Source organism: Parafrankia colletiae, assembly GCF_001854655.1.
GTDB lineage: Bacteria > Actinomycetota > Actinomycetes > Frankiales > Frankiaceae > Parafrankia > Parafrankia colletiae.
On sequence record NZ_MBLM01000131.1, the window covers coordinates 1 to 101,784 of the forward strand.

Sequence of the window (101,784 nt, forward strand, 5' to 3'; positions counted from 1 at the left end):
CAGGCCCTCAGCAAGCCCGATCCTCCCAGCTCAGGAGCACTTTCCTCTTTCCGGCACCCCAACAGACGATCACCCCGGTGAAAGCCCGAGGCTAGATAGATGGCCTGTGGCTCGGCGGCGAGTTCGTGGCGGGTCCGGCCGGCGGCGCGGAGTTCGCGGAGGACCTGGACCCCGAGTTCCGCCGCGCCCACCTTGTCTCCAAGGGTGGTGGCGCCATCGAGTACTGCACTGGGCCACCGGCCCGCCCGCCTGCTGCCTCGCCTGCTGGCCGGGCGCACCACCGGCCCGGTGTTCCTCGCCGACCGGCGCGCCCCCACCGCCGGGCGCCGCGCACCCGCAGCCGCTGACATCGACCCGGCCACTGGCCGCGGCCGACTGTCCTACCCCCGCGCCGAATACCTGTTCAAGACCGCCACCGCGCGGATCAACCCGCACGGCCACGGCTGGACGCTCCTCGCCGCCGCACCCGCTGACTCAGGCGACGGAGTAGGTGATCGTGCCGGTGTAGGTGCCGGACGTCAGCGTCGTCGGGGTGGCGATGACGAGGGTGGGGTTCCAGGTGGCGGCGGTGGCCCCGGTCTGGCCGGTGACGGTGAAGGCGGTCCGTGGGCTGGTCAGGGGCACGGCGTCGCCGGCGGTGGGCTGGCCGGGGGTGAAGGTGGCGGTGCCGCTGGTGGCGACCGCTGGTCCCGACCAGAACGACAGACGGCTGGTGTCGATGGTGCGGGCCGGGCCGCCGGTGCCGCTGACGAAGGTGGTCGCGGTCACGGTCGCTGTCCAGGATCCGCCTACGAGGTCGCGTAGGTCGGAGACGGTCACCGCGCCGAGGGTGGCGGTGATGGTGTCGCCGACCGGGGCGCTGCCCRGGCTGGCGGTGGCCGGTGCGCTTAATGCCAGCATCCCGGTCGCGGGAGTGACGGCCATCAGGCCGCCGCCGCCCGCGTTGACCTTGCCCACTACTGCCCTGGTCACGTTCACCGTCGCCGATGCGGTGGCCAGGGTCCCGGCTGCCGCGTAGACCCCGTCCGCGGTCGTGGAGGCGCCGGTCCCGGTGGTCGTGATGGAGGCGGTGTTGTTCCGGTCGCTGATGATCGACAGTCCTGCGAAGGCGCCGGATGCCGGCGCGGTCACGGTGACCTTGGCGCCGGTCTGGGCGGTGTAGGAGGCACCCGCGATCGCCACGGCGCAGCCGACCGGGTAGGTCGCGCATGCGAGGTAGAGCGTCACCCCGCTGCCGGTCAGCACGGTGCCGGAGCCGGTGACGGACACCCGCGTAGTGATCACATAGGTGCCGGGGTTGAGCGTCAGACGCGCGCCGCCGCTGACCGTGATGCTGCCGTACACCCCCGGGTTGATCGTCTGACCGCCCCTGGTGAGGGTCACGTTCGTGAACGGCGGCACCGGGGTGRCCGGGCAGGCCGTCGAGGCCGGGCAGGTCGGCACCGCCGCGAACGGGTCGAGGGCCGCCGGCTGCGTCGTCGGGGTCGGGCTGTAGGAGCCGTTGCCCACGGTGGCGAACCCGGCCGGCGCCGCCGGGCCGCTGATCGTGCCGCTTGCGCTGACCGCCCCTGAGCCGACAACCCTCGCCGCTCTGCTGTTGGTCGAGTTCACCAGGATGGCGCCGCTGACCTGCACTGTGCCCGGGTGCACATACAGCGCGTCCTGCGCGGTGGCGTCCAGGACGCACAGCAACGCCGTGCACGGCGACGCCGCGACCGCCCGGTCCGGGGCAACGACGGTCCCGCCGGCCGTGGTGGCAGCCAGCAGCGCCGCCGCCCATACCAGCCGCATCCGGCGCCGCACCCCCACCGGCCGCACCCCCACGATCACCCAACCGATCCGCATGTTACGTAACGTTACAAGAACTGCCCCATCACATCACGTAGCGTGGTGGGGGAATGTGCGACGGATACACCGCTGCGCCGCGGTGCGGCACGTCCCATCAGGGCCCACCCTCCGACACCGGCTGACGCGCCGGTGGGGGTCGGCGTGTCAGGAACCGGCCGCGCGGCGGCGACGCCATCGGCGGGCGAGGGAGAGCAGGAGGCCGAGGCCGAGCAGTGCGCCGCCGGTGGCGGCCGCGGATGTCACCGCGATCCGGCGGGTGGAGGGGCCGTCCACCTTGACCCGGTCGGAGGCACCGCGGCGGTCGGGAAAGCGGATGACGGCCGTGGCGGTCCGTTCCACCAGCCCGCTGTGCAGCTTCACCGTGGCGGTCCACGGCCCGGCGGGTATCTGCCCGTCAAGGGCGAACGAGACCGGGCTGACCTCCCCCGGGGCCGCTGTCGTCCCGAGGTTCGCCGGGAACGGGCCGGCCCGTAGGCCGCCGGGCCCATTGGTCAATGTGAGTTCACCGGACATGTCCAACGCCCGGCCGCCGGTGTTGCGGATCTCCGTGCTGATCGTCAGCCGCCCGTCGAGGAGGCGTTTCGCGGTGAGTGCGGCGATCGTGAAGTCGGCGGCCGCGGGACCACCGGGGCCGATGTCGAGGTACATGCGGATCCCGACCCGGTTGACCGTCCGAATTCCGCTGCCTTCGGGGTCGGGGCTGGCGGCCTGGGCCCAGAGCACGCCGTAGTGTTCCCCCGGTGAGGCGTCCCGCGGTACGTCGATGACGACGGTCGCGGTCTGGCGGGAATGCGCCGCGACGTCGACCACCGGCGTATCCAGACTGGTCCAGGTGGTCAGTTCGTTCGGTGTCCGTCCCTCGGCGAAGTGGAACGCGCTGTCACCCAGGTTCGCGGCCCCCGGATAAAGCTCGATCCGCATCGGACTGCCGGTGTTGTTCAGGACCTGCACCCGGCGGTGCATCGTGGTGCCCGGGTTGAGATGGTCGACGATGTACTGCTTGGCCCGGGGATCTTGCCCAAGGGCCGCGGTGACCTCGCCCAGCCGGATCCCGAAGGTCCCCTCCGTACTGATCGCGGCTGAGGCAACGGAAACGGTGGTGGTCGGGATGAGTATCCCGACCACCACCGCGAGGACACCGGCGATGGTGCCTCTGGTCATCCCGCGACCTCGATCACGGCACCGTCGAGTGGGTGACCGTGGCGGTGTAGTTACCAGCGACGGCGGCGGCCGGGATGTCGACCGTCAACGTGGGGTTCCACGAGGCCGAGTTGGTGCCCGGGCCGCCGGTCGCCGTCACTGTCTGGACGGGGGTGAGCTCCAGGGTGAAGTCGACGGCGGTCGCGGTCCCCGTGTTGTTCACGCGGGTGACCGTCCCGGGGTTGTAGTGGATGTTGGCGACGGGGATCGGGGGCAGGCCGGATCCCGCCGGGGCGTTGAAATTGGTGGTGGAGACGTTCGCCACCCAGCTCGGTGCCGCCGTGCCTCGGTTGTCGATGACTGTGACCTGCCCGAGCTGGCCGGAGACGGGGGTCGTGCCGATCGTGCCGACGAGGGTGGCGGACGTCGGAGCCGTGATGTTCACGGCTTCTCCGGTGAGGGTCAGGGTCACCGCGGTGTCCGCTGTCGCGGCGTTCGCTGGGAGCGCCATACCGACGAGGGCTGCAACCGCGGCGGCCGCGCTCAGCAGGAAGAGTGATGATCTGCGCAATGAAGTACTCCCATACGTGAGCCCAAGCGGCCCTGTGGCGGTGTCGAGCAGGGAGAGCCGCAGGGCACGCGGCGACAAATTATCACTCTGAGTGACCAGCGAAGGTGCACGGTGACGGTGCGTGTCGCGTCGGCCGTCCGCCGCCGATGCCGATGCCGATGCGTTCGGTCCCCCGCCCGACCAGCTGACGTCATCCGGCCACGGAGCCTCCGCAACTTCTTCGGCGCCATCGACGTCGACATCGAAGGCGAGCTCGCCCAGCTCGGCCTGACCGGGTACCGGCCGCTGCGGGTACGCAACACCTTGTTCTGACCGCCGGGAATCGCGGCGAGACACGCGGGGACGGACGGTGCTCGTCAGCCGCTTGCGGGGGGTCGACCAAGATACGACGGAAACCGGCAACCAGTGATCTTGAGTTGAACTTGCCGCAGGTGAGGTRCTGGGGCGGATCGGCGTCGGCTGCCCGACCAGGGACAGCGATGCGCAGACGCAGCCGGAGGCCCGACCTTGTGTCACCGTTCGCAGTGGACTTCTTCGCGTACCCGCTCAGATCGGTCAACGGCGCACCCGATAGCGCAGGTGAAGCACCCGGTTGCCCTGAATCACCACGTCAGGACCCTCCAACAGGTGCTGCGCGTGGACCGACCCGAAGTAGCGCTTCCCGGACCCGAACACCACGGGTACGACGTCCATGCGCACCTCGTCGACCAGACCTGCGGCAAGCACCTGGCCACCGACGTCGCCAGCGGCGACCTCGACCATGCGGTCACCCGCAAGCTCCTGCGCCTTGGCCACGGCTGCCTCGACGCCGTCGACGAAGTGAAACGGCGCCTCGGGGTCCCAGCCCTCGGGCTCCGGCCGGTGCGTCACGACGACCACGTGGTCGATCCCGCCCGGAGGCTTCCCGTCCCAGCCGTCCGTCATGTCGAAGACGTGGCGGCCGACGAGTGTCGCCCCGATCTGGTCCCAGTACGGCCGGGTGTAGTCGTAGGACGTCTGCGACACCTTCACCTCGCCGCTCTCGTCCAACGGGACGTCACCGCTGGACAACCAGTCGAACAGCGGTCCGGGCTGGTCATCCTCGTCCGCGACGAAGCCGTCCACCGACACCGAGCTGTACATGACCACCTTGCCCACGGGGCTCTCCTCTGCTTTGGGGCCCCCAAATTAGCGTGTCGTGAACTGTCGCTCTTGTAAGAAATCAATCGGCCGGCAGCGGCCAGCCGTCCATCGCGTGGCCGGGATGTTCGCGCAGGAACCGCCGCCGGACTTCGACGTACCGGGTCGGCGTGAGCCCGGTGAACGCCCGGAACTCGTGGCCGAAGTGGGCCTGGTCGAAGTAGCCTGCGCCACCGGCGAGGTCGCCCCAGTCGACCGGTCCGGCGGGGTTGATCGCGAACACGGTGGCGGCGAAGCGGTGGGTGCGGGCCAGCCGCTTCGGCGTGACGCCGATGAGCTCCTTGAACCGCTGTGCCAGATGAGTGCTGCTGACACCGGCTGCCACCCTCAGGTCGCCGATCGCCACCGCCCCGCTGGTCGCCGCGATGACGCTGCTCGTATGGCGGACCAGCCCCAGGCCGGCGGTCTCGCGCAGCCGTCGCATCAGCTCCTCCTCGAGCAGCGTCAGCATCTCGTGCGGTCCGTCCGCCGTGGCCAGCCGGTCTCGCAGCTCGGCAACGGCGGGCCGACCCCAAACCTGCTCTACCGTCACCGGCCGGTCGCACAGCTCGGCCGCGGGCATCGGCAGGAACGGCGCCAGCCCCCACGGCTTGACGTGCACGCCGACGGACCGGGTCCGGAGTGGGTAGCCGAACTCAAACGCGCGGGTGGGCACGGTGACCACGCAGCCGTCGGCGTACTCGGCCGTCTCGATGTCGGTGCCGGCGCGGATGCGGAACGGCGCCCCGAGGTTGACGATGAGCAACGCCGACGGCATCGGCGGCAGCGTCAGCCGGGCGTACGGCGGCGCACCCTCCAGGTAGTAGAGGTCGTCGATCAGCCCGTCCAGCGGCGGTCGCGGCACTCTGGACACGTACTCCACGCGCACAGCATCGCCGACGCCCCGCCGGCATCGCGCCGGGATGGTCCAGCCGCGCTGCCGAAACGTCGCCGGTAGGCCTGCGCCACCTCCTCCTCCGACAGGTTGACGGTGGTGGGGCCACTGCGGCGCGGGTACGTCAGCGTCCCACCGGCGCCGGCCACCGCATGCGGCCCGGACACGCTCGCCGCGACGGCGATGAGCAGAAAACCACGGCCGCGGTCGTCCGGATCCGCGACGACGCGGGCCTGGGTGAGCGGGCGGGGACACACCCGTGCCGCCAGGACGGTGTCCATCCAGGGCAGATCCCCGGCGGAGACAGGCACCGGCACGACTCTCGCCGCCCGGCTGCGGCGCGCCGGTATGCCGAGCTCGGGGTCGACCGCCTCCTCGTGTATCCGCTGCCCATCGAGGGAGAATCACGCCGTGACCCCCCTGCGTGCCTTCCCTCTGGAGCCCGCCCCGATCCATGTGTCCGACGACGTCCTCGAGGACCTGCGTGCCCGTCTCACCCTGACCCGTCCGCCGCTGGACGAGGGGAACGAGGACTGGTCCTACGGCGTCCCGGACAGCTATCTGCGGGAGCTCGTCGCCTACTGGCGGGACGGCTACGACTGGCGCAAGGCCGAGGCCGCGATCAACGCCTACGAGCACTACCAGGTGAGCGTCACAGGTGTCCCGGTGCACTTCCTGCGCAGGCCCGGCCGCGGCCCCCGCCCGATTCCGCTGATCCTCACCCACGGCTGGCCGTGGACGTTCTGGCACTGGTCGAAGGTGATCGACCCGCTCGCCGACCCCGCCGCGTTCGGCGGTGACCCCGCCGACGCGTTCGACGTCCTCGTGCCGTCCCTGCCCGGCTTCGGTTTCCCCGGTCCGCTCACCGGCTTTCCCGACGTCAACTTCTGGAAGGTCGCCGACCTCTGGCACACCCTGATGACCGAGACCCTCGGCTACGAGAAGTACGCCGCCGGCGGCTGCGACATCGGCGGGATCGTCACCAGCCAGCTCGGCCACAAGTACGCCGGTGAACTGTACGGCATCCACATCGGCTCCGGGCTGCCACTCGACTTCTTCACCGGTCCCCGCGCCTGGGACTTCGYCCGCAACCGGCCTCTCACCGACGACCAGCCCGCCGACGTCCGCGCCCGCATCGTCGAACTGGACCGCCGCTCGGCGTCCCACCTCGCCGTGCACATGCTCGACGGCGCGACCCTGGCCCACGGGCTCGCCGACTCACCCGCCGGCCTGCTCGCCTGGCTGCTGGAACGCTGGAACGCCTGGAGCGACAACGGCGGCGCCGTCGAGTCCGTCTTCACCAGGGACGACCTGCTCACCCACGCCACGATCTACTGGGTGAACAACTCCATCGCCACGGCGATGCGGTACTACGCCAACGCCAACCGCTACCCGTGGACCCCCGCCCACGACCGCACCCCCGTCGTGCAGGCCCCGGTCGGCCTCACCTTCGTCACCTACGAGAACCCACCCGGCATCCACACCGCCCACGAGCGCGTCCAGGCGTTCACGACCGGCCCACAGGCCGCCTGGTTCCACCACGTCAACGTCAACGCCCACGACCACGGCGGCCACTTCATCCCCTGGGAGAACCCCGACGCCTGGGTGAGCGACCTGCGCCGCACCTTCCACGACCGCAGACCCTGAACGGCCCTGGGGAAGCCACTCATGGAGGACGGCCCATGACGGGATCCTTCACCGGTGGCGGAGCTGTAAGGAACGGGGGATGCCGGACATCCTCTCGGTAGGGACCCGAGGGGAGACGTGGTGCGCACCGAGGATCCACGGGCGGCCTTCACCGTCCTGTACGAGGCCCACTACACCCCGGTACTGCGGTACGCCCTGCGGGAGGTATCCGGGGACGCAGCTCATGATGTTGTCGCGGAGACGTTCATGACCGCGTGGCGGCGGCTCTCCGACGTGCCTGATCCGCCGTTGCCGTGGCTGCTGGGTGTCGCGCGAAGGGTGGTGGCGAACCGGYGCCGCGGCGAGACACGGCTGCGGCGGCTGCAGCTCGCCGTGTGGGAGCAGGCGGAGYTGACCGCGGGTAACCCGGCCGAGGCGCTCGTCGAACGGGATTCCGTGCGCGCCGCGCTGGGACGGCTGTCCTCCTCCGACCGGGAGCTGCTCACGCTCATCGGCTGGGATGGTCTGAGCGTCCACGAAGCCGCCCAGGTCCTGGGCATACGCGCAGGCACGGCCTCGGTCCGCCTGCACCGTGCCCGGCGACGTCTCCAGGACCAGCTGACGGCACCTGCCGCGGCGCCGGTTGGTCCGGACCATCCGCATCATCCGCTCTCCACGGCCGGGGAGGCATCATGATCGGCGATGTTCGGAAGGTCCGCCGCATCCTTGACGGTCACGACCCGGCCGGCGACATCGACGCCACGACGGCCACGAAGACCACAAGGACGGATCGCACAGCTCTTCTTACGCGCATCCTTGCCACCGCAGAGGACCCGAACCCGAACGGGGACGTCCGACATCCCCGCCGGCCCCGCGCGCGGTGGCTGGTGGCGGTGGGGATCACCGCCACCCTGGTAGCGATCATGGTGACGCAGGTCGGCCTGCCGCGCCGCGCCGCCCCGTCCGTGGCCCAGGCGGCTACGCCACCCCCGCTGGCCTACCAGGCCGTGGCGGGCAGCGCCCGGGAGGTGCTGCTGACCCTCGCCGGCCGCATCCGTGCGACCGAGGCCCCCGCGCGGAGCAGCGCTCGCTATCGGTACGTGCGGACGCGGAGCTGGGACCTGTCCACCCGCATCGAGGGGATCCAGGTCCGTTCGGTGGTGCTTCCCGAGATCCGTGAGGTCTGGCGTGCCCCCGACGGCTCCGGGCGCCTCCGGACCGTCCCGGGCGAGCCGTGGTTCCCTACCGAGGACAGGCGGCTGGTCTGGGAGGAGGAGGGGCGTCCGCTGGCAGACCCCGCTGACGAGACCTTTCCGGCCGGCGGGCTGGGTTCCATGTACCCGGCGGACCTGCCCGCGGCCACATCCGCGCTGGCGGACCTTCTCACCGCCGGTCATCCGATGGAGAACGGCCCCGCGGAGACCCTTGTCGCGGTCACCGATCTCTACCTCGAACAGGTTCCGCCCGCTTCGGTACGTGCCGCCCTCCTCGACATCCTCGCCGCCACCGCGGACCTGTACCTGCAGGGCAGCACCGTCGACCGGGCCGGCCGGCCCGCTCTCGCGGTCGCGGTCGACAGCGCCATGTCCGGGCTGCCGACCCGCTATGCCCTGCTCCTCGACCCGGCCGACGGACGTCTCCTCGGGCAGGAACAGACGCTCACCACCACCGCCGGAGCGCTCGGCGTTCCCATTCCCAGCGTCATCTCCTACACCGCCTTCCTCGACGCCGCCCGCACCGACGCGACCCAACCCCCACCACGCTGAGAAACGAAGGAACCGGGCCCGTCGCGGCAGGATGGCACGATGGCAGGGCTGCACCGGCGTGACCTCGGCCGGGTGTTCGACGAGGTGCCGGACATCTACGACCGGGTCCGGCCGACCTACCCCGACGCGCTGTTCGCGGACCTCGCCGCCGTCACCGGCCTGAACGCACGGTCGCCGGTGCTGGAAGTCGGCTGCGGTACCGGGCAGGCGACGCGGCCGCTGGCAGCGTTCGGATGTCCGGTGACCGCGGTCGAGGCAGGCCCGGAGATGGCGGTGCTTGCCCGTCAACGCCTCGCCGCCTTCGGTAACGTCGACGTCGAGACGTCGACGTTCGAGGAGTGGGACGACCGCGGACGACGCTTCGACAGTGTCGTGGCCGCGTCGGCGTGGCACTGGGTGGACCCGTCGACGGGCTGGCACCGGGCCCACGACCTGCTCCGTCCCGGGGGGTGGCTGGCGCTGGTCGACAACGTGGTCGTGCGCCGTCCGGGTGAGCCGGAGGTGTACGCCGAGACCACGGATCTGCATGAACGGTTCTCCCCCGGGAACGCCRCCTGGGGTCACCCGCCGTTCGAGGCCGAGGTACGCCTTGGGGACCAGGGCTGGGGCGCGGTCGACGCTCCTCCCGGTCTGTTCGGGTGGCCGGTCGTGCGCGGGTATCCGACCGTTCAGTGGTTCGACGGCGGCGGCTTCGCCGATCTTCTGCGCTCGACGTCGCCCTACCGCAGGCTCGATCGTCACGTCCGTGAGCCTCTGCTCGACGCCGTCGCGGAGCGGATCCGGACGCGGATGGGTGATCGGGTCGCACGCCGGTACCTGAGTGTCCTGCGCGTCGCACAGCGCGCCGGGTGAATCCAGGAGGCGAGAGGGCCCGGAGCCACCCCGGCGAGCTGTACGGCATCCAGTCACTCCACTGGAATCGACTGCGCATGATGGAAGATGTTCGCCGGATCCCAGCGGCGCTTCACGGCAACGAGGTTCCGTTGGTTGTTGCGGAAGTTATGGAGGAAGTAGAGCCACAGCGCGTCATCGACGTTGCCCCTGTCGTGTGTGCCGAGAACGCTGTCCGGGTAGTTGTAGTATGCGCCTGCAACCGTTCCGCTCGGATCCTTCGCCGGGTCGGGAGTCCCGCCGTACTCGGCGTAGACCTCTCGGTAGAACTCGTTGATCCATCCCAGATGGGCGTCGGCCTGGGCGCGGTAGGGGGGCTGGCTTCCTTCGCCAGGACGCGAGGCGTTGAGCCAGTAGGTCTGGTACTGCAGCTTCATGATCGCGTCGCGTTGGGGAACTGCGGTCGCGCCGGAAGCAACCCGGTTGATGGCTCCCCCGTAACTGTCGACCTGCAGAAGACTCTGGCTCATATCCGGCTCGGAGACACCTTGTGGGGTCGTGTTGAGCCAGCGGTAGATCGCAGCAGCCTGATGCGGCGGGAAGGCCTTGTTCATGTACGCGGACTTGTACTTGCCGAACTGGTTGGGCCCCGAACCGTTCAGCGTCTGCAGCGCTTCGAGGTAGGTGACGTGTTGCACGCTCTCGTTGCCGGTGAGGGCCGTCGTCCAACCTGGGTGGCCGCCGAGCGGGTTTCGCAACGGCGTATGGTCAACGATCGCCCCGAAGCGCGTTCGCGCTTCTGTGTACCGTCGCTCGACCTCGGTCCGGTGGTCGAGGTGGGTGGTCCCTTCGGGGGACACGGCCTGGACGATCATGCCGAGCTGCCCGGACGACACATGCGTGAGCTTCAGCAGGCTGAACTCGGTCTCGGGCATGTCACTCACGAACTCTGCGTAGCAGGCAAGCAGGTCCGCGAAGGAAGCTGTGTCGATCGATGACCAGTTCCAGGAGAGGGTGTAGATCGAAGCGAGTTCCGGGGCCTCGGGCAGCTCATCAAAGTAGTAGCGCAGGATGACACCGAAATTGCCGCATCCGGCCCCCCGCAGGGCCCAGAAGAGATCTCGTTCGTCATTCGAGGTGCTCGTCGCCGACACGTGGTGCAGCTCAGCGCTGTTCGACGACGCGTTCCAGGTCACGATGTCGACCGCGCTGAGGTGGTCGACGACCAGACCGTGCAATCGCGACAGGAGTCCGTATCCACCGCCGGCGATGTGCCCCCCGGCACCGACCGAGTAACAGCTTCCCCCGGGAAGCGTCCTGTTGAAACCGTTCAGCAGGACTCGGTAAACGGACCAGTTCTCACAACCTGCCTCGACGAAAAAAGCGGCCCGTCGTTCGTCCCAGCCGGCACGGTTCATCGAGGACATGTCGATGAGGGCCTTGGTCGCGTCGTTGTAGATGAAGTTCTCGTAGCAGTGGCGCCCGGACACGACCTTGACGTCGCGCCCGTAGCGGGAGATGGCCTCGCCGACGTGTGTGACCGCCTCGGCATCGTTCTTGGGGACATAAACTGCCTCGAGCTTCGAGGCGAACCAGCGCCGGTCGAAGCCTTGTCGGTCGCTGAGAACGACGGGACGTGAACCGATGCCCGCAGACGGGGTGGACATGTTCAGGACTCCATGGTCGAGAAAGGGCCGCGTGTGGTCGGGAAGCGGTGCCGTGGGGACTTCAATAGCCGCGCTGGAGAAAACTCGCCTGGGCCTGGCTGTCGTATTCGATCGCCCCGACCTCCCAGTAGTTCTGCCAGTAGTTGGGCGTCTGGTTGCGTTGGACCATGTGATAGGTCCATTGAGCGGTCAGCAGCCAGAGGACCAGATTCCCGGAAAGCCCGCTGATCGGACAGACCGGCTCGTCGAAGCCCGGGATGTCGAGGACGCCCGCACCGTCGTGGCTGTGTGTGTTGATGGCGACATCCACGTGGTCGCGGAGTGAGCCGACACCTCCGTTCCCATCGAAGGGGCCAAAGGCGACGACCATCGCGCCGATCTGCTTAGCGTACTGAGCGACCTGAATCTCGTCGCTGTTGTCGGGGCTGATCGCGCCAATGAGCACGATGTCGTTGGCCTTGAGCTGCGTCCTGTACAGGTCGTAGGGCTGCATGATCATGCTGCCGGCAGCCGTCTCGTAGGCCTCATTCACAAACATGTTCCGAGTGCCTTCGTAGGGCGTTCCGGCCTGTGGATGCCCATACACGAGAAGGCGCGGGTGATCTGTGGCCTCCGCGAAGAGCAGGATGCGGTCGGCCCAGGCACCCGCCACGCGATCGATCACCTCGAATTCGTGCTCGCGGATCCTTTCGAAGCTCCTCAGGGCATTGTCGAGGTATTCACGGGCCGCGCCAGCACCGTCATCGGATCCCTCGGTGCTGATCTGCTTGCACAAGGCGGCGGTGCAGGCCCAGTAGACCAGGAACTGCGAGAGACCGCTAGAAGATATGATCTTGAACTCGGGAATTGCTGGAGTCGAGATCACGCCGCAACTCCACGTGCAGCCACTGTCGAGCACACGGTCGCAGACCTGCTCGAGTGAGGTGCTCATCTTGACCGGCAGGAGAGCCCCGACAGGGGTCTTGTAGAAGCGGACATAACTGCAGGTGATGCCGACGGTGTACGCGCCTCGGGCACGCGCTTYGTCCGGACCGACATCGGGAACAGTCCCTTTGTCGGGATTGATGAGCGATGCACCGTTCGTGAGCAGGAAGTCGCCCGGCTTCATCTGGCTGTAGTCCGCCGAGATGTTCCGGTCGGCACGCTGTGGCAGCACCGAGGGCTGCCCGGGAATGCCGGGGCTCGCCGCGAACATGGCAAAGTGTCCCACCAGGACGTGCGAGAAGATCCGGCCGCCGGAGGCCTGGCACTCGTAGGCGACCTTCATCGCCTCACAGATTCCAGTGATCTGGGTGTCTCGAATGTGTCGACCGATACCCTCGATCTCCGCGTAAAAAAGCTCCATATAGGGCGGGCCGGCGAGAGGGGGTCCAACGCCAACAGGAGAGTCGTTCATGCGTGTTTCCTTTTTACTGCGTTGACGACGCTGGACGTTGAAGCTTGCTGCGCATTCGGCGCTAAATCAAGAGTCTCACGTCGCKCCGTGGGTGCAAGACGGGGCGGGGGCTACGACCGGGTCGGCCGCACTACCCCGACAAACTGCCGTATGGGGCACCCCGCCCGATCGGTGTTCCACCTGCCGGCAGGGTCTCGTCCATATCGCCATCCCGCCGAACATCAGGACCCTCGGACCCACACCGAGGCGGTGGCCCTCGACGAGAGCCCCGCGATGCTCCCCGCCACGGCGGGCCTGCCGGCGCTGCAGACCACAGGTGGGACGGCTCCGGGACCCGCTGCCCGCCGGGCCGTTCGACCTGGTCGTGTCCGCGTCCCACGGTCGCCTGGCAGCGCCGTGACCCGGTGGTCATCGCCGCCGGCAGCATCCCTCAGACGGGGACGGGATCCAGGTCGGCGCCGTCAAAGGGCGGATAGCTGTCGCTGCCTGTGCGCTCGGCCGCATCAATGTAGGTGACAAGAGCATCGCGGGACTGGGCGAGGCGGTCCAGCTGGTCGTTCAGGTGCGCCAGCCGGGCGCGCATCGCGGCCAGCAGTTCGGGACATCCGGGCAGTTCCGGGGCCTCGCCGACCGCGCAGGGCAGCAGGTACGCGATGTCCTCGGAGAACAGGCCGGCGCCARGCAGGTGCCGGATCTGCGTCACCCGCAGCACGGCGTGCTCGTCGTACTCGCGGTAACCGTTCGCGCGGCGGTCCGCCTTCAGCAGGCCCCGGGCCTCGTAGTAGCGCAGCTGATGGGCGTTGACGCCCGTCCGGCGACTCAGTTCCCCGATCCGCATCGAACATCTCCCTTGACCTTCACACCGGTCTCAACGTTGACGATGCTGCCATGAACGACACCACCGATACTCCTGCATCCGTCACCGTCACCGTCATCGGACTCGGGCTGATGGGCCGGGCGCTCGCCGGCGCGTTCCTGAAAGCAGGCCATCCCACAACCGTGTGGAACCGTACGACGTCCAGGGCCGACCAGCTGGTCGCCGACGGGGCGCGGCTCGCGCCGACGGTCGGCGACGCGCTCACGGCAGGTTCCGTCGTGGTCCTCTGCGTCACCGACTACCAGGTCGTGCACACGCTGCTCGGCGCGCACGACGTCGACCTGGACGCCGCGACGGTGGTCAACCTGACGTCGGGGAGCTCGGCCCAGGCCCGGGACACCGCCCGCTGGGTCGAGCGGCACGGCGCCCACTACCTGGACGGCGCGATCATGGCCATTCCGCCGGCGATCGGGACCGCCGAGGCGGTGATTCTGCTCAGCGGCCCGCAGGCGGAGTCCGAGGCCCACCGGTCAGCACTCGATGCGCTCGGCACCGTCGCCTACCTCGGCGCCGACCCGGGGCTTGCGTCCCTGTACGACGTGGCCGGCCTGGCCATGATGTGGAGCGTTCTGAACGCCTGGCTTCAGGGCACGGCCATGCTCCGCACCGCCGGCGTCGACGCCGCGACGTATGCGCCGTTCGCGCAGCAGATCGCCACCGTGGTGGCCACCTGGCTGCCGGGATACGCCGAGCAGATCGACAGCGGCGTCTTCCCCGCCACCGTGTCGGCGCTGGAGACCGACGCGCGGGCCATGACACACCTGATCGAGGAGAGCGAGGCGGTGGGCGTCAACACCGCGCTACCCACGCTGATCAAAACGATGGCCGACCGCTCGATCGCCGCCGGACACGGCGGGGAGCAGTACCCCGTGCTGATCGAGGAGTTCAGGAAACCCCGCAACGACTGACGGCGGCGGAAGGCGGAGCGACGGCAGACAGAAAACCCCTTTCCGCCACTTTCAACATATAGCACGCCGGGGGTCTTGCCGCAAGACCCCCGGCGCACCGCAGAATCGCAGGCCGGGCGCCGAAACCCGCGCCCACCGAGAATCCGCGCGCACACAGCGAAGGGGATCCATGCCTGATGTGATCATTGTCGGTGGCGGGCCGACCGGGCTGATGCTGGCCAGCGAACTGCGGCTGCACGGCGTGCACACCGTCATCCTGGAAAGGGAGACGGAGCCGAACGGGCACGCCCGGGCGCTGGGCCTGCATGTCCGCAGCATCGAGATCATGGACCAACGCGGCCTGCTCGACCGTTTCCTCGCACTCGGAGTGAAACACCCGCTCGGTGGTTTCTTCGCCGGCATCACGAAACATTTCACCGGGCACCTCGACACCGCACACCCGTACATCCTCGGCATTCCGCAGCATCGCACCGAACAGCTGCTCGCCGCCCGGGCCACCGAACTCGGCACCGAGATCCACCGCGGCCACACCCTGGTCGGCCTCGACCAGGACGACCAGCAGGTACACGCCCAGCTCGCGGACGGCACCCGGCTACACGCCCGGTACCTCGTCGGCGCCGACGGTGGACGCAGCACCGTCCGCACCGCCGCCGGTGTCGCCTTCCCCGGCGAACCCGCCGGCGTCGAATGGCTCCTCGGCGAGGTGCAGGTGACCGCCACCGCGGACACGCTCGCCGCCGCGGCCGCCGACCCCGCCGTCGCCACCGCCGGGCTGCGGTTCGGTCCCGCACCGCACACCGCCGGCGTGTACCGCTTCGTCGCCCGCACCGAGGGCGTCGCCGACGGGGGCCGTGCGGCGCCGCCGACACTGGAGGAGTTCCGGGCCCGGCTGCGGACCCTGGCCGGCACCGACTTCGGCGCGCACACCCCCCACTGGCTCACCCGGTTCGGGGACGCCACCCGCCAGGCCGAGCACTACCGCGCCGGCCGGGTCCTGCTCGCCGGCGACGCCGCGCACATCCACCCGCCGATGGGCGGGCAGGGCCTCAACCTCGGCATCCAGGACGCGTTCAACCTCGGCTGGAAACTCGCCGCCGACGTCGCCGGCTGGGCACCCGACGGGCTGCTCGACAGCTACCACACCGAACGCCACCCAGTCGCCGCCGACGTCCTGGACAACACCCGCGCCCAAAGCCTGCTGCTGTCCCCCGAACCGGGCCCGCAGTCCGTGCGCCGGCTGCTGTCGCAGCTGATGGACATCGAGGAGGTGAACCGGTACCTGATCGAGAAGATCACCGCGTTCGGAGTCCGCTACGACTACGACGGCATCGGGGACGGCGCGGCGCAGGGCCTGTGCGGCCGGCGGATCCGCGACCTCACGCTGAAGGACCACGGCCGGCTCTACCCACTGATGCACGGGGCCCGCGGACTGCTGCTCGACCAGACCGGCGGGCTGACGACGGCCGGCTGGTCCGACCGCGTCGACCATGTCGTCGACCTCAGCGACGAGCTGGACGCCCCCGCCGTCCTGCTGCGTCCCGACGGCCACGTGGCGTGGACCGGTGACGATCAGCAGGACCTGACCGGCCACCTGCGCCGCTGGTTCGGCGCGCCCACCTGACATCCCACCGGCCCGCCGCGAGCCGCCGCGACGGCGGCCGGGTACGGGGTGCGCCTCAGGGGGACCGGTCGGCGAGGAAGGCACAGGCCTGCGGGGGGTTCGCGCACAGCAGGGCCCACGCGGCCAGCGTCGCCGCGTCGCGGATGACACCACCGGCGAGCATGCCCGCCCAGGCCCGGTGGCTGAACCGCCGGGCGACGAGGTCCTGCTCCTCGGTGGACGGCGCCGGCGCACCCGCACTCAGATCAGTGGCCACGAACACCTGACATCCCTGGTTCGCGTAGCCGTACGCGGTGAACAGCCGGCCCAGCGGGTGGAGGAGACCGGCCCGAAGCCCGGTCTCCTCCACCAGTTCCGCCCGGGCGAGCGCGGCGGGGTCGACGTCAGGATCGTCCTCCCAGGAGCCCTGCGGGAACTCCCAGTACCGGCCCCCGACCGGATACCGGTACTGCTCCACCAGCCAGACGCCCTCGACATCCACCGGTATCACCAGGGCGAAATCGGGCTTCTCCACCACACCGAAGACGCCCTCGGACCCGTCGGGCCGCACGATCACGTCCTCGCGCACCGTCATCCACCGATTGGTGTACGCGACCCGGCTGGAACGGGTGGTGATCGGAAGGCCRCCGGCCATGGAACCTCGCCTCGTCTCGGTGCCGTCAACGTCTCGGTGCCGTCAACGCGGTGTCAGCACCGACATCCTCACGATCGTGCCCTTCGCGGCGGGCGACGGGTCAGGCCGCGGCGCGTTCGTCCACTGCCCGGTGGATGATGCGGGCCGCGTCGTCGGGGTCGGGGTTACCGATCGACGTGGCGAACATCAGCTGTGTCCGGGGACGGGCCGTCCCTGGCTGTCACCGCCGGGGCGGGCATGGTGGAGACGTGGACAGAACCGAACTGGGCGACTTCCTGCGCCACTGCCGCGGCCGCCTCACCCCCGCGGACGTGGGACTGTCACCCGGCACACGCCGACGCACCCCGGGACTGCGCCGCGAGGAGGTGGCGCAGCTGGCCGCCATGTCCACCGACCACTACACCCGGCTGGAGCAGGCCCGCGGTTCCCGCCCGTCCCGGCAGATGCTCGCCGCCGTCGCCCGCGCACTGCGCCTGACCGGCGACGAACGGGACCACCTGTTCTACCTGGCCGGTGAGGAACCCCCCCGCAGCCGGTCGACCACCGCGCACATCCGCCCCGGCCTGCTGCTCATCCTCGACCGGCTGACGGACACCCCCGCCCAGGTGATGAGCGACGCCGGCGACATCCTCGCGCAGAACCTGCTGGCCAGGGCCCTGCACGGCGACGCGTCCACCCACCCTGAAGCGGACCGCAACATCGCCTGGCGCTACTTCACCGACCCCACCGCCCGCGACCTGTTCCCCGCCGAGGACCGCGACCAGGCCGCCCGCGCCGTCGTGGCGGATCTGCGCGCCACCGCCGCCCGCCGCCCGGACGACACCCGGCTCGCCGAGCTGGTACGCCGCCTCCGCGCCCGCAGCGCGGAGTTCGCCGGCCTGTGGGACACCCACCACGTCGCCGTACGCCACGCCGCCGTCAAACGTTTCACGCATCCGGTCGTCGGCCTGCTGGAACTGGACTGCGAGGTGCTGCTCAGCCCGGAACACGACCAGCGCCTCGTCGTCTACACCGCCCGTCCGGGCAGCACCTCCCACGAACGGCTGGAGCTGCTGCGGGTCGTCGGCCTGCAGGACCTGACCCGGGGTGGACCCCGTGGCTGACCCGCCCGGGCCAGGGCACGTCCCGCGGGGGCCGGTGCCGCAGCTGCCGTCACCGGTGGTCGAGGTGGACGACGACCGGCTGGCCGCCCGCGGAGTACGACTGCTCCTCAAACGGGACGATCTGATCCACGCCGACGTCCCAGGGAACAAGTGGCGCAAACTCGCGCTCAACCTGACCGCGGCCGTCGAACAGGGCCATGACACGCTGCTCACGTTCGGCGGGGCGTACTCGAACCATGTGGCCGCGACCGCCGCCGCGGGCTGGCATCACGGGCTGGCGACGATCGGGGTGATCCGCGGGGAGGAACACCGCCCCCTCAACCCCGTCCTCGCCGACGCGGCGGCACGCGGCATGCGGCTGACCTACCTGGACCGCACCCGCTACCGGGCCCGGGACGACCCGGCGCTGCACGCCGAGCTGCACGACCGGTTCGGCCGGTTCTACCTGCTACCCGAAGGCGGCAGCAACACGCTGGCGGTCCGCGGCTGCGCCCAGCTGGCCGCCGAGCTCCTCACCCAGGTCCCGACAGCGGACGTGGTGTGCGTACCGGTCGGGACCGGCGGCACCCTGGCCGGCCTCGCCGCGGGCCTCGCGGGCCTCGGGGACCCCGCCGCCGGGCACACCACCGGCCCGGGCGCCAGCCCGGATGACAGGCGGCGGGCGGTGGGGGTCGCGGTGCTGCGCGGCGGGTTCCTGCCCGGGCAGGTCGCCGCCCTGCAGCAGGCCACGTTCACCGCGGTGACGGCGAACTGGACGGTGCTCGACGGCTTCCACAGCGGCGGCTACGCCCGCCGCGACCGGACCCTCGACCTGTTCATCGCCGACTTCGCGGCCCGGCACGGCCTGACACTGGACTGGGTGTACGGCGCGAAGATGATGCGCGCCCTCTACGCCACGGCCGGTGACCAGCAGATCCCGGCCGGGTCGACGGTGGTCGCGGTCATCACCGGCCGCTGCGACGACACGGGACGGCGGTAGAGAGAGGGCGGTGGACGTCGCCCCGGTCTCCGGCACGACACCACTACGGTGCGCCCGGCCCACCCCCCGCCAGCCCGGCACCGGCGGCCGGCCCGGACGCCACAGGCACCACGGGGGATCCGGGGGATCCGGGGGACGGGCGGGTGGCGGCGTAGAGCCGGCGGACAACGTCCTCGATGTCGGGTTCCTCCACGGTGAAGTCGACGACGTCGGCGATACCGGTGACCGCGGCCAGGACCCGCGCGGCGGTCGTCGTCACCGCGTCGAACGCCAGCCGCTGCCGCAGACCGTGCGCCTCGCTGCCCAGATGACGGRCAGCGGGGATCGCGGTCAGGTCCACGGTCGGGGCGGCGAGGTCGACGACGAGCACCCGGTCGGCACCCGCGGACCCGGCCAGGCCCGGCAGGTCACCGTCGTAGGCGAGGCGACCCTGGTCGATGACCAGCACCCGGTCACAGAGCCGTTCGATGTCCCCCATGTCATGGGTGGTCAGCAGCAGGGTCGTGCCATGCGCGGCCCGTTCGGCGATCAGGAACTCGCGCAGCCGCTGCTTGGACAGGACGTCCAGGCCGATCGTCGGCTCGTCGAGGATGATCAGCCGGGGGCGGTGCAGCAGCGCGGCGGCGATCTCGGCGCGCATCCGCTGCCCCAACGACAGCTGCCGCACCGGCGTCGCGAGGAACTCACCCATCTCCAGCTGCTCGACCAGCTCACCGGTGCGGGCCCGGCCAGCGGCCGCGGGCAGCGCGTGGATCGCCGCGAGAATCCGAAAGGAGTCACGGACCGGCAGGTCCCACCACAGCTGGGACCGCTGGCCGAACACCACCCCGATCTGCCGCGCCAGGCGCCGCCGGTCCTTCACCGGCCGCAACCCGCAGGTGTGCACGGTGCCACCGGTCGGCACCAGGATCCCGGCGAGCATCTTGATCGTGGTGGACTTCCCGGCGCCGTTCGCACCGATGTAGCCGACCGCCTCACCGGCCCCGATCCRCACGGTGAGACCGTCGACGGCGGTCAGCCGCCGCCGCCGCATCCCGTCACGCACGCTGAACTGCCGGGTCAACCCGACCATGTCGATGATCGCCGGCGGGTCAGCGCCGCCAGCTCCATCCGCGCCGCCCGGCGCAGGTTCGAGGCCCCCGGCGCCTGCACAGGTGCTTCCCATGCTTCCCACGGGTCAGCCACCGCCTCCCTGATAGTGCCGCACACCCCACCGCCAGCACAGCAGCGCCATCGCCCACGTCCACCCGGCGGCAAGCGGGCCGCACCAGCCCAACCAGCTCGGCAGCCACCCCGGCCCGGGCAGGTCAAGCAGCGCCAGCGTCGGCAGATAGCCGGTGAACGCCATCGGGAAGAAGAACCCGAACAGCACGACCAGCGGCCGTGACCACACCGACGCCGGCTGCGTCGCGGCATACCGGCCGCCGTACACGAACGCGTTCGTCATCTCCCGGCCGTCGACGAGGAAGAACTGCAGCCCCCCGGCCCAGACGAACATCGCCGCGAACATCGCGCACCCGCTGAGCAGCGCCGTCACCAGCAGCAGCACCGAACCCGGCCCCCACGGCACGTCGCAGACGACCAGGCCGGCACTCAGCGCGGCGACACCGACCGCCGCCCGGGCCAGCCTGCGCAGGCTCAGCTCACTGGTGACCAGCTGCGCCAACAGCGGCTGCGGCCGCAGGTAGAACACGTCGAACGTGCCGGCCCGCAGATAGGTCGGCAGCCGGTCGCAGTGCCCGAACACCAGATCGGCGAGGGAGAACGCCAGGTCCGCCAGGCCGAACACCAGCAGCATCTGCCGGAACTCCAACCCGCCCAGACCCGACGTGGCGTGGAAGATCACCCACACCTCGGCGAGTTCGACCACGGCGGACAGCAGCGAGCTGAGCAGATCCAGGGCGAAGTTCGTCCGGTAGGACGTCTGGGAGCGGGCCCGCGACGCCAACACCGCCCGGTACGGCCGCAGCCGCTCCYGCACGGTCAACGGCCCCCGGCCACCCCGGTCCACACCCCCGGCACCCCGCACACCCGCGACGGCGACGGTCGCCGTGGTGGCCGCGGTCGCCGGTTCAACCACCCTGGATCTCCAGGCGGTGCCGGCCGGCCCGGGTCAGCAGCGCACCGAGCCCCCCGACCCCGACCAGCCAGCCAACCTGCACCCCGACCAGCCCGACCGCACCAGCGGCGTCCACCTGCCCGGCGAGCATGTCCACCGGGTACATCAGCATCGACGGGAACGGGGTGGCGTGCGCCAGCAGCTCCAACCAGCCCGGGAACAGCCCGATCGGCACGAACAACCCGGCGAGGAACCCGGAGACCACCATGTAGACCAGCTGCACCCCGCGGGTCTCCACCAGCCAGAACCCCACCGCCGCCACCAGATACACCGTCGCCGCCGAGATCACGACCGCCAGCAGCAGCCCCACCACCGCCAGCACCCACACCGCCACCGACCCCGGCCAGGTCATGTCGACGACGACCATGCCGATCAGCAGCTGCGGGATCCCCCGCGGCACGAACGCGAACAGAGCCTGCCCCACCTCGGTGGTGATCGTCGCGGCCTGCACGTCCAACGGACGCAGGAAGTCGACGGTGACCTGCCCATCCTTGATCCGCTCCGCGATGTCACTGCCGCCCCAGAAGTTCACCGAGCCGAGCATCGCCTGCGACAGCCAGATGTAGGTGCCCATCTGCCCCCGGTCGTACCCGCCGACCTCACCGCCGGCCGCGCGCACCGCCGCGAACAGCACCGCCACCTTCAACAACCCGAACGTCACGTTCGCGACCAGCCCACTGAGCGCCGCGAGCCGGTACGTCGCCTGCCGGCGGAACCCCGCGGCCAGCAGCAGCCCGTACACCCGAACCGTCGCACCCATAAGAACATCAACAATACGGGTGCCCGGCTTCTCCCCGTCCGGACATCGCCGACAGGCGAGGGTGAGGAGGAACGTCAGCCGTTCGCGCCGGGACCGGCAAGGGCGAGGGCACGGGTGACCAGATGTCGCATGAGCGCCGGGTCACCGCCGCGGTACCGGTCCAGGAACGCGGCCGCGGGCAGCTCCACCCGCCCCGCCGACTCGTATCCACCCTCCCACGGGGCGAGCCGGACAACCCGACCGACGTAGATCACCATGTAGGTGAGATCRTCACCGCCGAAGTAGTCGGATTCGATCACCTCGACCAGGGTCAGCGGCCCGAGACGCGCCCGGACCTCCTCCCACACCTCCCGGCGCGCCGTCTGCTCCGCGGTCCGCTCGCCGCGCTGCACATGGCCTCCCGGGATGTCCAGCCCGCGGGGCAGGTCGGCGAGGAGCAGCAGCCCCGCCGCGGTCACCGTGACCACCGACGCGCTGGTCACGGCCGCGAACGGCGGCTCGACACCCGCCCCCCGGCAGCGCAGCGTGACCGCCCCGGCCCGGCCACGCGATGTCGACCGGCGATCACCACCCGGGCCCGCCACTCCCGTTCCCGTTCCCGGTCCCGTGCCCGGGGCGGCGGCCAGCGCCGGATCGGTCCCGGGTCGCGGGGCGTCGGACGGCTCACTCATGCCGGCGAGCGTAGCCACCGCACCCCCGCCCGCGACATCCCTGCCCCCGAACCCCACCGTCGGCGACGTCCCCCACAAAGGCACGTGGGGGACGTCGCCGACAGCACAGGAAAGGACCCAGGCCGGCACTCCAGAACCACACCAAAAGGGCCCCCGTACCCTCGCGCGGGGAGATAAAACAATGTACCGGCGGACGATGCGGAAACCCGCGGACTGCGTTAAGTCGGAAATCCGTCGCCGATCGCTTCCCGGCGAGCGGCCACGGTCCTGCTCATGCTGCCACCGGATTCCCGGTCACCGGCGTGGAACCGCCCGATCGGTCGGCACCAGCACCTGCCCGGTGACGAACTCACTCCACAGGCCGAACCGGTGAACACCACGCGGGTCGGTGCTTTCCACATAGCTCACCGGCCGCTCACCAGCCGACGTCACCGCCCCGAACGTGATCACGAACCGGGTCGTGCCGGGACGGTCCTGCGGCGGGGTGCTCGTCGGCGGCAGCAGCTCGTCGAGCGCCCACCGGTACCGCCCCTGGTACGGCGCCGACACCGGCTCCAGGGTCTGCTCCAGCACCACCCCGGTGGACGGGAACGCCAGCACCACCCCCGCCCGCCCGGCGACCCGGCTGTTCACCGCAACCGCCGACACCTGACTGCCATCCGGGTAGCTGGCCTGCGCGGACCCGACCCGCGACCCCGCCGGGCAGGCCTCGACACCGTGGGTGTCCACCATCTCCCGGCTGCACGTCGGGAACGCCGACGGGTTGAACCGCAGCTTCTCGTCGAACAGGAACACGAACCGGCGGGCAGCCGCGGGTACCGGCGCACCGTCCGCGGTCCGACTGGTCCGGTCGAAGGTCACCTCCACCCCGGACGGGCTCCCCGCCCGCGCCACCGACACCTGCAGGTCGTCCACGTTCTCCGGACCGGTCACCGTCGCCTCCGCGGGCCGCTGCGGACCAGCGGGAGCCGGATCCGGCGCACCCCGCCGGCCCTCGCCCTCCGACCCGGCGACCGCACCCGGCGCGGCCGCGACAAGCAGCGACGCCGCACCCGCCACAGCACCGGCGAGCATTCCCGGCCGCGCCACACCACGCCGGCGCGACGGCCTGGCCCTCGCCGGCGGTGACACATCTCTGGACGTCCGTACCGCGGAAAGAAACGTCATGCCCTACGTAACGGCCTTCGTCCTCCCCCGGGTTCCACCGCATTCCGCCATCATTCCGTACCCCGCCCACCAGAATCGCCCACAGAACATCTCCAGCACCCCCGACCACCAGTGCACACACGGCGTTCCGACCCGCCCGYGCAACCGGACATCACCAGAAGACACCTACGCCTGTCCCCGCCATTCCGCCCGCGACCCGTCGCAGACGCCACCTCAGCCGCCGTCGGAGTCGGCGGAGTCTGCGGCGGACAGCCGGGCGTCGTGCACCAGCAACGCGATCTGCACCCGGTTGTTCAGACCCAGCCGGGACAGGATCCGCGACACATGCGTCTTCACCGTCGGCAACGCCATGTGCAGCGCCCGGGCGATCTGCGCGTTCGACGCACCGCCACCCACCGCCAGCGCCACCTCCCGCTCCCGCTCCCCGAGCAACGCCAACCGAGCCCGGGCACCCACCACCGTGTCCTCACCCGCCGCGGAACCAGCGACCTGCGCGATGAGCCGGCGAGTCACCGCCGGGGACAGCACCGGATCCCCCGCGGCAACCGTGCGGATCGCCGCCACAATGTCCCCCGGCGCGGTGTCCTTGAGCAGGAACCCGGCAGCGCCCGCCCGCAACGCCCCCAGCACATGGGCATCGGTGTGAAACGTCGTCAGCACCAGCACCTCCGGCGCACCCGGCCGGGCCCGCACCTGCGCGGTCGCGGCCAACCCGTCAACACCCGGCATCCGGATGTCCATCAGGACCACCGCCGGCCGGTACGCCTCCACCAACCCCGCGACCTGCGCACCGTCCGCCGCTTCAGCCACCACCCGAATGTCGTCCGCGCCGCCGAGCATCAACACCAGCCCGGCCCGGACCAGCGGATCGTCGTCCACCAGCAGCACGTCAATCACCCGCCACCCCCATCCCGTCCCGGCACCGTCTCCGGCCCGGCGCAGACGGTGTCATCAGCGCCATCAGCAGCGCCGTCGGCGCCGCCCTCAGCCGGCCACGGCAGCCACGCACGGACCACGAACCCGGTGCCGGTCGGCCCCGCCTCACACACACCACCGACCAGCCGCGCCCGCTCCGCCAGCCCGGCAAGCCCCCGCCCCCCACCCCCACCCGGCACCACGACCGCGGCACCCGGCAGAACGACACCCGCACCGGGCCGGGACACCACCGCGGGAGCGGTGGTGGTGACGATCACGGTCAGGCCCTGCCCCGGCGCACCCGCCACCCGCACATCCACCGCGGCACCGGCCGCGTGCAGCCGAGCGTTCGTCAACGCCTCCTGCACGATCCGAAACGCCGCCCGGCCCACCGTCGCCGGCGGCACCGCCCCCGCCGGCGGCATCCGCAACCCCACCTGCCCGCCGGCCACCCGCGCCTCCGCCACCAGYCGCCCCAGATCCGCAAGTTCCGGCTGCGGCGCACCCGACGCCAGCGACTCTCCGCCGCGCAGCACCCCGATCACCTCCCGCAGATCCCGCAACGCCAGATGGGCGTTCTCCCGGATCACCCCCGCCGCCGCCACCACCTGCTCCCGCGACGCCCCCGTGTTGAACTCCAACGCCCCCGCATGCACCGCCAGCAGCGACAGCCGATGCCCCAGCACGTCATGCATCTCCCGTGCGATCTCCTCACGCACCTGCGCACGGGCCTGGTCGCCGCGCAGCGCCGCATCCGCCTCCGCCAGCTCCGCCCGCTCCCGCAGCGACGCGATCAACTGCCCGCGGGACTGCCGGAACAGCCCCCAGCCCACCGCCCCGGCCACCAGCGTGAAGTACGTCAACGCCCGCCCGACCCGGTCCTCCTCCAGACCGCCGACCCGCCACAGGAACAGCGGCAGCGGCGCGAACGCCAGCGCCGCCACCCACGCCGTCACCCGCCGCGGGCACCGGGCCGCGACCGTGAACACCGCCACCACCACCGGACCGGCCAGAAGCGGCGTCTGCGTATCCGCGACCAGCAGCACCACCGCCAACGGCACCGGCCACCGCCGCCGCCCCAGCAACGCCACACAGCCGACCACCGCCGCCACCGCGTCAACAGCCCGCCACAGCGACCCCCGTTCCTCCAGGACCGGAACGGAATCGGCGACGAAGACGGCGAAACCCGCCGCGCACAGCATCAGCGCCACATCAGCGGCCCGCGCACGGCGGGCGGCCTGCACAGCGCGCATGCCCCGGCAATCTACGCGGCCCCCCACATCCTCACGCCCCGCCCGCCGCGATCAGATACCAAAGGACGACACCCACCCCGCCACCACCGACTTTGGTCACCGCCCCACCTCCCTGCGCCCGATACCGCCGGGCGCGCCCGCTCCCTACCGTCACCACCATGACCCCCACCCCGCCCCCACCCGCCACCCCCGCCGCCTCCGGCCCCGCCCGCGGCCCGGTCGCGGGCACAGGCCGCGCCATCGGCGGGATCCTCGCCATCGGCGGCATCGCCGGTGTCCTGCGCGAACTGGTCGGCATGCCGCCGCTGCTGGGATTCCTGCGCTGGTTCACCGCCGACGGCTACGAAATCCTCTGCTACGCCCTCATGGTCCTGGCCGGGACAGCCCTGTGCCTCGCAGCGGACAGAGGCACCCGCCGCACCCGCACCCGCACCCGCACCTGATCGCCGCCCCGCCACCCGCCGTGAACACCACCACCCCACCGCCACCCGCATCGACCGCCCCGCCAGCCGACGCGCCGGCCCGCACCCCACCGGCCGGACGGGCACGCCTCGCCGCCACCGCCGGGCTGCTCGTCCTCGCCCCGATCTGCGGCGAACACCTCATCGGCTACGACTCCAGCATCGGACGTCCCCTCGACCTTCTCGCCAGCCTGCTGTTCTTCATCCCGCTCTACGGCACCGTCGCCGTCCTCATCCGCGAAGCGGTCCGCCGCCGCGGCGGCGGACCCCTCGCCCTCGTCGCCCTCGCCGCCGCGTTCGGACTCGCCCAGGCCGGACTGATCGACCAGAGCCTGTTCGACCCGCACGTCACCGGAGACCCCGCGTACGACGACGACCGCACCCACACCCTCATCCCCGGCACCGGGCTGGCCGCCCATCCACTGCTGAACTACGTCGCCGGCCACGTGATCTGGACCTTCACCGCACCGATCGTCGTCATCGAATCCCTCGCTCCCCGCATCGCCGACCGGCCCTGGGTGCACCGCCGCGGCCTGCTCACCCTGGGCGCGTTCTACCTCGCYGCCGCCGCACTGATCCACTCGGACACCGGTGACGTCGACGTCTCCCCGGCGCAGCTCGCCGCCACCGCGACCGCCGTCCTGCTCCTGGCCGCCGCCGCCCTCATCCGCCCGAAACGCCGCACCCCCCGCACCCGTCCACCGGCACTCTCTCCGCCGGCACTCCCACCGCCGACGCCACCCTCGGAGGCGGAGCTGGTCAGAGCCCGGTGGCGCCGCACCTGGGGCCCACGGCTGCTCGCCGCCGCCGCCCTGACCACCTTCACCACCCACCAGCTGCTCCCACCCACCTGGGCCGGCACCCTCGCCGACCTGGCGATCCTCACCACCGTCGTCGCCCTCCTGCACCGCGCCACCCGCCAGCACCACCGCCACCACCGCACCAGCAGCCAGGGACGCCGCCGCGCCCTCACCGTCGCCGGCGCCGCCCTCACCGTCAACGCCGCCCTGTCCTTCGTCGTCGACCCGATCGGCACCGTCTCCTACCCGGCCAAATACGCCGCCAACGCCACCCTCACCGTGACCGTGCTGCTCCTGCTCGCCGCTGCCCACCACCAGCTCACCCGCGCCGACCCCGCCGACCCACCACCCGGTGCGCCCCGTGAGCAGTGAGCAACGATGACCAGCAGGTCCCGGCCGAGGCGGGCCGGCCGCCGAGCCCCGGATCCGGGCCGGCCTTGCCGGCCTTGACCGTGACACGGTGGCAGGCCCTACACCAGAAGGCGTCATGTTCAGCATCGGAGACTTCGCCAGGCACGGGCTCGTGTCGGTCCGCATGCTGCGTCACTACGACGCGATCGGACTACTGCGGCCCGCCCACGTCGACCCGGCCAGCGGCTACCGCTTCTACCAGGCCGGCCAGCTCGCCAGACTCAACCGCATCATCGCCCTGAAAGAGCTCGGCTTCACCCTCCAGCACGTGCAGGCGATCCTCGACGAGCAGGTGAGCGTCGAGGAACTGCACGGCATGCTGAGGCTGCGTCGAGCRGAACTCGAGGCGACGATCGCGGCGGACACCGCCCGGCTGGCCCGGGTGCAGGCGAGGCTCCGTGTGATCGAGAACGAGGGACGCATGCCCACCGACGACGTTCTGGTCAAGCGCATCACCCAGGTCCGGGTCGCGGAACTGGTGGCCACAGCCGTCAGCTACGCACCCGAGGACATCGGACCCGTCCTCCAGCCACTCTTCCCCGACCTCGTCAGCCGGCTGGCACGCGCCGGCCTGACACCGACGGGACCCGCCATCGCCTACTACGCGGATTCTCCGCAGGGCGACGACACGATCATTGTCCATGCGGCCCTGCCAGTCGCCGCCGAGCCCGACGCCAGCCACGACTTCGCGATCACGGACCTCCCGGAGATCCCCTCCGCGGCCACCATCGTGCACCGCGGGTCCATGAACGAGGTCGTCTCCACCGGCCAGACACTGGCCGCCTGGATCGACACCAGCGACTACCGGGCCGTCGGATACCCCCGCGAGCTCTACCTCGAATGCCCCCCGGGGGCTCCTGGACGCTGGGTCACCGAACTACAGGCGCCAATCACACAAGCCTGAACCGGTGATCATTTCGGTTCGTTCCTGCCTGTGGGGTGTGCGGTCAACCCGTGCCAGGCGCGGCGGCGGTGCGATGCCAGCGGGCGTCGAGGGAGTAGGCGCCGGCACCGACGATGAGCAGGAAGAGGCAGCCGCACAGCTGGGCGAGGTCAGTGCGGGATTCGTGGAGGAACTCCCACCAGCCGGATGCGTCAGTGAAGAGCGGGGCGTCACCCCACAGGATGGGCAGCTTCGTGATGAGCAGCGCACCCACCATGTTCACGATCATCGGCAGGGTGGCGAGTCGGGTCAGCAACCCGGCCAGGATCAGCCCGCCGCAGGCGATCTCGAAGGCCCCGTCCAGGGGCGCGACGAAGCCCGGGGCGGGGATGCCAGCCCTGCCGAACCGGCCGGTGCCGAGCTCGTCAGGGTAGAGGAACTTCTGAATGCCCTCAGAGAGAAAGACCACGCCGACGTAGAGGCGGATGAGGACCACCGCCGCCGGCGCGGTGGTCGCGGTGGTCGCGGTCAACCGGGCCGGCCAGGAGCCGAGCTGTGTCATACGAGGTGCCCCTCCGCCATCGAGACGTATCGAATACCGACACCGTCCCGCGAGTCAGAGAGACACCGGTGGTGATGCGCCCGGCCCGCGGCCGTGTCGTCCAGGGGTTACGGGGCCACCGTGCGGCGTATCCCATAGGCGGCAGCGCCCACGGCCAGCACCACCACCCCGACGATCACGGAGGTCGCCGGCAGAGCGAAGGCCAGCGTGAGGCAGCCGGCCAGCCCGAGAACAGGGATCAGGCGGTGCGGCCGGCCCTCGCCGGGGGTCAGGGTCCACACGGAGGCGTTGGCGATGGCGTAGTAGACCAGCACACCGAAGGAGGAGAACCCGATCGCCCCGCGCACGTCCACCGTCGCCGCGAGGACCGCGACGACAGCACCGACAGCGAGCTCCGCCCGGTGCGGCACCATGAACCTGGGGTGGACCGCCGCCAGGGCGTGAGGCAGACGCCGATCCCGGGCCATCGCCAGCGTGGTGCGGGAGACGCCGAGGATGAGCGCCAACAGCGAACCGAGCGCAGCCACCGCCGCGCCGACCCGCACCACCGGCGCGAGCCAGCCCACGCCCGCGGCGCGGACAGCATCGGCCAGCGGTGCGGTGGCGTCGGCCAGCCGCCCCGGCCCCAGCACCGCAAGAACAGCGACGGCGACAGCCGCGTAGACAACCAGGGTGATGCCGAGCGCGAGCGGGATCGCCCGGGGAATGGTCCGACCCGGATCGCGGACCTCCTCACCGAGCGTGGCGATGCGCGCGTAGCCGGCGAAGGCGAAGAACAACAGACCCGCCGCCTGAAGCACCCCACCGAAGGAAACATCCCCGCCGACGGTCAGCCGGGAGGCTTCCGCCTCACCGGAGGCGAGGGCGGCGAGAACCACCGCGGCGAGGACCACCAGAACCACAGCCACGATCACGCGGGTGAGCCAGGCGGACTTCTGCACCCCCGCGTAGTTCACAGCCGTCAGCACCACCACGGCCGCCACCGCGACCGCATGCTCCTGACCAGGYCACACGTACGACCCGACCGTCAGAGCCATCGCCGCACACGACGCGGTCTTCCCGACCACGAACGCCCACCCGGCCAGCCAGCCCCAGAACGGCCCCAGCCGCTCCCTCCCGTACACATACGTACCGCCGGACGCCGGATAACGCGCCGCCAGCCGCGCCGACGACGTCGCATTGCAGTACGCCACCACCCCCGCCACCGCCAACGCCACCAGCAGACCCGCACCCGCCGCCCGCGCCGCCGGCGCCAACGCCACGAAGATCCCCGCACCCAGCATCGCGCCCAGACCCACCAGCACCGCATCACCCACACCCAGCCGGCGCCGCAGCTCACCCGGCACACCACCCGCCGCCACATCAGCACCCACACCGATCACCCCTCCCACCGCAGACCGACCCCGGACGGCCCCCGGCCACCCCCGGCCCACCGCGACGTACCGCCACCCTGACCCCACCAGACCCATCAATGCAGGTGGGAGTCGGCGAACACACGGCGAACACCCGCAGCACCCGCCCACCGGTGCGCCCGTGGCGGAGCCGGGCTTTCGAACGGGTGCGGGCCGGCTACTCCGGCGGAGCCACCGTCGTCAGGCAGAACGGATGACCCGCAGGGTCGAACAGCACCCGCCACCGCACCGGATCCGGCTGCGCCGCGGCCACCGTCGCCCCCAGCCCGACCGCCTCCGCCACCGCACCCTCCAGATCATCCACCGCCACATCCAGAGGCCGCCCCACACCGACAACGCCACACAGGACAAACCCAACCCGCCCGCGGATGAGCCGCCCTGCGTCCGGGCGCCCGTCAGGACGCCCGGCGACGCGCGTGCAGCACAGCGTCCCGCACCACGATCTCCCCACCACCAGACCCCATGACCGCCCGCGGACGGGACTGCGCCACCAGCACCTCCCACACCGCCGGATCCAACAGCCCGGCCAGCTCCCGCGCCTCACACAACATCCCGGCCTCCGGCCGCGGAATCCCCAACCCCAGATCAGCCGGATCGTGCCCCACCACCAGCAGCGACCCGCCCGGCGCCACCACCCCGCACAACCGCGCCAGCATCGCCGGGCGCCGATCCGCCGGCACGTGCAGGAACTGCGCCGACACCAGATCGAACCGAGTCTCGAACCGCGACACCCGCCCCGCCGCACGGCCACCGGCGCCGGCACCGGCACCGGCACCGGGATTCGACGCCGGGGCGGGGCTGGGCTCGGGCGGGGCGTTCAGACCCGCCCAGGTCATCGCATCCGCACGCATCCACATCACCCGCGCAGCGACCACACGACCCAGGTCCACCGCCTGCGCCTTGCCCCGCCGCAACGCCGACGCCGAGAAATCCACCGCCAGCACCTGCCAGCCGCGCTCCGCCAACCACAGCGCGTCCGCCCCCTCACCGCACCCCACGTCCAACGCCCGCCCCGGCGCCAACGCACCCGCCTCCACCACCAGCTGACTACTCGGACGCCCGCTCCCCACCCCCTCCCGCGACGCGTACCACCGCTCCCACGCCACCTCGTCCATCTCGGCCGTCTCACTCGTCGCGCCGGTCAGCGCACCATCCACCATGACACCCAGGATCCCCGGCACCCCGCCACCACCCACCGCCACCCCACCCCGAACACCCAGGCCCACGTCACCCCCTCCCCTCCCGCCGGAACAGACACGAACCGGCCGCAGGATGACGAACCCGCCTGCGCACCACGCGCGGCGCGCACGATCACCCACCCACCCCATCCGGTAGAACGAGAGCATGAGCTCGGTCGACGGCACCGCCACCACCCTGGAACAGGACACCCCACCCGGCCCCACCGGCCCGGAGGCGACCGGCGACCCGACCACACCCACCACACCAACACACACACAGACACAGACGCCGGCTCAGGCACCGGCGACGTCGGCGGAAACAGCCACCAGGTGCGCCTACCCCGACTGCGAACGCCCCACCGCCACCACCGACCGGCCCGGCCGACCCCCCGCCTACTGCGACGACCCCACCCACAACCGGCTCGCCGCCTACCGCCGCCGCCGCGACCTCGCCCGCCGCGACACCACCCCCGCCACCAGCCCCGACCCGACCAGCGGACGTCCCGCCACCCACCGGCCCCACGCCACCGGCCGACTACGCGCCGACGAACTCGCCGGCCAGATCCGCACCCTCACCACCGACCTCACCCGCTCCCTCGACGCCTTCGCCCGCGAAATGGCCAGCCTCGGCGACGTCGCCCGCGCCGAAGCCCAGGTCGAAGCCGCCGAAGCCGACGCCGCCGAACGCGTCGCCGAAGCCGTCGCCCGCGCCGTCCGCGCCGAACAGGCCGCCCGCGCCGAACACACCAGCCGCACCGAAGCCGAAGCTGTCGCCGCCGAAGCCGTCGCCGCCCTCGACGACGCCGAACAGCGCCTCACCACCAGCCAGACCGCACACGCCCAGGCCGTCGCCGACGCCGACGCCGCCCGCACCCAGGCCGCCGCGGACGTCGCCGCCGCCCACGCCGACGCCGAAACCCGCATCCAGGACATCCGCGACCGAGCCGCCGCCGACCTCGACCGCACCCGCGCCGACGCCGACGCCGAAACCACCCGCATCCGCGCCACCGCCGACCGCGAACGCGCCGCCCTGACCGCCGACCGTGACCGGCTCGCCGCCGCCCTCCAGGCCGCCGAACAGGCCGCCGAACGTGACGCGGCGGCCATCGCCGAACTACGCGCCGACCGCGACCGCCTCCGCGACGACGCCCGCCGCGAACGCGACGAACTCACCCGCCGGGCCGCCGCCGCCCAGGCCGAGACCGCCCAGGTCCGCGCCGCCGCCGCCGACGAACTCGAGCGCGACCGCGCGGCCGCCACCGACCTGCTCGAACAGGTCCGCGGCGAAGCGGCAGCCCGCCTCGCCGCCGAACAACAGACCGCCGCCGAACGCCTCGCCGCCCTCGCGGACGCCCGCGCCGAAGCCCGCACCCGCGCGGAACGCGCCGAACGGCAGGCCGACGAACTCGCCGCCGAACTGCGCGCCGCCCGCGCCCACCTCCTGCCCCGGCCCACCACATCACCCGAATGAGGCACCCGGGGCAGCCGCCAGGGCTGCCCCGGCTCCAAATCACCAGCCCGGCGGCTACCAGCCAGCCGCGGTGCGCACAGCCAGGGCCAGGCGGTCAGCCCGCCGACGCGGGCGCCGGCAGCGTGCGGGCGAACAGCGCCAGCGCACGGTCCCAGTGCCGCTGGGCGGCGGCCTCGTCATACACCGGGAAATCCGGCACCGCGAAACCGTGCATCGCCGGCAGAATCTCCGCCTCGTAATCCACCTTCGCCTCGTCCAACGCGGCCACGAGACGCGCATGATCAGCCTCGGTGTGATGACTGTCCTCATGCGCCGCCGCGACATACACAGCACCCTGGATCTGACCCGCCTGCAGATACGGGCTGGACGGATCATCCGTCGCCAGACCGCCGCCGTGAATCGACGCCGCCGCCGCGATCCGCTCCGGCAGCGCCGTCGCCGCCGTGAACGCGAACCGGCCACCGATGCAGTACCCGATCGCCCCCACCGGCCCCGGCAACGCACCCGGCTCGGCAGCCAACGCATCCAGCAGCACACCGAGATCCGCCATCACCGCGGCCGGCGGCGCCTGGCCCACCACCTCACCCAGCCGCGCCCGCTGCGCCGGATCCCTGAAATTGATCTCAAGCGGCCCGGTGGTCGCCGGCCCCGACCGGTAGAAGACGTTCGGCACCACCACCAGATACCCCGACCGGGAAAGCCGCTCCGCCATCCCCAGAATCGTGTCCCGCACGCCGTACGCATCCGGGAACAGAATGACGACCGGCGCCGGCCCCGGATTCTCCGGAGCCTGCAGGTAGACGTCCAACACCCCGTCAGCCGTCACGACATCACGCCGGGAAACCGCCATCATCAACACCTTCGCCTTCCACTCACGCCGCCCGTGCAACCCGGGCCCCGGTGAGCGGACCCCGGCAGGCGACCTCGACATGACCCACCCACAACCGGGCCGGCGAGCCCCGCATCGCACCGTCCGACCATCCGACACCGGGACATCCCACAGCCCAGCCCGGACCGGTCCGCACACCACCACGACCAGCGGGGCCGGCCGCGCCGCCGACACCGAAAGCATCTACCAGCCGAGCCAACCCGCGCATCCCACCCTCCGCGCCGGCAGCCGCCGATCAGCAGACGGAAACGGCACCGGCGCGCACGGTGAGGGCGAGCTCAGCGCTCAGGGCAGCATCCCCTCGAGCAGATCGGCGGCCCGCCGCGTGCCGCCCTCGGCCTGTGCCTCGGCCCGCAACAGCGCCGAACGGCGGGCGACCCGCGCGTCGCCGACCAGCTCCCGCAGCGCCGCCCGCAGCACGTCGGCAGTGGCCTGCGCCGTGTCGACACGGCGGGCCACCCCCAGCTCCACCAGCCGATCCGCATTCATGAACTGGTCAGCGGCCTGCGGCACCGCGATCATCGGAACACCCGCCAGTAGCCCCTCACAGCAGCCACCCATACCGGCATGGGTGACGAAGGCATCCGCCTGCTCCAGGATCGCCCGCTGCGGCACCCAGGAATGCACCGCCACAGAGGACGGGATGACACCCAGCTCCCGCCGGTCGGTGTACCGGCCGATCTGCAACACCACCGACCAGCCAGGCAGGTCACCGAACGCCGCCAGGCACTGGCGGTAGAACTCCGGCTGCCGGGTGTACGCCGACCCCAGCGAGATCAGCAGCACCTTCTCCGCGCCCGCCGGCCGAACCCACGCACCCGCCTCCGAAGCCAGGTCGAAACAGGGCCCGACGAACGTCACCCGGCCGGTGTCGACCTGGTCGGCGTGCGGCTGCATCGCCCGCGGGATCAACGCAAGGGCCCGCGTGGGATGCCCGGAGAACGCGTCCACCTCGGTCGTGGACGCCCCGCACCCGGCGAGCCACCGCGCGAACCTCGCCCGGTAGGCATCCGCACCCGGCAGCTGCCGCTGATGCGCCGCGACGTCCCGGTCATAGCCGTCCCACGCGACGATCGTGGGGGACAGCTGCACAATCGGTCGGCCCTGCGCCTCGGCGAGGGCCCGCGCGGCGTAGGCACCGATGTCGTACAGGTACAGATCCGCCGGGTCACGATCGTAGGCCGCGCGCAGCTGGGGAAGCGCCTGGACCGCATCGTCGAGGAACAGCCCCATCGCGCCGATCGGGTCATCCGGCCAGTCGTTGTCGGCGACCGGCAGCACGGAGGAACAGGGGACGAGCTCGGCACCGGTGCCGGCGATCAGGTCGGCCACCGCCGGGTCGTTCGCGTAGGTCACGCGATGACCGCGGGCCACCAGCTCACGGATGATCTCAAGACTGGGCAGGACGTGGCTCACGGCAGGGATACCGGCCATCGCGATATGGGCACGACGACGGGACATAAGATCGCTCACCTCGGATCAGAGCTACGGCAAAGGACACGACACGCCAGCGCGCCGACAGCTCCGAGAAGCTCGGCCGTCGGCGCGGGCAGGACACGCGAAGGCGTGCGGAGGAAGCCGGGGACATCGCCCCGACCGTGTCAGCCGTAGATCTGCTGCAGGTACATGCCGGCCACTCTAGCGGCCCTCATCCGTCAGAGCACCGAGGTTTCCCGCGACCCGGACCACCCGACAAGATCATCCAGGCCAAAGCCTCGACATGACCAGAACGATCATGTCGAGGCTTTGGCCTGGATGCGGTTGTGAGTTAGCTGTTTAGTTAGGGGTCATAGTAGTAGGCCGGGGTGATTAGTGATCAAAAAAGATAGGCCGTGGGATCAACAATGTTGATTATCTTGTGACCAGGTAACCTGCCAGCAGATCAGGCCGCCTGAAAGGCGACGGGGTTCGCAAGCACCGCCACGCCGGCGCGCCCACCATCGACGTCGACCACCGTGCCGTGCACGAAGGCGGCGTCATCCGAGGCCAGGTAGACAGCCGCGGCGGCGATCGCCGCCGGCTCACCCGCTCGACCAGCCGGTGTGCCGTGCATCAGCGCGTACGCCGGATGGTCCAGGTTCAGCTCGGGATCAGCAATGACACCCGGCGACACCGCGTTCACCCGAACCCCCTGCGGCCCGAACTCCGCGGCCCACGCGCGGGTGAGCGTCTCCAACGCGCCCTTGGTCGACGCGTAGAGCGCACCGATCGGCACACTCAACCGCGCCACCCAGGAACCCAGATTGATGATGACGCCACCACCCGCGGCGACCATCTCCGGCGCCACCGCCTGCGCGAGGAAGAAAGGCGCCTTCACATTGACCGCATAGACACGGTCGACCATCGCATCGTCGGCCGTCAGCGTCGTCGCCGGCGGATAGATTCCCGCATTGTTCACAAGAATGTCGATCCGCCCGCCCAGCAGGTCACTGGCCGCTGTGGCCAATGACCTGCTGGCAGCAGCGGTGCCGTCGAGGTCCGCGTGAACAAAGTCGGCCTTCCCGCCGTCCGCGCGGATCTGGTCGACCACCGCCTGCCCACGGCTGTCGTCACGCCCGGAAACGATGACATGCGCACCTTCCGCGCCGAAGGCCAGGGCGATCGACCGCCCGATGTTGCGAGTGGATCCGGTGATGAGAGCTGTCCTGCACTCAAGTCGACGTGTCATGGCCGCGACCGTACGAGGAAATTTTTGGACCAGCAAGTCCAAAAAGGAGGAGCGAAGTGGCCTCGGTGATGCATGGAGGATCTTGTGGTGAGTGTGGGAAGGAAGCTGCTCCCCTACTGGATGTCGACCATGATCAATATTGGACTTTCCGGCGAGTCAACAGCGTTGATTATCTTGAAGATGTCGATGGAGCAGGGCAGCAGCGCGCCTTGCTGATCAGCGGCGAAGAGCTGCGTCGAGCTGATACCGGAGCATGTCCAGTCGACTGCGACCAGGGCTGTAAACCGGCATCTGCCGCACGATTCCGCGCACTGCCGGCGGGGCGTGCTCGATCGCCCATCGGATCTCGGTGTCACCGATGCTGGTGTCTTCGCCTGCCGCGAGTTCACCCGCGCGCGCTGCCTGCATCGCCGGCCCGAGGGCATGTTTCGCCTGGTGAGCGGTGGCCAGTGGGTGGATGTAAGGGGTTGCTGCTGCGTAGCCCGCGGCGCGGGCGGCGGCGGCAGCAGCAGGGTCACCGACGTCCCGTGCGGCTGCCAGGGCCGCGAAGGCAAGGGAGCGCAGCGGCCCCATCCGCAGCTTTCCGCGCGCGTAGGAGCGGATGCCCTCGATGGCCTCGCGAGGGCGGGTATCGCCGGGAGCCTTCTCCTCGAACAGCGGCAGCACCCGCTCGGCGCAGTCGGCAGCCCAGACTCCGAGAAGTCGACGGTCCTCTTCGCTGATGGTCACCTTGTTCACCCGCACATCCTGGTGGACGGCTGCAGCGCCAACTGGCACCGCTGTGACCGACCCGGACGGCGCGCCCGCGGTGATAGCCTCCCAGCGGTGTCCCGCAGGCGGCGCGCCCGGTCGGGCGCGCGGTGGGCGGGCACAGGATTTCCCAGGGGTTTCCACCTACATGTCAGACGAGAACCAGTTCGAGGAATTTCTGAAGTTCCAGCGGGGAATCATCGACGAATTCCGTGCCAACGCAGGGAAAGTCGGCGGGATGTTCGAGGGTTCCACCCTGTGTCTTCTCACCACGACGGGGGCGCGCACCGGCCGGCCCCGCACCCAGCCGCTCGGCCTGATGCAGATCGACGGGCAGGACCTGGTCGTCGCCTCGGCGGCCGGCGCACCGACCCATCCGGCTTGGTACCACAACATCCGCAAGAACGCGATCGTGACGGTCGATACAGGCGATCGCACGTACCGGGCGATCGCCTCGATTCCCCCGCGCGAGGAGCGCGACCGGCTCTTCTCGGAAATCGCCGCGCAGCAGCCGGGGTACGGCGAATACCAGACGAAGACCGATCGGGTCATTCCGGTCGTCGCGCTCCATCCGATCGACCTCGACCCCGACCGAGTCAAGCACCTCGGTGACGAACTGGTCGAACTGCACGACTGGCTGCGCGGCGAACTGGCGGACCTGCGCGCGCGGATCGACGACGTGGTCGAGGGCAGCGCGAACGATGTCACGCCGCAGGCCGAGGGCGGCCACCTGCTCGCCGAACTACGGTCGCACTGCCTGGACTTCTGTCACGCGTTGAACGTCCACCACACCGGCGAGGACGTCGGTGCCTTCCCCGTGCTCCGCGAGCGGTTCCCGGCGTTGCAACCGGTGCTGGAGAAGTTCACCGAGGAGCACAAGGCCGTGGCCGAACTGCAGAACCGGATCAAAGAAGTGGTCGAGGACTTCACTCCCGACCGGGACGACCCGGTGCGGCTGCGAGCGGAGATGGCGGACCTTGCGGACCGGCTCGAAGCCCACTTCGACGAGGAGGAACGCCAACTCGTCACCGCGCTGAACGCGATGGGTCCCGCGCCGGTGCGCGGCTGAGCGGTCGAGGGGAGCACGGGCCCGAATCGGCCCATGCTCCCCTCGACCGCTGACATGGCGTCGTGGTCACGGTGCGGACCTTCCGGCGCCGGCGGCGCAGGCAGGCCAGGACGACGGCCTGTACGGCGCCCGAGCCCGGTAGCAACGCGCGGTGGCTGCGCTACTGGCTGAGCCCCGCAGCCCCACAGCGTGCTGTCGGATGGTCAGAAGCTGGTGTTCGCGAGCCAGTGTGTCCAGCGCTCCTGCTCGCCGAGGACCTCCAGCCGGCCGTCACCGCCAGGGATCCGGCGCAGCAGCGCGAGCAGCAGGTCGGCGGCTGCGCCGCGCACCGCCACGTCGCCCTTCTCATGAGCGTGCTCCCAACCGATCCCGTCCACGCCGCCGCGGATCGCCCACTCCCCTTCGAGGCCGAGACCCTCGTCGGTGGCATGCAGGTGGACAGTGGCCCCGTCCGGAAGCATCGCGGCGCCGGGCCGCGCGGCGAGCAGGCCGAGCCACTCCGAGATCCCGTCAGCGGCGAACGCCGCCTCAAGCGGGTGCTCGACGCCCAGCGCGAACGCGGCGTCGACACGGTGGATCATCGCCTCGTGCATCCGCCGCCGGACCCACCAGCGCGCCGGCCGCGGGCCGGTGAACGTCCAGACCGGCACGTCCGGATCGACGGCGACTGCTTCCAGCAGCAGCCGCGGGCTCTCCTGAAGCCAGGCGAGCGCGTCGCCGCGGTCCGCCGGCGGCCTGCCGCCCTCGATCGTGCGCGGGTCGAGAACCGCGGTGGCCCGGGTCCGGATCATCACGGCCGCCCACCGGTCAGTGCCCCCGACGTGGCGTACGAGCTGGGCCAGATCCCAGCCCGGGCAGGTCGGGACAGGCATTGACAGGTCGGCCTCGCCGAGCAGATCGACGAGGAGCCGGTTCTGCACCAGAAGGCCAGCGGCGTAGTCCACAGCCGGACCATAACGTTCCTCGATCCGCCGCGACCAACGGTCAGCCGCCTCGGGGTGCCGGTAAGAGTCGAGGGATCTGCATCCAGGGTCGTCTGTCGGCTCTGCTCACAGCCCTGCCCGCGCGTACCGGTCGTCGTGCATCACCCGATACGGACCACTTCCGGAAGCTGGTACACGGCGAATGGAGCGCCGATGACCGGCGCGGCCACGTTACGGACCTCTGTGCCGGCGGGCGTTACGCCGACTTCGGTCCCGTAATGCGCGTGGCCGTGCAAGGCCAGCCTCACCTGGCGCTCGCCTGGGACCAGATGGTGCGGTGGGCCGCCGCCCATCTCGTCGTTCGGCGTACCGGTCGTATGGAGGTCTTCTGTCTTGTGTTCCGCCCAGGACGTGGGTTCGCCGTCGATCGCCGCGCCGAGCAGGTGGCTGCCCAGGAACGGGTACAGCTCCAACGGCTCGCCCGCAAGGGTGTCGCGGGTCGGCGCGTAATGCGTGAGCGCCACCTGCAGGTCAACGTCAAGCTGCCCCAGCGCGTGCCGCAATGCCTGCCGCAATGCCTGCCGCAATGCCTGCGCGGTCGTCGCGGCGTGGCGAGCGAACGCCTTCATCTCCTCTTCACAATGCTTGGCCACCGTGTAGCCGGCGAAACCTCCACCGAATCCCTTGACGCCGGCGATCCCGACCTTTCCCCCAGCAGTGTCGACGACCGTTGCGGTCCCCTCCAGCACGGTCACGCCGGCATCGGTCAACATCTCGGCAAACGCCGTTTCCTCGCCGCGATCGTAGTCGTGATTGCCGAGAACGGCGATCACTGGCAGATCCAGCCCACCGAACAGATCGCACACCTCCGCGGCGGAATCGGTCCCGCCGTCCTGGGTGAGGTCGCCGGCGAGAAGGAGGATGTCGGCCACCTCGACCGCGCGCCGATACACCGGCCGCAGTCGGGCCGCAGCCCCAGGCCTAGCATGCAGATCTCCGACAGCTGCGATTCGAACCATGGCCCGATCTTCCTTGAAGCTTGCCCGCAGAACAGCCGACTCCGCGCGGCTGATCGGGGAGGAGCACCCGGACACCGTGGCGGCCGGACATCTACGCTTGTCGGGTGCGACGCCGGCCGATCATCGCTCTGCTCGGGGTGGATGGGTCGGGCAAGACGACCCAGGCCAGACAACTCGCGGCCTGGTTGAACGGGCAGGGCGTGCCGGCCCGCTACTTCGAGAACGCCGGCGGTCGCCCGATCTGGGATGCGCTGGCGCGCCTGCTCGGCCGCACAGACGGGCAGGCGCTGTTCGGTCGCCGCGCCTACGTCGTGGTCGAGGCCTCCCTGCGCTGGGTGGCGGTCAGCCGGGCGCTCGCGTTGTCCTGGCTGACCGGCCGCGTCGCGGTGATGGACCGCTACGCCTATTGTCAGTATGCGGTCATGCGTGCCCGCGGCGACCGTGGCGAACGTCGAGTGCGTGCCGCGTTCCACCGGTTCCCCGCGCCTGACCTGGTCTGCTATCTGTCCGTCCCGGCCGGGCTCGCGCAGCAGCGGGTGGAGCAGCGTGGACGCGACCGTGAGGAACTCGACTACCTCGTCGCCTTCGACGAGGCATACCGCTCCCTACCGGAGGCATCGTCGTTCGCCGTTGTCCCGGCCGAGGGGGCATACGAGGAGGTCCAGACGGCCTTGCGGACGACCGTCCTACCGGTACTCGACCGGTTCCGGGTGGACGGCGGGCCGCGGTCCAGGCCCAACTGAGGCCTCGCCGACCTCGCCGGGCTCCACCCCGACCTGACGGGCCACGTACTCGACGGCTTCGTCCGGCAGCTCGGCCCGCCCCGCGGGAACACCGGCCCAGCTGGGTGAAGAACGTCACCAGCAGCGCCGCTGTGGGGCGGCCGGGCGGCCCGGCCGATCAGGCCTCGGGGCCGGTGGCCTGGGGGAGGAAGAACAGGTCCTCGATCCGGCGCCCGAACACGGCGGCGATCCTGAACKCCAGGGACAGGCTCGGGTCGAAGCGGCCCGTTTCGATGGCGTTGACCGTCTGCCTGGACACGTCGAGGCGGTCGGCCAGGTCCGCCTGGCTCCAGCGCCGCGCGGCCCGCAGCTCACGTAGCCGGTTCCGCAGCGGATCCGCCGTTTCCTGAAGATCAGTGCGGCGATCCGGATCGGCATGCTCCCCGGCGATGACCTCTCTCAGTGCGGCGACGTGGGCACCCAGAGCGGCCCGGCCCGGCACTGTCAGCGAGATCCACGTGGTCCGGCGACCGCCGTGAACTCCTTTGCGGCTCGTGACATAGCCGAGCGACGCGAGGGCGCCCACGTGTTTGGAAAGCACCGAGTCACTGACCTCGAGGCTGTCGCGAATGGTGGAGAACTCTGCTTCGGACACCGCGGTCAGCATGGTCATCAGCCTCAGCCGGGCCGGTGCGTGCAGGTTGGTGTCCAGCTCGGGCATCAGCGGCCGACCAGCACCAGCAGCGCCAGCGCGGCCAGCGCCAGGGCGGAGATGACCACCAGCCACCCGGCCGACTCGGCACGAGCGTGCCCCGCCGGGTCTCCTCGGTAGAGGCGCAGCCAACGTCGGCCGCTCAACGTGTAGGCCAGTCCCCCAGCACACGCGCAGACAGCCACCAGCCACCACAGGCCGGCGAGGGCGGCCCAGAACGCGGCGCCCAGAGCCAACGCGTACGAGGTCGCCGCAGCCCGCCCCGTTCCGAGCACGACCCGGCTCGTGAGCCCCGCGATCCGCACTCCGTTGAGCCGCCGGAACCGGAACAGCTGGATGCCCGCCGTCAGGGCGAACGCGGCGGCGCCGGCGATCGCCAGCAGTCGGGTCCAGCCTGTGTCGAAGGCGACCTCGACGGCGGCCGTGGCGATCTGGGCAGCCGCTGTCACGCCGATCGAGCTGTAGAAGAAGGACGGCAGCCCGAGGCCGCCGGCCAGCTGTGCCCGCGAGGTCTCCGCCTCGGCCAGGGCAGCCGCAGCATCGTCGGGGGTGGGCAGCGCCATCATATTTTCCATGTTGGAAAGTGTGACCCGAACTTTCCAACATGGCAAGTCCACCTACCGGGCCCCGACGCTCCACCCCTCTGCCAGGTACCGGCCATGCACCAGGTGCCGACCATGATCAATATGGGTCACATCGACATGTCAACATTGTTGATTATCTTGATGACGTCGAACCGGCCTGCGCCCTGCTGCCCGGTGCTCCGCCGCCACCTGGCCTCCCGGCTCGCCGGGAGGCCAGGTGGACTACTCCGGTGGTGACCCAGGCGGGGCCGGAGGGCGGGAGCAGGTCAGGTCGGCGCGCGGCAGACGTCCGTCGCGCAGGTAGGCACCGACCGCGTCGTCCACGCAGGGGCTGCGCCCCCCGGACACGCCATGCACCCGCGCACCGCGCAACGTCACCAGCCGCGAGGCGGTCAGCGCCCGGTGCAACGCCACACTGCCCGCATAGGGCGTCCGGTTGTCCAGCTCCGCGGCGACCACCAGCGCCGGGACGTCGCCGGTGACCCGGGTCGGCGGCTCCAACGGGCGCACCGGCCAGAACGAGCATGGCGTGATGTTCCAGATCGCCGTGGCGACGTGGGGCTGCGCCTCGCGGTGCCGGCGGATGTCGGCCAGGTAGTCACCGGCGATCCGCGAGGCGGGTACATCCCCGCACATCACGGCGAGCTGCGCGCTCTGCAGAGCGCTGATCAACCCCGCCCCTCCCCCGGCGACATCCCCGCCCGCACGCTCGGCCCGGTCGGCCCGTGGGTGGATCAGGCCGGTCAGCTCGGTCAGGTCGGGACCGCCGGTCGCGACTCCGGCGAGGAACTCGTCGAGGTACGGGTTCGCCGCGGGCGTGCGGCCGTCCGCGGCGTCGGCGAACGCCCGGATCCCCAGCGCCAGCACCTCGGCGGCCTGCTCGCCGTCCTCCACCAGGGCGGCCATGAGCAGGCCCGGCAGGCCGGACGCGTCGTAGGGGAACCCGTCCACGGTCAGCGGGCGGCGAGCAGCCACCTCGTAGATCCGGTCGACCGTGCGCAGCACCTCCTCGACGGTGGCCCCGAGGGCGAACTGGGCGTCGTGGCCGGCAGCCCAGGCAGCCCAGTCCCGCAGCGCCGCCTCCAGCAGGTCCCYGGTGCCGCGCAGCAGCCGAGGACTGTAGGTTGCGGGATCCACCGCGCTGTCGAGCACGAACCGGTCGACCCGGTCGGGGAACATCTGCATGTACACCGCACCCAGGTACGTGCCGTACGAATAGCCGAGGTAGGACGTCGTCGGCTCCCCCAGCACGGCCCGGACGATGTCCATGTCGCGCGCGGTGTTGCGGGTCGAGGCGAACGGCAGGACGTCGGCGTGCGCCGCGCACGCCTGCGCGACCGCGGCCTGTGTGGCCGCGACCCGTTCGAAGCTGTCCTGGTCGGGCCCGCCGCCGCGCACCCAGTCCCGGTTCAGCACCGGCCCGCAGTCCAGCGCCTCGCTGCGGCCGACGAACCGCGGATCCATCCCGATCAGGTCGAAGCCGCCGGCCACCGGGCCGAGCCGCCCCCGGATCTCGGGCAGCAGGTCCGCGACGCTGCCACCGGGCCCACCCAGGTTGATCATCAACGGCCCACGGCGGGCCTCCTGGTCGGCCGCCCGGATCCGGGAGACCCCCAGGGTGAGCGTCCGGCCGGCCGGGTTGGTGTAGTCGAGGGGGACGGTGACCTCGGCGCACTGCGCGCTGGCCGCGTCCAGGCCGGCGCCGGCGGCGTCGTTCGGACCGATCTGACAGTCATGCCAGCGCACCGGCTGGGTCTCGAACGGCGCGAGCGCGGGGTTCAGGCTGGCCACCGGCGGTCCGGTCGCCCCGGTCGCCGCCGGCGCTGCGGTGAGCGCCACCGCAGCGGCACCGAGGATCGCCGCGGCACCCAGCGCCACCCCGCGCACCGGTGCGGTGCCGCGGGTACCCCCGGCGGCGCCCGCGGCGCGACGTCTCACACGGCCTCGCCCCGAGGGATACGGGAGGGCACCCGGCGTGCCCGGCCGACTGTTGGTTGGCCCGTTGTCGGGTCTGTCGAGTCTCATCGCCCGTCAGGATCGGTCTGGATGACTTACTCCCCCGAGGTCCCGGGAAACCCGGCGTTTCTACGATCAGCCCGACACGAACACATCTTTCAAGATCACATGCGAATGGGGACCGGTCGGTGGCCTGACGCCTGTGCCTATCAGGGCTGATCAAGGCCTCAAGCAAAACCGTGCGCCGTGCTGACGGCCGGTCTCCGTTCCCACCGCCAGGGTGCCTGTATGGAGCAGTCGGGGCGGTGTGGTCTGGTGCTCGTGGTTCCGGAGCCCGCCCGCGTGGATCCACCCCTGTTCGTGCAGATCAGAGCCCTGTCGAGCTCTCCAAGTCGAAGACCGGGGGCCGCGCGGGTCGCTGGGGTCACGAACGGCTCATCGGATGTCGCGCCACCGAGCGCTGCCATGAGAGTGCCGCGTGCCCTGCCCGGGGCCTACCGGGCCTGACTGCCGAATGAGAAGGGAGAGGCACGGGGTGAAGGTGTTCTGCGGGATCGACTGGTCCGAACGCCACCATGACGTCGCCGTGGTCGACGAGACCGGGACGCTGGTAGCGCGGGCGAGAATCGGCGACAACGCCGACGGGTTCGCCCGGCTGCTCGAGCTGCTCGGCGCCGCCGGCGACAGCCCCGAGGCGCTGGTGTCGGTGGCGTTGGAGACCCCACGCGGGCTGCTGGTCGCGGCCCTGCGGGCGACGGGACGGCCGGTGTATGCGATCAATCCGATGGCCGCGGCCCGCTACCGCGACCGCCATTCCGTGGCCCGGGCTAAGTCCGGCCACGCCGACGCGGTGATGCTCGCGAACATCCTGCGCACCGACGCGCCCGCGCACCGGACCCTGCCCGTCGACAGCGAGGCCGCGCAGGCGGTGGGGGTGTTGGCCCGGGCGCAGCAGGACGCGGTCTGGCACCGCACCCGCATTGCCAACGAACTGCGCTCCCTGCTCCGCGAGTACTACCCGGCCTTCCTGTCCCTGTTCGCCGGCAAGCCCTCCGGGGTCGCCGACCCGGTCGCCCGCGCGGTCCTGGCCGTCGCCCCGACGCCGGCGGTGGCGAGCCGCTGCTCGCGGCCGCGGTTCACCGTGGCGCTGCGCCGCGCGGGCCGCCAACGCGGGATCGCCGGATCAGTGGAAACGATCCGGGGATCAGTGGAAACGATCCGGGCCGGGCTGCGGGCACCGGCGCTGCACCAGCCCGCCGCGGTGGAGGAGACCTTCGGCCGCCAGGCGCTCGCGCTGCTGGGCATCCTCGATGCGGACTGCCGGGCCGCCGACGACCTCGCCGACGCCACCCGGACCGCGTTCGCCGCCCACCCCGACCATCAGGTCATCACCAGCTTCCCCGGCCTCGGGGACCTCCTCGGTGCCCGGGTCCTCGCCGAGATCGGCGACGACCGCACCCGCTTCCCTGAGGCCCGTAACCTCAAGGCCTACGCCGGCTCCAGCCCGGTCACCCGCGCCTCCGGACGCAGCCGCACCGTCGTCCACCGCCGGGTCAAAAACCAGCGGCTGGCCGCCACCGGGCATCTGTGGGCCTTCGGCGCCCTGACCAGCTCGGCCGGGGCACGGGCCCACTACGACCGGCGCCGCGGCGGCGGGGACCGGCACAACGCCGCCAGCCGCCACCTGTTCAACCGGCCCCTCGGCACCCTGCACCACTGCCTCACCACCGGCCAGATCTACGACGAAACCCGTGCCTTTCCACCGGGCCCACCCGCGCGGATCGCGGCGGGGTGACCCTGCCACTCTCCGCAGGAGATCACGTTGGCGGTGTCGCCTCGATACGCTGTTTCCGTCGGCTTGCCTTCCGGTACTCCCAGACGCCACCTGCGGTGAAGAAGACACCAGCCGCAGCGGGAAGCACCACCTGCAGGTAGTAGGGGTCGATGTCCACCGGCTGGACCGTCTGTGGATCCTGCGGGTCGTATACGACGCCGAGGTGATCACCGACGCTTCCACGCCCTGGAGAGGTCATCAGCTCTGCGACAACGATCCGGCCAGCGGCGGTGGTGAACCGAACCACGTACACCGGGTGGGTATCGCCGTTACGGATCTTGACGATCTCCCCGGTCCCGGTCACACCACGGGTGGCAAGGGCGTACTCGAAAAAGAAAACGGCAGCGGCGATGATGAAGAACACCGCGGCGCAGACCAGCAGCGCCCCCACGCGGACTCTCACCACCTGCCTCCCCTCACACCCGGCAGCCACCGACACGCCGCGGCTATCCGGCTGTAGATGGCTCACGCTCGACATCAGCTTGACGTCATAGCCCCATCGGATGTCTTGCTACCGCCAGATCAGCTGCCACCCCGCAACGATCATGTCAGACGTACCAGCATGAGGTGCATGGTGACGGAGTCTGGGTCCACTCGGGTACAGGCCACAGCACGCTGACCAGCCGCTGTGCATCCCGCGCCCGTACCCACTAAGCGGGTACACGGACGGGCTCTCCGTCGGGCCCGCGGACAGGTACACCCACAGGCCGGGCAGGTGCTGTCACTGTAGGGATCGGGGACAGATGGCCACTCGCCGTGACGGTTGGCCAGTAGATGGCCACCGGCCGGGATAGTTGGCCAATCTGCGGGAGGCGCCGGGTGATGCCGGTCCGGAGCGATTCTGCCGTCGTCTCTGCCGTCGTCGCGGGCGGCGGAGGGCCGGCGCGCGAGGTCGGAGGCTCTCCGGTTGAAGGGCTCGGGTGGTCAGCCGGTGACCAGGCAGAAAGGGTGACCGGCCGGGTCCAGGAGCACCCGCCACCGGTCGCCGCCGGGCTGGTGATCCGGTCTGACCGCGCCGAGTCCCAGCGCCAGCTTCTCCGCCGCGTCAAGGTCTTCGACCCCGAGATCCAGGTGGAACTGCTGCGGCACAACCTGGTCGGGCCATCGCGGCGCCCGGTATCCGTCGACCCGCTGGAAACCCAGGTCACAGCCGGAACCGCCGGTCAGGGCGACGAACCCGTCGGCGTTGTACCCGAGCTCCATGCCTGTCATCTCTTGGTAGAACCGGGCCAGCGCCCGCGGATCGGCACAGTCCAGGGTCACGCCTCGCAGCGTGGCGATCGGCATCGTCCACTCCTCCTCATCCATGTCCGCGGGCCCGCACAGCGGCCCGCAGGTCGCCACCCAACCGCACTGTGGTGGCTCGGCTCCACTCATTTTCGGACCGGACAGCGCTCGTCCCGGGCAGCGGTCGTGCGCGCCGTCGCGCCACCCTTGCGCAAGAACCCGTAGATCGAGTTCGCCAGCGACGCCTCACCGCCGAACCGGGTCACCGGACGTCACGGTGACGGCGAGACCGCCGTCGCAGGGATGAATCATCCGACACCGAAGTGGCCAACAAGGCAGGAGCCGGCCAGTTGCCGAGTGGCCAACAAAGCCATCTCGGCAGTTCAGACTGGCCAACTAGGCCCGATCCCTACACAGGCTGTAGCGATCGGGGGTAGATGGCCACCCGTCGTGATGGTTGACCAGTAGATGGTCAACAGCCGGGATAGTTGGCCAGCCTGCGGGAAGCGCCGGGAGATGCCGGTAGCAGGCCGACGAAGGAGTTGACCTCAAGCGGACTTGAACTCTTAGCCTGACCGTCGCAGGGCCAAGCGGTCTTATCGGCCCCACACCTTATCAACGACGGCCGTTCGGCGCAGGAGCACTAAGGAGCACCGTGCCTCATCTGAGGGACATCAACGACCGAGCAGAACTTGCCGCCCTGGCCAGTCAGCTTGGGCGCTGGCTGGACACCGGCGACGACAAGGAGGGGCGCGCGATCTTCCACGAGGACGCCATCATCCACAGCGCTCGCGGCGGCGCCACGGGGATCGACGACATACTCGAGTATTCGCGGCGCACCAGCGACGACAACGAAAATTCTCAGCATCTGATCACCGACGTGCTCGTCGAGCTTGACGGGGACCGCGCCACTATGMCGGCGAACGAGCTTGTCGCGTACTTCCCGTCGAGACAGGTCTTTCCCCCGCTCTTGAGGCTCGTCGGCCTGCGTTTCGCGTTCCAGGCGCTCCGCACCCAAGACGGGTGGCGGCTCACCCGCGTTGAGGTCACACCGCTCTGGCGGCAGGAGGCATGACCGCGCTCCCGATCAGACCCGTCCACCTGGCCGGGTTCACGGCCTCCGACGTCCGCGGGCACGCTCATGGGCCAATCGCCGCATTGGCCAACAACGGCCGCGTCCGGCGGCGCTGGCACTGGCCAACAACCGCGGCATGCCAGCTCGGAGTGGCCAGGTAGATCCGTTCCCTACAGTCACTGTCCGCGCGTGAAGCGGGGGTCAGGTCGGGTCAGCCGGGTCCTCGTCCCCACCACCACCCCAACCCGAGGCCCCCGGCGATCACCAGCCGGGGGCCTCGCTCATACCCGGGCCCGCGCCGGCCGGTACCCGCGATCCCACCGGATCGCCTCCCAGCACGACCCACCAGGGCCCGCGATTTTGGGTCCAAATTGCCTTGCCGCACCAGATGATCATCGGCTGGTCCGGCAAAACCCGCCATGAGGTGGTGTCTGACAGTCCAACCACGCGCTACCGTGCCGGCAAGATCGCAGAGAGACACAGAGAGACACGGGGAACGACATGCGACTCATCCGCAAGATCGTCGCCATGCTTGCCGTGAGCGTTGCGGCCATGGTCATGTTGGCCGGCCCGGCGTCAGCCAACCAGTGGGTGTTCGTGGCCAGCTACTCCGGCCGCATAACGTGCGTGACCCATGGCTACACCCTGACGAGCACTGGAGAGGCACGCGCGACCACCTGCATCCAGCTCGCGCCCGGCTACTGGGAATTGTGGAAGTTCGTGTAGGCCACACCAACAACCACCATCAGATGATCATGGTGGATGCCAGTCAACTGCGGGACTTCTGGTAGATCGGGTTCGTGTTGATCGCGACGTCCGCGGCTGCCTCGTGCTGCTCACCGACCACTGACCCGCACGGGCTTGGCGGAGGATCCTGTACCGATCACGCTCGGACCCCGACTTGACGCCGTAACCCCATCGGATGTCTTGCTATCGGTCGTGACGGGAAGGGCCGGCGGCGGGATCAGCGGCGTAGCAGGTGGTCGCCGCAGGCGGCGGCGACGGGGAGCAGACGCGCGGCGAGGTCCGCGACGGCGCCGGCGGCGATCCGGGAGGCGGGGCCGGACACCGACAGCGCGGCCGGCGCCCGGCCGGACAGGTCGGTCAGGGGAAAGGCCACACAGCGCACACCGGGCTCCTCCTCGCCGTCGTCCGTCGCGTAGCCCCGGGCGCGGACGGCGGCGAGTTCGGCGGTGAACTGGTCCGGGTCGGTGATCGTGGTCGCGGTACGCCGGGGCAGCCCGGTGCGCTCGAGCAGCTCCCGCACGGCCGGCCCGGGCAGGTGGGCGAGCATCGCCTTGCCCACGCCGGTGCTGTGCGCGGGGGCCCGGTTGCCGACCTCGGTGAACATGCGCAGCCGGTGCGGCGAGGCGACCTGCGCGACGTACACGACCTGGTCGGCTTCCAGGACGGCGAGGTTCGCGGTCTCCCCCGACACCGCCACCGCCTCCCGCAGGTAGGGCTGCGCGCCGGTGGCGAGCAGACTCTGCGCGGCGTTGCCCAGCCCGATCAGGCGGGCGCCCGGGGCGTAGCGGCGGTCGGCGTCCTGGCGTACCCAGCCGCGTTCGTGCAGCGCGCGCAGCAGTCGGTGCACGGTGGGCTGTGGCAGGCCGGTGGCACGGGCGAGATCGGCCAGCCCGGCGCCGTCACCGGAGGCGGCCAGCAGCTCGACCAGCGCCAGTGCGCGGTCGACCGACTGCACCGCCCCCGTCCCCGCCGCGTTACCGGCCGGCGGAGCCGGCCGGTCGGTCAAGGCATCCGCTGGTAGGCGGGCACGGTGAGGAACTCGACGAAGTCGTCGGCGAGCGCGACCTCGACGAACAGCGCCCGCGCCCGTTCGAACCCGTCGGCGTCGTACTGCTCCCCCAGCCCGCTGCGCAGAACGTCGAGTTCCTCGGCGACGACCTTCTCGACCAGCTCCCGGGTCACCGGCACACCGGTCGGGCCGGCGCCGACCGAAGGGTCGACACCGGCGACCGGCTCGACGTCCACCAGCACGATGCCGTTGTGCAGCCACTGCCAGATCTGGGAGCGGGCGATCTCCGCGGTGGCCGCGTCCTCCATCAGGTTGAAGATCGCGACCGCGCCGGAGCCGGCGAGCCAGGCGCGCAGGTACTGCAGGGCCACGCTGACGTTGTTGCGCAGGCCGGCCAGGGTCGGGGAGCCCGGGGTGGTGGTGAGATCGATCAGCGCGGCGGCGTCGACGGCGACGTCCTCACGGGTGCGCTCGAGCTGGTGGGGGCGTTCGCCGAGCACGCCGTCGAACACCTCGCGGCAGACGGGCACCAGGTCGGGGTGCGCGACCCAGGAGCCGTCGAAGCCGATGCCGGCCTCGCGGGTCTTGTCCTCGCGGACCTTGGCCAGCGCGGTGGCGTTGACCTCCGGGTCACGCCGGCTGGGGATGAACGCGGCCATGCCGCCGATGGCGTGGGCGCCGCGCCGGTGGCAGGTGCGCACGAGCAGCTCCGCGTAGGCGGTCATGAAGGGCGCGGCCATCGTGACGGCGTTGCGGTCGGGCAGGGTGAACGCCGGCCCGCGGTCGCGGAACTTCTTGATGATGCTGAACAGGTAGTCCCAGCGGCCGGCGTTGAGCCCGCCGCAGTGCTCCCGCAGCTCGTAGAGGATCTCCTCCATCTCGTAGGCGGCGAGGATCGTCTCGATGAGCACGGTGGCGCGGATGGCTCCGCGGCCGAAGCCGAGCGTGTCCTCGGTGTGGGTGAAGATGTCGTTCCACAGCCGCGCCTCGAGGTGGCTCTCGGTCTTCGGCAGGTAGTAGTAGGGCCCGGATCCGGCGTCGAGCTGGCGGCGGCCGCAGTGCACGGCGTAGAGGGCGAAGTCGACGAGGGCACCGGCGACCGGTTCACCGTCGACCCGCAGGTGCTTCTCGTCGAGGTGCCAGCCGCGGGGCCGCACGACGATCGTTGTGGCGGTGGCTCCGAGGGTGTAGGCCCTGCCCTCGGGGCTGGTGAAGTCGATGGTGCGGTCGAGGGCGTCACGCAGGTTGCGCTGCCCGCTGATCATGTTCTCCCACAGCGGGGTGTTGGCGTCCTCGAAGTCGGCCAGCCAGACCTTGGCGCCGGAGTTGAGCGCGTTGATGGTCATCTTGCGGTCGGTCGGCCCGGTGATCTCGACCCGGCGGTCGACGAGGCCCGGCGCGGGCGGCGCGACCCGCCACTGCCCCTCGCGGATGTGCCTGGTGGCGGGCAGGAAGTCCGGGTCGGTGCCGTCGGAGAGCTCCCGCTGCCGCTCGACGCGACGAACGAGGAGGTCGCGGCGGGCCGCGCCGAAGCGTCGGTGCAGGTCGGCGACGAGGGTCAGCGCGGCCGGGGTGAGGATCTCGGCGGCACCGGGAACGTCCGGCTGGACGATCTCGACTCCGGGCGGGGTCTGCGTATCGGCCACGGCGGCTCTCCATTCACGGCTCCGACGACTCACGGCACCCACGACGGACCCCCAGGCCTTCCGATGGACGGAAGTGGTGGTCCGGATGGCGGAATTCTATCCCGGCAGGCGCCGCCGCCTGGCCAGATCTGTCCGCCCTCCGGGCCGACAGGGGGACGTCGACGCATCAGAGGTGGGTCGCGGCGTCGGTGACCGGCGGCGGCGCGTCGATGCCGCAGTGTCGGCACGGCGCGGCCGGCGGCGCCGGCATCGCGGTGGGACGTACCCGGGCCGGGTTGCGGATTCCGAGCCAGGCCAGCAGGCCACCGCAGGCACACAGCGCCGCCGCGATCCACAGCGCGGTCCGGTAGCCGCTGGCGAACCTGCTCGCGTCCAGGTAGACGTCGCCGGTGAGACCGGCGGCTGCCGGCAGCACCGCGACCGCGAGCAGCTGCGCGGTACGGGCGACGTCGTTGTTGACCGCCGAGGCGATGCCGGCATGCTCGACGGGTGCCGCGCCGAGGGCCGTCGACGTCAGCGGCGCGACGACCGTGGCCAGCCCCAGCCCGAGCACGAGGACTCCGGGCAGGACGTCGAGCCGGTACCCGCCGTCGCCGGCGGCGCGGGTGAGTAGCGCGAACCCGGCGGCGGCGACGATCGGCCCCACCGTCATCTGCGCCCGCGGGCCGATGCGCTCCGCGAGTGCGCCCGAGCGTGCGGACAGGGCGAGCATGATGATCGTCAGGGGCAGCAACGCCGTGCCCGCCGCCAGGGGCGAGTACCCGCCGACCTGCTGAAGCTGCAGGGGCAGCAGGAACAGCGCCCCGCCCAGGGAGGCGTAGACCACGAACGTCACCAGGTTGGCAGCACAGAACTGCCGGGACCTGAACAGGTCGAGGTCCAGCATCGGCGTTGCCACCCGCCGCTCGACCACGGCGAACCCGGCGAGCAGCAGGACCCCGATCACCAGGCCGCCGAGCACGGCTGGGGACCCCCACCCGGCGTCCGGCCCTTCGATCAGCCCGTAGGAGAGCCCCACCAGTCCGCCGGTCACGAGCACCGCACCGGCCAGATCCACCCGGCCCGCCGCATCCGCGGCGGTCGACTCGGGCACATGCCGCGCCGCGATGATGATCACGGCGGCGACGAGGGGCAGGTTGACGAAGAAGACCAGCCGCCAGGAGAGCGTCTCGACCAGCCAGCCGCCGAGGAACGGGCCGACCGCCGTGGCGACTCCGGACAGGCCCGACCAGGCCCCGATCGCGCGTGCCCGGTCCCCCGGGTCGAACGAGGCCTGGAGCAGGGCGAGACTACCCGGCGTGAGCAGCGCGGCACCGATCCCCTGCAGCGCCCGCGCCGCCACCAGCGCCGGGGCGGTGGGAGCGATCCCGCAGAGCAGCGACGCCACCGCGAACCAGCCGGCGCCGATCAGGAACACCCGCCGCCGACCGTAGCGGTCTCCGAGTGCCCCGCCGACCAGCAGAAACCCGGCCAGCGTGACCGCGTAGGCGGTGACGACCCACTGCAGCGAGGCCAGGTCGGCGCCGAAGTCACGGCCGATCGACGGCAGGGCCACCCCGACCGCGGTCGCGTCGATGGCGGCGATCCCCGACCCGAGGACGGTCGCGAGCAGCACCCAGCGCCCGCGCGCCGTCGACATCCGAAGGCCGGTCTGCTGCGGCTTCCCGGCAGCGGCCACGCCAGCACCCTACGTGGCGAGGCGCCGCCGGAGCTGCCGACGGCCTCGCCGCGCAGGCCGCCCCCGGTCCACGGACGTGCTGCTACCCACCTTTCCCGACGTCACCGTGGGTTTTCCTCGTACCGTCACCAGTGCCCCCTCGGCTCCGAGGAGGCACTTCTGATGCATGACGAAGGGCATAACCATGGCGGACGTGTCAGTACGATTGCCCGCGGATGGCGGCGCCGAGGTCGTTCTGAATCTGTCCGTCCTGCAGGCGATGCGGCTGATCGAGTCCATCACGAGCAGGGTCGCGGACGTGATGGCCGCACCCGGGCGGGCCGGAACCGGCGCGCGCTGAGCGGGAGCGCGTAGAACGGAAGCGCGTAGAACGGGCGTGGCGCACGGCCCCGACAGCGGTCCTCCGCGGTGGCGAGGGGCGGCCACTCCCCGCGTGCGGCGCCGCTGCCGGTGGATCGCGAGGACGAAGGGATCCGGACCGGTGGCGTCGGGCGCAGCCACCCGGTTGACTTTAGGCGCCGGGTGCCCCTACGCCCGGTGTCGGCAGCAGCGCGACGGGTGGCCATCGGCCGCTCGGGTGCCGCGCTCGCCGACCGTCACCGTCACGCCGCCCGGCGTGGCCCTGTCCTGTAAGGAGCCGGTCCCGTGCCCGAGTCCTCATCCCGCGTCGCGATTGTCACCGGAGGCGCCCGCGGCATCGGCGCCGCCATCGCGCAGCGTCTGGCCACGGACGGCCTCGCGGTGGCCGTGCTCGACCTGGAGGAGTCGGCGGCGAAGGGCACCGCCGACGCGATCGCCGCCGCCGGAGGGAAGGCCCTCGCCGTGGGTGCCGACGTCTCCGACTCCGCAGCGGTCGACGCCGCCGTCAGCCGGATCGCCGCCGAGCTGGGCGCGCCGACCGTGCTGGTCAACAACGCCGGCATCACCCGCGACAACCTGCTGTTCAAGCTCACCGAGAGCGACTGGGACGCGGTCATGGGCGTCCACCTGCGTGGCTCGTTCCTGATGGCGAAGGCCACGCAGAAGTACATGGTCGAGGCGAAGTGGGGCCGGATCGTCAACCTGTCCAGCATCTCCGCGCTGGGTAACCGCGGCCAGGCGAACTACGCGGCGGCCAAGGCCGGCCTGCAGGGCTTCACGAAGACCCTCGCGATCGAGCTGGGCAAGTTCGGTGTCACCGTGAACTGTGTCGCGCCGGGCTTCATCGTCAGTGAGATGACCCGCGCGACCGCGCAGCGCATCGGTGTCGCCTGGGAGGACTACCTGGCCGCGGCCGCGGAGAAGATCCCGGTGGCCCGTCCGGGCGAGGTCGAGGACATCGCGAACGCGGTGTCGTTCTTCGCCGCCGAGAACGCCGGCTTCGTCTCCGGGCAGATCCTCTACGTCGCCGGCGGCCCGAAGGCCTGACCGCCGCGAAGGTCGCGAACGTCGCGACGCCGGTCACCGATGCCGGCGTCGTCCGCCCGTACCCCGCAGGACGCCCCGCCGAGGCGCCGCCGCGCACCGTCGCCGGGGCCCGCGCCCCGCCGGGTGCCGTGACCCCGGCACCCGGCGGGGTGCGGGCCGGTCGCCGCCGTCCGCAAGGATGGACGGGGGCCCGTAAGGCGCGGGCGGGAACGGAGCGGGTGCATCGTGCGGAAGCGGACGTCGTGACCGGTATCGCGGGCGGCGGGTCGGGCGGTGGCCGTCCTGGCCGGGAGCCCGACCACGGGCACGGGCACGGAGAGGACCACGACGGCGGATCGCTGCGGGACCTGCTCGCCGGCGCGCTCGCCCGCCCGGTGTCGCTGGTGCGGACCCGACCCAAGCGGCCTCCTCGGCTGACCGAGGAGCAGCTGCACTCCGGGAGGGTCGTCGCCTGCCACGTGTACGCCGAGGGCAGGCGGGTGCCCGACGGGTCGAACCTGCTGACCGCGGCGAACATCGCCCGCCGCCAGCACGGCGCGTTCGCGTGGCTGGGCCTGTTCGAACCCAGCGACACCGAGCTGGCGTCGATCGCCGAGATCTACGGCCTGCCCCCGCTGGCCGTCGAGGATGCGGTCGTGGCCCACCAGCGCCCCAAGATCGAACTGTACGGAAGCACACTGTTCATGGTCCTCAAGACCGCCTGCTACGTGGAGCACGACGAGCTGACCGCCGACACCGAGGTCGTCGTCACCGGCGAGGTGATGGTGTTCATCGGCAACGACTTCGTGGTGACGGTGCGGCACGGCAACCACGGTGCGCTGGAGAAACTGCGGGCCGATCTCGAGGGACGGCCCGAGATGCTCCAGCACGGGCCGTCCGCGGTGCTGCACGCGGTGTGCGACGGGATCGTCGACAACTACCTGGACCTCGTCGAGCGCCTGGACGCCGACGTGGACGCCGCCGAGGCCTCGGTGTTCGAACGGTCGGCGCGGCCGTCGGTGGAGAAGCTCTACCAGCTCAAGCGGGAGGTGCTGGAGTTCAAGCACGCCGTCGCCCCGCTGAACAACCCGCTGCGCATGCTCTCCGACACGGCCCTGCCCATGATCGACCCGCATGTGCGTGACCACTTCCGGGACGTCTTCGACCACCTGGTGCAGGTCACCCAGCGGATCGCCCACCTCGACGAGCTGCTCTCGTCGATCCTGCAGGCGACGCTGACACAGGTGACGATCTCCCAGAACGAGGACATGCGCAAGATCAGCGCCTGGGTGGCGATCGGCGCGGTGCCGACCGCGCTGGCCGGCATCTAYGGCATGAACTTCGACCACATGCCGGAGCTGCGCCAGGTCTGGGGCTACCCGGCGGTGCTGCTCCTGATGGCCACCATCTGCCTGTCGCTGCACCGGGCGTTCCGTCGCAACGGGTGGCTGTGACCTGACCTGGTGTGTGTGCACGCCCATCGCGGGCATGCCCCTGGGAGACACCATCCCGCCGTCCGGGCCAGACCCTCCGGGGCAGCTCGGAGCAGCGGGATGCGAGAGGAACTCGAGGGGGTGCCGCGATGGCGTGTGCCGCGTTACCGCTGGGCCCGCCGCGGTCTCTGGGCCCGGAGTCCGAGGCGATCGAGGCCGATCCGTCGGTGACCGACCTGCTCGGGGTGCTGCGCCGCCACCTCGGAATGGAACTCGCCTTCCTGGGCCGCCTCGACGAGCAGTGGCTCGTCCTGCAGGTACTGGACGGTGACGCGGCGGCGTTCGGGGTTCGGGCGGGCAGCACGATCCGCCGGGAGGCCGCCGTGCACCCCCAGGTGCTAGGCCACGAAGAGCCGGTCATCATCCCGGACGCGGGCCGCGACGAGCGGCTCGGGCGCACCGGCATGGTCGACACCCTGGGCGTCGGCTCCTACGCCGCCGCGCTGGTCTTCGACAACGACGCGGACGTCTACGGTCTCGTCGGCTGCCTCGGCCGCGAGCCGCACCCTCGGCTGCGCCCCCGCGACGGCCGGTTCGTCGGCCTGCTCGCCGCGTTTCTCAGCGACGCGGTCATCGACCTGCGCCGGGTGTGGGAGTCCCGCAGCCGGGCCTCACGGATCGTCAGCGACCTCATCGACGCCGGCGGCCCGGACATCGTCTACCAGCCGGTGGTCGACCTGCGCGACGGCACCGTCGCCGCGGTGGAGGCGTTGTCGCGGTTCCCGGGCTCGGCCAGCGACCCCGAGGGCTGGTACGCGGTCGCCGGGCAGGTCGGGCTGGGCACGGAGCTCGAGCTGGCCGCGATCCGCCACGCGCTGACGGCGCTCCGCGAGCTCCCCCCGCCGATCGCGCTGGCGCTGAACACCTCCCCGGCCACGATCGCCTCCGGCCTGCTGGGGCTGCTCGGGACGTCCCGCACCTGTCACCGGCTCATCGTGGAGATCACCGAACACGAGCAGTTCAGCACCGACCCGGCGGCCGCCCGCGGCATCGCGGCGCTGCGTGCCCTGGGCGCCCGCATCGCCGTCGACGACATGGGCACCGGCTACGCCGGGCTGGAGCAGCTCATCCGCATCCGCCCCGAGCTCGTCAAACTCGACTACATGATCACCCATGCGGTGGACGTCGACCCCGCCCGCCAGGCCGTGGCGGCGGCGATCGTGAGCGTCGCCCGGGAGATCGGCAGCCAGGTGATCGCCGAGGGCATCGAGACCGCGGCCGAGCTGCGGGCCGTCCGTGAGATCGGGATCGGCTACGGCCAGGGCTTCCTGCTCGGCCGCCCGACGGCCAGCCTGCGCRCCGCCTGCTCCCCCGCCGCCGCGTCCCTCAGGACGGCCTGCCCGCGGGCAGGGCCATCATCCGGGTGAGCAGCCCGGCCACGAACACCGTGTGGCGGTGCAGCAGCGCCCGGTCGAGCTTGTCGAGGTTGCCGCCCGGCGCCACCTGCAGCAGATAGGTCGGTCCGGTGATCATGCCGATCGTGGGCAGGCCCAGCCGGTAGGGGAACGTGCCCTCCCCGTACAGGCCGTTCTGGAACGGCTTCTGGATGCCGACCCGGGTCAGCCCGGCGCGTTCGACCTCCTCCTCGGCGAGGCGGCGCAGGGTCTCGCTGTGGCCGACGGCGACGGCCACCGGTTCGCTGCGTCCGGTGGGCCGGTAGGGCGCGGTGCCGCCCTGGTCGTCCCAGCCGAGGGCGCCGAGGTGCTCGGCGGCCAGCGCCATGTCCACCTCGGCGAGGATCTCGGGATGCTCGCGCAGCCAGGCGTCGGGTTTGACCGTCGCGGCGTCCGCCGCCATGTGCGTGGGTGAGAACAGGAAGAGCAGGTCCCGGGCCCGGGAGGCGGCCGGGTAGCGGCTCAGGTACTCGGCCAGGGCAAGCAGCGCCGGGCCGCCGTTCTCCTCCAGGGCGTTCTGCCCGTCGGTGTGGGTGGTGACGAGGACGGCCCGGGGCCGTTCCCCGGCCGGGCCGGTGGCGGCGGCGCCGGTGGCGGTGGCGGCGTGGGCACCGGGCAGGCGGGCCAGCAGGTAGTCGACAGTGGTCTCGCGTCGGCTGGCTGTCAGGACGAGCGTGGCCGTCGCCGGGCCGCGGGCGAGGATCTCCCGCAGCCGGGCGCCCTGCTCGCGGTCGAGCCGCAGCGCCGGCAGGCCGGCGTGCTCCTGCTGGTGCGGGGTGTACTGGCCGGCGGCCAGCTCGGGGGTCTGATCGACGATCTCGATCATCGCGGCGGCGCCGTGGGCACGGGCCAGCGGCAGGCTCGGCGGCGGGGGCACGCCCAGCCAGACCCGGGAGTAGTCCTCCTGGGCGAAGTCCGCGCGTGCCTGCGGCGGCAGGACGGTGTAGGCCAGGTCGGCGAGCACGGACGCCGTCAGCCGGGTGATCGGCGCGTCGACGACGACGATCGCCCCGCCGAGCCCGCCCGCCGCGCCCGCCCCGGCGGCACCGGCGGCACCGGCGGCCTGGTAGGCGGCCTCGTCGCCGGCGCCGGCGTCGAGCAGCCGGCCGGTGACGCCGGCCGGGCCGGTCTCCCCGGAGCGCGGCCGGTAGGAGGCCACCGGGATCGACCGGGTGACGCCCTCGGCGTCGGTGACCCGCAGGGACCACGAGCGGGCCAGCCACTCCGCCAGGCGGGCGGGGTGGCGGGTGACGGTCAGCCCGTAGCCGCGGAGCTGCCGGTCGAGGTCGTCGATGAACTCGCGGTGCGCCGGGGAGCCGGGCAGGCGCGGGCCGGCCGCGTTCATCCGTTCGACCCAGCCCCACAGCGTGTCGACGTCCACCAGGTCCCGCGCGGTGACGGGGCCCGGGGAGCCGGTCAGCGGCGGGCGCGCACCGGGGCCGTCGCCGCCGCGCGCCGCCGCTGCGGCCGGGCCACCGCCGGCGGTGGTGGAGTCGTCGCAGCCGGCGCCCAGGCCGCCGGCCGCGGCCAGGGCCCCGGTGGCGGTCAGGCGCAGCGTCGTGTCCAGGAAGCCGCGGCGGCTGGCGGGCGGCCGGTGCGGTGTGCTCATGGTCACGATCATCGCAGGCGGGCCGGTCACCCGCCGCCGGTCACGCGCTCACTCCCCGCCGGCGGGCGGACCGCCCGTGGCGCGGCCCGGGGCGGCGACCAGGTCACCGACGGCGGCACGCACCATCCGGCCGAGGTCATCGTCGCCGATCCCGGCGAACACCTCGGCCCCGAACAGGAACCCGCCCGCGATCGCGCCCAGGGCGCAGGTCAGCCGCACCCGCACCTCGATCGGGACGGCCTCGTCGGCGAGGATCAGCCGCAGCCGTTCCTGCAGGTCGGCGTGGTCGCCGTTGTCGTGGTGCGGTGCCAGCCGCTCCAGCGCGCTGTGGTTGCGCAGGTGGAAGAGGATCAGCGTCCGGTGCGCCAGGATCGTGGAGACGATCAGGTCGAACGCGGCCGGCCAGCGGTCCGGATCGGTCAGGTCGGCCTCGAGGTCCTCGTACCCGGCCCGGCCGAGGTCGTGCAGGCGCAGGTGCAGGGCCAGCAGGATGTCGTCCTTGCTGGAGAAGTGGTAGTACAGGGCCGCCTTCGTGAAGTTCATCCGCTGCGCGATCTCGCGCAGCGACACGGCCTCGTAGCCGGCGTGGGTGAACAGCTCCAGGGCCACGTCGAGGATCCGTTCGCGGGTGCTCTTCTCGCCTTCGACGGGGGCGGGCGGTCTGGGCATGATCCTGAACCTACTTGACGGGACTCGGCGATGTTGCTTACCTTGCGGCAGGTAAGCAACATCTTACCTGCCGGCAAGTTATCGAAGAAGCGGAGCTTCCCGTGGGCGACACCATGATCGAGGCCGTCGGCCTCACGAAACGCTACGGCGACACCCAGGCACTGGCGGGGGTCGACCTGAGCGTTCCCGCGGGCACGGTCCTCGGCGTCCTCGGCCCGAACGGGGCGGGCAAGAGCACCGCGGTGCGCATCCTGACCACCCTCGCCCGCCCCGACGCCGGGCACGCCGCCGTCGCCGGGTTCGACGTCGTCACCCAGGCGGGCGAGGTCCGGCGCCGCATCGGCGTGACGGCGCAGGACGCGACACTCGACCTGGCGCTGACCGGCCGGCACAACCTGCGGATGGTGGCCGAGCTCAGCGGGCTGCGCCGGCGGCCCGCCGCCGACCGCGCCGACGAGCTGCTGGAGCGCTTCGACCTCACCGATGCCGCCGACCGGGTGGTGAAGGGCTACTCCGGCGGCATGCGCCGCCGTCTGGACCTCGCGGCCAGTCTGGTGGRCCGGCCGGCCGTGCTCTTCCTCGACGAGCCGACCACCGGGCTCGACCCGACCAGCCGGGCGCGGATGTGGGAGGTGGTCCGCGAGCTCGTCGCGGCCGGCACGACGATCCTGCTGACCACCCAGTACCTGGAGGAGGTCGACACCCTCGCCGACCGCATCGCCGTGATCGACCACGGCCGGGTCGTCGCCCGCGGTACCGCCCGGGAGCTGAAGGCCGCGACCGGCGGGCACCGCCTGGAGGTCACCCTCAGCCACCCGCACACCGACGCGGCCGCCGCACTCGGTCGGCTCGTCGAGGGCCGGGTCGACGTCGGCGGCGACGGCCGGCACCTGCGCGGGGCGGTCCGGGCCGGGGCCGGGGTGGCCACCGAGGTCATCCGGGCGCTGGACGCCGTCGGCGCCCTCGTCGACGACGTCGTCGTGCACCCGCCGTCGCTCGACGACGTCTTCTTCGCCCTCACCGGGACACCCACCCCGGGCACCGGTGCGGGCGGCGACGGACGGGCCGGTGACACCGACCGCGAAGGGTCCGACCGCGCCGGCGACCCGGTGGGGGTGGCCTGATGTCCACGCTCACCGTGGCCCGCCCGGCCGCCGGTGGCGCCGGCACGGGCCCCGTCCGCGGGGCGGCGCGGGACGTCGCCGTGCTGACCCGGCGCAACCTCGTGCACGTCGCCCGCGAGCCGCTGGCGCTGTCCGACATCACCGTGCAGCCGGTGCTGTTCACGCTGTTGTTCGTCTACGTCCTCGGTAGCGGGGTGTCCGTCACCGGCGGCTCCTACCAGGACTTCGCCATCCCCGGGCTGATCGCGCTGAACCTCACCACCTCGGCGATGGGCACCGCGGTCGGGCTCAGCAACGACCTGCGCACCGGAGCCGTCGACCGGTTCCGCACCCTGCCGATCTGGCGGGCCGCCGTGCTGGTCGGCCGCTCGCTGTCCGACCTGCTCGCGGCGCTGGTCTGCATGTCGATCGTGCTGCTCACCGGGCTCGCGATCGGCTGGCGGCCGGACACCTCACCGGCCCGGTTCGTCGCCGCGCTCGCGCTGCCGCTGCTGTTCAGCTACGCGCTGGCCTGGGCGACCGCCTGCCTCGGACTGGTCAGCCAGGGGGCGGAAAGCGCCCAGTCCGTCGCGCTGGTCGTGCTGTTCCCGCTGGCGATCGTCTCCAACGCGATGGTGCCCACCGCGGGCATGCCGGCGGTGGTGCGCGCGATCGCCGAGTGGAACCCGGTCAGCGCGCTGACGGCAGCCATGCGGGAGCTGTTCGGCAACCCGAACCCGTCCGCCGCCTCGGACGCCTGGCCGATGCAGCACCCCGTCGTCGCCGCCCTGCTCTGGTCGGCGGCGATCCTCGCGGTGACAGCTCCGCTGGCGGTCACCCTCTACCGCCGCCGCACCACCGACTGACACAGCGTCAACCCTAGGTTGACGAGACCTGCATCGTCAACCTAGGGTTGACGGCATGAGTTCCGTGGACCCCACCACCCTGACCAACGACGTCCGCCTCGACGACCTCATCGCCGCGATCAAGAAGACCCACAGCGACGCCCTCAACCAGCTCTCCGGCGCCGTCCTGGTCGCCGACCACCTCGGCGACGTCGCCGACCACCTCATCGGCCACTTCGTCGACCAGGCCCGCCGCTCCGGGGCGTCCTGGACGGAGATCGGCCGCAGCATGGGCGTGACGAAGCAGGCCGCGCAGAAGCGGTTCGTGCCCCGGGAGCCCGGCGAGCCGTCCAGCCTCGACCCCTCGCAGGGCTTCAACCGCTACACCCCACGGGCCCGCAACGCCGTGATCGCCGCCCAGAACGCGGCCCGCGCCGCCGGCAACGCCGAGATCACTCCCGGTCACCTCATCCTCGGCCTGCTCGCCGACCCCACCGGCCTCGGCGCAGCCATKATCGCCTCCCAGGGCGTGGCCCACGACACCGTGCGCGCGGCCGTCACCGCCGCCCTGCCACCGCGCGCCGACGACCTGCCCGCCCTGGTGCCGTTCGACGCCGCCGCCAAGAAGGCTCTCGAGCTCACCTTCCGCGAGGCGCTGCGGCTGGACCACAACTTCGTCGGCACCGAGCACGTCCTGCTGGCCCTGCTGGAAGTGGAGGACGGCGCAGGCCCGCTGACCACCCTGGGCATCACCAAGACCGCCACGGAGGCCCGGATCCGCGAAGCCCTCGCCAGCATCACACCCCCGGCCGCCCCCACCGAGCAGAGCGGCGACAACGAGCAGTGATACCGACGTTGGCCGGTGATCACGGCAGTGACAGTGACACCCAGCCGACTACGCGACACGCACGGCGATGTCTCGGCGTAGTTTCGCCGCGTGACTGATCGCACCCAGAATGCCGGCAACGACTATGCGCTGACCCTGAGCCCCCAGGAACTCGCGCGCTACCAGATCATGGCCGCGCAGGCGCGCGAGGACGAGGCGGCCGAATGGGCCGCCGCCGGGATCATCCCCGGCGCGCGGGTCGCCGACGTCGGCTGCGGTCCGGCCGCGATCACGGTGACCCTCGCGGCCGCGGTCGCCCCGGCCGGCACGGTGCACGCAGTGGACCGTGACCCGGCCGCGCTCACCCTGGGCCGCCAGGTCGTCGCTGGCGCCGAGGCCGGCAACGTGACGCTCTCGGAGGGGTCCGCCGAGGCCAGCGGCCTCCCCGCCGGCAGCTATGACACCGTCATGATGCGCCACGTGCTCGCCCACAACGGCGGCCGGGAGCAGGCGATCGTCGACCACCTCGCCACCCTCGTGAAGCCCGGCGGCTGGGTGTACCTGCTCGACATCGAGGCGTCCGCGATACGCCTGGTCGGCGACCCGCCGGCGGTGGCGGCGCTGGTCGAGCTCGACGACCGCTACCGGAGCTTCCACGCGGCGAAGGGCAACGACCTGTCCGTCGGCCTGCGTCTCGCCGGTCTTCTGCGCGCCGCCGGCCTGACGAGCGTGCACCAGCGGGGCTGGTACAACATCATCGAGCCGCCGCCCGGTCTGCGTCCCCCGGCCTGGGCCGCCATTCCCACGATGACGGCCGCCGGCCTCGTCGACGCCGACGACGTCGCCCGGTGGGAGAAGGGGTTCACCGAGCTGGACGCCGCCGTCGAACGCCCCACCATGTTCGTCCCGGTCTTCTCGGCGCGGGCCCAGCGACCCGCCCGTTAGCTGCCGGTCTCCGCCGACGCCCGGCGGCGGAAGGTCCCGGTGCGGAAGGTCCCGGTCTCGATTCCCAGCTGCCTGTCAGCTGTCCAGCCCGATCAGGGCCCCGAGCCGGGCCCGGTGGGTGTCCGGCGTGCCGAACGCGATCTGGTCGGCCTTGGCCCGCTTGAGATACAGGTGTACCGGATACTCCCAGGTCATCCCGATGCCGCCGTGGAGCTGCACCGCCTCCTCGGCGGCGGTGACCGCGAGGTCGCTGCAGTAGGCCTGCGCCACCGCGGTCGCCACCGGGAGATCCAGGTCGCCGGCCGCCAGGGCGGCGGCGGCGTGGCGGGCAGCGGCGTTCATGGACTCGACACCGGTGTACAGGTCGGCGAGACGGTGCTTGAGGGCCTGGAACCCGCCCAGTGCCCGGCCGAACTGCCGGCGTTCCTTGAGGAAGGCCACCGTCGTGTCGAGACACCAGCGGGCCACACCGAGCTGTTCGGAGGCGAGGAGCGCGGCCCCGGCCTCCAGGGCGCGGCGTATCGCGTGCTCGGCGTCGCCGAGCACGAGCTCGCCGGCCGCGTCGGCGAGGGTGACGTCCGCGAGCTGGCGGGTCATGTCCAGCGAGACGACCGGAACCACCCCGGCGACGGCGGTGTCGACGGCGTACACGGCGATGCCGGCGGCCGTCCGGACCGGCACCAGCAGCACGTCGGCCTCCAGGGCCCCCGCCACGCTGGTGATGGTGCCGGTGAGCCGGCCTCCCGCCCCGACCCGGATCGACGGCAGTGGCCCGTCGGGAACGGTCGAGAGCGGCACCAGGAGCGACGCGGTCGACGTCCCCGCGGCCAGCCGGGGCAGCAGGTCGGTCTGCGCCGCCAGGAGCAGGACGGTCGCGACGACGGAGCTGGTGAGGAACGGCACCGGCGCCGCGGCCCGGCCGAGCTCCTCCAGCACGACGGCGGCCTCACGCGCCGACGCCCCCGCACCGCCGCGGTCCTCGGGCACGAGCAGGCCGGCGAGACCGAGGTCGACGGCCAGTGCCTTCCACAGCCCGTCCAGCCCGGACCGGTCGCCGTCGTAGACCGCGGTCACCGCGGCCGGGTCGCAGTGGTCGGCGAGCACGTTGCGCACGGAGGAGCGCAGGTCGTCCTCGACGTCGCTGTAGAGGAGGTCGAGGTCGCTCACCGGGGCAGCTCCTTCCAGGGGATGTCCTTGTCGACCCGCGGCTCGGCGGGCAGGCCGAGGAGCCGCTCGGCGATGATGTTGCGCAGGATCTCCGACGTGCCGCCCTCGATGGAGTTGCCCCTGGCGCGCAGGTAGCGGTAGCCGGCGTCCCGGCCGGTCATGTCGACCTTGTCGGGCCGGGTCATGCTCCAGTCGGAGTAGCGCAGGCCGTCCTCACCGAGCAGCTCCAGTTCCAGCCCGCTGAGCTGCTGGTTGAGCCGGGCGAAGGTGAGTTTCATCGTCGCGCCCTCCGGGCCGGGCTGCCCGAGCGCGAGCTTCTGCCGCAGCCGCTGGCCGGTGAGCCGGGCGACCTCGGCCTCGACCCACAGCCCGAGCAGCCGGGCGTGCAGCTCGGGCGTCCGGCGCTGCGGGTTCGTCCGCCAGGTGTCGACCACCTCGCCGATCATGCCGCTCTCCCGGAGCGCGGCGCGGCCGCCGATCGCCACCCGCTCGTTGTTCAACGTGGCGTTGGCGACCTTCCACCCCGCCCCTTCGGCGCCGAGCCGGTGGCTGTCGGGAATCGACACGTCGGTGAGGAAGACCTCGTTGAACTCCGCCTCGCCGGTGATCTGGCGCAGCGGCCGGACGTCCACGCCGGGGTCGGTCATGTCGCACAGGAAGTAGGTCAGCCCGCCGTGTTTCGGCACGTCGGGGTTCGTGCGGGCGAGCAGGATCGCGAACCGGGCATGGTGGGCACCCGAGGTCCACACCTTCTGCCCGCTGACCACCCAGGTGTCACCGTCGCGGACCGCGCGGGTGGCGACAGCGGCCAGATCGGAGCCGGCACCGGGCTCGCTGAAGAGCTGGCACCAGATCTCCTCACCGGTCCACAGCGGCCGCAGGAAACGTTGTTTCTGCGCGTCGGTCCCGAACCTGAGGATGGTCGGCGCGGCCATACCCAGGCCGATGCCGTTGGCCTTCTTTCTGTTGTCCGGCGCCCCGGCGTCGTCGAAGAGGCCGTCCACCTCGGCCTGCAGGGCCTGCGGCAGGCCGAGCCCGCCGAGGCCCGCGGGGAACGACACCCAGGCCAGCCCGGCGTCGAACCGCGCGCGGAGCCAGGTCAGGCGCTCCGTCGTCGCCGGGTCGTGGGCGGCGAGGAACCGTTCCACGCGTCGGTGGAGTTCCTCAGGCAGGTCGTCGTTCATCGGGCCGGCCCCACGTTCTCACGCAGATCGCTGTTCATCGGGCAGGTCACGGTTCCTCCGCTCAACTCGGCTCCACTCAGCTCAGCCGCTCGAGGACCATCGCCATGCCCTGGCCCCCGCCGACACACATCGTCTCCAGCCCGAACTGCTTGTCGCGGTCCCGCAGCGAGTTGATCAGCGTGCTGGTGATCCGGGCGCCGGTCATGCCGAACGGGTGGCCGACCGCGATCGCGCCGCCGTTGACGTTCAGCCTGTCCTCGTCGATACCGAGCTCACGGGCCGACGCGATCACCTGGGCGGCGAAGGCCTCGTTGATCTCGACCAGGTCGATGTCGTCGATGGTGAGACCGGCCCGGGCCAGCGCCTGCTGGGAGGCCCGGACCGGGCCGAGCCCCATGATCTCGGGTGAGAGGCCCGTGACGCCGGTGGAGACGATCCGGGCCAGCGGCGTGATGCCCAGTGCCCTCGCCCTGACGTCCGACATGATCACCACCGCGGCGGCGCCGTCGTTGAGCGGGCAGCAGTTGCCGGCCGTGACCGTGCCGTCGGGACGGAACACCGGCTTCAGGGCCGCGACCGCCTCCAGAGTGACGCCGGCCCGCGGCCCGTCGTCGGCGGTGACCCGGGTGCCGTCGGGGAGGGTCACCGGGGTGATGTCACGGGCCCAGAAACCGTCCGCGATCGCCTTCTCCGCGAGGTTCTGACTGCGCACGCCGAACATGTCCTGATCGGCCCGGGTCACCCCTTTGAGCTCGGCGACGTTCTCGGCGGTCTGGCCCATCGCGATGTAGAGGTCGGGCAGCCGGCCCTCGTCACGGGGGTCGGCCCAGCTCTGGCCGCCGGCGGCGAACGTCTCGGTGCGGGCCTGTGCCTCGGCGAACGCCGGGTTGCGGGTGTCGGGCAGGTTGTCGGCGTTGCCCTTGAAGTACCGGCTCACGGTCTCGACCCCGGCGGAGACGAACACCTCGCCCTCCCCCGCCCTGATCGCGTGCAACGCCATCCGGGTGCTCTGCAGGCTCGAGGAGCAGTAGCGGTTCACGGTGGTGCCGGGCACGTGGTCCAGACCGGCCAGGACGGCGACGGCACGGCCCAGGTTGTGGCCCGACTCCCCTCCCGGCTGGCCGCAGCCGAGCACCAGGTCGTCGATGTCGGCCGTGTCGAGTTCAGGCACCCTGTCCAGCGCCGCCCGCACCATCTGGACGGCGAGGTCGTCCGGACGCATGTCCTTCAGGGAGCCCTTCACCGCGCGGCCGATCGGCGAGCGGGCGGTGGCGACGATCACGGCTTCCGGCATCGCGATTCCTTCCCTACGAACCAGGCGCTGCTGGGATCTACCTGATCCACTCCGCCACGGGACCTCGACGGGGCCGTCACGATCGGAGGCCACATACCGTCTGGTCGGTATTGAGGATGCCGGGGGTGCCCTGGCATGTCAACGGATACCCCGCCGAGGGCGTGGAGCCGGGCCGGCACTGCGCAGACACGGCGCCGACGCCGGGCTGGCGCAAGGTCAGCCCGGCGTCGGCGCCGTGTCAACGCGGGGTCAGGCTGGCCAGCAGGAGGTCGGCGAACGACCGGCCGATCTCGCGCTCGGAGAGCCTGCCCCGGGGCTTCCACCACATCGGCAGGTGGTGCACGGAGCCGAAGAAGTAGTCGACGATCAGGTCCGCGTCGACGTCGTCACGAAAGGCGCCGGAGGCCTGCCCCTCCTCGATCATGGCACGGAAGATCTGGTGGTAACGCCGGCGTTCGCGGCGCACCTCCTTCTGCTTCRCCTCGTTCAGCTGGTGCAGCGACCGGAAGAAGATCGTGGCGCTTTCGAGGTTCTCGATCGTCGTGACCACCACGTCGGCGGCCGCCGCGTGCACACGGTCCCCGATCGGCCCCTCGTGGGCGGCGGCCTTCTCGAGCCGGTCCGTCTGCATGCGCAGCACCCGCCCGTAGATCTCGTAGAGCAGGTCGTCCTTGGAGCCGAAGTAGTGGTAGAGCGCCCCCTTGGTCACCCCGGCCGCTGCCACCACGTCCTGGACCGAGGTCCCCTCGAAGCCCTTCTCGGCGAACAGTCTGAGCGCGACGCCCAGCAGCCGCTCGGGCACCGTCCGCCCGTCGACCGTGGACGGCGGGCGCCCCACACGGCGCGCGGGCTGGTCTGCCATCCGACTACTCCTCCTGGAGGCGACACAGTCAGACTATGCGGATCGGACGGTGAACCGGACGACGGAAGCCGGGCCGGTGCCGCCCAGCGGGCGGCCGGCTCAGCCGACCCGTGACGGCAGCGTCCGGACGATCTCGCCGGTGGCCAGGTCGCGAACCGTCACGAACCCCCTGGTGTCGCCGGTGGCCAGGTGGCGGCCGTCCGCGGACCGAGCCATGGACACGATCCCGCCCGGGTCGTCGACCGTACGCAGCAGCTCGCCGGAGGGCACCGCCCAGACCTGCACCGACTTGCGGTCCTGCCGCTCCCCCCTCGACGTCGTGTACGCCACCGCGGCCAGTTCTCGCCCGTCGGGCGAGAACGCCAGATCGCGGACATGACTGTCCAGGGGGGTCAGCTCGACCAGCTGGTTCTTTCCCGCTCCGTCCCAGACGACGATCCGTCCCCTGCCCGAGTCGACCCGGCCCGTGGCGTCGACGCCGTGGTCGGAGCCGGCGGCCAGGAATTCCCCGGTCGGGCTGAAGGCCACGGCGGTCGCCTGGTTCGGGTTGTTGCGCACGACCCGTAGACACCGGCCCGTCTCCACGTTCCAGATCCGCACCTTCTTGTCGTGGCCTGCGCTGGCCACCAGCCGGCCGTCCGGGTGGAAGGACGCCATGTCGACGAATGCCCGGTGGCCGGAAAGCCAGACGGGCTCACCGTCGCCGACGGTGTCCCAGATCCGTACCGTCCCGTCATGGCTGGCGCTCGCCACCCGGCGACCGTCGGGATGGTAAGCGACGTGTGTCACCGTGCGGCGGTGCTCGTCCGAGGTGTGGGCTTCGGTCCGCGACCCGGTCTCGACGTCCCAGATCCGGACTTTGTGGTCGTCGCCACCGGTCACGAGACGCCGGCCGTCCGGACTGAACGCGAGGGACGCGACGCGGCCGTCGTGAGCGCCGAGCCGATGACGGATTCGCCCCGTCACGGTGTCCCAGATCCGCACTGTCCCGTCCTGGTGCGCGCCGGCGAGGAGCGTGCCCGTCGGATCGAACGCGACCGCGGCCACCCAGGTGAACGTCCCGTTCTCGGCCGGCAGCGCACCCACGGCATCGTCGGAGTCCGGATAACGGTGGGACACGGACGGCACGGCGGACGGCGCGGCTCCCCGGGCCGCCTCGACAATATCGRCCTCCACCTCGGCCACCCATTCACCGGACAGGCGACTTACAACGATCGGATATGGTGTCGTATTTCCGACAACGTCGTAGCTCCCCTTGACGGTGATGACGACGCTCTGGTCGATTCCGTGTTTCTGCAGCACAATCCGGATTGCCTCGACGACCTCCTGGGCCCGCTCGCCACTCGGCAGCGAGGGGACAGTGAACATGATTTCCACATTGCTGGACATAGCGCCGGATAATACGAGAAAACCGCCGCACACCCCCAGCCTGGCCGCGATACCCACCACGGTGCTCCTACGGGGTCGTAACCCGCGCCTCCGTTCGACATTCCTTGCCGAAGCACGCGCTCCGTCTGGTGTGGGCTCTCTCTTCCCCCACGGCTGGGTACCCGGACCGCGAACATGGGGAGTCGCTCCGATGTCGGGACGCCCCGCCACGCCGAGAGTGGAGACACCGGACGGCAGCGGGCCGTCGGACCTGAAGGAGCAGGCCATGCCTCGCTTTGTCATCGAGCGTGAGATCCCCTGCGCCGGGAACCTCAGCCAGGAGCAGCTGGCCGAGATCGCGCAGACCTCCAACGAGGCCGTCGCGTCGCTGGGCGTGCCCTACACCTGGGTCAACAGCTACGTCACCGGCGACAAGATCTACTGCGTGCACGAGGCGGAGGACGCCGAGACCATCCTCGAGCACGCCCGCCGCGGTGGCTTCCCGGCCAACAACGTCTCGGCCGTCGCGACCGAGTTCGGCCCGCAGACCGCCGCGACCGCCCCGCAGCGGTGACCGCGGCCCCGATCACGGGGCCGACGCTCCGGCGGGGCGCTCGAACCTTTTCCTTCGGCGCCCCGCCCGCCTCTACCCTGAGCACGTGGATCTCCTCGAGCGGGACCGCGAGGTCGCCGTCGTCCGCGCGGCGATTGATGGGGCGACGGCCGGGCAGGGGTCGGGAGTCGCGGTCGCCGGGGAGTCGGGAGCGGGCAAGTCGGCCCTCCTCGCGGCGGCCCGAGCGGCCGCACCCGGCCCGCGTTTCCTCCTCGGCGGCTGCGACCCGCTCCTGACGCCCCGGCCACTCGGCCCGTTCCGCGACATCGCCGCGGCGGCAGGACTGGGACCGTTGCTGCCCGGTGAGGACAGGGCCACCGGGCAGGAGGCCGGCGGCCGCGGCGCGGAGCCGCCGCTCGCCGTCCGTCGTCCGTCGTCCGTCGTCCGCGAGCGGGCTCGCGCCCACCGCTGGGACGAGCTCGCGTCGGCCGGCTACTCCAGCCTCGACGTGGAACAGCGGCGTTACCGCGACGCCGAGCACGTCCTCGACGAATCCCTGCCGTTCACCGTCGCCCGCGGGCTGACCAACGCCGAGATCGCCACCCGCCTGTACATCTCGGTGAAGACCGCCGACCACCGCGTCTCCGCCATCCTCACCAAACTGGGCCTGCCCACCCGCCGGGCCGTGGCCCTGCGCGCCGACGAGCTCGGCCTCGTCTGACCACCCGAGCGGCAACGGACGACATCCAGGCGAGGCTTTCGGTCACGCCTACCTCGATCCGCCTGGCCGGTGATGAACTGCTGCCGGCCGCTCGCAGAGCCCCTCGCCCGGTAGCTGACAGTCGAAGCCCCACTCCCGTCCGTCCACTTTCTGCGCCCGAACGTATCGCCTGGCGGGAAAGCTCATCTACGCGTGGCGCTCATATCGCCAACCGGTGTTCAGCATCCACAGCCGATGGCGCGCGCCGTGCCGGGTGGTGTCCGCGGCGTCGTCGTACTCCCCGTCGCCGTGCCACATCGCCACCAGTCCCTCGGCCACCCGGACGAACCGGGTTTCGAACAGTTCGGGCGGTGCGGCCGCGGCGCTGGTGAGGACGTCCTCGACGCTGGCGTGCGGGGTGAGCGTCCACAGCGTCACCCAGGTCGGGGGCAGCAGGTCGAGGTCGCCGCGGTCGCGCGCGGCCAGGGCCTCCGCCGGTCGCACCCAGCAGTGCTCGGTGATCTCCCCGCCGTCCACCGCGACAGGCTGGTCGGGAGCGCGGCCGAGCAGAATCCAGGTGAGGAAGCGACGCGCCGCGGTGGCGGGCGGGCACCAGCGCGCCAGGGGGATCAGCGCTGCGCCGTCGATCACCAGACCGGCCTCCTCTGCCGTCTCCCGCACGGCGGCACGTCGGGCCGCCGCCAGCTCGGCGGACGCCGCCCCGACGATCCCGCCATCGACGTCGCCGTCACCAGCATCGACTCGCCCGCCGGGGAAGACCCAGGCACCCGGCGCGAAGGATGCGGTGAGGCTGCGCCGCAGCATCAGTACCTCCGGGCCCGACGGCCGGTCGCGCAGCAACACGGCACTGGCGGCGGGCACGAGTGACGGTGGCTGTGTCATGCGGCCGATCGTAGGACCGTTCCCGAGGCAGATCCGCCGCCGAGCCCTGCGGCACCTCGCGGGTGGCCTTCGCCGGCTCCCCCTCGATCAGCCGGATGGCTCCGCGGCGCGGTACAGAGGTCGCCTGCTGTAGTCGACCGGTATGGAGGTGATCGGCTCGTCGGGTATCCGGTCGGTGTGGCGGCGGGCAATCGCACGCACATAGCCGAGGTGGCGCCCCTGATCGGCGGTGAGCGCGTCGATCTCCACGCTGTTGTCGGGCGCGACCGCGTGCTGCCAGCCCAGCCAGTGCCGCCAGCCGTCGGGCATGGTGTCGGCCAGGTCCACCTGGACGACCGCGCTGCGTTCCCAGTGCCGCCGCCACCAGTCGGCCGAGTGCAGGCAGGCCATGCTCGGTTCCCACCAGGTCGTGAGGTGGTCGGGAACCGAGCCGTCGAACTCCCCGACCAGGCCGGCGCCGGCGATGCCGATCGGCCCGCCGGGCCGCACGAACCGCGCGAGGTAGTTCAGGTAGAGGTCGTCGGTGCCGTAGTACACGAACGAGTCGATGCTCACCACCGCGTCGAAGAAGCCGGCGGCGAACGGCAGCGCCCGGGCGTCGGCGTGCAGGGGGAAGACGGCATCCTGCGCGCCGGCGTCCCGGATGCGCTCCAGGCGCTCGTCGACGCCGAACCAGAGGTCGACTGCCCATACCTGGACGTCGAACTCCTGATGCAGGAAGACGGACGACGCGCCGCGGCCGCATCCGAGATCGAGGACCCTCATCCCCGGCCGCAGCTCCATCTCCTCGGTGAGCCACTCCGTCAGCCAGAGGGGGTTCGCCCCGCCGCTCACCCCCGCGACGACCCAGTCCGGGTGGTATCGCGAGCTACGCGGAAAGCGCGGCGACGCCAGCTGATCGACGATCATTCCTGTGCTCCTCGGGTTCCGGCTGAGCGAGCGAGGAGGGATGCACCTCCGGCGGCGCCCGCCCTGTTCCAGGCACACCGCCCGGAACACGATGATCCACCCTGCGCCGACCGGCCACCACCCTGCGCGAGTAATGGAAACGATAACGGTTACGATGCTGCTCTGATCGCGGCAACGCCGCCACGACCTCGGAGCCCACCATGAAGATCGCCTTCGTCGGCAAGGGCGGCAGCGGGAAGACCACGCTCTCCGCGCTGCTGTGCCGCCATCTCGCCTCGCTCGGCCGCCCCGTCCTGGCCATCGACGCCGACATCAACCAGCACCTCGGCGCCGCGCTCGGCGCCGCGGACACCGCCGGCACCGTCGCGCCGCCGATGGGCGAGCACCTCGACGAGATCAAGGACTACCTGCGGGGCAGCAACCCGCGCATCCCGTCCGCCGCCCTGATGGTCAAGACCACGCCACCCGGGCCGGGATCACGCCTGCTGTCGGTCACGGAATCGAACCCGCTCTGGGAGCGGTTCGGCGTCGACGTCAACGGGATCCGGCTGCTCGCCACCGGCGCGTTCACCGAGTCCGACCTCGGTGTGGCCTGCTTCCACTCCAAGCTCGGCGCCGTCGAGTTGCTGCTCAACCACCTCACCGACGGCGCCGACGAGTACGTCGTCGTCGACATGACCGCCGGCGCCGACGCGTTCGCCTCCGGACTGTTCACCCGCTTCGACCACACCTTCCTCGTCAGCGAACCGACCAGGAAGGGCGTCGCCGTGCACCGCCAGTACCGCGAGTACGCCACCGGCTTCGACGTCACGATGTCCGTTCTCGGCAACAAGATCACCGACGCGGCCGACATCACGTTCCTCCGCGACCAGGTCGGCGACGATCTACGCGTCTGCTTCCACCAGTCCGCCCCCGTCCGGGCACTCGAACAGGGCCGCCCGTTCCACCTCGACGACCTCGAACCCGCCAACCGGGCCGCCCTGACCGAGGTGCAGGCCGCGGTGGACGCCACCGTCCGCGACCCGCATCGTTTCCTCACGCAGATGCACGAGATCCACCGCCGCAACGCCCGCGCCTGGGCCAACGACACCATCGGAACCGATCTCACCACCCAGATCGACCCCGACCACCAACCGCCGTACCCGCCGGCTCCCACGCCGCGCAGCGCAGCAGCCGCCGTCGGCGCCGCCAGTCAGGCCGCCCTCACGGTGTGAACAATCCACCGGCCGGGCCGTCCCGCACGACCCACGGGGGCGGTCCGGCCGCGCCGGGACCTGACGGAAAGCCACCGGCGAGGCGGACGTCGCGGACCACCCTCGTCATGATGATCACCGCTATGGCCGCGCTACAACACGCGGGCATAGCGAACATATAAACAAGCCAAATTCATCGAGAGGTCATGTCGCTACGCTCCGTGACCATCGGGTGTCAAGGTGACGCCCAACGGCTCGGAGGAGCGGAGATGTCTCGTCGACCACGGCGGATCGGGACACTGGCGGTGGTGATGGCCGCAGCCGGAGTAGTAAGTCTGCCAGCGGCCGCAAGCGCCGCCCCGGACGCAGGCACGGGATCGCCCGGCGCCGAGTACRCCTTCGCGCCCAGCTACACAGCCCGGGCCTGGGGAGCCAACACCGCCGGGCAGCTGGGCAACGGCAGCACCACCGCCAGCCTCATCCCTGTCCCCGTCACCGAGCTCACCGGCCTCGATGACGCCCGGGCCATCGCGGGCGGGAACGAAAGCGCCTATGCCCTGCACAGCGACGGCACCGTCTGGGCCTGGGGCCTGAACGACGCCGGCCAGCTCGGCAACGGCACCCAGACCAACAGCACCGTCCCCGTCCAGGTGATCGGCCTGACCGGTATCCGCGCGATCGCCGCCGACCGCGGCAGCGCCTACGCCCTGCGCCGCGACGGCACCGTCTGGGCCTGGGGCCTGAACGACGCCGGCCAGCTCGGCAACGGCACCCAGACCAACAGCACCGTCCCCGTCCAGGTGATCGGCCTGACCGGTATCCGCGCGATCGCCGCCGACCGCGGCAGCGCCTACGCCCTGCGCCGCGACGGCACCGTCTGGGCCTGGGGTGACAACACCTACGGCCAGCTCGGCGCGGGCGCCGGGGCCACCAGTCTGCTTCCCGTGCAGATCACCGGCCTGTCCAGCATCCGTGCCGTGGCGGCCCGCGGCGGCAGCACCTACGCCCTGCGCAGCGACGGCACCGTCTGGGCCTGGGGCCTGAACAGCGTCGGCCAGCTCGGCAACGGCACCACCGGTACCAACGGCCTGTTCCCCACCCCCGTGAGCGGCCTGACCGAGGTCCGCAGCATCGCCGCCGGCATCGGCACTGCCTACGCGCTGCGCAGCGACGGCTCCGTCTGGGCGTGGGGCCTGAACGACGCCGGCCAGCTCGGCAACGGCGTCGCCGGCACCATCGGCCCGCTGGCTGTGCCCGTCACCGGGGCCACCGGCCTCATCGGCGCCGTCTCCATCGCCGCCGGCGACAGCACGGCGTACGCGGTGCGCTGGGACGGCACCGCCTTCGCCTGGGGCGAGGGCAGCCTGGGCCAGCTGGGCATCGGGCTCGCCGTCGACAGCGCGTATCCCGTTCCGGTTCCCGGCGTCGCCGACGCCCGGGCCGTGGCGGGCGGCAGGACCAGCGGCTACGCGATCGTCGGCGACTGGTACTAGGCGCCGCGGCGCCACTGGGAGACCGCCCCTCCGGATCCGGCGAGGCCGGGGTGACATCGTCCGTCACCCCGGCCTCGGCCGTGTCCGGGGTCCTGCTCGGCGTGCGGGGTCTGCGAGCGCAGGGGCCGTGTTCCCTTCCCGGATACCCGGGACCGGGGACCAGGCGCCGAGGGTCGGTCCTTCGTGGATCAGTCGTGGAGGCGGGTGATCACGCCGTCCGGGCCGACCCGGCGGATCGTGGTGCCGGTCTCGCCGATGTAGAGGACGCCCGAGGCGTCGACGAGGACCCGTGCGGGCGACCACATCCGGGCGGTGGTGGCGGGGCCGCCGTCGCCGCTCGACCCGAGCTCACCGGTGCCGGCAACCGTCGTGACCACCCCGCCCAGGTCGATGCGGCGCACCCGGTTCCCGCCGGACTCGGCGACGTAGAGGTTCCCCGCCCGGTCCACCGCCAGTGCGGACGGCCCGCTCGGCAGGCTCAGCGCGTCACCGCCATCCGCCGGGCCACCGCCAGGAGGAACGGCCGGGGCGGCGCCGGCCAGCGTGCGTGGCGTGCCGTCCGGTTCAAGGACCTGCACCCGGTCAGCGGTGTAGTCGGTGACGAAGACCCGCCCGTCGCGCACCTCGACGTCGCCGATGCTGGCCGCCACCGGCGGGACGGACGCCTCCTCGGGTGCCGGGTCGTCGACCTCGCCGGGCCGCAGGGTGCGGCCGACCATCCGGGTCACGCCGGCGCGGTCGAGCCGGTACACCCCGCCTGCCCCCGTCAGGTACAGGTCGCCGCCGGGATCCGCGGCGATCGGCCCGGGCACCACCCCGAGGGACACCTCGGTGCCGCGGGCGCCGTCGCGCAGCACACCGGAGCCACCCCCGGCCACCGTGGTGATCACCCCGTCGGGGCCGATCCGCCGAATCCGCTGGTTACCGCCGTCGGCGAGGTACACGGTGCCGTCCCCGGCGACCGCGACGTCGGTCACTCCGCGCAGCCGCGCGGTCGTCGCCGGCCCGCCGTCCCCGGTCGAGCCCGCGACACCGGTGCCGGCCACGGCGGACACCGTTCCGTCCAGAGCCAGCCGCAGCAGCCGGTTTCCCGACCGGTTGACCACGTAGAAGCCACCGGACGGGGCGAGCGCCCAGGCCTGGATGGCGTCCAGGACCGGCGGCGCGGGCGGACCACCCGCGCCCGGTGCCGGTGTGCCCGGGGGCGCGCCGTCCGCGGGGGAGCCTGGCGCCGCGGTGCGATGGTCGCCGCCACGGGCGAGTAGGACCACCACGACAGTGACGACGACCAGGAGCGCGGCCGTCGCGGCGACGGCCGCACGGCGCCGGGCCTGGCTGCGGCCGGCGGCGTACGGGGTGCCCTCGAACAGGTTGCGGGACGCCGCGGCAGCCCCCGGCGGCCGGCCCGGGTGCGCGGGCAGCGGCGGCACGGCACGGTCGGGGGGCAGCTCGGTGGACGTGCCCGGGCCCGGGACGGACGGCGCCGCGGCGGCGGCGGCATGGTCCGGGTGGGTGGTGGGAGCGGGTGCCGGGGTGAAGCGTGGCGCGGCGCCGGTCTCGGCGGTCGCGGGGGTGGCGGCGGATTCGGGGAGGTGGATGACCAGGCTGCTGTCCGCCGGCCAGCCTGGCCCGAACAGGCTGGCCGCGGCGGCGCCCAGTGCCTGGGCGAACGTGCGGGCGTCCGCCGGACGGTCCGCGGGGTTCTTCGCCAGTGCCCGCAGCACGAGGTCGCGCACCGCCGGCGGGACGGCGGCGGGTACCGGCGGGTCCACCTCGCGCTGGTGGCGCAGCAGCTCCGGCACGGACAGCGCGGCGTCGAACATCGGACGTCCGGCGACCAGCTCGTAGAGGACGGCGCCGAGCGCGTACAGGTCCGTCGCGGGGCCGACGGTCCCGCCGGCGATCTGCTCGGGTGCCATGTAGCGGGGGGAGCCGACGACCCGGCTGACCGTGCCCGCCGCGTCGTCGAGGATCTTCCCGATGCCGAAGTCGGCGAGCTTGGGCTGCCCGGTCTCGGTGAACAGGATGTTGTCGGGTTTGATGTCGCGGTGCAGCACCCCGTGGGCGTGGGCGTGCGCGAGCGCGTCGGCGACGGCGGCGCCGACCGCGAGGGCCGCCGCGGCGGACAGCCGATGCTGCGACAGGGTGCCCCCGCCGAGCATCTCCATCACCAGCAGGCACAGGTCGTCCTGCACGACACAGTCGTAGATCCGCACGATGTGTGGATGGTCGAGGCGGCTGAGGATCCGCGCCTCGGCGCGGAACCCGCGCTCGGCCGCCGACGGGGCGACGAGCACCTTGACCGCGACRGTGCGGTCGAGGTCGAGGTGCCGCCCGGCGAGGACGAGACCGAACGAGCCGGCGCCGAGCTGCTCGCCGAGGGTGTAGCGGGGCAGCGCCCGGGCGATGCGGGCGCGGTCGACGGCGGGCACGGCGTGCCGCCCTACCTGACCCGCACGGCGCGGACCCGGCCGTCCACCGCGTCGGTGATGTAGAGGTTGCCGGCCTGGTCCAGGGTCAGGCCGCCGGGGTAGACCAGTTCGGCGTCGGCGGCCGGCCCGCCGTTGCCCGAGTACTTCGACACCCCCGTTCCGGCGAGGGTGGTGATGGTCCCGTCGGGGGTGATGCGCCGCACCCGGTGGTTGCCCGGGTCGGAGAGGTAGACGACGCCGGCGGCATCGACCGCGACATCGGCGCCGACGGTGTTGATGGCGGCGCGGGCCGCCGGGCCCCCGTCGCCGCTGAAGCCCTCCTGCCCGGTGCCGGCGACGGTGCTGATCACACCGGCCGGGTCGATGCGGCGCAGCCGGTAGTTGTCCTGGTCCACGACGTACAGGCTGCCGTCGGGGCCGTCGGCCAGCGCACACGGGTAGCTGAATCGGGCGGCGGCGGCCGGGCGGCCGTCACCGGTGTCGTCGCCGGTGTCCCCGGGCGCACCTGTGCCGGCGACGGTGGTGATGATCCCGTCCAGGCCGATCCGGCGGATCCGGTTGTTCTCCCCGTCGGCGACGAGCAGGCTCCCGCCCGGCTCCAGCAGCACCGTGTTCGGGTAGTTGAGCATCGCGTCCACCGCCGCGACGCCGTCCCCGGAGTAGGTGAGGCCGTCCTCGCTGACCTCCCCGGCGAAACCGAAGTCGTCCCGGCCCGCGATGGTGGTGATGATCCCGTCGACGCCGACCCGGCGGATGCGGTGGTTGGCCTTGTCGGCGATGAACAGCGTGCCGTCGGGGGCCACCGCGACGCTGGACGGGCTGTCCAGCGAGGCGCTGGTGGCCGGYCCGCCGTCCCCCAGCCAGCCGGCGGTCCCGTTGCCGGCCACGGTGGTGATCGTGCCCGCGCGGTCGATGCGGCGGATCCGGTGGTTGTCGGTGTCGGCAACGTAGACCGCGCCGCGGGCGGCATCGACGGTCAGGTCGCTGGCCGAGTCGAGCTCGGCCTGCGCGGCCGGCCCGCCGTCGCCGGAGAAACCCTCGGACCCGGCACCGAACACGGTCGTGATCGTGCCCGCCGCCAGCGCCGGCTGCCACGCGGGGGGCGGCGCTGGCCGCGGCGGCGGGGCCGGATCGGGCCGGCCCCACACCGCCCAGCCGGTGCCACCGCCGGCGAGCAGCGCCAGCGCGACGGCCGCCGCCGTCACCGCCACGGGCACCCGCCCGCCCGGCATCCCTCCCCCACCCGGACCACCCGTGTCGACTGTGCCGGGCGGGCCGGCGGGGATGCCGGTGGGGGTGCCGGCAGCCGCGGTGGGCGCGGACCGGTCCTGGGGGCGGGGCAGGCGGGGCAGGCGCCGGGTGGTGAGCTGGCGGACGTCCGCCCCGAGGTGGACGGGGAGGCCGGCCCGGTCGAGCCAGTGCCGGCCGAACACACTGGTGGCGGCCCTGGCCAGCTCGAAGGCGAACATCCGGGCGCCGGCCGGCCGGTCCTCGGGCCGCTTGGCCAGGCAGCGCAGCAGCAGCGCCCCCAGCGGGGCCGGCACGCCCGGCGGGGGCGGCGGGACGACCTCGGTGTGGTGGCGCAGCAGCACCGGCAGGGGCAGCTCGGGCGGCGCCAGCCGCGTCCCGGTGAACAGCTCGTAGAGCACGACCCCGAGCGCGTACAGGTCGGTCGCGGGGCCGAGCCGCTGGCCGGTGATCTGCTCCGGCGCCATGTAGCGCGGGGTGCCCACCACCCGGCTGGCGGTGGACGCCGACCCCTCGAAGACCTTGGAGATCCCGAAGTCGGTGAGCTTGGGCTGCCCGTCCCGGGTGAACAGGATGTTGGCCGGCTTGATGTCGCGGTGCAGCACCCCGTGCGCGTGGGCGTGTGTGAGGGCGTCGGCCACCGCGAGGCCGACCGCGCAGGCCGCCTCCGGGCGCAGCGCCCGGTGCGCCAGGGTGCCGCCGGAGAGCATCTCCATCACCAGCAGGCACAGGTCGCCGCGCACGACACAGTCGTAGGTCCGCACGATGTGCGGGTGGTCGAGCCGGCTGAGCAGCCGGGCCTCGGTGCGGAAGTCCACCGCCGCGCCCGGGTCCGGGCTGGTGAGGACCTTGACGGCGACGGGGCGGTCAAGCTCCTGGTGGTAGCCCGCGAGGACCAGCCCGAAGGCCCCCGACCCCAGCTCGCCGCCGATCCCGTAGCCCGGCAGGGCCGCGGCCACGCGCCCGCGGTCGACAACCGGCACCGCAGTCTCCCGTCCTCGATCGTCTCGTCATGGTCCTCGGGGCGCTCCCACCGCGCCCGCCTGTTCCCGCTGTCCGGTGCCGCCGCCCCGCCRCACCACCTGGCCGGCGGGGCGGGGCGGGGCCGACGCCGGGTCAGCCGGGCCCGGTCAGGTGCACGTGCAGCACCAGGTTGCGGCGGCGGTCGGTGACGAAGAGGTCTCCGGTCGGGTCGAGCGCGACGGGACCGTCGGGGCTGATCGCCGTCGGGTCGACGTCGTCGCGCTTGCCCGGGCGGGCGGTGCCCGCGACCGTGGTGATCACGCCGTCGGCGTCGACCCGGCGGATCCGCCGGTTGGTGCGGTCGGTGATGTACAGGATGTCGTGGGCGTCGATCGCGATCCCCCGCGGGGAGCGCAGGGTGGCCTCGGTGGCGGGCCCGCCGTCGCCGGAGTAGCCCGGCCGGCCGGTGCCGGCCACCGTCTCGATCACCCCGTCCAGCCCGATCCGGCGGATCCGGTTGTTGTCCGAGTCGGCGATGTAGAGCCGGCCGAAGTGGTCCAGCGCCACGCTGATCGGGAACGCCAGCAGCGCCTCGGACGCCGGTCCGCCGTCGCCCGCCGAACCCTCGCCGTCGGTTCCGGCCAGGGTGGTGATGGTCCCGTCAGGGGTGACACGGCGGATCCGGTTGTTCGCGGTGTCGGCGATGAACACGGTGCCGTCGCGGCCGGCGACGACCCCGCCCGGATACCACAGCGCGGCGTCGGTGGCCCGGCCCCCGTCACCGCTGAACGCGTGCTCGCCGTTGCCGGCGACGGTGGTGATGATCCCGGCCGGGTCCACCCGGCGGATCCGCTGGTTGAAGGTGTCGGCGATGAGAATGTTGCCGGCCGAGTCGAGCGCCAACGCCGAGGGATGGCTCAGCTGGGCCTGGGTCGCCGGCCCGCCGTCGCCGGCGAAACCCTCCACGCCGGTCCCGGCGACCGTGACGATGGTGCCGTCCGCCGAGATCCGCCGGATCCGGTTGTTGCCGAAGTCGGCGACGTAGATGTTGCCGGCCCAGTCGGCGACCATGCCGTAGGGCCCGTCGAGGGCCGCCGAGCCGGCCGGTCCACCGTCGCCGGCGAACCCGGCGGTGCCGGTGCCGGCCACCGCGACCACCGGGAAGGGCGGCGGCGCGGGCAGCGGCGGCGGCGGGCCGGCGGGTGCGGCCGGCCCGGGACCGCTGTTCCCCGCGGGCGGCCGCGGCGGGGCAGCCGCGTCGCCGCCGCCCGCCAGCGGAATCGTCAGCGCGGCCACGGCCCCGGCGAACGCCACCCCCGCCGCGGCCAGGATCGCCGCCCGCCGCGTCCGCGCGGACGACTGCTCCCGTCCGGGTGGTTCAGGCCGCCCGCTCAGGTCGGAGAGCAACGGCGGGTGGCCCGGATCGGGGGATGGCGGTGGCGTGCCCGGCCCGGTGTGGCCCGGTGTGGGGATGGCGGGCGGGACCGGGTCGGCTAACAGGGAGGTGACCGGCGGCAGCGGTGGATCCCCCAGCCGGGTGGTGCGATCCGCCGGATCATCATCCTGGCTCTGGCTCTCGCCCGCCCCCGCCATCGCTGGGGCCACCGCCACCCGGGGGGCGGCACTCGCCGGCGCCGCGGCGGCTGTCTGCTCCTGCAGGCCGGCGCTGATCTGCAGCGGGACACCAGCCTGGGCGAGCCAGTCGCGGCCGTAGTCCACCTGGGCGGCGTCGGCCAGCTCCATCGCGAACGGACCCGGGCCGCGGTGCCGTTCCCCCGGCTCCTTCGCCAACGCCCGGGCCAGCACCGCCGCGACCCTCGGCGGCACTCCCGGCGGAGGCGGCGGCACCACCTCGCAGTGATGGAGGAACAACTCCGGCGCGGTCAGCCCGGCGCCGAACAGCGGCGCTCCGGCCAGCAGCTCGTACAGGGCTGCGGCCAGGCCGTAGACATCGGTGGCGGGCAGCAGCCGGCCGCCCGTGACCTGCTCGGGTGCCAGGTACTGGGCGGTGCCGACGACCTGCCCGGCGGCCAGCCCGGTGCCCGCCAGCAGCCCGGCGACCCCCACGTCGGTGAGCACCGGGCGCCCGTCCGCCGTGAACAGGACGTTGGCGGGTTTCACATCCAGGTGCAGCACCCCGGCGGCGTGGGCGTGCATCAGCGCGTCGGCGACGGCCACCGCCACGGCCACCGCGGCCGGTGGGGTCAGGCTCTGGCGGGCCAGCGTGCCGCCGGGCAACAGGTCCGTCACCAGGACGCACAGCCCGTCCACCGGGACGACATCGAGCACCCGGCACAGGTGGGGATGCGCCAGGCCGGTCAGCACCCCCGCCTCCGCCGCCGGGTCGACCGACTGCCCCGCGCCGGCGCCCAGATCCAGGATCTTGACAGCCACGTCGAGGCTGCGGCCGGCACGGCCGCTGCCGTCGCCCGGCGCTGTTCCCGCGGGCAGCCCGACCGCCTCCACGGAGCTGGCGGGAGACTGCTGCGCCGGTAGCTGCTGCGCGGCGAGCACCAGGCCGACACTGCCGCTGCCCAGCTCCCGGCCGAGGCGGTAGCCCGGCAGCGCCGCGGCCACCCGCGCACGATCGATGATCGGCACTGCCCGGCCTCCCCGTCGCCGTTCCACCATCCGGCGGCGCGGCCCGCCGCGCCACTGCCACCACCGTGCCTGTCCACCCCCCGAGGTGCCGGATGCTAGCAAAAGCTCCCAGACCCACCACCGGCGCGTGGCGGTATCTCCCCCACCCCCGACCAGACCATGCCGTGGGCCGGGTACCGGCCGCCGCCGGCGGGCAGGATGAACGGCATGCGGGTGGAACTGGAACGCAGCGGCGGGTTCGCGGGGATGACCCGGCGGGCCGTCCTGAACACAGCGGATCTCGACCCGGCCCTGGCACAGGCCGCCGAGACAGCGCTCGACGCGCTGCCGTGGGACCAGCCACCCGCCCCGGCCACCACCCGGGACACGTTCCAGTTCACCGTCCGGCTCCTCGACGGCGCGGGCCACGGCCGCACGGCCGTCATTCCCGAATCGGTGCTGCCGCCGGCGCTGCGCCCGCTCACCGACCAGCTCGCCACCCGTCGCGCGCCCCGTCCCTGACCACCCCCGCCCGGCCGGGGGGTAGGCCTGGCCCGGCGGCGGGAACACCCAGGGGCACGCCGACCGCGGCCGTCCGACGTCCGTCCCCGGGCCGGGCGGGGCCGGCACCGAACGGGGGGCTGGACGAATGTGTCGACTCCTGGGGCTCACCAGCGCCCCCACCCGCGCGCGGGCGACCTTCTGGCTGCTCGACGCACCCGACAGCCTCGATCAGCAGAGTCACCGCAACCCCGACGGCACCGGCCTGGGCGTCTTCGACACCGCCGGCCACCCGGACGTCTTCCGCGCCCCGATCGCGGCCTGGGAGGACCGGCAGTTCGCCGCCGAGGCCCGGCACTGCCGCTCGACGACGTTCGTCGCCCACGTCCGCCATGCCTCCACCGGTGCCCTGGAGGTCCGCAACACCCACCCGTTCAGCCAGGACGGACGCCTGTTCGCCCACAACGGCGTCATCGAGGACCTGGACCACCTCGACGCCCACCTCGGCCCGGCCCGCGACCTCGTCGCCGGCGACACCGACTCCGAACGCTTCTTCGCCCTGATCACCGCCGAGACCGCCCGCGCCGGCGGTGACCTGGGCCGCGGCATCACCGCCGCGGCCCGCTGGGTCGCCGCGAACCTGCCCGTCTACAGCATCAACCTGGTGGTCACCACCCCGACCGAACTGTGGGCACTGCGCTACCCGGACACCAACACGCTCTACCTGCTGCGCCGCCAGCCCGGCGGCCACCACGGCGGACGTCCGCTGGATCATGTCGACGCCGCGGGCGCCACCCGGCTGCACTCGAAGGACCTCGCCACCGCAGCCTCCGTCGTCGTCGCCAGCGAACCGATGGACGAACATCCCGACTGGCGGGCGCTGCGCCCGGGTGAACTGGTCCGTGTCCTGCCCGGTCAGATCACCACCACCCGGATCACCCTGCCCGACCCGCCGGCGCACCCGCTCACCCTGGCGGATCTGCGCCCCGAAGCCGCCGCCTCCCAGACCGCCGGTTCCCACACCGCGGCAGCCCGGGCCACGACGTCCCAGGCCGCAGGGGCCGATGGTCCGGCCGCTGCCGGCACCGGCGACACCCACCCGACCCGTGACGCTCGGTAACATGGTCGTTGTGACGACCGTCGATGCCGCGTTCCAGGCGGCCGCCGAACTGGCCCGGGCCGACAGCGGCCTGGCCGTCATCTCCACCCTGCGGGCGGACGGGACCATCCAGGCGTCGGTGGTCAACACCGCTTTCCTGCCCGCCCCGCTGCTGCCCGTCCCACCCGGCCCGCCGGGCCCGCTGGTCGCGTTCGTGACCTACGGCCGGGTGAAACTCGCCCACCTGCGTCGGCGGCCCCAGATCAGCGTGACCGTCCGCGCCGGGTGGCAGTGGGCCACCGTCGAGGGCACCGCCAGCCTCGTCGGACCGGACGACCCGCACCCCGCGGTGGACGCCGACCGGCTACGGCTGCTGCTCCGCGAGATCTTCACCGCGGCCGGTGGCACCCACGACGACTGGGACGCCTACGACCGGGTCATGGCCGAGCAACGGCGCACCGCCGTCTTCGTCACCCCGTCCCGGATCTACGGCCCCTGACCTGGCCGGCCGCCCTACCTCGGCAGGGGCGGCAGCTCGCGCAGCAGCGGTGCGAGGACGCCCCCGGCCCGGCTGACCGCGGCGTCGTCGACGTCGAGATGGGTCACGATCCGCGCGGTCGTCGGGCCGACGGTGCCGACGAGCACCCCGCCGGCCGCCGCCCGCCCGGCGAACGCGTGGGCGTCGGGGACGTCCACCAGCACCATGTTGGTCTCGGTCAGCTCCGGGTGGACCCGTCCCGGGGCCACGTCCGCGAGCAGCTCCGCCAGCTCGCCGGCCCGCCGGTGGTCGTCCGCCAGCCGCTCGAGGTGATGGCGCACCGCGTACAGGCCCGCCGCGGCGAGCACCCCGGCCTGCCGCATCCCGCCGCCGAGCCGCTTGCGCCACTCCCGGGCCCGCTCGACCAGATCGGCGTCCCCCACGACCAGCGAGCCGACCGGCGCGCCCAGCCCCTTCGACAGGCACACCGACAGCGTCCCGAAGATCTCCCCCAGCCGGCCCGGTGGCACCCCGAGCGCCACCGCGGCGTTCCACAGCCGTGCCCCGTCGCAGTGCAGCACCACCCCGGCCTGGTCGGTGATCACGCGCAGCCGCTCCAGCCGGTCCAGCGCCCACACCCGGCCACCGGCCCGGACCTGGGTGTTCTCCACCGCCAGCACACTCGTGCGGATCATGTTGTACGTCTGCCCGCCCGGGAACGCGCGCAGCTGCGCCGCCACCTCCGCCAGGTCGAGGGCGTCGGCGAGGCCGGTCAGGGTGCGGGTCTGCACGCCGCCGAGCGCGGCGAGCCCACCCAGCTCGTAGGTCACGATGTGCGCGTCGACGTCCGCGACGATCTCGGTGCCGGCCGGGGCGCTGGCCCGCAGCGCACAGAAGTTCCCCATCGTCCCGCTCGGGACGAACAACGCCGCCTGGTGCCCCAGCAGCCCGGCGACATGCTCCTCCAACGCCCGCACGGACGGGTCCTCACGGTAGACGTCGTCGCCCACCTCGGCCTGCGCCATCGCCTGGCGCATGCCGGACGTCGGACGGGTCACGGTGTCACTGCGCAGATCGACGCTCACGCCTCCGACGTTAGCCCTGCGGTACGGGCCACCGGACAAACCCGCCGGCCCACCGGGTCAGGCGGCGGTGAACGCGGTGACCGGGCCGTCGACGGCCACCCGCACGCGGGCGCCCGGTTCGGGAAGCCGGTTCCCCGGAACGCGTGCCGTCACGGTGCGGCCGGAACCGTCGAGCCGGAGCTGCACGGTGGCGTCGTGGCCGAAGTAGCTCACCGCGGTGACCAGGGCGGCGACCCCGGCCTGGCCACCGTCACGGGCGTCCTCCTCGGCGGCGGCACCGCCGCCGTCCGCCGCGCCGTCCACCCTGATCTGCTCGGGTCGGACGAGGAGCCGCGCCGCGCCCTCGACCGACCCGGTACGCACGGCGAGCTCGCCGAGGTCGCAGGAGGCGGTGCGTCCGGTGACCACCGCGGGCACGAACACCGCCGCCCCGACGAAGGCCGCGACCACCGGACTCGCGGGGGCACGGTAGATCTCCTGCGGCGGTCCCGCCTGGACGATGCGGCCGGCGGACATGACCGCGGCCTGATCCGCCAGGGACAGCGCCTCGTTCTGGTCGTGCGTCACCAGCAGCGCGGTCGTCCGGTTGATGCGCAGGGCCTCGACGACAGCCCGGGCGGTGCTCAGGCGCAGGGCGGCGTCCAGCGAGGAGAACGGCTCGTCGAGCAGCACCAGGGACGGGCGCGGAGCCAGTGCCCGGGCCAGCGCGACCCGCTGCTGCTGCCCGCCGGAGAGCTGGTGGGGAAACCGGTGGGCCAGGCTCGCGTCCAGGCCGACCAGGTCGAGCAGCTCCGCGGCCCGGCGACCGGCGCGCCGGTCGGCGCGCGGCAGGCCGAACCCGATGTTGGCCGTCACGTCCGCATGCGGGAACAGCGCGCCTTCCTGCGGGACGTAGCCGACCCGCCGCCGCTGGGCGGGGAGGCTGCGACCGGGGCCGAACACCCGTTCTCCGCCGAAGTCGATCGTGCCGCCGTCCGGGTCGCCGAATCCCGCCACGAGTCGCAGCAGCGTGGTCTTGCCGCAGCCCGACGGCCCGAGCACGGCCGTCACGGTGCCGTCGGGCACCTGCAGGTCGACACCGGCGAGCGCGGTCGTCGCGCCGAAACTCTTGGTCACCTGGCTGACGGTCAACGCTGTCAAGGGTCTCTCCTGGTCACGGGCCTCTCCGGGCAGACCGGGTCAGCAGGAACGTCGCCGGGGCCGACAGCAGCACCATCAGCCCGGCGTACGGGGCGGCCGCGCCGTAGTCGATGTCGTTGGTGTTGCTCCAGAACTCGGTCGCCAGGGTCCGGGTGCCGGTCGGGGACAGCAGCAGGGTCGCGGTGAGCTCGGTGACCACGGCCAGGAAGACCAGGATCGCTCCGGCGCCGACGCCCGGGGCGATCAGCGGCAGGGTGACCCGCCACCAGACCCGTGCCGGGCGCAGGCCCAGGGCTCGGGCCACGTCGTCGAGAACCGGCGGCGCCTGGGCGACCGCGGCCCGCAGCGCGACCGTGGCCCGCGGCAAGAACATGATCGAGTATGCCGCGATCAGCAGTGCGGTGGTCTGGTAGACGGCCGGCAGCACCCGCAGGGAGACGGTGACGAGCGCGAGCGCGACAACGATGCCGGGCAGCGCGTTGGCGGTGTACGTACTGCGTTCGAGCAGCGTCCCGATTCGGCCGGGGTGGCGCACCGCGAGCCAGGCGACGGGCAGCGCCAGCACCACCGTGGTCAGCGCGCCGGCGAGACCGAGGCCCGCCGCGGTGACGGTGGCGGTGGCGAGGTCCGCGGCGGGGAAGGCGGTGGACGTCCCCACCACCAGCCAGCGGACGATGCTCGCCAGCGGGATGCCCAGTGCCAGCAGCACGACCGCGCCGAGTCCGGCCAGCGCGGGCACGGCGAACCAGCCGAGCCGGGCGGGGACCGCCGGGCGGCTGCTGCCCGGCCCGAGCCGGGCGTAGCGGTGCCGGCCGCGCAGGCCCAGTTCCGCGACCACCAGCACCCCGCAGTACAGCACGAGGACGCCGGCGAGCATGTTCGCCGCCGCGCTGTTGAACGACGAGCGGTACTGGTCGTAGATGGCCGTGGTGAAGGTGGGGAACCGCAGCATCTGCAGCGCGCCGAACTCCGCGAGCAGGTGCAGCCCCACCAGCAGCGCCCCGCCGAGCAGCGCGGGGCGCAGCTGCGGCAGAACGACCCTGGCGAAGGTCCGCCACGGCCCGAGCCCGAGGGAGCGGGCCGACTCCTCCAGGGCCGGGTCCAGCCCTCGCAGGGCCGCCCCGACGGGGAGGTACACCAGCGGGTAGTAGGCGAGTGTGACGATCAGCAGCGCACCCGGGTACCCCTGGGCCGCCGAGGTGAGCGAGACCCACCCGAAGCTGACGACGAACGCCGGCACCGCCAGCGGCGCGGCGAGCAGCACGTGCCAGACCCGTCGGCCCGGCAGGTCCGTCCGTTCGACGAGCCACGCGGCGGCCGTGCCGAGGACGGCGCTGCTCGCCATACCGCCGGCGACGAGCTCGGTGGTGTTGACGAGAAGCTCTCCCACCCTGGGCCGGACGAGCAGCCGCCACGCCTCCGACCAGCCCACGCTGATCGTGTACCCCACGACGAAGAACAGCGGGACGGCCGCCAGCAGTGCGACGAGCACGCAGGCCAGCAGCAGCGGGCGCGGGTACACCCGGGGGCGGGAGCGCCGCCCCCGGGTCCCGGTGTCGGTAACGGCCGTGAGATGGCTGGTCAGAGCAGATCGGCCTGTCGCATCAGCTCGATGACCCGTGGGCCGTTGAGGGTGGAGATGTCGATGTCGGGGGCGTCGAGGTCCGCGAGCGGCGGCAGGGCCGGATTCGCGGTGACCTGGCCCGACACCGGGTACTCCAGCGCGCCGCTGTCGACCAGTGCCCGCTGCCCGGCCTCGCTGGTGAGGAAGCTGACCAGCCGCTGCGCCTCGGGCTGGTGGTCGCTGGCCGCGACCACGCCGACGCCGGAGACGCTGAGGAACGCACCCGCGTCCTGGTTTTTGAAGTAGTGCAGGTCGACGTTCCGACTGATCTCGCCCGACTCGGCCTGGTCCTGGTACCAGTAGTAGTGGTAGATCACGGCGGCGGGCACCTCACCGGCGTTCACGGCCCGCAGCGCGGCGATGTTGTTGTCGTAGATCTTCGCGTTGCGCTTCAGTCCGGCGAGCCAGTCCGCGGTGGCGTCCTCGCCCTCCACCGCGAGCACGGCGCTGACGATCGCCTGGAAGTCGGCGCCGCCGGCCGCCACGCCCACCCGCCCCTGCCACTGCGGCCCGGACAGGTCGGTGATCGACGCCGGTAGCTCGTCCTCGGTGACCTGCTCACGGTTGTAGATGAACACCGTCGACCGCGCGGCGAAGCCGGTCCAGGCGCCGGAGCTCGGGACGTACTGGTCGGGCACCTGGTCCAGAGTGGCGCGGTCGAGCGGGCTGAATCCGCCGGCCCGCTCGACCAGGGTCATGGCCGGGGAGTTCTCGGTGGCGAAGACGTCCGCGGGCGAGCTGTCACCCTCCTGGACGAGCTGGTTGGCCAGCTCGGCGTCGCCACCGGAGCGCATCTCGACCTTGATGCCGGTCTCCTCGGTGAACGCATCGAGGAGCACCTCCATCAGATCCCGGTGCTGCGCGTTGTACAGCGTGAGCGTCGGCCCGTCGTCCCCGCCGCACGCCGACAGGCCCCCCACGAGGCCGGCTGTCACCAGCACCGCCAGCGCTCTTCCTACCCTGCCCATCGGGCTCCCCTCGCCTGCTTCGCGGACGACTCCGACCTCGACAACTCTCAGTAGTTGCCGCAAACCTCACTAGCTGGTCAGACGTGTTATTGGAACGTAAACCCGCTACAGCGTGTTGAAGTTAGCCGATCCTTACCTTGGGTTCCAAGAGTGTGGGAAGGGACACATCCGGCGGGGACGGGCGCGCGGCAGGGATCTCGGCGAGGGTGTCGCGGTCCGGCGCGCGGAGCGGACCGACGGCGCGCGGCGGAGTCCGGACGTGCACCAACAGTCGACGGAGCAGAACCGTCACCTGGGTCCACGCCTTCCAGGTCACGAGGCCTACCGCGAGCGAGGCCACCAGGGCGGGCACCGGATGGTCGTCCTGCAGCGCGGGAAACACCTGCCAGTGCGTCAGGTAGATGTAGAGCGAGCTGCTGGCCAGCAGGCCGATCAGCGAGCGCACCGGGCGCGGGCAGGGCAGGCCCCTGACCCAGAGCAGCAGCATCAGGCCGCCGAGGATGACGTCCTCCCGGCGCGAGTTGGCGAAGAACCCCGGAACGGTCAGCAGCGCAAGCGCCGTCACGCCGAGGCGTCGCCACACCGTGCTCGCCGCCGCGGCGGCCCAGCCGAGCGCGAACAGCCAGAGCACGGCCACCGACGTCTGTGTGTCGCGCGGCCCTGGTGTGAGCTCCACCAGGTCGAACCGGGTGAGCAGACCGGCCGCGAGGACACCCACGGCAAGCCCGAACGGGAAACGTCGCTGTAGCAGGTCCACCGCCGGCACGGCGAAAAGCACGGCGAGCGCCAGCATGATCTGGACCAGCGCCTCGATGAACCAGAACTCCCACGGTGGCCCGGCCTGCTCGGACCCGAACACGCTGTTGAGCAGCACGATGTTCGCGAACCCGTGCTCGTTCATCACCAGCACGAGCGCGGTGATGAACAGCATGCTGGGAACCACCAGGTGCACGACACTGCGCAGCATCCCGCGCACCCGTTCCGGTCGCGGCGCCGACGTCAGATGGAACCGGGCGAAGTTGTAGCCGGCGACGGCGATCAGCAGGTGCGCGCCGCCGAGGATGCCGCCGACGGCGTCGAACGTGTTGGCATGCGTGCCGACGACCAGCACGATCGCGATGGCGCGCAGGACGACAGTCGTCTCGATCGAGCCCAGCCGCGCCCGCCCACGGCGTGCGGACGGGGCCAGGTCCCGCAGGGCAGTGGTGGGCCAGTCGGCGGGCAGGTTCCCGAGGACCTCCTCCAGCCGCAGCGACAGCTCCACGTAGGTCAGCGAGTCGCCGCCGAGACTCACGAAGGTGCTGTCGTCGGTGATGTCGCCCTCGTAACGGCCGAGCCGGTCGGCGAACAGCCTGCGCACCGCGGCGGCGGCGGCGGTGGCGGTGGCGGTGGCGTCGTATGGCTCCCCCGGTCCCGGGGGCGGGGACGGCCGTGGGACCGCCTTGTCCGCGGCACGGACGACGCCCTGGACCGCGACGAGGTCGAGCTTGCCGTTGGCCAGCCGGGGCAGCGTCTCCCGGTGGTGGATCCGCACCGCGCTCTCGGGCAGCCGGCAGGTCCGCGCGACCAGCTGCCGGACAGAGGCCGCCGCGGCGACGTCAGCACCGGCGACCGGGCCGCCTCCGGCGACGCCGGAGCCGGCGTCCGGGGCCGTGCCCTCCACGACGACGTGAAGGGCACCGTCATCCGTCGCGCAGCAGCCACGGAACCCGTGGCCGGCAAGCATGTCCTCCACGTGCTGGAGATCGATCCTGAGCCCGAAAAGCTTGCCGAACCTCGTGCGCCGGCCCACGATCTCGTACAGGCCCTCGGCGGTGCGCCGAGCCAGGTCCCCCGTGCGCAGCTCGTCCAGTGTCCTGCCGAGCGCGAGGTCGGCCGCCGTGTGCGCGTAGCCCATCATCACGTTGGGGCCCGAGTACACGAGTTCCCCCACGTCGTCGGCGTCCGCGACGCCCCGGGTGTCCTCCGCCACCGGCTCCAGCCGGAACGATCCCCCCGGGACCGGAACGCCGATGGCGTGCGGATGCGTGACGGCGAGGTGCGGCGGCAGGTAGGCCATCCGGGCGGTGGCCTCCGTCTGCCCGTACATCACGACCAGATCCCAGCCCTGGCGCTGCCCCAGCCGGGCATAGCGCGCGACCCGGTCCGGCGCCAGCCGTCCCCCGGCCTGGGTGACGTAGCGCAGGTGCGGCAGAGCCATACCATCGAAACCGGCCCTGTCGAGCAGGTCGAACGTGTAGGGAACAGCGGCCAGCGATGTGGCGCGCGCGGCGCGGAACAACTCCCAGAAACCGCGGTCCACCACTGACATCGACGTAAGAATCAGCGTGGCCCCGCGCACCAGGTGGCTGTGGATGACCGACAGTCCGTAGCAGTAGGACATCGGCAGCGTCGTCGCGGCGCGGTCACCGGGTCCGATCCCGAGGTACTCGGCGATCGACTCCGCGTTGGCCCGCAGATTCGCGTACGACAGGCGGACCAGCTTCGGCGAGCCTGTCGACCCGGACGTGCTCAGCAGCAGCGCCAGCTCCGGGTGCAGGGTGTGCGCGGAGCCCACACGCCGTCGCTCGGTCCGTGCCACGGCGCCCACGGGACGGACGACCACGTCGGGGTCGTAGGCCTCGACCAGGGCATCGACCGACATCGCGTTGTCGCCCGGCGCGAGCAGGACCACGTGCCCGGCGGACAGCGCCGCAAGGTACATGACCAGGATGTCGGTCGTGTTGGCCGCCGCGACCAGCACCAGCCGCCGTCCACCCGTCACGCCGCCGCCGTCGAGCTGCTCGCGGGCGTCGGCGACCCGGGACGCCAGCTCCCGGTAGGACAGCTCGCCCTGCGCGGTGATGATCGCCGGGTGCTCGCGGTGCCGAGCCAGCGCGGACGCGGAGAAGGCGGAGAAGCCCGGACGGAGTGGAACAGCCCATGTCACACGAGCAAACTACAAGTGAAGCAAGGTTATCTTAAGTCCCCGATTGTGTGACATAGGGCCCGAGGTGATGCTGCCACGATAGCGGATCACCGCAGGTCACGGGGGGCACGGGGAGACAGGGAGGCGCCGCGGGCGTCCGCGCCGACGACCAGTCACCGCCTGGTGCCCCACCCGACCAGGCGACGTGTTCCTGGAAGCCCGCGCACGGCCCCGGCCCGGCCCGGCCCTCACAGCGAGCACCCGGCTCCCTCGGCCAGCACCCTGGCCCGGCGCATACGAAATCCAGGTCCCATTACCGGCGGTTTCGGTTTCCTGCACGAGACGCGTGACACTGCGCACCGTGCGGAAATCCCGCCGACGCCCCCGTCCCGGTGTTCACCAGACCGCCCTCCGACCCAATACCGGCCGATCAATCTCAATGCCCTTCATCGGACCGTTTTCTTTTCCCGACGCCAGTCTTGCTTTTATCCTGCAGGACAACGTTCTCGCTCTCGCGGAGATTATCCTGTTAACCTTGTCGCTACCGTGCGGTCCTCGCGCGAAATCGGCGGACCATAGGGTCTCAACGACCCCGGCGCCACCAGCCCGCCCGACCAGGGAGGCGCGGCAGGCCGGAGCGCCAGTTCTGCTTCGGGTATTTCACAGCCGCCGAAAGTGCCGGTGACCATCATGACCAGTGACAGGCCGTCCCACCCCCGTGAACCGCAATCCGCGCCGCTGGTGCGCTTCTGCGACACCACGCTGCGCGACGGGGAACAGACTCCAGGGGTCGCCTTCACCGCGCAGGAGAAGATTGCGATCGCGCTGGCGCTCGACGCGGCCGGCGTGCACCAGATCGAGGCCGGCATTCCGGCCATGGGGCCGGGCGAGGTGGAGGTCATGCGCCGCATCGTCGACATGGTCCCGCGCGCCGGGGTCGTCGCCTGGTGCCGCGCGGACCGCCGTGACATCGACGCCGCCGTCTCCAGCGGCGTCCCCGCCGCGCATCTGACCATCCCGGCCTCGGACCTGCACCTGCACACCAAGCTCGGCAAGGACCGGGCGTGGGCCCGCGCCCGCGCCCGCGACTGCGTCGCCGCCGCCGTCGACCGCGGCCTGCGGGTCAGCGTCGGGTTCGAGGACGCCTCCCGCGCCGACGACGCCTTCGTCACCGACCTGGCCGGGGAGCTGCGGGAGCTCGGCGTGATCCGGTTCCGCTGGGCCGACACGGTCGGCGTGGCGAACCCGATCGACCTGCACGCCCGGCTCCGGGCGCTGCTGGATGCCGTTCCCGGCGACTGGGAGATCCACGCCCACGACGACTTCGGGCTGGCGACCGCGAACACGATCGCGGCGGTCCAGGCCGGCTTCACCTGGGTGAGCACCACCGTCGCCGGGCTGGGTGAGCGGGCGGGCAACGCGCCGATGGAGGAGGTCGCGATGGCCCTGCGCCACCTCCTCCGGCTGCCGCTGGATCTGGACCCGGCCGCCTTCCGCCCGCTGGCCCGTCTCGTCGCGGACGCCGCCCGCCGCCCGGTGCCCGCCGGGAAGGCCGTCGTCGGCGAGGCCGTGTTCGACCACGAGTCCGGCATCCACGTCCACGGCGTGCTGCGCGCCCCGGCGACCTACGAGCCGTTCGACCCCGCCGAGGTCGGCGCGTCGCGCCGTCTCGTGCTGGGCAAGCACAGTGGACGGGCGGCGGTGCGGCACGCGATGGACCGCGACGGCATCGACGCCCCCGACGAGGACCTGGAGCCGATCGTCGGCCTCGTCCGCGACCATGCCACCGCCCACAAGCAGCCGCTGAGCAGCGAGGAGCTGCGGACGCTGGCCCGCCGGGTCGCGACCCAGCGGCTCACGCCAGCCGGGTCTCGACCTGCCGCGTCGCGACCTGCCGGGTCCGCCTCGTCGCCGGTCAGGGGCCCGGGCGGAAACTGGCGATGATCTGGCGCAGGACCTCGGAGTTCGGGTCCCACTGCTCCGCGGGAATCCGCCAGCGCAGCGCGTACCCGTGCCCGTTGCGGACCACCGCGTAGTCCACGGTGTGCACCGTGCGGCCGTTCGAGGTGGACGTGAACTCCCAGATCGCCGCGGTCGTACCGGCACCGCCGTCAGCCGGCCGGATCGACACCAGCTGGTAGCCAGCGGTGCTTCTCCGGACGGAGGGTTCCTGCTGCTGCCAGGCCCCGATGGCGGACGGGCCCGCGGCCGCCTGGGTCTCCACCAGCAGTTCGGGGAACCCGCCGGGGGCGGCGAACAGCTCGCGGGTCGGGCTACGACGGGAGTACTGCCAGCCGCCGGGCACGGCCACCGACCAGCCGGCCGCGCCGCGGTGCGTCGCAAGGCCGGCGGGAGCCGGCACCGGCTCGGTACTGCTCGGGATCACCGCGCCGATCTCGTCCAGCTCGGGGACGGCATCCCCCGCCGGGGCGGGTGTCGTCGCCGGCGGGGCCGACCCGCTCGCCGCGGGGGTCGGTGCCGCCTCGCCGCCTCCGGATCCCGCCGTGGCGCCCGGCGTCGGCGCCGCGGTGGCGGACGGCCGGGCGGTCGTTCCGCCGTCCGTGTCGCCGGAGCCGCTGGTCAGCACCAGGCCGAGACTCGTGCCCCCGATCGCGAGCAGCGCCACGAGGACCAGCACCAGCACGGTTACCCGCCGGCTCCACCGGCGCCCCGACCCGTCGGGCGAACCAGACCGGCCGAACGGGTCCGCCAGATCGGACGGGCCGCGCCCCCGGCCGCCCGCCGAGGACCGGCGGCCGGTCCGGACGGGCACCGCACCGGCGCCCGCCTCGACGACCGTGGCCGCGAGCAGTGGCTCGACCCGCCCCTCCGCCGCCGGCACGTCCGCGTCCTGGGCCTGGGCAGCACCGGCGAAGGCGGCGGGGTGGGAACGAGAATCGACATCCGCATGGCCGGCGTCCCCGCGGTCGGCGTCTCGGCGGTCGGCGCCGGCCAGGTCCCGCTTGTGGCTCCGGCTCCGGTTTCGGCTCCGGTCGTCGTCCCGCTCGCGCTCCCGCTCCTCCTGGTCCACGCGCTCCGGCTCGTGCCCGTCGAGGCCCCGGGCCGGGCCGGGCTCCGCGTCGGCGATCCGGCGCAGCAGTACCCGAGCCTGCGACAGCGACGGACGCCGCCGCGGGTCCGGGTTGAGCAGCTCGGCCAGGACGGGGCCAAGCGGGCCCGCGTACCGGAACGGACGCCGCCGGTCCTCGACGATGGCCGCGAGCGTCGCCAGCGCGCCCTCCCCGGCGTACGGTGATTCACCCTCGACCGCCGTGAACAGCGTGGCTCCCAGGCCCCACACATCGCCCGGCGCCGCGACCCGCGAGCCGCGGGCCCGCTCGGGCGGGATGTAGGCCGGCGAGCCGACGACGATGCCGGTGCTGGTAAGCGCCGGGTCACCCTCACTGACCGCGATGCCGAAGTCGGTGAGCCGCGGCTGCCCCTCCGGCGTCACCAGCACGTTGCCGGGCTTGACATCCCGGTGCACGACACCGGACCGGTGCGCCGCCTCCAGCGCGTAGGCGAGGCTCACCCCCATCCGGGCGACCACCGCCGGGGCGAGGCGGCCCTCCTCGCGGATGACCTCGGCGAGCGAGCGGCCCTCCACCAGCTCCATGACGATCCACGGCGAGCCCTCGGACTCGATCACGTCGTAGACGGCGACGAGGCCCGGATGGCGCAGCCGGGCGGCGACCCGTGCCTCGCGCAGCACCCGTTCCCGGGCGATCGCCAGCTCCTCGTCGGACGCCACCGGGGGCAGCCGCACATGCTTGATCGCCACCGGGCGGCGCAGCAGCGTGTCCTCGCCCTCCCGGACGATTCCCGCTCCTCCACTGCCGAGGATCCGCCCCAGCCGATAGCGGCCGGCCAGCAGGCCGGCACGGTCCGTGGGGCGGTCGTTGCGCGTCACTGGCTCCGCCTTCTCCGGCACGTCCGAATTCTCCCGTACTACCCGCCCCATTGGTCCAGAACCGGCACGACACGCCCGCGCGCCGACCCGGGGACGCCACCCCGGCCACACCAGCACACCCGCGCGGCCACCTGGCCACCCGGCCAACGCACAGCCACACCGGCAGGTTCGGCACCGACCGATGAGTTCACGCACACCGTCTGGTCCTACCTCGGACGGGCATGCGTGAGCCCCCTGCGGAACTTACGCGATGCCGCCGCGACGACCACAAGGAGCCAGCAATGYCGCGTACCGTTCCCTGCCTGTGGTTCGACACCGAGGGCGAGGAGGCCGCCCGTTTCTACGTTTCGGTGTTCCCGAACTCGGCCATCACCGCCGTCACCCGCTACGGGCCGGGCGCGCACCGCCCGGAGGGGCTCGCCATGACCGTCGCCTTCACCCTCGACGGCCGGGAGTACACGGCGCTCAACGGCGGGCCGGAGTTCACCTTCTCGGAGGCCGTCTCGTTCCAGATCCTCTGCGCCGACCAGGCTGAGGTCGACCACTACTGGGAGCGTCTCACCGACGGCGGCAAGGAGGGCCAGTGCGGCTGGCTCACCGACCGCTACGGCCTGTCCTGGCAGGTTGTTCCCACCCGGCTGATCGAACTGGTCAGCGACCCGGACCCGGACCGCGCCGCCCGCGCCACCCGGGCGATGCTCGGCATGGTCAGGATCGATGTCGCCACCGTCGAACGCGCCGCGGACGGCGGCGAGCAGCACGGCGGCAAGTAACGGCAAGTAACACGGCGGCGAGCAGCACGGCGGGCGACATTCCTGCCGGCGGCCGCGCGACGCGAGTCCGTCCGTGGGGGCGGCGAGGCGGCAGGGACGCCACCGCAAGGGGCGTAGGTCGGTCACCGGCCCCGTCTCCACGGCACGAGGACGGGCCGAACGGCATCCGCAGAAACGGAACATTCTCACGCCCAGCCGTGAGACTGCGGAAAAGTGCCTACCATCGCGTTGTAGATGCGGATCCCTCCGGCCCCGGCCGGTCGCCCGCGCTCGCGACGACACGGCGGTTGGTGAATGACACCCCTCTCCCCGGCCCAGGCCGACGAAACCAGGACATGGCTGTCCCGGGTCGAGAACGTCAGCGGCCTGCTCGCCGAGAAGCGGGCCCAGGCCGAGCAGGACCGCGCCACCCCCACCGCTGTCATGGACGCCCTGCGGGCCCAGGAGTTCCACCGGATGTGGGTCTCCCACTCCTTCAGCGGTGCGAACGTCAGTCTGCGCACCGGCTCCGCAGTGCTCCAGGCGCTCGCCCGGATCGACCCGTCGGCAGCCTGGCAGATGGGCGTGCAGGGCGCGATCGGCCGCCTCTCCGACTACCTGCCCGACAAGGTCGCCGCCCGACTGTTCTGCACCAGCCGCGGCCTCGTCGTCGGAGGGGTCAACCCGACCGGCGAGGCGGTGCCGGTGCCGGGCGGCTACCGCGTGCGCGGGACGTGGTCGTTCGCCAGCGGCGCGACACACGCGGACTGGCTGCTCTGCGCCGCCGTGCTCGCTCCCTGCACTTCCGGCTCATCGGGCGGGCAGCGCGGCCAGGACGGTCCGGCCCCGATCCGCATGCTGTTCATCCCCGGCAGCACGGCGTCCTTCATCGACGACTGGCACTCCCTGGGCCTGTGCGGCACCGGAAGCGGGAGCTTCACTGTGGACAACGTCGTAGTCCCCGAAAGCCACTCCGTCGACGGGTCGCTGCTGCGCCGCCCGCCGGCCGTGCGGCGCACCCGCGGCTACGCGATCGCCTACTACGACTTCGCGCCGTTCACCACGGCCTCCACCGCGCTCGGCATCGCCCAGCAGACACTGGACGTCTTTCGGGAGCTGGCCGGCCGTACCGTCCCGGCCCGCTCGACGCACGCCCTCGCCGACAGCGCGACCGTGCACGCCACGTTCGCCCGCGCCACCGCGCTCGTCCGGGCGGCCGAACTGGTCCTCGCCGACGCGGCCGACCAGGCGATGGCACACGGGGAGACCGGCGGTGAGGAGCTCAGTGGTGTCATCCGACTGGCCGCGGCGAGCGTCGCGGAGAACTGCGTCTCCGCGGTGACCATGCTGCACACCGCCGCCGGCGCCGCCGCGCTGCGTTCCGGCGACGACCTCGACCGCTGCTTCCGCGACATCCACACCGCGGCCCGGCACATCACCCTGGCCACGACGAACTTCGAGATGGTCGGCGCGCACCTCTTCGGCGGCCCGCTGCTGATGCGTCGGTAACCCGTGGACGGGCCGGTCGTCCTGCGCTGGAGCAGGCAGGCCAGTTGAGTTGCGAGGTTGCCCTCGACGACCGCCTGGTTGGGAACATCGAAGATCGCACCCTGCCTATCCTGGATCTGTGGAGCTGCTCGGGTCGGGGCGTGACTCCGACGTCTTCCGTCTTCGCCCACGGGCCCGGCACGGTTCTGCGGCGCTACCGCGACGGGAGGTCCGCGGTAGCGGAAGCCGAGGTGGTGCGACGGCTGCACGGGTTGGGTTATCCCGTTCCGGCGGTGCGGGCCGTCGCGGGTCCCGACCTGGTGATGGAGCGGGTCGACGGCGTGACGATGGCGCAGAAGCTCCTCACTGGCGACCTTCCGCCGCAGAGTGGAGGCGAGCTGCTCGCCGCTCTGCATGACCGGTTGCACGCACTGCCCTGGCCGGGCGGTCAGGCCCTCCTGCATCTCGACCTGCACCCGGACAACGTGATGATGGGGCCGGTCGGGCCGGTCGTGATCGACTGGGCCAACGCCCGACCAGGGCCCCGCGGGGCTGGACGTGGCGATGACGGCACTGATCCTTGCGCAGGTGGCGGTGACGCCTGGGGCGTTGCCCGTGGCCCCGGAACAGGCCGAGCAGACGCGCAACGGCTTGATCGTCGTGCTGCGCGCATTCGCGGCGGCGGCCACGACTCCGTACGCCGCTCACCTGGCCGACGCCGAGCTCCTCCGTCGTCGAGACAGGCACCCGCAGCCCGGCGAACTGGCCTACCTGGCCGATGCAGTCATCCTGGCCCGGAACATCAGCCCTGCCTCCTGAGAGGCCCATCAAGATCATTTATGGCGATACCGCGCCGTCAACACCGTTGACTATCTTGACTGCCAGGTTCCCGCGTTTCTCGCGGACCACCCGGAGGCCATCCGCGAGGTTCTCTGATCTCGTCCGCGTCCAACAATACGAGTACGCGGGCGACCTGGACGTACGTTGAGCCAAGGCCGGAGAGGGGCGTGGTCCAGTCATTGCTCGGCGAATCCGCTGAGGGCGCGGTGGATCTGGCCGCGCATGGTGTCGCTGCCGGTGTGCCCCGAGTCTGTGATGGGGACGAGTTCGGCGTCGGGCCAGGCGCGGGCGAGTTCCCACGCGGTGCGGAACGGCCCGCCCAGATCGTGGCGCCCGTGGATCAAAACCCCAGGTATCCCCGCCAGGCGTCCCGCGTTACCCAGCAGGATGCCCTCCTCCAACCAGGCATCGTGGGAGAAGTAGTGCGTGCAGATGCGGACGAGCGCGAGCCGGGCTGCCAGCGGCCGGCCGCTGTAGGCGTTCCGCTTTCCGTTCGGCTCCAAGGAGATGACCGCGTCCTCCCAGGCGCACCACGCGTCGGCCGCCTTGACACGTACCTGCGGGTCAGGATCTCCCATCAGGCGTGCGTAGGCTTTGACAACCCCGCCCTCGCTGTCGATCTCGGTCTCGGAAGCGGCACGGAAAAGATCCCACTCCTCGGGGAAGAACCGTGCCACCCCATTATAGAGCCAGTCGATCTCCGAGCGCCGCGTCATGGTGACACCGGGAATTACGATCTCCGATACTCGGTCCGGGTGGCGTTCGGCGTAGGCGAGGATCAATGTGGACCCCCAGGACCCTCCGAAGAGAAGCCATTTTTCGATACCGAGGTGCCGGCGGAGAAGTTCCATATCAGCGAGCAGGTGTTCCGTGGTGTTGAAGCTCATGTCAGTGGCAGGGTCGCCGGCGTTCGGGGTGCTGCGTCCGCAGYCGCGCTGGTCGAACAGCACCACCCGGTAGCGATCCAGACGCGGAAACCGGCGGGCACCGATCGAGCATCCCGATCCCGGCCCACCGTGGACGACGAGCGCAGGTTTCCCGTCCGGATTACCGCAGGTCTCCCAGTAGACAAGATTCCCGTCGCCGACATCAAGCATGCCATGCTCGTACGGCTCAATCGGCGAGTCTCGCTCCACCACAGCCCACCCCCTACTCTCCAGCGGATGACGGCTCCCCCACGAGGAGCGTCGATCACGTGAATAGCAGAGATCGCGATCCCGACGTGCGCGACGTGCGCGACGTCATCAGGTCCGGCGCCGAAGAACACCAGGTCTTCCGGCTGCGGGGACGAGCCCACGGGCACCGGCGGTCCCGCCCGGTACTGTTGCTGGGCGGTCCGCGGCAGCCCGACACCGGCTGCCGCATGGCGGCAGGAGTCAGACCCGAACAGTCAGACCCGCCGATGACCCCGACCTGGCCGCCGGGTAGTTCAGTCAACTGGGGACCCTGGCCTCCCACGGCCGATGGGATCGCACCGGTTTTGCTGTGATGGGGTTGGTGTCCGAGCCGCCAGGGGTCGAGCAGGAGCACGCCCACCCCCCGAACTTGGGCTCCATGGAAACGCCGGTCGGTAGCCGAGCTCGCCCCTCACAGCACGGCCAGGGACGTCGCGGCGGGTCTCCACCTTCGTTGACCCAGCGACCGACCGGGGACGCGATCCGCCGTAGCCCCGCCGTAGCCGCCGGATCGACGCCTAGTGGTCTTCGGTGTTAGTTCGTCGGTGATCGGTGGCGTCGGGTAGGTAGAGACCGGCTGCGAGATCGAGAGCCGCTTCGGCGGTGCCGGTCCAGGTTCCGTCGATCAGGACGGAGTCGGCGTAGTCGTCATGGCTGGCGCGCCAGATGGCGAAGCCCCAGCTGTTGGCATAGCCGACGTAACGCAGCCGGCACAGCGGCTGGTTGTCTCCGTCGGGGCCGGTCGCGTCGATGTAGGCGAACCGGCCCCGGTAGCGGGTGGAGACCTGGCTGATCCCGGGCCACTCGCTGGCCGCGTGGGCAGCGAGGCGCTGACGCAGGGAGATCTTCGTCGATTCCGGGATACCGGCCACGGCCTGATTGTGGCCGGGGCTTCGGGTGTGGTTGCCCCGGGGGCGTGGTGGCGGGGCGGGTGTGGTGTGATCCGCCCGGTAGGACGTGATGGTGTCGCGTCGCGCTGCTCCGATCACCCTGACCGACGCGGATCGGGTGGTACTGACCGCCCGCGTCCGTTCCCGGACCGTGCCTCGCCGGGACTGGCTGCGCGCGAGGATCGTGCTGGCCGCGGCCGATGGGGCGGGGAACAC

The 101,784-nt window shown here is 72.0% G+C and carries 92 protein-coding genes and 3 pseudogenes; 38 read left to right on the top strand and 57 right to left on the bottom strand.

The window, feature by feature from the left end:
* Positions 1-474: 474 nt before the first annotated feature.
* The 3 genes from CC117_RS35120 to CC117_RS21425 form a co-directional block, all read right to left on the bottom strand.
* Complete coding sequence (locus CC117_RS35120; RefSeq protein WP_084132526.1) at positions 475-1,845, bottom strand: autotransporter outer membrane beta-barrel domain-containing protein; 1,371 nt, start codon at positions 1,843-1,845, stop codon at positions 475-477.
* Between the two features lie 147 nt (positions 1,846-1,992).
* Positions 1,993-3,009, bottom strand: a complete 1,017-nt coding sequence (locus CC117_RS21420) for a hypothetical protein (RefSeq protein ID WP_071086938.1) — start codon at positions 3,007-3,009, stop codon at positions 1,993-1,995.
* 13 nt (positions 3,010-3,022) lie between these two features.
* Entirely contained in the window at positions 3,023-3,559 is a 537-nt protein-coding gene (locus CC117_RS21425) for a hypothetical protein (protein WP_241830302.1), read from the bottom strand.
* Positions 3,560-3,670: 111 nt separating this feature from the next.
* On the opposite strand from CC117_RS21425, the gene CC117_RS21430 reads away from it, so the two are divergent.
* A complete protein-coding gene (locus CC117_RS21430; protein ID WP_071086942.1) occupies positions 3,671-3,871 on the top strand; it encodes a hypothetical protein in 201 nt (66 codons plus the stop codon).
* Positions 3,872-4,114: 243 nt separating this feature from the next.
* Here CC117_RS21430 and CC117_RS21435 read toward each other — a convergent pair whose 3' ends face one another.
* From CC117_RS21435 to CC117_RS21445, 3 genes are all read right to left on the bottom strand, one after another.
* The gene (locus tag CC117_RS21435; RefSeq protein ID WP_071086943.1) at positions 4,115-4,696 is read right to left on the bottom strand and encodes a dihydrofolate reductase family protein; all 582 of its coding nucleotides are present in this window, start codon (positions 4,694-4,696) and stop codon (positions 4,115-4,117) included.
* Positions 4,697-4,760: 64 nt separating this feature from the next.
* Positions 4,761-5,582 carry a helix-turn-helix domain-containing protein gene (locus CC117_RS21440; RefSeq protein ID WP_071086944.1) on the bottom strand — a complete coding sequence of 274 codons (822 nt, stop codon included), beginning with the start codon at positions 5,580-5,582 and terminating at the stop codon, positions 4,761-4,763.
* A complete protein-coding gene (locus CC117_RS21445; protein ID WP_071086945.1) occupies positions 5,555-5,893 on the bottom strand; it encodes a hypothetical protein in 339 nt (112 codons plus the stop codon). The genes CC117_RS21440 and CC117_RS21445 overlap by 28 nt, the downstream gene beginning before the upstream one ends.
* Before the next feature lie 130 nt (positions 5,894-6,023).
* On the opposite strand from CC117_RS21445, the gene CC117_RS21450 reads away from it, so the two are divergent.
* The 4 genes from CC117_RS21450 (at position 6,024) to CC117_RS21465 (ending at position 9,856) form a co-directional block, all read left to right on the top strand.
* Positions 6,024-7,259 (top strand): epoxide hydrolase family protein, encoded by a 1,236-nt coding sequence (locus tag CC117_RS21450; protein ID WP_071086946.1) that lies wholly within the window; start codon positions 6,024-6,026, stop codon positions 7,257-7,259.
* A 120-nt stretch (positions 7,260-7,379) separates the two neighbouring features.
* Positions 7,380-7,934, top strand: a complete 555-nt coding sequence (locus CC117_RS21455) for an RNA polymerase sigma factor (RefSeq protein WP_157905435.1) — start codon at positions 7,380-7,382, stop codon at positions 7,932-7,934.
* Entirely contained in the window at positions 7,931-9,004 is a 1,074-nt protein-coding gene (locus tag CC117_RS21460) for a CU044_5270 family protein (protein ID WP_071086949.1), read from the top strand. Before CC117_RS21455 ends, CC117_RS21460 begins: the two co-directional genes overlap by 4 nt.
* Before the next feature lie 39 nt (positions 9,005-9,043).
* Entirely contained in the window at positions 9,044-9,856 is an 813-nt protein-coding gene (locus CC117_RS21465) for a class I SAM-dependent methyltransferase (protein ID WP_071086950.1), read from the top strand.
* Between the two features lie 53 nt (positions 9,857-9,909).
* Here CC117_RS21465 and CC117_RS21470 read toward each other — a convergent pair whose 3' ends face one another.
* The 3 genes from CC117_RS21470 to CC117_RS21480 all read right to left on the bottom strand — a co-directional run bounded on the left by CC117_RS21470 (position 9,910) and on the right by CC117_RS21480 (position 13,736).
* Positions 9,910-11,502 carry an FAD-binding protein gene (locus tag CC117_RS21470; protein WP_071086952.1) on the bottom strand — a complete coding sequence of 531 codons (1,593 nt, stop codon included), beginning with the start codon at positions 11,500-11,502 and terminating at the stop codon, positions 9,910-9,912.
* Positions 11,503-11,563: 61 nt separating this feature from the next.
* Positions 11,564-12,898, bottom strand: a complete 1,335-nt coding sequence (locus tag CC117_RS21475) for a phosphoheptose isomerase family protein (protein ID WP_131803113.1) — start codon at positions 12,896-12,898, stop codon at positions 11,564-11,566.
* Positions 12,899-13,328: 430 nt separating this feature from the next.
* Positions 13,329-13,736 (bottom strand): MerR family transcriptional regulator, encoded by a 408-nt coding sequence (locus tag CC117_RS21480; RefSeq protein WP_071086955.1) that lies wholly within the window; start codon positions 13,734-13,736, stop codon positions 13,329-13,331.
* Positions 13,737-13,786: 50 nt separating this feature from the next.
* Here CC117_RS21480 and CC117_RS21485 point away from each other — a divergent pair, with 50 nt between their 5' ends.
* Positions 13,787-14,683, top strand: coding sequence for an NAD(P)-dependent oxidoreductase (locus tag CC117_RS21485; protein ID WP_071086957.1), 897 nt, complete (start codon positions 13,787-13,789; stop codon positions 14,681-14,683).
* Positions 14,684-14,852: 169 nt separating this feature from the next.
* Positions 14,853-16,304, top strand: a complete 1,452-nt coding sequence (locus CC117_RS21490) for an FAD-dependent monooxygenase (RefSeq protein WP_071086959.1) — start codon at positions 14,853-14,855, stop codon at positions 16,302-16,304.
* A 55-nt stretch (positions 16,305-16,359) separates the two neighbouring features.
* On the opposite strand, the gene CC117_RS21495 is transcribed toward CC117_RS21490, so the two are convergent.
* Complete coding sequence (locus CC117_RS21495; RefSeq protein WP_071086961.1) at positions 16,360-16,938, bottom strand: NUDIX domain-containing protein; 579 nt, start codon at positions 16,936-16,938, stop codon at positions 16,360-16,362.
* A 248-nt stretch (positions 16,939-17,186) separates the two neighbouring features.
* Here CC117_RS21495 and CC117_RS21500 point away from each other — a divergent pair, with 248 nt between their 5' ends.
* The gene (locus CC117_RS21500; RefSeq protein ID WP_071086963.1) at positions 17,187-18,041 is read left to right on the top strand and encodes a helix-turn-helix transcriptional regulator; all 855 of its coding nucleotides are present in this window, start codon (positions 17,187-17,189) and stop codon (positions 18,039-18,041) included.
* Positions 18,034-19,020, top strand: a complete 987-nt coding sequence (locus CC117_RS21505; protein WP_241830303.1) for a 1-aminocyclopropane-1-carboxylate deaminase/D-cysteine desulfhydrase — start codon at positions 18,034-18,036, stop codon at positions 19,018-19,020. Before CC117_RS21500 ends, CC117_RS21505 begins: the two co-directional genes overlap by 8 nt.
* Before the next feature lie 43 nt (positions 19,021-19,063).
* Here the strand turns inward: CC117_RS21505 and CC117_RS21510 are convergent, their stop codons facing one another.
* The 7 genes from CC117_RS21510 to CC117_RS39950 form a co-directional block, all read right to left on the bottom strand.
* On the bottom strand, positions 19,064-20,092 hold the full coding sequence (locus CC117_RS21510; protein ID WP_241830309.1) for an ABC transporter ATP-binding protein: 1,029 nt from the start codon (positions 20,090-20,092) through the stop codon (positions 19,064-19,066).
* Positions 20,093-20,197: 105 nt separating this feature from the next.
* A complete protein-coding gene (locus CC117_RS21515) occupies positions 20,198-21,049 on the bottom strand; it encodes an ABC transporter permease (RefSeq protein ID WP_116287859.1) in 852 nt (283 codons plus the stop codon).
* A 43-nt stretch (positions 21,050-21,092) separates the two neighbouring features.
* Positions 21,093-21,899: an ABC transporter permease gene (locus CC117_RS21520; RefSeq protein ID WP_071086966.1), complete on the bottom strand. Its 807-nt coding sequence runs from the start codon at positions 21,897-21,899 to the stop codon at positions 21,093-21,095.
* A gap of 74 nt (positions 21,900-21,973) precedes the next feature.
* A complete protein-coding gene (locus CC117_RS21525; RefSeq protein ID WP_084132530.1) occupies positions 21,974-22,570 on the bottom strand; it encodes an NUDIX hydrolase in 597 nt (198 codons plus the stop codon).
* Between the two features lie 294 nt (positions 22,571-22,864).
* On the bottom strand, positions 22,865-23,644 hold the full coding sequence (locus tag CC117_RS21530) for a hypothetical protein (protein ID WP_071086967.1): 780 nt from the start codon (positions 23,642-23,644) through the stop codon (positions 22,865-22,867).
* A 306-nt stretch (positions 23,645-23,950) separates the two neighbouring features.
* Positions 23,951-24,634, bottom strand: a complete 684-nt coding sequence (locus CC117_RS21535) for a response regulator (protein WP_116287855.1) — start codon at positions 24,632-24,634, stop codon at positions 23,951-23,953.
* Positions 24,631-25,905, bottom strand: a complete 1,275-nt coding sequence (locus tag CC117_RS39950; RefSeq protein WP_071086972.1) for a sensor histidine kinase — start codon at positions 25,903-25,905, stop codon at positions 24,631-24,633. The genes CC117_RS21535 and CC117_RS39950 overlap by 4 nt, the downstream gene beginning before the upstream one ends.
* Positions 25,906-26,063: 158 nt before the next feature.
* On the opposite strand from CC117_RS39950, the gene CC117_RS21545 reads away from it, so the two are divergent.
* The 3 genes from CC117_RS21545 to CC117_RS21555 all read left to right on the top strand — a co-directional run bounded on the left by CC117_RS21545 (position 26,064) and on the right by CC117_RS21555 (position 28,481).
* The gene (locus tag CC117_RS21545) at positions 26,064-26,348 is read left to right on the top strand and encodes a hypothetical protein (RefSeq protein ID WP_071086974.1); all 285 of its coding nucleotides are present in this window, start codon (positions 26,064-26,066) and stop codon (positions 26,346-26,348) included.
* The gene (locus tag CC117_RS39835) at positions 26,294-27,538 is read left to right on the top strand and encodes a hypothetical protein (RefSeq protein ID WP_131803114.1); all 1,245 of its coding nucleotides are present in this window, start codon (positions 26,294-26,296) and stop codon (positions 27,536-27,538) included. The genes CC117_RS21545 and CC117_RS39835 overlap by 55 nt, the downstream gene beginning before the upstream one ends.
* A gap of 115 nt (positions 27,539-27,653) precedes the next feature.
* Entirely contained in the window at positions 27,654-28,481 is an 828-nt protein-coding gene (locus CC117_RS21555) for a MerR family transcriptional regulator (protein ID WP_071086978.1), read from the top strand.
* Between the two features lie 43 nt (positions 28,482-28,524).
* On the opposite strand, the gene CC117_RS21560 is transcribed toward CC117_RS21555, so the two are convergent.
* The 4 genes from CC117_RS21560 to CC117_RS21575 form a co-directional block, all read right to left on the bottom strand.
* Positions 28,525-29,022 (bottom strand): DoxX family protein, encoded by a 498-nt coding sequence (locus CC117_RS21560; protein WP_071086981.1) that lies wholly within the window; start codon positions 29,020-29,022, stop codon positions 28,525-28,527.
* Positions 29,023-29,129: 107 nt separating this feature from the next.
* Positions 29,130-30,395: an APC family permease gene (locus CC117_RS21565; protein WP_407673568.1), complete on the bottom strand. Its 1,266-nt coding sequence runs from the start codon at positions 30,393-30,395 to the stop codon at positions 29,130-29,132.
* Between the two features lie 196 nt (positions 30,396-30,591).
* Positions 30,592-30,738, bottom strand: coding sequence for a VOC family protein (locus tag CC117_RS39240; protein WP_321572628.1), 147 nt, complete (start codon positions 30,736-30,738; stop codon positions 30,592-30,594).
* Between the two features lie 91 nt (positions 30,739-30,829).
* The gene (locus tag CC117_RS21575) at positions 30,830-31,660 is read right to left on the bottom strand and encodes an SAM-dependent methyltransferase (RefSeq protein ID WP_241830304.1); all 831 of its coding nucleotides are present in this window, start codon (positions 31,658-31,660) and stop codon (positions 30,830-30,832) included.
* Between the two features lie 118 nt (positions 31,661-31,778).
* Between CC117_RS21575 and CC117_RS21580 the strand changes: the two genes are divergently transcribed.
* Positions 31,779-33,083, top strand: a complete 1,305-nt coding sequence (locus tag CC117_RS21580; protein ID WP_071086986.1) for a hypothetical protein — start codon at positions 31,779-31,781, stop codon at positions 33,081-33,083.
* Between the two features lie 94 nt (positions 33,084-33,177).
* On the opposite strand, the gene CC117_RS21585 is transcribed toward CC117_RS21580, so the two are convergent.
* The 4 genes from CC117_RS21585 to CC117_RS21600 all read right to left on the bottom strand — a co-directional run bounded on the left by CC117_RS21585 (position 33,178) and on the right by CC117_RS21600 (position 37,378).
* Positions 33,178-33,933 carry a dienelactone hydrolase family protein gene (locus CC117_RS21585; RefSeq protein WP_071086988.1) on the bottom strand — a complete coding sequence of 252 codons (756 nt, stop codon included), beginning with the start codon at positions 33,931-33,933 and terminating at the stop codon, positions 33,178-33,180.
* A 324-nt stretch (positions 33,934-34,257) separates the two neighbouring features.
* Positions 34,258-35,433 carry a macrolide family glycosyltransferase gene (locus CC117_RS21590; RefSeq protein WP_071086990.1) on the bottom strand — a complete coding sequence of 392 codons (1,176 nt, stop codon included), beginning with the start codon at positions 35,431-35,433 and terminating at the stop codon, positions 34,258-34,260.
* A gap of 421 nt (positions 35,434-35,854) precedes the next feature.
* The gene (locus CC117_RS21595; protein ID WP_071086992.1) at positions 35,855-36,640 is read right to left on the bottom strand and encodes an SDR family NAD(P)-dependent oxidoreductase; all 786 of its coding nucleotides are present in this window, start codon (positions 36,638-36,640) and stop codon (positions 35,855-35,857) included.
* 216 nt (positions 36,641-36,856) lie between these two features.
* Entirely contained in the window at positions 36,857-37,378 is a 522-nt protein-coding gene (locus CC117_RS21600; protein WP_071086993.1) for a putative immunity protein, read from the bottom strand.
* 160 nt (positions 37,379-37,538) lie between these two features.
* On the opposite strand from CC117_RS21600, the gene CC117_RS21605 reads away from it, so the two are divergent.
* A complete protein-coding gene (locus CC117_RS21605) occupies positions 37,539-38,459 on the top strand; it encodes a nitroreductase/quinone reductase family protein (RefSeq protein WP_071086994.1) in 921 nt (306 codons plus the stop codon).
* 203 nt (positions 38,460-38,662) lie between these two features.
* Here the strand turns inward: CC117_RS21605 and CC117_RS21610 are convergent, their stop codons facing one another.
* Positions 38,663-39,403 carry a maleylpyruvate isomerase family mycothiol-dependent enzyme gene (locus tag CC117_RS21610; RefSeq protein WP_071086996.1) on the bottom strand — a complete coding sequence of 247 codons (741 nt, stop codon included), beginning with the start codon at positions 39,401-39,403 and terminating at the stop codon, positions 38,663-38,665.
* A gap of 140 nt (positions 39,404-39,543) precedes the next feature.
* The gene (locus tag CC117_RS21615; RefSeq protein WP_071086998.1) at positions 39,544-40,401 is read right to left on the bottom strand and encodes a metallophosphoesterase family protein; all 858 of its coding nucleotides are present in this window, start codon (positions 40,399-40,401) and stop codon (positions 39,544-39,546) included.
* Between the two features lie 104 nt (positions 40,402-40,505).
* Here CC117_RS21615 and CC117_RS21620 point away from each other — a divergent pair, with 104 nt between their 5' ends.
* A complete protein-coding gene (locus CC117_RS21620) occupies positions 40,506-41,144 on the top strand; it encodes a dTMP kinase (RefSeq protein WP_071087000.1) in 639 nt (212 codons plus the stop codon).
* Positions 41,145-41,301: 157 nt separating this feature from the next.
* Here CC117_RS21620 and CC117_RS40610 read toward each other — a convergent pair whose 3' ends face one another.
* The 4 genes and pseudogenes from CC117_RS40610 to CC117_RS21635 form a co-directional block, all read right to left on the bottom strand.
* Positions 41,302-41,514, bottom strand: coding sequence for a helix-turn-helix transcriptional regulator (locus CC117_RS40610; protein ID WP_407673571.1), 213 nt, complete (start codon positions 41,512-41,514; stop codon positions 41,302-41,304).
* A 69-nt stretch (positions 41,515-41,583) separates the two neighbouring features.
* Positions 41,584-41,844 (bottom strand): annotated as a pseudogene (locus tag CC117_RS40615) (transcriptional regulator); the annotation flags it as partial.
* Positions 41,844-42,398, bottom strand: coding sequence for a hypothetical protein (locus CC117_RS21630; RefSeq protein ID WP_241830305.1), 555 nt, complete (start codon positions 42,396-42,398; stop codon positions 41,844-41,846). The pseudogene CC117_RS40615 and the gene CC117_RS21630, both read right to left, overlap by 1 nt.
* 243 nt (positions 42,399-42,641) lie before the next feature.
* Positions 42,642-44,357, bottom strand: a complete 1,716-nt coding sequence (locus CC117_RS21635) for an alpha/beta hydrolase (protein WP_071087004.1) — start codon at positions 44,355-44,357, stop codon at positions 42,642-42,644.
* A gap of 532 nt (positions 44,358-44,889) precedes the next feature.
* Here CC117_RS21635 and CC117_RS21640 point away from each other — a divergent pair.
* Complete coding sequence (locus CC117_RS21640) at positions 44,890-46,170, top strand: IS110 family RNA-guided transposase (RefSeq protein ID WP_198541935.1); 1,281 nt, start codon at positions 44,890-44,892, stop codon at positions 46,168-46,170.
* Between the two features lie 22 nt (positions 46,171-46,192).
* Here CC117_RS21640 and CC117_RS21645 read toward each other — a convergent pair whose 3' ends face one another.
* Positions 46,193-46,648 (bottom strand): DUF3592 domain-containing protein, encoded by a 456-nt coding sequence (locus CC117_RS21645; RefSeq protein ID WP_131803115.1) that lies wholly within the window; start codon positions 46,646-46,648, stop codon positions 46,193-46,195.
* A gap of 485 nt (positions 46,649-47,133) precedes the next feature.
* Positions 47,134-47,496 carry a VOC family protein gene (locus CC117_RS21650; RefSeq protein WP_198541936.1) on the bottom strand — a complete coding sequence of 121 codons (363 nt, stop codon included), beginning with the start codon at positions 47,494-47,496 and terminating at the stop codon, positions 47,134-47,136.
* 595 nt (positions 47,497-48,091) lie between these two features.
* Here CC117_RS21650 and CC117_RS21655 point away from each other — a divergent pair.
* Both CC117_RS21655 and CC117_RS21660 read left to right on the top strand, forming a co-directional pair.
* On the top strand, positions 48,092-48,511 hold the full coding sequence (locus tag CC117_RS21655) for a nuclear transport factor 2 family protein (protein ID WP_071087010.1): 420 nt from the start codon (positions 48,092-48,094) through the stop codon (positions 48,509-48,511).
* Between the two features lie 501 nt (positions 48,512-49,012).
* Complete coding sequence (locus CC117_RS21660) at positions 49,013-49,237, top strand: hypothetical protein (protein ID WP_071087012.1); 225 nt, start codon at positions 49,013-49,015, stop codon at positions 49,235-49,237.
* A gap of 238 nt (positions 49,238-49,475) precedes the next feature.
* Here CC117_RS21660 and CC117_RS21665 read toward each other — a convergent pair whose 3' ends face one another.
* The 3 genes from CC117_RS21665 to CC117_RS21675 form a co-directional block, all read right to left on the bottom strand.
* Positions 49,476-50,213: an IclR family transcriptional regulator gene (locus tag CC117_RS21665; protein ID WP_084132551.1), complete on the bottom strand. Its 738-nt coding sequence runs from the start codon at positions 50,211-50,213 to the stop codon at positions 49,476-49,478.
* A 47-nt stretch (positions 50,214-50,260) separates the two neighbouring features.
* Entirely contained in the window at positions 50,261-51,913 is a 1,653-nt protein-coding gene (gene aceB / locus CC117_RS21670) for a malate synthase A (protein WP_084132538.1), read from the bottom strand.
* Positions 51,914-52,079: 166 nt separating this feature from the next.
* Positions 52,080-53,591, bottom strand: coding sequence for an MFS transporter (locus tag CC117_RS21675; protein ID WP_084132539.1), 1,512 nt, complete (start codon positions 53,589-53,591; stop codon positions 52,080-52,082).
* Positions 53,592-53,757: 166 nt separating this feature from the next.
* On the opposite strand from CC117_RS21675, the gene CC117_RS37515 reads away from it, so the two are divergent.
* The 4 genes from CC117_RS37515 to CC117_RS21690 all read left to right on the top strand — a co-directional run bounded on the left by CC117_RS37515 (position 53,758) and on the right by CC117_RS21690 (position 57,837).
* On the top strand, positions 53,758-53,931 hold the full coding sequence (locus CC117_RS37515; protein ID WP_157905438.1) for a hypothetical protein: 174 nt from the start codon (positions 53,758-53,760) through the stop codon (positions 53,929-53,931).
* Between the two features lie 305 nt (positions 53,932-54,236).
* Positions 54,237-54,998: a 3-oxoacyl-ACP reductase FabG gene (fabG, locus tag CC117_RS21680; RefSeq protein ID WP_071087016.1), complete on the top strand. Its 762-nt coding sequence runs from the start codon at positions 54,237-54,239 to the stop codon at positions 54,996-54,998.
* A gap of 218 nt (positions 54,999-55,216) precedes the next feature.
* A complete protein-coding gene (corA, locus tag CC117_RS21685; protein ID WP_071087018.1) occupies positions 55,217-56,431 on the top strand; it encodes a magnesium/cobalt transporter CorA in 1,215 nt (404 codons plus the stop codon).
* Between the two features lie 128 nt (positions 56,432-56,559).
* Positions 56,560-57,837, top strand: coding sequence for a sensor domain-containing phosphodiesterase (locus CC117_RS21690; RefSeq protein ID WP_071087020.1), 1,278 nt, complete (start codon positions 56,560-56,562; stop codon positions 57,835-57,837).
* Here CC117_RS21690 and CC117_RS21695 read toward each other — a convergent pair.
* Together CC117_RS21695 and CC117_RS21700 are read right to left on the bottom strand one after the other, a co-directional pair.
* Entirely contained in the window at positions 57,797-59,473 is a 1,677-nt protein-coding gene (locus tag CC117_RS21695) for a hypothetical protein (protein ID WP_241830306.1), read from the bottom strand. The two genes, CC117_RS21690 and CC117_RS21695, sit on opposite strands and share 41 nt — an antisense overlap.
* 48 nt (positions 59,474-59,521) lie before the next feature.
* Positions 59,522-60,142, bottom strand: a complete 621-nt coding sequence (locus CC117_RS21700) for a TetR/AcrR family transcriptional regulator (RefSeq protein WP_071087022.1) — start codon at positions 60,140-60,142, stop codon at positions 59,522-59,524.
* Between the two features lie 113 nt (positions 60,143-60,255).
* On the opposite strand from CC117_RS21700, the gene CC117_RS21705 reads away from it, so the two are divergent.
* From CC117_RS21705 to CC117_RS21720, 4 genes are all read left to right on the top strand, one after another.
* Positions 60,256-61,266: an ATP-binding cassette domain-containing protein gene (locus CC117_RS21705; RefSeq protein ID WP_071087098.1), complete on the top strand. Its 1,011-nt coding sequence runs from the start codon at positions 60,256-60,258 to the stop codon at positions 61,264-61,266.
* Positions 61,266-62,111 carry an ABC transporter permease gene (locus tag CC117_RS21710; protein WP_071087024.1) on the top strand — a complete coding sequence of 282 codons (846 nt, stop codon included), beginning with the start codon at positions 61,266-61,268 and terminating at the stop codon, positions 62,109-62,111. Before CC117_RS21705 ends, CC117_RS21710 begins: the two co-directional genes overlap by 1 nt.
* Before the next feature lie 55 nt (positions 62,112-62,166).
* Positions 62,167-62,937 carry a Clp protease N-terminal domain-containing protein gene (locus CC117_RS21715; RefSeq protein WP_071087026.1) on the top strand — a complete coding sequence of 257 codons (771 nt, stop codon included), beginning with the start codon at positions 62,167-62,169 and terminating at the stop codon, positions 62,935-62,937.
* A 90-nt stretch (positions 62,938-63,027) separates the two neighbouring features.
* Positions 63,028-63,861, top strand: a complete 834-nt coding sequence (locus CC117_RS21720; protein WP_071087028.1) for a methyltransferase domain-containing protein — start codon at positions 63,028-63,030, stop codon at positions 63,859-63,861.
* Positions 63,862-63,936: 75 nt separating this feature from the next.
* Here CC117_RS21720 and CC117_RS21725 read toward each other — a convergent pair whose 3' ends face one another.
* The 5 genes from CC117_RS21725 to CC117_RS21745 form a co-directional block, all read right to left on the bottom strand.
* Positions 63,937-65,028 (bottom strand): acyl-CoA dehydrogenase family protein, encoded by a 1,092-nt coding sequence (locus CC117_RS21725; RefSeq protein WP_071087030.1) that lies wholly within the window; start codon positions 65,026-65,028, stop codon positions 63,937-63,939.
* Positions 65,025-66,212 (bottom strand): acyl-CoA dehydrogenase family protein, encoded by a 1,188-nt coding sequence (locus CC117_RS21730; protein ID WP_071087032.1) that lies wholly within the window; start codon positions 66,210-66,212, stop codon positions 65,025-65,027. Before CC117_RS21730 ends, CC117_RS21725 begins: the two co-directional genes overlap by 4 nt.
* Positions 66,213-66,288: 76 nt before the next feature.
* Positions 66,289-67,506, bottom strand: coding sequence for an acetyl-CoA C-acetyltransferase (locus tag CC117_RS21735; RefSeq protein WP_071087034.1), 1,218 nt, complete (start codon positions 67,504-67,506; stop codon positions 66,289-66,291).
* A gap of 238 nt (positions 67,507-67,744) precedes the next feature.
* The gene (locus CC117_RS21740) at positions 67,745-68,368 is read right to left on the bottom strand and encodes a TetR/AcrR family transcriptional regulator (protein ID WP_198541937.1); all 624 of its coding nucleotides are present in this window, start codon (positions 68,366-68,368) and stop codon (positions 67,745-67,747) included.
* A gap of 99 nt (positions 68,369-68,467) precedes the next feature.
* Positions 68,468-69,814: a WD40 repeat domain-containing protein gene (locus tag CC117_RS21745; RefSeq protein WP_198541938.1), complete on the bottom strand. Its 1,347-nt coding sequence runs from the start codon at positions 69,812-69,814 to the stop codon at positions 68,468-68,470.
* Positions 69,815-70,022: 208 nt separating this feature from the next.
* Here CC117_RS21745 and CC117_RS21750 point away from each other — a divergent pair, with 208 nt between their 5' ends.
* Both CC117_RS21750 and CC117_RS39245 read left to right on the top strand, forming a co-directional pair.
* The gene (locus CC117_RS21750) at positions 70,023-70,310 is read left to right on the top strand and encodes a DUF4242 domain-containing protein (protein ID WP_071087102.1); all 288 of its coding nucleotides are present in this window, start codon (positions 70,023-70,025) and stop codon (positions 70,308-70,310) included.
* 85 nt (positions 70,311-70,395) lie between these two features.
* A complete protein-coding gene (locus tag CC117_RS39245; protein ID WP_071087039.1) occupies positions 70,396-71,010 on the top strand; it encodes an AAA family ATPase in 615 nt (204 codons plus the stop codon).
* A 186-nt stretch (positions 71,011-71,196) separates the two neighbouring features.
* Here CC117_RS39245 and CC117_RS21760 read toward each other — a convergent pair whose 3' ends face one another.
* Complete coding sequence (locus tag CC117_RS21760) at positions 71,197-71,892, bottom strand: NUDIX hydrolase (RefSeq protein WP_071087041.1); 696 nt, start codon at positions 71,890-71,892, stop codon at positions 71,197-71,199.
* A gap of 87 nt (positions 71,893-71,979) precedes the next feature.
* Positions 71,980-72,801: an SAM-dependent methyltransferase gene (locus CC117_RS21765; protein ID WP_071087043.1), complete on the bottom strand. Its 822-nt coding sequence runs from the start codon at positions 72,799-72,801 to the stop codon at positions 71,980-71,982.
* A gap of 200 nt (positions 72,802-73,001) precedes the next feature.
* Here CC117_RS21765 and CC117_RS21770 point away from each other — a divergent pair, with 200 nt between their 5' ends.
* Positions 73,002-74,015: an ATP-binding protein gene (locus CC117_RS21770; RefSeq protein ID WP_071087045.1), complete on the top strand. Its 1,014-nt coding sequence runs from the start codon at positions 73,002-73,004 to the stop codon at positions 74,013-74,015.
* A gap of 248 nt (positions 74,016-74,263) precedes the next feature.
* Entirely contained in the window at positions 74,264-75,487 is a 1,224-nt protein-coding gene (locus CC117_RS21775) for an RCC1 domain-containing protein (protein ID WP_071087047.1), read from the top strand.
* A 188-nt stretch (positions 75,488-75,675) separates the two neighbouring features.
* Here CC117_RS21775 and CC117_RS21780 read toward each other — a convergent pair whose 3' ends face one another.
* The 3 genes from CC117_RS21780 to CC117_RS21790 form a co-directional block, all read right to left on the bottom strand.
* Positions 75,676-77,919: a serine/threonine-protein kinase gene (locus tag CC117_RS21780; protein WP_071087049.1), complete on the bottom strand. Its 2,244-nt coding sequence runs from the start codon at positions 77,917-77,919 to the stop codon at positions 75,676-75,678.
* Between the two features lie 11 nt (positions 77,920-77,930).
* Positions 77,931-80,150 carry a protein kinase domain-containing protein gene (locus CC117_RS21785; RefSeq protein ID WP_071087050.1) on the bottom strand — a complete coding sequence of 740 codons (2,220 nt, stop codon included), beginning with the start codon at positions 80,148-80,150 and terminating at the stop codon, positions 77,931-77,933.
* 133 nt (positions 80,151-80,283) lie between these two features.
* Positions 80,284-82,731, bottom strand: coding sequence for an NHL domain-containing protein (locus CC117_RS21790; RefSeq protein WP_071087052.1), 2,448 nt, complete (start codon positions 82,729-82,731; stop codon positions 80,284-80,286).
* 207 nt (positions 82,732-82,938) lie between these two features.
* Here CC117_RS21790 and CC117_RS21795 point away from each other — a divergent pair, with 207 nt between their 5' ends.
* From CC117_RS21795 to CC117_RS21805, 3 genes are all read left to right on the top strand, one after another.
* Positions 82,939-83,232, top strand: a complete 294-nt coding sequence (locus CC117_RS21795) for a protealysin inhibitor emfourin (RefSeq protein WP_071087054.1) — start codon at positions 82,939-82,941, stop codon at positions 83,230-83,232.
* A gap of 127 nt (positions 83,233-83,359) precedes the next feature.
* Positions 83,360-84,331 carry a class II glutamine amidotransferase gene (locus CC117_RS21800; protein ID WP_071087057.1) on the top strand — a complete coding sequence of 324 codons (972 nt, stop codon included), beginning with the start codon at positions 83,360-83,362 and terminating at the stop codon, positions 84,329-84,331.
* Position 84,332: 1 nt separating this feature from the next.
* Complete coding sequence (locus CC117_RS21805) at positions 84,333-84,809, top strand: TIGR03618 family F420-dependent PPOX class oxidoreductase (protein WP_116287862.1); 477 nt, start codon at positions 84,333-84,335, stop codon at positions 84,807-84,809.
* A 14-nt stretch (positions 84,810-84,823) separates the two neighbouring features.
* Here the strand turns inward: CC117_RS21805 and CC117_RS21810 are convergent, their stop codons facing one another.
* The 5 genes from CC117_RS21810 to CC117_RS21830 all read right to left on the bottom strand — a co-directional run bounded on the left by CC117_RS21810 (position 84,824) and on the right by CC117_RS21830 (position 92,534).
* A complete protein-coding gene (locus CC117_RS21810; RefSeq protein WP_198541939.1) occupies positions 84,824-85,873 on the bottom strand; it encodes a threonine aldolase family protein in 1,050 nt (349 codons plus the stop codon).
* Positions 85,874-85,930: 57 nt separating this feature from the next.
* The gene (locus CC117_RS21815) at positions 85,931-87,013 is read right to left on the bottom strand and encodes an ABC transporter ATP-binding protein (RefSeq protein WP_071087061.1); all 1,083 of its coding nucleotides are present in this window, start codon (positions 87,011-87,013) and stop codon (positions 85,931-85,933) included.
* 13 nt (positions 87,014-87,026) lie between these two features.
* Positions 87,027-88,535 carry an ABC transporter permease gene (locus CC117_RS21820; RefSeq protein ID WP_116287857.1) on the bottom strand — a complete coding sequence of 503 codons (1,509 nt, stop codon included), beginning with the start codon at positions 88,533-88,535 and terminating at the stop codon, positions 87,027-87,029.
* 59 nt (positions 88,536-88,594) lie between these two features.
* On the bottom strand, positions 88,595-89,605 hold the full coding sequence (locus CC117_RS21825; protein WP_071087065.1) for an iron ABC transporter substrate-binding protein: 1,011 nt from the start codon (positions 89,603-89,605) through the stop codon (positions 88,595-88,597).
* Positions 89,606-89,726: 121 nt separating this feature from the next.
* Positions 89,727-92,534, bottom strand: a complete 2,808-nt coding sequence (locus tag CC117_RS21830; RefSeq protein ID WP_071087068.1) for an AMP-binding protein — start codon at positions 92,532-92,534, stop codon at positions 89,727-89,729.
* 669 nt (positions 92,535-93,203) lie between these two features.
* Between CC117_RS21830 and nifV the strand changes: the two genes are divergently transcribed.
* Positions 93,204-94,457: a homocitrate synthase gene (gene nifV, locus CC117_RS21835; RefSeq protein ID WP_071087107.1), complete on the top strand. Its 1,254-nt coding sequence runs from the start codon at positions 93,204-93,206 to the stop codon at positions 94,455-94,457.
* Here the strand turns inward: nifV and CC117_RS21840 are convergent.
* Complete coding sequence (locus CC117_RS21840; protein WP_321572629.1) at positions 94,429-96,423, bottom strand: serine/threonine-protein kinase; 1,995 nt, start codon at positions 96,421-96,423, stop codon at positions 94,429-94,431. The two genes, nifV and CC117_RS21840, sit on opposite strands and share 29 nt — an antisense overlap.
* Positions 96,424-96,704: 281 nt before the next feature.
* Between CC117_RS21840 and CC117_RS21845 the strand changes: the two genes are divergently transcribed.
* The 4 genes and pseudogenes from CC117_RS21845 (at position 96,705) to CC117_RS39250 (ending at position 99,482) form a co-directional block, all read left to right on the top strand.
* Positions 96,705-97,196 (top strand): VOC family protein, encoded by a 492-nt coding sequence (locus CC117_RS21845; protein WP_071087072.1) that lies wholly within the window; start codon positions 96,705-96,707, stop codon positions 97,194-97,196.
* A gap of 294 nt (positions 97,197-97,490) precedes the next feature.
* Positions 97,491-98,684 (top strand): acyl-CoA dehydrogenase family protein, encoded by a 1,194-nt coding sequence (locus tag CC117_RS21850; protein ID WP_071087074.1) that lies wholly within the window; start codon positions 97,491-97,493, stop codon positions 98,682-98,684.
* Positions 98,685-99,010: 326 nt separating this feature from the next.
* A pseudogene (locus CC117_RS40620) lies at positions 99,011-99,151 on the top strand (phosphotransferase); the annotation flags it as partial.
* A gap of 76 nt (positions 99,152-99,227) precedes the next feature.
* On the top strand, positions 99,228-99,482 hold the full coding sequence (locus tag CC117_RS39250) for a hypothetical protein (RefSeq protein WP_071087076.1): 255 nt from the start codon (positions 99,228-99,230) through the stop codon (positions 99,480-99,482).
* Between the two features lie 197 nt (positions 99,483-99,679).
* Here CC117_RS39250 and pip read toward each other — a convergent pair whose 3' ends face one another.
* The 3 genes and pseudogenes from pip to CC117_RS39260 all read right to left on the bottom strand — a co-directional run.
* A complete protein-coding gene (gene pip, locus CC117_RS21860) occupies positions 99,680-100,600 on the bottom strand; it encodes a prolyl aminopeptidase (RefSeq protein ID WP_071087078.1) in 921 nt (306 codons plus the stop codon).
* 86 nt (positions 100,601-100,686) lie between these two features.
* A pseudogene (locus CC117_RS40625) lies at positions 100,687-100,806 on the bottom strand (hydrolase Nlp/P60); the annotation flags it as partial.
* A 390-nt stretch (positions 100,807-101,196) separates the two neighbouring features.
* A partial coding sequence (locus CC117_RS39260; protein WP_241830308.1) for a hypothetical protein occupies positions 101,197-101,784 on the bottom strand: 588 nt, incomplete at its 5' end.

Bases quoted from the DNA above. Each gene is read 5' to 3' on its own strand.
- CC117_RS21420 (WP_071086938.1), bottom strand. From the start codon at position 3,009: ATGACCAGAGGCACCATCGCCGGTGTCCTCGCGGTGGTGGTCGGGATA.
- CC117_RS21445 (WP_071086945.1), bottom strand. From the start codon at position 5,893: ATGGACACCGTCCTGGCGGCACGGGTGTGTCCCCGCCCGCTCACCCAG.
- CC117_RS21460 (WP_071086949.1), top strand. From the start codon at position 7,931: ATGATCGGCGATGTTCGGAAGGTCCGCCGCATCCTTGACGGTCACGAC.
- CC117_RS21470 (WP_071086952.1), bottom strand. From the start codon at position 11,502: ATGTCCACCCCGTCTGCGGGCATCGGTTCACGTCCCGTCGTTCTCAGC.
- CC117_RS21485 (WP_071086957.1), top strand. From the start codon at position 13,787: ATGAACGACACCACCGATACTCCTGCATCCGTCACCGTCACCGTCATC.
- CC117_RS21490 (WP_071086959.1), top strand. From the start codon at position 14,853: ATGCCTGATGTGATCATTGTCGGTGGCGGGCCGACCGGGCTGATGCTG.
- CC117_RS21520 (WP_071086966.1), bottom strand. From the start codon at position 21,899: ATGGGTGCGACGGTTCGGGTGTACGGGCTGCTGCTGGCCGCGGGGTTC.
- CC117_RS21530 (WP_071086967.1), bottom strand. From the start codon at position 23,644: ATGCTCGCCGGTGCTGTGGCGGGTGCGGCGTCGCTGCTTGTCGCGGCC.
- CC117_RS21545 (WP_071086974.1), top strand. From the start codon at position 26,064: ATGACCCCCACCCCGCCCCCACCCGCCACCCCCGCCGCCTCCGGCCCC.
- CC117_RS21560 (WP_071086981.1), bottom strand. From the start codon at position 29,022: ATGACACAGCTCGGCTCCTGGCCGGCCCGGTTGACCGCGACCACCGCG.
- CC117_RS21580 (WP_071086986.1), top strand. From the start codon at position 31,779: ATGAGCTCGGTCGACGGCACCGCCACCACCCTGGAACAGGACACCCCA.
- CC117_RS21585 (WP_071086988.1), bottom strand. From the start codon at position 33,933: ATGGCGGTTTCCCGGCGTGATGTCGTGACGGCTGACGGGGTGTTGGAC.
- CC117_RS21590 (WP_071086990.1), bottom strand. From the start codon at position 35,433: ATGTCCCGTCGTCGTGCCCATATCGCGATGGCCGGTATCCCTGCCGTG.
- CC117_RS21595 (WP_071086992.1), bottom strand. From the start codon at position 36,640: ATGACACGTCGACTTGAGTGCAGGACAGCTCTCATCACCGGATCCACT.
- CC117_RS21605 (WP_071086994.1), top strand. From the start codon at position 37,539: ATGTCAGACGAGAACCAGTTCGAGGAATTTCTGAAGTTCCAGCGGGGA.
- CC117_RS21615 (WP_071086998.1), bottom strand. From the start codon at position 40,401: ATGGTTCGAATCGCAGCTGTCGGAGATCTGCATGCTAGGCCTGGGGCT.
- CC117_RS21630 (WP_241830305.1), bottom strand. From the start codon at position 42,398: ATGGCGCTGCCCACCCCCGACGATGCTGCGGCTGCCCTGGCCGAGGCG.
- CC117_RS21640 (WP_198541935.1), top strand. From the start codon at position 44,890: ATGAGAAGGGAGAGGCACGGGGTGAAGGTGTTCTGCGGGATCGACTGG.
- CC117_RS21650 (WP_198541936.1), bottom strand. From the start codon at position 47,496: ATGCCGATCGCCACGCTGCGAGGCGTGACCCTGGACTGTGCCGATCCG.
- CC117_RS21660 (WP_071087012.1), top strand. From the start codon at position 49,013: ATGCGACTCATCCGCAAGATCGTCGCCATGCTTGCCGTGAGCGTTGCG.
- CC117_RS37515 (WP_157905438.1), top strand. From the start codon at position 53,758: ATGACGAAGGGCATAACCATGGCGGACGTGTCAGTACGATTGCCCGCG.
- CC117_RS21695 (WP_241830306.1), bottom strand. From the start codon at position 59,473: ATGAGCACACCGCACCGGCCGCCCGCCAGCCGCCGCGGCTTCCTGGAC.
- CC117_RS21700 (WP_071087022.1), bottom strand. From the start codon at position 60,142: ATGCCCAGACCGCCCGCCCCCGTCGAAGGCGAGAAGAGCACCCGCGAA.
- CC117_RS21710 (WP_071087024.1), top strand. From the start codon at position 61,266: ATGTCCACGCTCACCGTGGCCCGCCCGGCCGCCGGTGGCGCCGGCACG.
- CC117_RS21730 (WP_071087032.1), bottom strand. From the start codon at position 66,212: ATGAACGACGACCTGCCTGAGGAACTCCACCGACGCGTGGAACGGTTC.
- CC117_RS21735 (WP_071087034.1), bottom strand. From the start codon at position 67,506: ATGCCGGAAGCCGTGATCGTCGCCACCGCCCGCTCGCCGATCGGCCGC.
- CC117_RS21750 (WP_071087102.1), top strand. From the start codon at position 70,023: ATGCCTCGCTTTGTCATCGAGCGTGAGATCCCCTGCGCCGGGAACCTC.
- CC117_RS21760 (WP_071087041.1), bottom strand. From the start codon at position 71,892: ATGACACAGCCACCGTCACTCGTGCCCGCCGCCAGTGCCGTGTTGCTG.
- CC117_RS21765 (WP_071087043.1), bottom strand. From the start codon at position 72,801: ATGATCGTCGATCAGCTGGCGTCGCCGCGCTTTCCGCGTAGCTCGCGA.
- CC117_RS21770 (WP_071087045.1), top strand. From the start codon at position 73,002: ATGAAGATCGCCTTCGTCGGCAAGGGCGGCAGCGGGAAGACCACGCTC.
- CC117_RS21795 (WP_071087054.1), top strand. From the start codon at position 82,939: ATGCGGGTGGAACTGGAACGCAGCGGCGGGTTCGCGGGGATGACCCGG.
- CC117_RS21800 (WP_071087057.1), top strand. From the start codon at position 83,360: ATGTGTCGACTCCTGGGGCTCACCAGCGCCCCCACCCGCGCGCGGGCG.
- CC117_RS21805 (WP_116287862.1), top strand. From the start codon at position 84,333: ATGGTCGTTGTGACGACCGTCGATGCCGCGTTCCAGGCGGCCGCCGAA.
- CC117_RS21825 (WP_071087065.1), bottom strand. From the start codon at position 89,605: ATGGGCAGGGTAGGAAGAGCGCTGGCGGTGCTGGTGACAGCCGGCCTC.
- nifV (WP_071087107.1), top strand. From the start codon at position 93,204: ATGACCAGTGACAGGCCGTCCCACCCCCGTGAACCGCAATCCGCGCCG.
- CC117_RS21850 (WP_071087074.1), top strand. From the start codon at position 97,491: ATGACACCCCTCTCCCCGGCCCAGGCCGACGAAACCAGGACATGGCTG.
- CC117_RS39250 (WP_071087076.1), top strand. From the start codon at position 99,228: ATGACGGCACTGATCCTTGCGCAGGTGGCGGTGACGCCTGGGGCGTTG.